This window comes from Thermophilibacter mediterraneus, assembly GCF_900119385.1.
In the GTDB taxonomy this organism is placed as follows: domain Bacteria; phylum Actinomycetota; class Coriobacteriia; order Coriobacteriales; family Atopobiaceae; genus Thermophilibacter; species Thermophilibacter mediterraneus.
In genome coordinates this window covers 57,672-173,014 of sequence record NZ_FPKO01000007.1, presented here as the reverse complement: position 1 = coordinate 173,014, position 115,343 = coordinate 57,672, and the positions used below count along the sequence as shown (strand labels likewise).

The window sequence follows — 115,343 nt, the reverse complement described above, 5'->3', positions numbered from 1 at the left end:
CCACCGCGGCGAAGGCGAGGTTGTTGGCCTCGGTGGCGCCCGCCGTGAAGACCACGTTGTCCGGGCGCGCCCCGATCAGGCGCGCGATGGCCCCGCGGGCGCGCTCGACGTCGTCGCGGGCCTCCCTCGCACGCGCGTAGGGCGCCGAGGGGTTCCAGAAGCGCTCCGTGAGGTAGGGCAGCATCGCGCGCGCGACCTCCGGGTCGACGGGCGTCGCCGCTGCGTAGTCGAGGTACACCTCGCGCTCGGGCGTCATCGCGCACCCCCCTCGTCCTTCTCCCCCGGCAGGGCGCCGGCGTCGCCGTCGCTCCCCCGGACCTCGCCGTCGCGGGTCTGGCCGGGCACGATGTTGCCGTTCTCGTCGACCATGTCGCGCTCCCCGCCGATCTTGAGGTTCTGGAAGCGACCGGCGATGAACTCGTCGGAGTAGTTGGTGTCGACCCACTGCTCGAAGGCGTTGGCGGGGGGCACGCCGGCGTCTCGCTCGGTCTTGCGGTTAAAGCACACGATCGTCATGGCGACGTCCGCCACGAGGTAGACGGCGACGAGCGTGACGAAGACCGCCTGCCTGCGGGTCGTGGGCATCCCGATCTGGTAGAGCAGGCGCGGCATGACGGCACGGCACCACGCGAGCCCCAGCAGCCCCCAGGCCGCGAGGAAGCGCCACGCCACCCACTGGGTGATGTGGTCGGGCAGGTGCAGGTAGGTCCAGGACTCGGCGTCGAAGAAGGTCGACATGGCCCAGCCGGTGAGCTGCTCGAGCACCCCGCCCACCACGGCGGACACCACGAACACCTGCCACCCCCTGGCGCCCAGGCGGCGCAGCAGGAAGCTCAGGACCGTGAGCAGCACGGCGCCGCAGCCGTACAGCGGCGAGAACGGGCCCCACACCAGGCCCACGCGGTTCTCGGCGAGCCCGGCGCTCACGAGCATCCACGCCTCCTCGATCAGAAGGCCCGCCATCGACCCGAGGAAGAAGATGATGACGACCTGGTACCAGCCGAGGTGCAGGTGGTCGAGGTACTCGTCGACGGCCTCGTTGGAGGCCCTCCAGCGGGCGAAGAGGCGGCCGAGCCCCCGGCGGCGCTCGGCGCGGGCGAGCTCGCGCTCCAGGACGTCCTCCGACTGATCGAGGGCGTTCTCGGCGCGCTCGACGTCGTCGGCGTCGAGCTGGCGGCCGCGGGAGAGCCACTCCCAGAAGTAGACGACCACTCGCACGAAGCCCTGGACCACCGCGTAAAGAAACACGACGAAGATGAGCGAGAGGAACATGTGCTTGCGGGCTCCTAGCAGATACCTAGCAGGTGACTTGACTCGAACGACTACTCAGGATAACAAAAAGGGCCGGTCCTTTGACCGGCCCTGAAGCTCGCATGGAGCGGGCTACGGGGTTCGAACCCGCGACCTCCACCTTGGCAAGGTGGCGCGCTACCAACTGCGCTAAGCCCGCTTTGAGCGAGGAATACTATACGGGGGCGCGAGGTCGCGCGCAAGCATGACGTCCCTATATGTGAAGGGATTGTGAATGTACAGGATGCGGCGGCGATCAGGATGCGACGTCAGGCGCCGGGGGCTCCGCGGCGTCGAAGAGCTTCACGAGCCTGACCACCGTCCCCTCGCCCGTGCTCTTGTGGGCGATGCTCACGGAGTCGGCGAGCAGCCGCATGAGACGGATGCCGCGACCGCGCTCGGCGCACGGGCCGCTCGAGGGAATTTCCTCGTCTGCGGAGAGCTCGAAGCCCTCCCCGCAGTCCGTCACGTCGATGGTCACGCGGTCGGGGTACGCCGCGACCGTCGCGAGCACCCCTCCCCCGCAGGTGTGGTCGACGGCGTTGCCGAGCGCCTCCCCGGAGGCGAGCGTCATGTCGAAGACCTCGTCGGGGGTGAAGGGCAGTTGCGCCAGCAGCTCGCCCATGCGCTCGCGCGCCTCGTCGAGCGCGGAGGGCTCCACGCGGAAGGTGGTCCTCCACTCCGGCAGCACCGAGGGGTCGATCGCGCTGACGTCGCGACGCTCGCCGGCGCGCGTGACGGGCATGTAGTCGAAGACGCGCATGCGGCGAAGCGCGAGGTAGGCCTGGGGCGAGACGTTGACGAGCGAGAGGAGGCCGCCCGCCGCCCGAACGCGCCGGAGCTCCGTGAGGATGAGCCCCATCCCGGCGGAGTCCACGTAGCGGGCGTTGGCCATGTTGAGGAAGATGCGGCGGCACCCCTGCGCGACGAGGCGGTCGACCCTGCGGCGGACCGCGGGGACCGTCTGCACGTCGAGGTCGCCCTCGACCGTCACCAGGGCTATGTTCACCGTGTCGGGCATGGTGGAGTTATTCCCCAAAGGCGCGGCCGTCTAACGCCGCGCGGGTGCTCAATCGGCGGCCGAGGGCGCCGGCGCAGGGAGCCCCTCGTAGAGCAGCGCCATCATGGCGACGTCGTCCTCGAGGTCGTGGCCCGTGAACTCGTCGAGCGTGGCCAGCAGGCGGTCCACGAACCCCTCGAAGGAACGGTCTCCGGCGGACTCGCGCATCACCATGTCCCGGAGACCCTCCTCGCCGAAGAAGGCCCCCGACGGGTCGCGCGCCTCGGTCGTCCCGTCGGTGTAGAGCAGCAGCGCGTCGCCGCGCTCGAGGCGCACCACGCCGTCCTGGTAGCTGATGTCGTGGAAGGCGCCAACGACGCCCGACTGCACCTCCAGGTTCGAGATCTCGCTCGCGTCGGCGCGGATGAGGATAGCGGGGGGATGGCCCGCCGAGCAATACCTGAGCGTGCCGCTGCCCACGTCGATCACGCCCACGAAGAGCGTGGCGAAGGTCTCGAGCCGCGAGAAGCCCAGCAGGAACTCGTTCAGGGAGCGCACCATGCGCGCCGGGGCGAGCCCCTCCCAGGCGTAGGCCCCCAGCGCCGTCTTGACCGCCGCCGACACCGACGCCGCCTCGACGCCCTTTCCCGAGACGTCGCCCATGATGACGCAGGCGCGGTGGTCGGGGAGACGGATGAGGTCATAGAAGTCCCCTCCCACGGACGCCGCCTTGGTCGCCGACGAGTAGACGGCCTGCGGGGAGAGGCCGACGACCTCCTGGAGCTCGTTTCTCATGCCGGTCTGCAGGGCCTGCGAGATGCGCTTGTCCTGCTCGCGCGCCATCGCGCCCCGGGCGAGGTCGCGCACGTCCTCGGCGAGCTCGCGCAGGAAGTCGAGCTCGATGTCGTCGAAGGGCTCGGCGCCGTCGGGACGCAGCAGCAGCGCACAGAAGCGGCGGCCCCCGAGCGTGCCCATGTCGACGATGGCGCCCACGCAGGGCTCGCCAAGGGACCGGAGGTGGGCGCTCAGCTCGCAGTCGGGCGGGACGGGCGCCACGCCCACCCCGTCGCTGAGGTGCGCTCCGACGAGCGCCTCGAAGTCAACCGGGAGCTCCTGGGTGCCCGTGAGGGGCAGGGTGGCGACAACGACGCGCTGCTGGGAGTTCACCTGCAGCGCGACGAGGGCGGCGTCGAGCTCGTCGGCGACCTCGCGCATGACGTCGCGCAGCGGCTCGGGGTCCCTGGGAACCGGGTCCTGGGACGCCTGCGCGAGCAGCTCCTCGCGCAGCTCCGTCCCCAGGGCGGCGAGGCGCTCGGCGCGCTGCGCGCGCAGGGTCGTGAAGGTGCCCGCCAGCTGCACCGAGAGGTAGTGAGCGACCGAGTCGAGCAGGCGCGCGTCCTCCTTGTCGATCGGGTGCATGCGACGCCAGCCCACCTCGATGATCGAGATGACGTGGCCGCCGAACCACACGGGAACGGGGACGAAGCTCGTAAAGGGCGGCAGCATGGAGCTGCGCATGCGGAGCACCTCGTGCGTGTCCTCATTGACGACCTCGCGGGTCGTGAGGCGCCCCTGCCGCAGCGCCTCCGCCGAGGGGGCGCACACGCGCAGGCGCACCGCGCGACCCTCGCGGATGGCGAGGCGCTCGACGCTGCGCCCGAAGGGCATGAAGCGCGCGATCTTCTCGCCCATGAGGCCGCTCGAGACCCCCCTGAGGTGGAAGCCGTCGGCCTCGGCGAGGTAGACGATCGTCCCGTCAGCCTCCATGGTGTCGGTGAGCTCCTCGAGCATGCGCTCGAAGAGCGTGGCGAGGTCGGACGAGTCGAGGGTGTCGAGCACGATCTTCAGGGTGCCCGAGAGGCGGTGGTTGGCGCGGCGCAGGTCCTCGAAGGCGCGCTGCCCCTCGCGGTCCTGCCGGCTCTCGGGCGTGGCGGCGAGGGCGGTGAGCAGGTAGGTCTCGCCGGGGGCGTTCACGCTGTCGCAGCGCACGCGCACGGTCGCGGACCTGCCCCCCGCCCCCCGGCACGAGACGAGCGCCATCGTGCCGTCCACGGGAAAGGCGAGCGCCGCCACGTCGAAGGGGCCCCCGACCGCCTCGGGCTCGTCCGACGACGGGAAGAGCAGGCGCACGTCGGTCCCCACGAGGGGCGCGTCGTCGCCGAAGAGCTCGGATGCCTCATCGTTGGCGAGAAGAACTCGCCCGGCGCCGTCGAAGACGAGGACCGCCTCGCAGGTGAGCTGGAGGAGCTTGGAGAGCGTCCCGACGAGGCTCCCCTCGCCGATGCCCTCCATGCGACGGACGCTGAGCGCAGTCTTTGCCATGCGGCCCCCAGGGTCGAGATACGAAAAGCGGGTCCCCGTGGGGACCCGCGATCCTTCGTGGTGTCGGAGGCGGGACTTGAACCCGCACGACCTTTTAGTCAGTCACTAGCACCTCAAGCTAGCGCGTCTGCCAATTCCGCCACTCCGACTTGCACTGCGCTTTCGCGCAAGGAGTAGTATGCACGAGTCCCCTCTCGGATGCAAGCGTGATTTTTGACTTTTTTGGAAATCGAGGGCGCGAAGCCGGATCGGGCGGGCTCCGATGGCCGTCGGGCGCCATGACGCCTCGCGCTCCGCCCTCCCATCGAGGCGCCTCGTGCGCCGCCTTCATCGAGACGGAGCGATTGACAAAAACGGGGTCTATCAGAGCGGACTTTTGGTCGATCGCTCCGTCTCGGCGTCGCCTGTCCCCCGCGGGTTGCGGGCGCACGGGGCAGCCGCGCGCCATGCGAGCGACGCAGCCCCCCGGGCGGCGGGGCGCCTCCCCGGCCTCTGCGCACAAAAAAAGGCGGCCCGAGGGCCGCCCAGTTCACGATATGTCGAGCGCGTTGCCCCCGTGCACCAGCTCCGGGGTCGAGCGCGGGGACGCGCGACGCTAGTAGCTGAGCGAGCCCAGCGGGAACGTCAGCGCCATCGCAAGGACGCAGGCGATGAAGATCACCGAGGTGACGACGGTGAGCTTGTTGAGGTTCTTCTCGAGAACGCCCGACCCCGTGCCGGAGTTGTAGAGCGACGAGGCGATCATGTCAGAGACGCCCGTGCCCTTGCCAGAGTGCATGAGGACCAGGATGACGGTCAACGCACCCGAGAGGAACAGCAGGACGGTAAGGACGATGTTGAGGACGTTCACGAGATGGACTCCTTCTGGACAGATGCATAACAGCCTGCAATGGTAGCACAACGGGGCCCGGGCGGCGCCCGGACCCCGAGATGTGCAAAAGTGACTGTCCCTTTTACACGCTTAGGCCATGGCGCTCTTGACCATGGCGGCGAAGCTGTCGGCCTTGAGGGAGGCGCCGCCGACGAGAGCGCCGTCAACGTCCTCCTTCTCGAGGAAGCCGGCGATGTTCTCGGGCTTGGCGGAGCCGCCGTAGAGCACGCGGATGCCGGAGGCGACCTCCTCGCCGAAGACCTCGACGAGGGTGGCGCGGATGGCGCCGCAGACCTCCTGGGCGTCGTCGGCCGTGGCGGTCTTGCCGGTGCCGATGGCCCAGATGGGCTCGTAGGCGATCACATACTTGGAGGGGTCGGTGATCTCGAGGCCCTCGGTGTCCTTCTTGATCTGGTCGACGACGAACTCGACGTGCTTGCCAGCCTCGCGGATCTCGAGGGACTCGCCGCAGCAGGAGATCGGCACGATGCCGTGAGCCATGAGGGCCTTGGCCTTCTTGTTCACGTCCTCGTCGGTCTCGCCGAAGTAGTCGCGGCGCTCGGAGTGGCCGATGATGCAGTGGGTGGCGCCCACGGCCTCGAGCATGGCGGGAGCGGTCTCGCCGGTGTAGGCGCCGGACTCCTCCCAGTAGACGTTCTGCGCGCCGAGCGCGAACGGGGCGGACGCCTGCTCGATGACCTCGGAGACGCCCTTGAGGTCGACGGCGGGCGGGCAGACGACGACGTCGACGTCACCGGTGCCGTCCTTGAGCTCGTCGGCAAGGCCCTGGGCGAGGACGACGCCCTCGCTGTAGGTCTTGTTCATCTTCCAGTTGCCAGCGATCATCCTCTTACGCATCGAGAAGCGCCTCCACTCCAGGAAGGGCCTTGCCCTCGACGAGCTCCATGGAAGCGCCACCGCCGGTGGAGATCCAGCTCATCTTGTCGGCCAGGCCGAACTTGTTGATGGCCGCGACGGAGTCGCCGCCGCCGATGATCGACGTGCAGTCGGAGTCGGCGATGGCGCGCGCGACGGCCTCGGTGCCGTGGGCGAAGTTGTCGAACTCGAAGACGCCCATCGGGCCGTTCCAGAACACGGTCTTGGCGCCCTTGATGGCCTCGGCGTAGAGCTTCTCGGTCTCGGGGCCGATGTCCATGCCCTCGCGGTCGTCGGGGATGGCGTCAGAGGCGACGATCTCCGGCACGGCGTCCTCGCCGAAGTGGTCGGCGACGCGGTTGTCGATCGGGAGCAGGATCTTGACGCCCTTCTCCTCGGCCTTCTTGAGCATCTCGCCGGCGCGCTCGACCCAGTCCTCCTCCTTGAGGGAGTTGCCCACGCTCATGCCCTGGGCGAGGAAGAAGGTGTAGGCCATGCCGCCGCCGATGATGAGGGTGTCGGCGGAGTCGATGAGGTGGTCGAGGACGCCGATCTTGGAGGACACCTTGGAGCCGCCGACGATGGCGACGAAGGGGCGCTCGGGCTCGGCGAAGATCGAGGTCAGGGTGTCGACCTCCTTCTCGAGCAGGAAGCCGGCGTAGGCGGGCAGGTAGGCGGCGGGGCCGACAACGGAGCCCTGGGCGCGGTGAGCGGTGCCGAAGGCGTCGAGGACGAAGATGTCGCCGTAGGACGCGAGGGTCTTGGCGATCTCGGGGTCGTTCTTCTTCTCGCGCTTGTCGAAGCGGACGTTCTCGAGGACGAGGATGTCGCCGTCGGAGAGGGAGGCCACGGCCTCGGCGGCCTTCTCGCCGTAGGTGTCGTCGACGAACTTCACGTCATAGCCGGTGAGCTCGGCGAGCTTGTCGGCGGCGGGCTTGAGGGAGAACGCGGGCTCGGGGCCGTCGCCCTTGGGGCGGCCGAGGTGGCTCATGAGGATGATCTTGGCGCCCTTGTCCTTGAGGTACTCGATGGTGGGGATGGCAGCGCGCACGCGGGTGTCGTCGGTCACGACGCCGTCCTTCAGGGGCACGTTGAAGTCGACGCGCATGAGAACGCGCTTGCCCGCGACGTCGGCGTCACGGACGGTCTTCTTGGTGAAAGCCATGTTCACTCCTTGCGATCAGTACGCTACGAAAAGGGGGTACGGCCGCGGCCCCGTGAGCTGCGACCGCACCCCTGTGAAAAGCCCTGCGAGACGATGCTACGCGACGAACTTCTCGAAGTACTTGATGGTGCGGACCATCTGGGAGGTGTAGGAGTTCTCGTTGTCGTACCAAGAGGTGACCTGAACGAGGCTCTGGCCGTTGCCGAGGTCCTGGACCATGGTCTGGGTGGCGTCGAAGATCGAGCCGTGGGTCTCGCCGATGATGTCGGAGGAGACGATGTCGTCCTCGTTGTAGGCGAAGGTCTCGGGGATGGTCTCGGCGTAGGCCTTCATGGCAGCGTTGACCTCGTCGACGGTGACCTTCTTGTCAACGACGCAGTAGAGGTTGGTGATGGAGCCGGTGGGCGTGGGAACGCGCTGGGCGGCACCGATCAGCTTGCCGTTGAGCTCGGGGAGCACGAGGCCGATGGCCTTGGCGGCACCGGTGGAGTTCGGGACGATGTTCTGCGCGCAGGCGCGGGAGCGACGCTTGTTGCCCTTGCGCTGCGGGCCGTCGAGCGGCATCTGGTCGCCGGTGTAGGCGTGGATGGTGGTCATGATGCCGGAGACGATCGGCGCGAAGTCGTTGAGGCCCTTGGCCATCGGAGCGAGGCAGTTGGTGGTGCAGGAGGCCGCGGAGATGATGTTGTCGTCAGCGGTCAGCTGCTCGTGGTTGACGTTGTAGACGATGGTCGGGAGGTCGTTGCCCGCGGGAGCGGAAATGACGACCTTCTTGGCGCCGGCGTCGATGTGGGCCTGGGCCTTGGCCTTGGAGGTGTAGAAGCCGGTGCACTCGAGGACGACGTCAACGCCGAGCTCGCCCCAGGGGAGCTTGGAGGCGTCGGCCTCCTTGTAGATGGTGATCTTCTTGCCGTCGACGGTGATGGAGTCCTCGCCGGCCTCGACCTTGTGGTCGCGGGCGTAGTTGCCCTGCGTGGTGTCATACTTCAGGAGGTACGCGAGCATGTCGGGAGAGGTGAGGTCGTTGATGGCGACGATCTCAGAGCCCTCGTGACCGAACATCTGACGGAACGCCAGACGGCCGATGCGACCAAAGCCGTTGATAGCAACCTTTACTGCCATGCTTTCTCCTTTCACGGGGCCGACGGGGCTTCTCCCCGACGGACCAAAGCACCAACATGGGCTGACGCCCTTGCCACCCGATAGTGTACCCCACGCGCGACGGCGAGTATCGCTAAAACTGAACGCCGCTGAAATTTGAGCGGTGGACGCTCAGATTTCTTCCGCTGACGTGGGGCTCCCCTCGCGCTCGGCTGCCTCGACGATCTCCTGCAGCCGCAGGACGCGGTGGTACATCGCCGACTTCGACGCCGGGGGGTCGAGCTCCTCGCCCAGGGCCGCGAGCGAGAGCTCGGGATGGGCGCGGCGCGCCTGGCAGAACGCCCTGAGCGCGGGGGGAAGCGCGGCGAGGCCCACCACGCACTCGGCGCGCTCGATGAGCTCGAGCTGCGCGGCGGCGGCGCCCGTCGAGCGCGCCTGGTTGGCCATCTCGGCGTTGACGCGCCGATTGACGTCGTTTTTCACCGACTTCTTCGCGCGGGCCACCTCGACGATGCGCGCCATCCTTCGCGCGCCCATCGCGCGCATAAGGCCGATCACGTCGTCGAAGCTCTTGAGGTAGATGGCGTAGGCGCCGCGGCGCCGGTTCACGCGCGCCGACACGCCGAAGGAGCCGACGAGCTCGGCGAGGCCCCGGGCGAAGTCCTCCCCCGTGACGGCTATCTCGAGGTGGAAGTCGCCGCGCGGGCCCGCGATGAAGCCCCCCGCCATGAACGCGCCGCGCACGAACGCCTCGCGCGCCGGTCGGCTGCCGAGCAGCGCCGAGGGCACGCCCGTGGCAAGCCCGCGCCCGGGAACCAGGATGCCCAGCCGCACGAGGTCGGCAGCGAGGCGCTCCTGCTCGGGAATCTCGATGAGGTAGTTGCGCGTCTTGTGCAGCACCGAGCGGCGCACCGTGAGCGCCGTCTCGAGGTCGAAGATCTTGTGCGTGAGCTTGATGACCGTGCGCGCGACGGCACCCGTCTCGGTCGAGATGCGGATCGAGTAGCGCCCCGAGCCCCTGAAGGAGAGGGTCCCGCACACCCGGATGAGCGCCGACAGCTCGGCGAGCTCGCAGACGGGCACGGGCGCCTCCACGCGGGAGAGCTCGTCTTTGACCTCCGCGGTGAACGACATGCTAGCTCGTCCTCACGTTGGCGAGCGCGAGGTCGCGGTGCGAGAGGGTCACGTGGTAGCCTCCCCGCTCGAGGTAGGCCGCCGTCGCATTGGCGATGGCGACGCTGCGGTGCTGGCCGCCCGTGCAGCCCACCGCGACGGAGAGGTGGCTCTTCCCCTCGGCGACGTAGCCCGGCATCGCCACGTCGAGCAGGCGGTACCACGCCTCGAGGAACTTCTCCGTCGTGGGGTTGCCCAGGACGAAGTCGGAGACGAGCCGGTCGTTGCCGGTCAGGGTGCGCATGGTGGGGTCATAGAAGGGGTTGGGGAGGAAGCGCACGTCGATCATGAGGTCGGCCTCGACCGGCATGCCGTGCTTGAAGCCGAACGAGAAGACCGAGACCTCCATGAGCTGGCTGTCCGTGAGCTCGGAGAACGCGCGGCGCAGGCGGGTGCGCAGCGCGCTCGTGCGCAGGCGGCTCGTGTCGATGACGAGGTCCGCGGAGTCGCGCACGCTCGCGAGCTGGGCCCGCTCGCGGGAGATGGCGCTCGCGAGGGTCTCCCCCGGCGCGGCGAGCGGGTGGCGCCGACGGTTCTCGTCGTAGCGGCGCATGAGGACGTCGTCGGTGGTGTCGAGAAACACCACCTTGCAGGAGATCTCGTGCTCGCGCAGCTGCGTGACGGAGTCGGAGAACTCGTCGAAGAGCCCCTGGCTGCGCAGGTCGCAGGTCACGGCGAGGTGCCTGCCCACGCCCGAGTTGATGCCCACGAGCTCGGCGAGCTGCAACAGCAGGCGGGGCGGCAGGTTGTCGATGCAGAAGTAGCCCATGTCCTCGAAGACGTGCAGGGCCTGGGTGCGGCCCGAGCCCGACATGCCCGTGACCACCACGACGTCGGGCACGCGCCCGGCGCGCTCCGCGGCGCGCATCTGCTCGCTGGTATCAGACATGACGCCCCCCTTCTACGACTGGTCCCAGTCTAGCGCACGGCGGCGCGTCCTTCTCGCCGCGCCGCCCGCATCTGGACCGGATGGTGGGAGGGCCCTGCCCGGAACCGCCGTCGTTGGCCCGAGGGCACGCGCCGCCGCGAGCTCCTGCCGAGCGCCTTCTCGACAAGCGCTCTGAGCGCCGGCGCGCGCCGCCGGGCCGCCAGGGAGGCGAGCCTACTTGGCCAGCCCGCTCTGCTCGGGCGGCAGCGGCTTCTTGAGCAGCACGAGCACCAGGCACCCCACCACGGCGCCGGCGGCGAGCGCCAGCAGGTACTGCACGGGGTTGGTGATCACCGCGATCACCCACGCGCCCCCGTGCGGCGCCGGGCTCGCGCAGCCCAGCAGCATCGAGAGGGCGATCGCGACCGCGGACCCCGCGATGCAGGCGGGAAGCACGCGCAGCGGGTCGGAGGCGGCGAACGGAATCGCGCCCTCGGTGATGAACGAGAGGCCCATGATGTAGTTCACCACGCCCGCCTTGCGGTCCGCCTCGGTCCAGCGGTTCTTGAAGAGGGTGGTGCAGAGGGCGATCACCAGCGGCGGCACCATGCCGCCCGCCATCACGGCGGCCATGATCATGTTGCCGGTCACGGTCTGCTCGGCGAGCGCGGCGGTGCCGAAGACGTAGGCGGCCTTGTTGATGGGGCCGCCCATGTCGGTGGCCTGCATGGCGGCGACGATCACGCCGAGAAGGACGATGGAGGTGCCCGAGAGGCCGTTCAGGAAGCCGGAGAGCGCGGAGTTGATCGCGCCCATGACCGGGTTCACGCCCATCATGACGAGGCTCGTGAGGAAGACGCCGAGCACCGGGTAGAGCAGGATGGGCTTGATGCCCTCGAGCGAGCTCGGGAGCTTCTCGAGCGCGCGCTCGAGGCTCAGGACGATGTAGCCCGCCAGGAAGCCGGCGAGCAGCGCCCCGAGGAAGCCGCCCGAGACGAGGGCCGCCTGGGCGTCGGCGTCCATGGCGGTGGAGAGGTAGCCGAGCGTGTAGCCCTGCTTGGCGATCCAGCCGCCCACGAAGCCCGCGGCGAGGCCGGGGCGGTCGGCGATGGACATGGCAATGTAGCCCGCCAGGATCGGGAGCATGAAGTTGAAGGCCTGGTTGCCGGCGAGGTTGAAGAACGCCGCCACGGGCGTCGAGCTGCCGTAGGAGCTCGTGCCCAGGCCCGGCTGGTCGAGCAGGAACGACAGCGCCATCAGGATGCCGCCGCCGACGACGAAGGGCAGCATGTGGCTGACGCCGTTCATGAGGTGCTTGTAGACCTGGCGGCCGAGGCCCTCCCCCTGCGCCGCCTCGACGGGGGCGGAGCCGCCCGCGGCGTCGCGCGCGGCGCTCGTCGCGGCCTTCTCGCGCTCCTCGGCGAGGCGCCTGTCCTTCTCCGCGTCCACGAGGGCGCGGAACTCCTCCGGCGTCCCCGCGGCGCGCAGCCGCGCGCAGAAGTCGGCGTCGAGAAGCAGCGTGGAGAGACGGCTCAGCACCTCGAGGTGCGTGTCGCCTCCCCCTCAGGGGCGGCGATGAGGAACAGCAGCGTCGCCGGCTCCCCGTCCGCCGAGTCGTAGTCCACGCCGGCCGGCACCGCCTAGCCCGCGAGCAGCGCCTCGACCTCGGCGCGCGTTGCCAGGTGGTCGGAGAAGGCGCTCGCGGAGCCGGCGGCGAGCGCCATCCGGAAGGCGGCCTCGTAGCTGCCGGTCTCGATGAGGCCCGCGATGAAGCCGGCGACCGACGAGTCGCCGGCGCCCACGGAGTTCACCACGGTGCCGCGGGCGGCGGGGGACTCGAAGACCTCACCGGTCTCGGTGACGAGCACGCCGCCCTCCCCCGCCATCGAGACGAGCACGTTCGCGGCGCCCATCTCCTGGAGGCGACGCGCATAGGGCACGACCTCGTCGCGGGTGCGCAGCTCAACGCCGAAGATGTCGCCGAGCTCGTGGTTGTTGGGCTTCACGAGGAAGGGCCGCAGCGGCAGGGCGCGCGTGAGCAGGTCGCGCTCGGCGTCCACCACCACGTAGGCGCCGCGGGGCGCCACGCGCCCCATGACGCGCTCGTACATGTCGTGCGGCAGGCACGCGGGCACGGAGCCGGAGATCACGAGCGTGTCGCCCTCCCCCAGCGCGTCGAGCTTGGAGAGGAGGACCTCCACGTCCTTCTCGCCCATCTGGGGCCCCATGCCGTTGAGCTCGGTCTCCTCCGCGCTCTTGATCTTGACGTTCACGCGGGTCATGCCCCGCGGCACGCGGATGAAGTCGCAGTCGACCCCCGCCTCGGCGCACAGGCGCGACAGCTCGTCGCCGGTGAAGCCCGCCACGAAGCCGAGCGCGCGGCTCGCGTGCCCGAGGTTCCCGAGCACGATGGAGACGTTCACGCCCTTCCCGCCGGGAAGCACCTGCTCGTAGGTGGTGCGGTTGATGGCGCCGAGGCGCATGTCGTCGACCCGCACGATGTAGTCGAGCGAGGGGTTGAACGTGACGGTGCAGATCATAGCGATACCTCCACGACGTTGTCGAAGGCCCGGTACCTCTCGGGGACGTCCCCGCAGGTGATGATGGTGGCCGACGAGAAGAGCCCGAAGCCCACGAGGCTCGTGCTGTCGAACTTGGTGGCGTCGGCGAGCACGTAGCGCCGCGCCGTGTGCTCCATGGAGAGCTGCTTGATCAGTGCCTCGTTGCTCTCCGGCGAGGTGAAGCCGCTCTCGGGGGTGATGCCGTTGGCGCCCCAGAAGCCGATGGTGAAGTGGTAGCGCGAGAGCGTCGCGATGGCGTCGGGCCCCACGAGGGCCTCGGTGGCGCTCTTGAGCTCCCCGCCCAGCACGGTCACGTTGAAGCCGCGGCCCGCGAGCATCGTCGCGTGCGAGACCGAGTCGGTCACGTAGCGCGCCCGGCGCTCGGCGAGGTGCGACAGCAGCTCCTCGACCGTGGACCCGGCGTCAAGGTAGACCAGGTCGTCCGGTCCCACGAGGGTCGCCGCGTGGGCGCAGATGGCGCGCTTCTCCCCCGCGTGCAGGCCGTGGCGCTCCTCGAGCGTGAGGTCGCGCGTGAGGTGCGCGGACTCCAGGGTGGTGGCCCCGCCGTGCACCTTGACGAGGCGATGGGCCTGGTCAAGCTTGTCGAGGTCGCGCCGGATGGTCGACTCGGAGATGCCGAGAAGCCCGGCGAGCTCGGGCACGGTGGCCGTGCCCTGTCGCCCCACCACGTCGACGATGCGCGCGAGCCGCTCCTCCGCGAGCATGGCTAGCGCTCCTCGGGGTAGGTCACGCCCCAGTCGGCGCGCAGGCGCGTCATGAGCTCCATGACGTCGGCGGCGGTGTCGATGAGGCTCGCGGCGTCGGCGTCTCCGGCCACGGCGCGCTCGAGGTCGGCCATCTCGTAGCAGAGCGCGTAGCCCTCCGTGCCCGCGGCGACGGTCTCGCAGCGCCCGTCGGCGGTCCAGACGATCGTGGCGGAGTCGGCGCGCGGGTACTCCGAGATCTCCACGTAGCACTTGTCGAACGAGAGCACGGCGCGCTTGGGCTGCTTCGAGTGGATGGTGAGCGAGACCACGCCGAGCTGCCCCTCCGCATTGCGGCACACGATGCCGCCCGCCTCGTCGACGCCCGTCGACGCGAGGTTGCCCAGGGAGACGACCTCGGTGGGCTGGCTCTCCATGAACAGGCGCATGAGCGAGAGCGCGTAGACGCCGATGTCGAGCATGGCGCCGCCCGCCAGGTTGATGTTGTAGAAGCGGTTGGTGAGGTCGCCGTACTCCTTGTAGGAGCCGAAGTTGAGCTGCGCCAGGTTCATGCGACCGAACTCGCCGGACGCGGCGCGGGCGAGAAGGACGCGGTAGAGCGGCATGTGCAAGATCGTGGTGGCGTCCATGAGGACCACGCCGTGCTCGCGCGCGATGGCGCGCGCCTCGTCGAGCTCGGCGCTGTTGAGCGTGATGGACTTCTCGCAGAGCACGTGCTTGCCGGCGGCGAGCGCCGCGCGCAGGTAGCGGATGTGGGTGTTGTGCGGGGTCGTCACGTAGATGGCGTCGATCTCGGGGTCGGCGTAGAGCTCCTCGACCGTGTCGTAGACCTTCTCGACGCCGTGGCGCTCCGCAAAGGCGACGGCCTTCTCGCGCGTGCGGTTGGCGACGCCGGCGAGCCTGCGGCCGGCCAGCGCGAGCGACTCGGCCATCTGGTTGGCGATGACGCCGCAGCCGATGACGGCCCAGTTGAGTTGCGGGGCGGTGAAGATGTCGTCGGGGAACGGGTGGTCCTTGGCGGCGGCGAATGCCGCGGCGGCGGCCGCGGCGGCGTCGAGCGGGGCCGCGGGCGTCTGGTTCTTGTCTGCCATGGGCGCTTCCTTTCTTCCTGGGGCGAAGGCGCGTCCTGCGCGACCGTCGCCCTTCTCGTTCTGTGACATTCATTTTTATGCAAGTTCATGCAAAAGTGCGCAGAAATGCGCTCATGACCTCTGAACGGCCGATAATCTCCTCTTAACGGTCATGAATACGCAATTTCACGCAAATTTGCGCGCAGATAAGCATCTATCAGAGAGAAGAGCGACGGGGCGCAGGGCGCCGACCGCCCAAATGCCCCGGGATGCCACGCAGCGAGGACGCGGGCGGGGCGAGCAGCTCCCACGAGCGCCCAAATGCCCCGGGATGCCACGATTGGGTGATCGACTCCGCCTGTGTCAGGCCAGAGGCCCGAATCGGTCAAGAAAGCCCCATGGTTGGGTATCGGCTTTCGGCCCCGAGCGTCCCGGCGGACCCGACAAATACCCAACCGAGCGAGAGACGTGGCAGAATTCGAGCCCCTGAGCTCTCCGTGGCGCCTCAGGAGCGATCACACCGAGGAGTCGACACCCAACCGCTGCCACTTTGCGCAGATTCGGGGGTTCGCGCGTGCACCGCCGCGCGGGACGCGCCTGGCGGGCGCGCCACAAAGAGGCCCGCCCGCGCGAGAGGTCGCGCGGGCGGGCGGCTCGTCATATGGGCGCGGGGCCCTACTCGATCGCAGCCCTGAACCAGCTCGTGAGCGAGGTGGGGTGCGTGATGCCGGTCCCCACCACGACGGCCCATGCGCCGGCGTCGATGGCGGTCCTGCCGTCGGCCGGCGTGTGGACGTGGCCCTCGCAGATGATCGGGTAGTCGGGGAACTCGGAGGTGGCCTGCTTGAGCAGCGGCACGTCGGGGCCGTCCTCAAGCGTGGTGTCGATGGCGGCCTTGTTGTGGGAGAGCGTGGTGGAGACGAGGTCGCAGCCGCAGGCTACGGCGTTGCGGATGTCGTCGATGGTCATGCAGTCGGCCATGATGAGGACGTCGCTCTGCGCGCGGATTGCCTCGACCGTCTCCTTGAAGGTGCGGCCGTCCGGGCGCGGGCGGTCGGTGGCGTCGAGGGCAACCACGTCGGCGCCTGCGTTCACGCACGCCATCGCGTGGCGCAGCGTGGGCGTGATGTAGACGCCCTCGTGGCCCTCCTTCCACAGGCCGATGACGGGGATCTCGACGCGGCCCTTGATCGCCGCGATGTCGGAGAGGCCCTGGCAGCGGATTGCCGCGGCCCCGCCGAGCTCGCAGGCGCGCGCCATCTGGGCCATGGTCTCGGGGTGGCGCAGCGGCTCGCCGGGATAGGCCTGGACGGAGACGATGAGCTTGCCCTTGAGGGACTGGACGAGCGGTGAGATGGGCATAACATTCCCCTTCCAAGAAAACCTGACAAAGGTGACAGGGCAGTTTGTCAGGTTTTGTGCGACGGTCGCGGAAGGAAAACCTGACAAACTGCCCTGTCACCTTTGTCAGGTTTTCCGCGGGGCTAGTCCTCGACCTCGGCGTAGCCGGAGGCCACGAAGTTCTCCGCCGCGCCGATGAGCGGGGCGTCGCCGCCGAGCTCGCCGCCCACGATGGGCGTGGTGGCGACGGGCGGCATCGCCTGGCCGCGGAAGGCCTCGGCCATGGCATCGGACCAGTCGGGGCCGCACTGGGCCACGGAGCCCGAGAGGATCACCACGTCCGGGTCGAGCATGTTGCACATGCTGCCCAGGACCTCCCCGAGCGCGCGGCCGGCGCGCGCCTCAGCCGACTTGGCTGCCTCGTCGCCCGCCGCGGCACGGCGGTCGATCTCCGCGCCGTCGATGGGCGTCCCGTCGGGGAGCGCCTCGTCGCCGCCCAGGCGGACGTACTCGCGGATGATGCCGGGGCCCGCGGCGATCGGCTCGAGGTGGCCGGTGGCGCCGCAGGAGCACGGCACGCCCGCCGCCGCGGGGCAGCAGACGTGACCGATGTGCCCCGCCTCGTCGTGCGCGCCGAGCATGATCTTGCCGCCCTCGACGAACGCGCCGCCGATGCCGGTGCCCACGGCTGCCACCAGGCAGCTCTTCTTGTCGCGCCCGCCGCCCCAGCGCGCCTCGCCGAGGGCGTGCGCGTGGACGTCGTTGAGGACGCGGCAGGGCAGGCCCGTCGCGGCGGTGACCTCGGTGCCGAGGCGGGTGCCGCCCCAGCCGGGCATGAGCTCGTTGGCAAAGGTGATGTCGCCGTTGCGCGGGTTCACCACGCCGGCTGAGGAGATGCCCACGCCCACGGGCGGCTCGTCGGCGCGCTCGATGGCGGCCTTGATCTGCGCGAGGACCGTGGCGAGAACGTGCTCACCGCCGGCCATGGCGTCGGTGGGGACCTTCTCCACCTTGGAGATGACGGGCTTCTCGCCGCCCAGGGTGACGAGCCCGCACGCGATCTTGGTTCCGCCGATGTCGACGGCGACGATGGTCTGGCTCATGGAAGCTCCTCCCCTAGAGAAGGCCGGTCTCGGCGAGGACCTTGCGGATGGCCTCGACGTTGTCGCCCTCGAGGGCCTTGACCGGGCGCGGCATGGTGTTGGAGTCGAAGACGCCCAGCAGCATGAGGGCGGTCTTGAAGGCGCCCACGCCTCCCGCGTAGCCCTGGACGCCGCTCGTCACGTCGAAGATGTGGGAGATGTCGTTGAGTCGGTCCTGCTCGGCCTTGACCGTCGCCCAGTCACCCGCCTCGGCGGCCCGCCACATGCGGACGTAGCCCTCGGGCTCGACGTTCGCGAGGCCGGGCACCGAGCCGTCGGCGCCGGAGAGGTACGCGCCGTCAACGACGATCTCGTGGCCGGTGAGCAGGCTCAGCGGGTGGCCGGCCTTCTCGTTTGCCTGGCAGAGGTAGCGGAAGGAGATGTCGTCGCCGGAGGAGTCCTTGACGCCGGCGAGCACGCCCTCGCTGCCGAGCTTGACGAGCAGCGGCCAGGGGAGCTTGGTGTGCACGCACACGGGGATGTCGTAGGCGAAGATCGGCAGGTCGAGCTCCTCGTGCAGGATGCGGAAGTGCTCCTCGACCTCGGTCATTCCGCCGAGGGCGTAGAAGGGCGCGGTGGCGACGAGCGCGTCGGCGCCGAGCTCGGTGGCGACCCTTCCGTGCTCGATGACGCGCTCGGTCTCGGTGTCGATGATGCCGACGAGGACGGGCACGCGGTGGTCGACGATGCGCACCGCCTCGGAGATGATCTGGCGACGACGCTCGTCGGTGGAGAAGACGACCTCGCCGGAGGACCCGAGGAAGAACAGGCCGTCGACGCCGGCGTCGATCAGGCGGTTGATGAGGCGCTCGAACGAGGGGACGTCGAGCTCGTGGTCGGGCGTGTCGGGAACGACGACGGGCGGGACGACGCCCCTGATCGTGAACTTGTCTGCCATGCTGATCCTTTCTTCGGAGCGGTCGGGGGGACCGCAAACGGGATGCACGCTCAGATGCTAGCGGCTGGCGGGAGAGAAGTACCTGCCGCCCGCCGATTTCGCAAAGCGGGCGCGCCCGAAGGCGCGCCCGCGAGCGAACGGGTGGGCCTACTTGCCGAGGTTGGGGTGGAGCAGCGAGGGCGCCGCGCCGAGCAGCGTCTTGGTGTAGGCGTCGTGCGGGTCCTCGAAGATCTGCCGCGCGGGGCCCTCCTCCATGATCTGTCCGTGGTTCATGACGACGATGCGGTCGGAGATGTAGCGCTCCGTCTGGATGTCGTGGCTGATGAAGACCATGGCGAGGCCGAGCTCCTTCTTGAGGTCCGTGAGCAGGTTGAGGATCTGCGCGCGGACGGAGACGTCGAGGGCCGACGTCGGCTCGTCGGCGATGATCACGTCGGGCTGGAGGGAGAGGGCGCGCGCGATAGCGACGCGCTGGCGCTGGCCGCCCGAGAGCTGGCCCGGAAGCGCGTACATCGCGGACGACGGCAGGCCGACGATGCCGAGAAGCTCGTTGACGCGGGCCTCGCGCTCGTCGTCGGAGCCGACCTTGTGGACGATCAGCGGGTCGAGCAGCTGGTCGTGGACCGACATGCGCGGGTTGAGCGCCGTCGCCGGGTTCTGGAACACGACGGAGACGACGCGGCCGATCTTCTTGCGAAGCTCGGCGGTGCGCTTCGTGACGTCGTCGCCCTTGAAGTACACGTGCCCCTCGGTCGGCGACTGCAGGCCGCACATGACGTTTGCCGTGGTGGACTTGCCGCAGCCAGACTCGCCGACGATGCCGATGGTCTCGCCGGGCATGAGCTTGAGGGTGAGGCCGTTCACGGCGTGCACGAGGTTGGGGTGGAAGAGCGACCCCGTGCGGGACTTGAACGTGACCGAGATGTTGTCAAGGAAGATGATGGGGGTCTGCCCGGAGCTGCTCTCTGCCATCTACCTCACCTCCAGTCGAGAGACGAGACCGTTCTTCTTGAGCTCCTCGTCGGGGATCTCCGAGACGAAGTGGTGCTCGGTGCCGGGGACGAGCTTGAGCACGGGGTGCACGTCGAGGCCCACGGTGGGGTGGCTCGAGCGCGGCGCGAAGCGGTCGCCCCTGGGGAAGTCAGCCGGGCTCGGCACGGAGCCGGGGACCTGGTGCAGGCGGCTGCCGTCGTGCGCCTCGATGGAGAGGACGGAGCCGAGCAGGCCCTGCGTGTACTCGTGGACCGGGTTGGTGAGCAGCTCCTTGGTGGGGGCGGACTCGACGACCTGGCCGGCGTACATGACGGTGATCTCGGAGGCGACCTCGGCGACGAGCGCCAGGTCGTGGGACACGAAGATCATGGCGAAGCCGAGCTGCTTCTGAAGGTCGTTCAGGAGCTTGATGACCTGCTTCTGGACCGTCACGTCGAGGGCCGTGGTGGGCTCGTCGCAGATGACCAGCGACGGGTTGCGCGTCAGCGCCATGGCGATGATGACGCGCTGGCACTGGCCGCCGGACAGCTCGTGCGGGTAGCTCTCGAGCGTGCGCTTGGGGTCGAGGCCGACGAGCTCGAGGAGCTCCTCGGCGCTGCGGGTGCCGCCGCGGCTCGTGAGCTGCTTCATCTGCGCGGAGATGAGCATCGAGGGGTTGAGCGACGAGAGCGAGTCCTGGTAGACCATCGCGAGCTCGTGGCCCAGCAGCTTGCGGTGCTCCTCCTTCGAGAGCTTGAGGAGGTCCTGGCCCTTGTAGAGGATCTGGCCCGTGATGCGGGCGGAGTCGGGCAGGAGGTTCATCACGGTCTTGGTGGTGATGGACTTGCCGCAGCCGGACTCGCCCACGAGGGCCATGCACTGGCCGGGGCGCACGTCAAAGGAGACGTGGTCGACGACGTTGACGTCGCCGTGGCGCGGGAAGCCGATGCAGAGGTCCTTGACCTGCAGCAGCGGCTCGACCGAGTAGTCGGGCGCGCGCCGGTCGGTGCGCGCGAGCTCGACCTCGCGAAGGGCGCCGAGGCGGCGGGACAGCGACGCGGCCTGCTCCTTGTAGGCGCGGACGGGGTCGGCGACGAGGAGGTCGGCCTCGCGGCGGCTCTCGGCGTTCTCGTTGGCGACGGGGGCGGACGGGGCGGCGGCCATGGCGTCGGTCAGGCCCTCGGAGAGGATGTTGAGCGCGAGGCACGTGACCATGATTGCGATGCCCGGGAACAGCGCCTGCCACCAGCGCCCGAGCAGGACGCCGTCGCGCGCGGACGAGAGGATGTTGCCCCACGTGGGGGTGGGCTCGGCGATGCCGGCGCCGATGAAGGTCAGCGACGCCTCGAAGATGATGGCGTCGGCGACGAGCGTGACCGTGAAGACCATGATCGGCGCGATGCAGTTGCGCAGGACGTGCTTCATGAGGATCCACGGGGCGCGGGCGCCGGAGACGATGACCGCGCGGACGTAGTCCTCGCCGTACTCGGACACCACGTTCGCGCGGACGATGCGCGCGATCTGCGGCGTGTACATGAAGCCGATCGAGAAGATGATGGCCGGCACGGAGTTGCCCAGGATGAGGACGAGGATGGCCGCGAGGGCGATGCCCGGGATGGACATGATGACGTCGAGCACGCGCATGATGACCTCGGAGACGGCCTTGCGCGCGACGGCGGCGACGGCGCCGATGATCGAGCCCAGGACGAGCGCGAAGAGCGTCGCGCCGAAGCCGATCACGAGCGAGTACTGCCCGCCGTAGAGCATGCGGGAGAGGATGTCGCGGCCGGCGTTGTCGGTGCCGAAGAGGTACTCCCCGTTGGGGGGCTGGTAGGCCTTGGTGATCTCGAGCGGGTCATGCGGGGCGATGACGGGCGCGAGGATGGCGGAGAGCGCCACGAGGACGAGGATGACGAGCGAGATCTTGCTCGAGAGGCTCATCTTCTTGAGGCCGCCGAGCTTGAGGCCCTTCGACGCAGCCTTCTCGAGCTTCTCGGTCTGCTTTTCCCTAATCTTAGTCATGGGGCCTACACCGTCCTAATGCGCGGGTTGATCAGCAGGTAGAGCATGTCAACCACGATGTTGATGATGACGAAGGCCAGAGCCACGACCACGACGACGCCCTGGACGAGCATGATCTCGCCGCCGGTGATGCCCTGCTGGATGAGCGTGCCCATGCCGGGAAGCGCGAAGATGACCTCGATGACGACCGCGCCGCCCATGAGGTAGCCGATCTTGAGGCCGAGCGTGGTGACCGGCGTGATGAGGGCGTTGCGGAGCACGTTCTTGGCAATGACGACGTTCTCGGGGATGCCGCTGCCGCGGGCCGTCTGCACGTAGTCCTTGTCGAGCTCCTCGACCATGGCCGTGCGCACGATGCGCGTCATCTGGCCGATGACCGGGAAGGCGAGCGCGATCGCCGGCATGATCATGCGGCCGAAGTACCCGCCGGGGTTGGCGAAGATGTCCGGCAGCGCGCCGGAGGACGGGAAGACGCGCGTGAGGTGCGCCATCGTCACGAGCAGGATGAGCAGGACCGCCAGCCAGAACGACGGCGTCGCGATTCCTGCGATGGATATCACTCGTATTAGCTGGTCGGGCCATTTGTCACGGTAGAGCGCCGATATGACGCCGAGCGTGAACGAGAAGATCGCGGCGAGCAGCAGGCCGAAGAAGGTGAGCTGCATGGTGATCGGCAGGGCCGAGGCGATGGCGTTGGCCACCGGGGTCTGGCGGCTGCCGTAGGTGCCCAGGTCGCCCTGGACGAGGCCGCCGATGTAGTCGACGTAGCGAACCGGCCACGGGTCGTTCATGCCGTGCTCGTCCATGTACTCCGCCACCGCCTCCGGAGAGGCGCCCTCACCGAGGACGGTGCGCGCCGGGATGGAGGGGTCGGTGAAGGACATGAGGAAGAACACGAGCAGGGTGACGCCCAGGGCCATGATCGGCAGCGCGATGATGCGACGGCCGATCAGGCGCAGGAGGTTGTTCATACCCTCTCCTCTCTCGATGCCTTACGTGAGTAAGAGAGGGGCCCGAGCCAACCAGAGCCCGGGCCCCTCGAACGTCCCTGTGCCCCGGCAGCCGACCGGGGACGGAGCGAAGGCAGAGGCTACGCGCTGACCGTCTTGCAGCCGATGAAGTTCATGCCCGTCGTGCCGATGCCCTCGAAGCCCTCGATGGCGACGCCGGTCGGGGACGCGGCGGCGTCATCCCAGGAGGCGGTCACGGTCTGGACGTGGATGAGCGGGTAGAGGACGGCGTTGTCGGCGATGAGGTCGTAGACCTGCTTCCAGGTGGCCTGCTGCTCGTCGCCGGTCTGGCCGAGCGCGGCGTTCATGAGCTCGCGGATCTGGGCGAACTCGGCGGAGCTGCCCCAGCCGGTGCGCGTCTGCTGCCAGACGTTGTCACCGTACCACCAGTTGAGGAGCAGGTCGGGGTCGGCGCCCCAGCAGGACGGGTCGCCCGGGGCGATCAGGATGTCGAAGTCGTCGGAGCCACCGTCGATGGCCGCGTAGGTGGCAGCGGAGGTCTCCTCCCTGATCTCGCAGCTGAACCCGAGGGCGTCGAGGTCCTGCTTGGCCTGGGTGGCCATGCCGGAGGCCTGGGTGTTGTCCGTGCAGCGGATGACGAGGGCGCCCGGGGTCACGCCGGCCTCGGAGAGCAGGGCCTGGGCCTGCTCCTGGTCATAGGTGTAGACCGTGGCGGCCTCCTGGTAGTTGGGGAAGTCCACCGGGATGTAGGAGCTGGCGGTGGCGGCGAGGCCGTTGAAGATGTTGTCGATCATCTGGTCGGTGTTGATGGCGTACATGACGGCCTGGCGGGCGACCTTGTTGTCCCACGGCGCCTTGGTGGTGTTGAACATGATGAAGCGGGTGCCGAAGCCCTGGACGGTGTCGACCTTGCAGCCGGCCTCGGTGATCATGTCGATGGCGTCGGCGGTGACGGACTCCATGACGAGCGTGGTGCCCTGCTGCTGGGCGGTCATGCGGGCGGTGGCGTCAACGAGGATGTCATAGTGCAGGCCGGCGTCCTCGGCGGGGAAGGAGCCGTTGTAGTTGGGGTTGGGGACGAGGTCGACGGTGTTGTCGGTGATGGCGTCGTACATCCAGGGGCCGGAGCCGACGGGCTGGCTGGAGAGCTCGTCGTCGGTGGTGCCGGCGGGGAAGACGCGGACGAGCGCCAGGCGCTCCTTGAGCAGCGAGAAGTTGGCGATGGCCGTGGTGACGGTGATCGTGGCGTCGTCGGTGGCCTCGAGGGAGTCGATCGGGGCGAGGAAGGCGCCGTAGGTGGCGTCGGCCTTGGTGCGGTCGAAGGCCTCGACCACGTCGGCGGCGGTCACGGCGTTGCCGTTGGAGAACGCCGCGCCCTCGCGCAGGGTGATGGTGAAGTGCGTGTCGTCGACCTGCTCCGGGTCGCCGGTGGCGAGCTCGGGGAAGGTGGAGTAGTCGTGCGGGTCGGTGCCGTAGAGGCCCTCGAGGACGTGCCAGTTGGAGCCGAGGCAGAAGGCCGAGGAGGTCTTCGTGGGGTTATACTCGGACGGCGCGTAGGCGGAGCCGGCGGTGATGGTGTTGCCACCGGAGGTGGTGTCGCCGCCCTCGCCCTCGGGGGTGTCGCCGTTGCACGCAGCAAGGCCGAGCGCGCCGGCAGCGGCGGCGCCGCCAAGGAACGTGCGACGAGACACCGCGCTGTTGATGAGCTTCTTCATGGTCTCTTCCTTTTCTCCTCCTGCGGCCGCCTCGTGACGGCAGCCGTCCCTTACCCCTTCTAGGTTAGGGACAGAGGAAACGAAATCTTCACAAAGACCGCCCAACGGTCGAATCGAGTGGCCCAAACGGTCAGAGTTATGTAATCAACAGGTAAAGCTGGTCTGCTTGTTATACTGTCTCGTCCGACCGATCCTTTCGAGAGAAAAGAAGCAGGTCGTCAATCATCCGCAGGTAGAACTAATCGTCGTTCTTCTCGGCTTTTTCCTGATTTTCAGCTACTGGTATCTTTTCAAGTTCGTTGAGGGCCTGATGGACGGCACGTGCGACCTCAGCTGGTATGCCCGGCGTCGCCGCGATGTCCTGCTCGCTCGCCGCGCGGAGGCGCCTGAGGGACCCGAAGCGGCGCATGAGGGCGCGCTTGCGCTTGGGGCCCACGCCGGGAACGTCGTCGAGGACCGAGGCCGTCATCGCCTTGTCGCGGAGCTCGCGGTGGAAGGTGATGGCGAAGCGGTGCGACTCGTCGCGGACCTGCTTGATGAGGTAGAGCGAGGGGGACCCGGACGGCAGCACGACCGGCGTGTCGTCCCAGGGCACGAAGATCTCCTCGTCCGACTTGGCCAGGCCGCAGACCGGGATGTCGAGGCCGAGCTCGGCGAGCTGCTCCATGGCGGCGGTGAGCTGCGGCTTTCCCCCGTCGACCACGAGCAGGTCGGGACGGCTGCCAAAGCGCTCGTCGGCCATGCGCTCGGGCGCGTAGCGCCGGCCCAGGACCTCGGACATGGACACGAAGTCGTTGGCCTCGGTGAGCGGGGTCTGGATCTTGAACCTGCGGTACTGCGACTTGTCGGGCCGGCCGTTGGTGAAGACCACCATCGAGGCGACGGTGAAGTGGCCGTGCAGGGTGGAGATGTCGAAGCACTCGATCCGCATGGGCGGCGCGTCGAGCGCGAGGGCGCTCTCGAGCTGCAGCAGGGCCTTGTTGGTGCGCTCGTCCGCGTATCCGGTGCGCACCATGTAGCGCATGAGCGCGTGGCGGGCGTTGGAGGCGGCCATCTCGAGCAGACGCCGCTTCTCGCCGCGCTGCGGGCGGTGCAGGCGCACGGCCCGCCCTCCCTTCTCGGCGAGCCACCCGGCGACGACCTCCGCGTCCGCGAGCTCGCAGGGCACGTCGACCTCCGAGGGGATGTCAGAGGTCTCGTCGTAGTAGCGCTTGACGAAGCCGCCGACGAGCTCCTCCTCCCCCACGTCGAGCCCCTTGTCGAGGATGAACTCCGAGGAGCGCACCGTGCGGCCCTCGCGCACCACGAAGACGCAGGCGCAGCTGATGGTCTCCTCGCGGTAGAAGCCGAAGAGGTCGAGGCTCACGCTCGACGAGAAGACCACCTGCTGGCGGTCGTCGAGCGCGTCGAGGCTGTCGAGGCGCGCCTTGATGCGCCCCGCGCGCTCGAAGTCGAGGTCGGCGGCGGCGGCGCGCATCTGCTCGGTGAGCTCCCCGACGATCTCTGAGCGGTTGCCGCGCAGGAACCGTTCGACCTGGCTGACGTGGCGGGCGTACTCCACGGTGTCGATCATGCCGGCGCACACCCCGGGCCCGCGCCCCACGTGGTAGTCGAAGCACGGGCGGCACCGCTCGGCGAGCATGAGGTTGGCCACGGAGGCCGCCTCGGGGCTCTTCTCGAGCAGGCGGCGGGCGCGCTTCCACTCGGCGCAGGTCGCCATGCAGATGGGCACGACCTTGCGCAGCGTGTCGATGGTCTCGCGGGCGGCGCGGGCGTCGGTGTAGGGGCCGAAGTAGCGCGTGCCCCTCCTGTGCTTCTCGCGGGTGTACTTGATGGCCGGGAAGACGTCCGACTCGGTGATGGCGATGAACGGGTAGGACTTGTCGTCCTTGTAGTCGACGTTGAAGTAGGGGTGGTACTGCGCGATGAGGTTGCGCTCGAGGACGAGCGCCTCGTGCTCGGAGCCCACCACCACGTAGTCGAAGGACCTCACGACCTCCATCATGAGCGGGATCTTCTCCCTCTCGTCCTGGAGGGTCACGTACTGGCGCATGCGGGCCCGCAGGTTCTTGGCCTTGCCGACGTAGACCACCGTGCCGCGCGCGTCCTTCCAGAGGTAGCAGCCCGGCTCGGTGGGCACGAGCGCCACCTGCTCGGCGAGGGAGGGGGGCGGCGTGGGGGGAGCTCCCCGGGGCGGCGCCGGACACGGGGCCGCCCCCGAGCGACGCGCGGTCGCCGGGGGCCTTCCCGCGCTCGCTCACGACGCGTCCCCGTGCGGGAGGTACTTCTTGAACTTCGAGACCTGGTGGTAGTAGTTGACGTAGGCCCACAGGCGCTGGGCGGCGCAGTCCGCGCGCCAGTCGAGCGCGAAGCGGGCGCGCCCGGTGCGGAAGGCGGCGAGGATGCGCTCCTTGAGCGCTCCCTCGGGCATGCAGCGCGCGATGACGCCCCTCGGCACCGCGACGTAGACCCACTCGTCGGAGGGGACCACCGGGACCGGGTCGCGCCCGAGCACGACGTCCTCCACCTGGATGCGGGCGAAGTTGATGCCCGAGAGCAGCACGATCCAGGAGCTCCGACCGGGGCGGGCGTTCATCTCGAGGAACTTGAAGGCGCCCGTGCGCGCGTCGAACTTGGCGTCGAAGCAGCACATGCCGTGGTAGCGCACGCGCTTGAGGAAGCGCGCGACGGCCGCCTCGACCTCCTCGTTGGGCTCGGGCGCCATGGCGACGGCGTTGCCGATGGCGCCGGGGTGGTGGTCCTCCAGGCCCACGTGGGCGCAGACGGAGAACGCCACGTCGGAGCGGGCGTCCGCGTAGGCGTAGACGGCGTACATGTGCGAGTCCCCGCCCGGGACGTACTCCTGGACGATGAGGCTCTCGTCGTAGCTCGAGCGCTTGAGCTCGTCGAAGATGCGCCGCAGCTCCTCGGGGCCCTCGACGACGAAGACCTTCTTCTTGCCGGGGAACTCGGCGTAGTGGTAGGCGGCCGAGTTGGACGGCTTCGCGACGAGCGGGTAGGAGAAGCCCTCGTCGTCGACCTCCGCGTCGGGGTCCGAGCAGTCGAGGAAGCGGGTCCTGGGGTAGTCCATGCCCACCTCCTCGCAGGTGCGGTAGAAGTTCTCCTTCTGCGTGACGAAGTCGAGCACGTCGAAGTCGGCGACCGGCGTGTAGAACCAGCGCTCGAGCTCCGCGCGGTGCTCGGAGACGATGCGCGCGTAGAAGTCGCCGCAGGTCACGAGGAAGGGCAGGCGACCGGCGTCGCAGAGCTCCTCCCCCGCGGAGCGCAGCAGCTCGAGCAGGGGGCCCTCCTCGTCGATGCCCGCGACCACGCGGTACTCGGCGAAGCGGGTGCGCGAGATCGACTTGACGTCGAAGTTTCCGTAGATGATCGAGTGGACGCCGTAGGCCTCCCAGAACGCGCGGACGTAGGCGTACGCGGAGTAGTCGGCGCCCAGGATGACGGGCTGGATCGTCGAGGCGAGGTCCTTCTCGGCGACGTGCTCTGGCCTCCTTGCCATGCGCGCCTCCCCTACCGGTGCCGGGCGTCGAGCTCGCCGGCGAGCTCGGCCACGGTGACGCCGTAGCGCTCCATGGTCACGAGCAGGTGGTAGACGAGGTCGGCGGCCTCGTAGCGGATGTGGTCGTGGTCGCGGTCCTTGCAGGCCATGACGACCTCGGTCGCCTCCTCGGTGAGCTTCTTGAGCAGGCGGTCCTCCGGGCCCTGGAGCAGGCGCGCGGTGTAGGACGCGTCGGGGGACGCCTCGCGGCGCCCGGAGATGACGGCGGCCAGCCCCGTCAGGGTCTCGCCGATGTCGCCGTCGTGCACGTTGGCGGTTCTCTCGCCCATGTTCTCCCCCCGTGTGCAGGGCGCGCGGTGCGTCAGCCCTGGTCGATGATGCGATAGAAGCAGCTGCGGCGCCCCGTGTGGCACGCGGGGCCCGGCGAGTCCACCTCGACGAGCAGCGTGTCGGCGTCGCAGTCGACGAGGATGCGGCGCACGCGCTGGGTGTTGCCGCTCGTGGCGCCCTTGTTCCAGAGCTCCTGGCGCGAGCGGCTCCAGAACCAGGTGGTGCCGGTCCTGAGCGTGAGGGCGAGCGACTCCTCGCTCATCCACGCCACCATGAGCACCTCCCCGGTGAGGGCCTGCTGCACGACGGCCGGCACGAGGCCGCGTTCGTCGAAGCGCACGTTGGCGGCGTCGAGGCCCACGGGCTCGAGCCGCTCCCCGGCATAGCTATACTGGTCGTCTGGCTGGGACACCTGTCCTCCTCGTTCGGGTGCCCCCACTTTACTACAGGAGCATGGAGGGCTTGTCATGGCTCACGCGATGGAAACCGAGACGTGCGACGTGCTCGTGGTGGGCGCGGGGCTGGCCGGCTGCGAGGCGGCGCTGGCCGCTGCGGGCGAGGGCGCGCGCGTGGCGCTCGCGAGCGCGGGGCCCACGTTCTCCGGCTCGAGCTTCTTCGGGGGCACCTGGGGGCTCGGCCTCGTGGGCCCGGACGGCGAGAAGGACGTGGACGACCTCGTGGACGCGATCCGCGAGGTGGGGCGCGGCGTGGCGGTGCCGCGGCTCGCGCGGGTGCTCGCGGGGGGCGTCGGCGCCGCGGTCGCGCGGCTCGAGGCGCGCGGCGTCGAGCTGCGCCGGGCCGAGCGCGCCGGCGAGCGCGACTTCATACCCTGCTTCGACCGCACGCACCGCAGCTGGCACGGCCTCGGGCGCGATTCGTACCGCGCGGCGACCGAGGCGGCGCTCGAGCGGGCGGGCGTAGCGCTGCTGCCCCGCCACGAGCTCCAGGGGCTTCTCGTCACCGGCGGGCGGGGCGCGGGCGGGGGCGCGGAGCTCGTGGACATGGGCGCAGGGCGGCCGCGCAGGGGCTACGCGGGCGCGGGGGGGCTCGCGACGGGCGGCTTCGGCGGGCTCTTCTCGCGCACGCTCACGATGCCCGACGTGAGCGGGGCCGTGGCCGCGGTGGCGCTCTCGCACGGCGCGCGCCTCGTGAACGTGGAGTTCATCCAGATCATGCCGGGACTCGTGGAGCCGGTGAGCGGCGTCGTCTTCAACGAGCGAACCTTCCGCTACGCACGGGTGGAGGGCGTGGGCGGCCCGGACGCGGCGCGGCTGCTCGACGAGCGCGGCGGGCACGGGCCCTTCTCGGCGAGCCTTGCCGACCGCACGGTGGACCTGGCCGTCGCCGCCGCGGGCCCGCGCGGTGCACGCGTGGACTACGACCTTCCCGAGAGCCTGCCGGAGTTCATGCAGACCTACTTCGACTGGTTCGAGGGAGCGTTCGGGCGGAGTCCGGCAGAGGGAGTGCGCATAGCTCCCTATGCGCACGCCTCAAACGGGGGAATTCTGGTAGATGTGCGCGGTTCGACTGGGGTAGAGGGCCTCTTCGCGTGCGGCGAGGCCACGGGCGGGATGCACGGGGCGGACCGCATCGGCGGGCTCTCGAGCGCAAACGCGCTGGTCTTCGGCGAGATCGCGGGACGCGAGGCTGCCAGGTGGGCGGCGGGGCGCGCCGGCGAGAAGAGCGGCGGCGCCTTCGTCGACTGGGACTTCGGGGACGCGGTCGCCTCGCCCGAGGCGGAGGCGGTTCTCTCCGAGCTGCGGCGCAGCATGGACGAGCGCTGCCTGCTCGCGCGCAGCGACGAGGGGCTGCGCGCGCAGCTCGCCCTGATCGAGCGGCTCGACGCGCGCCTCGCCGAGACGTGCGGGCGCGCGGACGACTGGCGCGACGCGGCGCGGAGCCGTCGCGTCGAGCTGGCGCTCCTCTCGGCCCACGCCCTCGTCACGGCCATGCTCGCGCGCACCGAGAGCCGCGGGGCGCACTACCGCGAGGACTTCCCCGCCGAGGACCCCGCGCAGGCGCGCCCGCTCACGGTGCGCCTGGCGGGCGGCCGCGCGATCGCGGAGCCGCTCGACGTGGCGTAGGCGAGCCGCCGGCCCTTCTCGCCGCAGGCTAGAAGTCCAGCCGCACGGGGATGCCCTGGCTGGCCATGTACTCCTTGACCTGGCGGATCGTGAACGTGCCGAAGTGGAAGACGCTCGCGGCGAGCACGGCGTCGGCCTCGCCCTCGAGGATGCCCTCGGCGAAGTGCTCGAGCTCGCCCACGCCGCCCGACGCGATCACGGGGATGGGCACGGCGCGCGCGACCGCGCGGGTGAGCGCGAGGTCGAAGCCGTCCTTGGTTCCGTCGCGGTCCATGCTCGTGAGCAGGATCTCGCCCGCGCCGCGTCGGGCCGCCTCCTCCGCCCACGCAACCGCGTCGATGCCCGTTGCCTGGCGCCCGCCCGCGAGGTAGACCTCCCACCTGTCCCCGGCGCCGGGCACGCGCTTGGCGTCGATGGCGCAGATGACGGCCTGGCTGCCAAACGCCGTCGCCGCCGCGGTGATGAGGCTCGGGTCGCGCACCGCGGCGGAGTTGAGCGACACCTTGTCCGCGCCCGCCGCGATCATCTCGCGGCAGGACGCCACGTCGCGAAAGCCCCCGCCCACCGTGTAGGGGATGCGCAGCTCCGCCGAGGCTCGGCTGGCGAGGCCGACCTTGGTCGCGCGGTCATCGGAGGTGGCCGTGATGTCGAGGAAGACCACCTCGTCGGCGCCCTCGGCGTCGTAGCGGCGCGCGAGCTCGACCGGGTCCCCCGCGTCGCGCAGGTCGACGAAGTTGACGCCCTTCACCACGCGTCCGTCCTTCACGTCCAGGCAGGGTATGACGCGCTTGGTCAGCATGGGGTGTCCTTTCGACGGTCGGTCCGGGCGCGCCGGCGGATGAGGCAATCATAGCGGGGGCGGAGGCGGGGCGCCCCGGGCGACGGGTCCGGGCGACTGGCCGGGCGACTGGTCCGGGCGACTGGCCGGGCGACGGGTCCGGGCGACTGGCCTATACTTCGGCTGTCACATGTCACGGGAAGGAGCCGCCGTGTCCACTCGCTCGATCGCCCGCTGCGGAGTCTGCGTCGCGCTGCTCGCCTGCTCCGCCTGGGTCACCGTCCCGCTGGGGCTGGCGCCCTTCACCATGCAGACCTTCGTGCTCGCACTGATCCCCCAGGTCATGGGGCCGCGCGAGTCGATTCTCACGGTCGCCGTCTACCTCGTCCTGGGCGCCTGCGGGCTCCCGGTCTTCTCGGGCTTCCAGGGAGGTGTCGGGACGCTCCTCGGGCCCACGGGCGGCTACCTCTGGGGGTTCCTCCTGGGCATGGCCCCCGCGGCGGCCCTCATGCGCGCCGAGGCCCTGCCCCGCCGCACCCGCGCCGCCATGGCGGGGACGGCGCTGCTCGGCGTGAGCTACCTCTTCGGGACCGTCCAGCTCATGGGGGTCTACTCCCTCTCGGCCCCGGTCGCCCTCGCCTCCGGCGTGCTGCCCTTCGTCGTGCCCGACGTCCTCAAGGTGGCCGCGAGCATCAGCGTCGCCGAGTCGGTCAACCGCGCCCTCGGCGCAGCGGCCCGGGACTAGCGGCCGGCGCGGCTGCGTGGGCCGGCGGGCCTCGGCCGAGAGCGCGGCAGCGGGGCCGGTGGGCCTCAGCCGAGAGTGCGCGCGAAAAGGCCGAATCTGTCAGAATGCCCCTACGATTGGGTAGCCCGCCAAGCCGGGAGGGCCTGTGGAACGGCGCTCGGCCACCCAATCATTGCGCCATTCCGACAAGACGGGTCGAGAAGAACAAGGGATAGTTTAAACTTCTCCCCCCTACGCACCCATCGCCGGAGGCGAGCATAAAAATCTATACCCAATCGCCTGGGTGAAATGACAAAACTGGCAAATTGGCGCGCACCGGGGCGCGGCCGGGCGGCAAGCCGGCGCGCACCGGGGTGCGGTCGGGCGGCAATCTAGCGCGCACCGGGTCGTGGCCGTCGGCAAGCCGGCGCGCACCGGGGCATCGACCTCACGCCGCGCGCGGCCGGGCGGCGCCTCGCCGTCACGCGCGCCCGCGGGGCCGGCGCGACCACGCCTCGAGCGCCCAGCCCACCGGCCCGGGCTGGAAGCGCCGGCCGACCTCGGACAGGCGCGCGGGGATGTCGATCCCCTGGGGGCAGCGCCGCGCGCACGCCCCGCAGCGGACGCAGTTGCTCACGAGCCTGGGGCGCTCCGTGCGCACGGCGCTCGCCGTGAAGTACTGCGCGACCCCCGTGAGCCAGCCGTGCGCGTAGCTCGCGTTGTACGCCGAGAAGCACCCCGGGATGTTGATTCCCCTCGGGCACGGCATGCAGTAGTTGCACCCCGTGCAGGGGACGCGGTTCGCGCGCTCGAACTCCGCCACCACGCGCGCGATCACCTCGCGCTGCGACGTCGTGAGCGACCCGGGCAGCGCCCGGTCGGCAATCGCGCAGTTCTCGTCGACCTGCTCGGTCGCGCTCATGCCCGAGAGCAGCATCGTCACCTCGGGATGGTCCCACACCCACGAGAGCCCCCATGCGGCGGGCGTCGCGAGCCCCGGCTCGGCCGCGGCGTCGAGGATCTTTCGCGCGCGGTCGGGCAGACGGTCCGCGAGCCTTCCGCCCAGGAGCGGCTCCATCACGAAGACGGCCATCCCGCGCTCGTGCGCGGCGAGGAGCCCCGCGGTGCCCGCCTGGTACCGCTCCCCCGCATAGTTGTACTGGATCTGGCAGAAGTCCCAGTCGTACGCGTCGAGCACCACGGGGAAGTCCCCGGCGCTGCCGTGGTAGGAGAACCCCATCCGGCGGATGCGCCCCGCGGCGCGCTGACGCTCGATCCAGTCCTCGACCCCCAGGTCCCGGAGGCGCTCCCACTGGGCGGGGCTCGTCACGTTGTGGATGAGGTAGTAGTCGACGCGGTCCGTCCGCAGCCGTCGCAGCTGCTCGTCGAAGATGCGGTCGAGGTCGGCGGCGGAGCGGACCGAGCCGTGCGGGAGCTTGGTGGCGAGGAGGACCCGGTCGCGCAGGCCGAGCTCCTCGAGGGAGGCCCCCACGCAGGCCTCGTTGCCCGGGTAGAGGTAGGCGGTGTCGAGGTAGTTGACGCCGCGCTCCACCGCGCGGGCGATGATCTCGCGGGCCCGCCGCTCGTCCGGACGGCCGAGCGCCCCCGGGAGGCGCATGCAGCCCAGGCCGAGCGCGGATATGCGGTCCCCGTTGCGGGGGCAGGTGCGGTACTGCACGTTCCTCTCCCCGGGTCGATGGCGTCACGCGCAGGCGTCGAGCGCGTCCTCGAGCGAGAAGGACCCCTCGTAGAGGGCCCGTCCGGTGATGGCGCCCTCGATGACGCCGGGGCCGAGCGCGGCCAGGGCGCGCAGGTCGCCCAGGCTCGCGATGCCGCCCGATGCGACCACGGGGAAGCCCGCGACCTCGGCCACGTGGCGGTACGCCCCGGCATCGACGCCGCAGCGCATCCCGTCGCGCGCGACGTCGGTGAAGACGAGGTGACGGTACCCCAGGTCGGCGAGGCGCGCCACGAGCTCGTCGGCAGAGATCGCCGCGCCCTCCCGCCAGCCGTTCACGCGCACCTCTCCCCCGCGCGCCGCGACGTCGGCGACGACGAGCTCGCCGTAGCGGCGCGCCGCCTCGGCGGCGAAGGCGGGGTCGCGCACGAGCGCCGTCCCGATGGCGATGCGGCGCACGCCCAGCCCCGCCAGTCGCTCGACGGCGGCGAGGTCGCGCACCCCGCCGCCCGCGTCCACCGAGATGCCCGGGACGGAGCAGATCGCGCGGATGGCGGCGTCGTTGGCGGCGCGGGCGGCCCCGTCCTCCTCGAGCGTGGCGGAGAGGTCGACCACGTGGACCCAGCTCGCCCCGGCGTCGCGAAACGACGCGGCAACCGCCGCGGGGTCGTCGGAGTAGACGTCCATGCGCGAACGCTCCCCGCGCTCGAGGCGCACCACGCGGCCGGCCACGAGGTCGATTGCGGGAAAGAGGATCATCGGGAGCCTCCCGTCCCCCCGAGGGCCAGGGACACGAAGTTGCGCAGGATCGCGAGCCCCGCCGCGGAGCTCTTCTCGGGATGGAACTGCACCCCGTAGACGTTGTCGCGCCACACCGCCGAGCCGAAGCTCCGCACGTAGTGGGTGCGCGCCGCCACCACCTCGTCCGGCACGTCGTCCGCCAGCGCGAAGGAGTGCGTGAAGTAGACGTTGGCGCCCTCGGGCACGCCCGCGAAGAGCGGGCACGCGCGGCCGAGCGGGGTGAGGTGGATCTGGTCCCAGCCGACGTGGGGGACCTTGAGGCGGCTCGACTCCAGGCGCGTGGCCGACCCGGGGAGCACGCCCAGGCCCTCGGCCCACGAGCCGTCGCCCGTCTCGTTCCCGCGCTCGAAGAGCAGCTGCATCCCCAGGCAGATGCCGAGGAAGGGCACCCCGCGCGCCAGGGCGTCGCGGACGGCGTCCGCCTGGCCGGAATCGCGCACGTAGGACATGGCGTCACCGAAGTTGCCCACGCCGGGCACGATGACCGCGGCGGCGGAGCGGATGGCGTCGGGCGAGTCGGACGCCACGGCGTCGCCCCCCGCATCGGAGATGCCGCGCACCACCGAGGAGAGGTTGCCCTTGTGGTAGTCCACCACGACGATCCGCCCGGCGCGCGCCATCACAGGCTCCCCTTCGTGGAGGGCACCCCGCTCACGCGCGGGTCGTCCTCGAGCGCCTCGCGCAGCGCGCGGGCGCACGCCTTGAAGGTGGCCTCGAGGATGTGGTGCGCGTTGGAGCCGCACACGAGCCGCAGGTGGAGGGTGACGCCCGCCTCGCGAGCGAGGCCGCAGAAGAACTCGTGGCCGAGCTCGGTGTCGAAGGTCCCCACCTTGTCGGGGCCGATGGGCACGTCCCAGTAGAGCTCGCCGCGCCCGGAGACGTCCACGGCGGCCATCACGAGCGCCTCGTCGAGCGGCACGAGCGCGCTGCCGAACCGGCGGATGCCGCGCTTGTCGCCGAGCGCCTCGCGCAGCGCCTGGCCCAGGACGATGCCCGTGTCCTCGACGGTGTGGTGGTCGTCGACCTGGGTGTCGCCCTTGGCGCGCACGGTCAGGTCGACGAGCGAGTGGCGTGCCAGCGCGCAGAGCATGTGGTCGAAGAAGCCGATGCCGGTCTCGACGTCGGCCTCGCCCGTCCCGTCCAGGTCGACCGAGACGCCGATGTCGGTCTCGGAGGTCCCGCGAACGGCCTTGGCGGTCCTTGTCATGCTTCCTCCCTCGTAAGCGTGGCCAGCGCGTCGAGAAGAACGTCGTTCTCGCCGCGCGTGCCCACGGAGATCCTGAGACAGTCCCCGAGCCCCGGCGTCGACGAGAAGTCGCGCACCAGGACGGAGTGCTCGTCGCGCAGGCGCTCCCAGACGCGATGCGCCCCGGGCACGCGCACCAGCACGAAGTTGCCGGCGGAGGGCCAGACGCGCACGCCGGGGAGCGCGGCGAGCCCCGCCGAGAGCCTCTCGCGCTCGGACGTCACGTCCGCGACCACGGGCGCCAGGGCGTCCCGGTGCGTGACCGCGGCGAGCGCGGCGGCCTGCGCGAGCACGTCTACGGAGTATATCTGACGCACCGAGGCGAGCACGTCCACGACCGCCGGGTCGGCGACGAGGTAGCCCGCGCGCACGCCGGCCATGCCGAACGCCTTGGAGAGGGTGCGCAGCACCACGAGGCGCGGCCGCGCGGCGACCAGGTCGACGACGCTCGACCCCGGGGGCGCGAACTCCACGTAGGCCTCGTCCACGAGCACGAGGGCGTCGGTCTCGTCGAGCAGCCGCTCGACGAGCGCGCGGTCGAGGAGGTTGCCCGTGGGGTTGTTGGGCGAGGTCACGATCACGAGCGCCGCCCCGCGGGCGGCGGCCACGAGCGCGTCGACGTCGACCGAGAAGTCCTCGGCGTCGCGCGGCACCGTCACGTGCGGGGTCTCGGTCATCTGGGCGAAGAGCGCGTACTCGGAGAAGTCCGGCGGGCAGGTGACGAGGGGGCGGCCGGGACCGCCGAAGGCGAGCAGCAGGTTGAAGAGCACCTCGTCGCCGCCGTTGCCCACCACGACGCTGCCGCGGCCGACGCCGTGGCGCTCGGCGAGGGCGTCGCGCAGGGCGTTGGCCATCGGGTCCGGGTAGCGGTTGAGCGGCGTGGCGGCGAGGGCCGCGCGCACGGCCCCGACGTACTCGGCGGGCATCTCGTGGGTGTTCTCGTTGGCGGAGAGGTTCACGCGGCACGGGGAGAACGCCGGGTCGTAGGGCACGAACGAGCGCAGCGCGGGGCGCACGCGAGACGCGAGGCCGAGGTTCTTCTCGCCCATCGCTCACGCCTCCCCGGCGCCGTCGCCCGGAGCCGCCGCCCCGGCGAGCGGGATGCCGGCCGGCGCGACGAGGTCCTCGGGCCAGGCCACGCGGCGGACGTCCGCGGGGTCGGGGGCGTCCCCCTCAGCCAGGCGGCGGCGCAGCCCCACGGAGAGCGCGTGCGCCCACAGACCCTCCGCCTGGGCGAGCGTCTGCGCGGCGGGGGCGTCGGCGAGCAGCCCCTCCGGCGTGTAGCAGATCACGCTCGAGCGCTTCTGGAAGTCGTAGACGCCGAGCGGGTTGGAGAAGCGCGCCGTGCCGCCGGTGGGCAGCGTGTGGTTGGGGCCCGCGACGTAGTCCCCGAGCGGCTCGGAGCTCCAGGCCCCCACGAAGATGGCTCCGGCGTTGCGGATCTTGCCGAGAAGCGCCATGGCGTCCTCGCAGTGGAGCTCGAGGTGCTCGGGCGCCACCACGTTCACGGCGTCGACGGCCGCCTCGAGCGACTCGGCCACCACGACGACGCCCCGCTCGTCCAGGCTCGCGCGCGTGATCTGCTCGCGCGGGCTCTGGGAGAGGAGCGTCTCGGCGGCGGCGAGCACGCGCTCGGGGAGGCCCGCGTCGCAGGTCACGAGGTAGCAGCTCGCCATCGGGTCGTGCTCCGCCTGGGCCATGAGGTCGGCGGCCACCACCACGGGGTCGGCCGTGGCGTCGGCGAGCACGCAGACCTCCGAGGGCCCGGCCACCATGTCGATGCCCACGTCGCCCGAGACGTAGCGCTTGGCCGCCGCCACGTAGGCGTTGCCCGGCCCCACGATCTTGTCGACCGCGGGGACCGACTCGGTGCCGTACGCCGCGGCCGCAATCGCCTGGGCCCCGCCCACGGCGTAGACCTCGTCGACGCCGGCGAGCGCGGCGGCGGCGAGCGTGTAGGCGCTCAGCGTGCCGTCCGCCTGCGGCGGGGTCAGCATGACCACGCGCGCAACGCCCGCGACCTTGGCCGGGACGGTGTCCATGAGCACGGTCGAGGGGTACTGCGCGCGCCCCCCGGGGACGTAGACGGCCGCGGAGGCGACGGGCGTCACCTGCACGCCGAGGATCGTTCCGTCGGGGCGCGTCGTGAACCAGGACTGCTCGCGCTCGCGCTCGTGGAAGTCGCGGATCTGGTCGCGCGCCCGGGTGAGCGCCGCGAGGAACGCCGGGTCGACGGCGTCGAGCGCGCGGGAGAGCGCGTCGTCCGGGACGCGGAAGGCGTCCGGGCAGGCGCCGTCGAAGCGCAGGCAGCACTCGCGCAGCGCCTCGTCGCCGCGCTCGCGGACGTCGTCGACGATGCGCTCGGCGGAGGCGATGACGTCCGCCGGCAGCGCGCCGCTTCGGTTGAGGTCCGCCTGCGTGAGCCGGCGGCCCCCCTCGAGCATGACCTTTCTCATGGCTCACTCCCCCTCCCTCGCGACCTCGGCGAGCCGGGCGGCGAGGTCGCGGATCCTCTTGTCGCAGCGATAGGCGGCGGGGCCCGCGAAGAAGCGCGCCGTGCACGCCATGACGTCGTCGACGATGACGAGGTCGTTCTCGGCGAGCGTGGTGCCCGTGGCCGTGATGTCGACGATGCGGTCGGCCATGCCGACGATGGGCCCGAGCTCGATGTTGCCGTGGAGCGTCACGATGTCGACCTGCTGGCCGATCGCGTCGTAGTACTGCTGGGTGATGCGCGGGTACTTGGTCGCCACGCGCACGGTGCCGCGCCACTGGTAGTTGCGCTCCGCCTCCCCCGCGCGCGCGGCGGGCTCGGCCACCACGAACCGACACGCCCCGTAGCGCAGGTCGACGAGCTGCAGCAGGTCGAGCCCCGCCTCGATGAGCGAGTCCTTCCCGCAGACGCCGCAGTCCGCCCCGCCGTGGCCGACGAAGGCGGGCGCGTCCTGGGCGCGCACGATGACGTACTCGACGTCACCCTCGCGGATGACGAGCTTGCGGCCGGGATCGGAGAGCTCGCCGGTGGGCAGGCCCGCCGCCGCGAGGGCAGCGACGGTCTCGCGGAAGAGCGAGCCCTTGGGCACCGCGATGCGCAGCGGGCGCTCCGCCAGACGCACCCCGGGCGTCACCACGCCCGACTCGCCCGGCTCCCCGAGCACCTCCTGCAGGCGCTCGAGCGAGAGGGCGAAGCCGCAGGCGGCGAGCCCCGGGCGCCCGAGGTTCGCGAGGACCGCGTCGTAGCGGCCGCCCGAGGCGAGGCTCGCGGCGATGCCCTCGGCGTAGCCCTTGAAGATGATGCCGGTGTAGTAGTCGAACGAGTTGATGATCGAGAAGTCGAAGGAGAGGCGGCCCTGGTCGAAGAGGTCCGCGAGCGCGTCGGCGAGCTCCGCGAGCTCGGCGGTGCCGCGCTCGGCCTCGGGAACGCCGGCGCCGGCGAGAAGGGCGTCGAGGCGCGCGATGACCTCGGTGCCCCCGGAGAGGCGGGGGACCTCGGCGAGGGCGCGCGACGCCTCGGGGGCGAGGTCCGGGACGGAGGCGACGAGCTCGTCGAGGCTCACGAGGTCGGAGTCGTGGACGAGGGCGAGGACCTCCTCGCGAAAGCCGGGGGTGGGGGCGCAGGCGTCGAGCAGGGCCGTGAGCGGGCGCACCGACCCGAACACGATGCGCCACGCGGGCACCTCGAGCGCGCCGAGCGCCTCGGCGAGCAGGCGCACGACCTCCACCTCCGCCGCGGCGCCGTCCTCGCCCACGAGCTCGACGCCGAGCTGCGTGAACTGCCGGGGCTGCCCGCGCAGGCTCGGCTCCTCGCGCACCACCGGGGCGCTGTAGCGGAAGCGCGCCGGGAGCTCGCCTGCCCCCACGCGGCCGGCGACGAGGCGGGCGACGGGGAGCGTGAGGTCGGGGCGGAGCATGAGCAGCGTCCCGTCGGTGTCGAAGAGCTGGAACGCGGAGTCGCGCACGCGCGCACCGCGCTCGATGGCGGAGCGGTCCTCGAGCAGCGGCGTCTCGACCGGAAGGTAGCCGCGGGCCGAGAAGCACGCGCGGACGGTGGCGCTGATGCGCTCGCGGGCGAGCGCCTCGCGCGGGAGGATGTCGCGGAAGCCGCGGGGGGTTCCTGCAATCACGGTGGTTTCCCTCCTCTGGGACCGTGGCGGGGCACGATTCGGCGGCGGGAGGGAGGTCCATGGGACGTCCCGATCCGCCGAGCACACTTTAGCACAGTAAAGTGTCCGGCGCGCCGCGTTTTCCGACGCGTAACAGTGCCCGCCGCGCGGGGCGGGAGAAGCGGGCGCGGGGCGGCACGACTCGCGCGGCGAGGGCGCGTCGTCGCCCGACGGTGCCGCCCGACGGGGCCGCCCGCGGGCGCGAAGGCGCCGTCCGCCGAGCCGCGGGTGCCCCTCCATCGGGTCGCGACGCGCCCACCTGCGGACGAAGGGGACCGTCGGCGGGGCGTCAGACAGCGCGCCCCGCCACCTGCTAGGCTTGCCGCCACGGACGCGGACGAGGAAGGGAGCATGGGATGTCACTGCACTGGCCCGAGGCGAGGTTCGCACTGAGGTTCGAGCGGGAGGCGCGCGACGACGAGCGGGACTACCCGCCGGGGACGCTCGTCATGGTGATGCGACCCGAGCAGGTGGACGACCCCGAGTTCGCCCGGGAGGTGCGCCGGATCGTGACCACGCGCCTCTGCGAGCGCGAGCCCGGGGCGGGTCGGGGCCGAACGGCGGACGAGGGGGCGCCCGAGAGGATCAGCGAGGAGGAGCGCCGCTTCGTCCGAAACTACCTCGGGGACGACCCCGACGAGGGCGGCGGCGCGCTCGAGGACCTCGAGGACCTCGACGACCTGATCGCGGAGCTGCTGTGCGAGGCGGGCCCGGACGGGGTGCGCGACGCGCCGGTGGTCGAGGTGTACGTGGAGCGCTGCGATCAGCTGGTCGTGAGCGGGTAGGGGCGCGCGACGCCCCCGGCTGTCGACAGCGACTCGTCGCCCGCCGGGGGCTCCCCTACCGGTGCAGGAGGCGGCCGACGAGCCTCCCGATCATGGCCGCCTCGGGGACCCTGAGGACGAGCGCGGCACCGTAGGTCACGACGAGGGCGGGGACGCCCGCGACGACGCAGTACGCAACGGAGCGAAGCATCTGGCCGGTGCAGTCGCCGAGCGCCCCGTTGAGCGCCCGCAGCAGCAGCGCGCCCGCGAGCGCGCCCGCGGCGCCGAGCGCGAGCGCGCGCAGGGCCGCGAGCGCCACCCTCGCGAGCCCGATGGGGCCGAGGGAGCCGCGCAGGCTCGCGAACATCACGATGCACAGCGTCACGAAGAAGAGGGTGGACGAGAAGGCAACGAAGTCGAGGCCGAAGGTCGGCGTGAGCGCGAGCAGGGAGACGACCTGCACCACCGCCGCGACGGCGTTCGCCACGGCGCACAGCGCCATCCTCCGCATGGCGGAGGCGACCTTCTGCAGGTACATGTAGACGGCATAGGCGGGCAGGGAAATCGCGTAGGCGCTCAGGTAGGAGGCCGTCATGGAGAGGGCCTCCGGGGTGAAGCTGCCGGCCGCGAGGATGGAGACGAGCGGGACGGAGAACACGATGAGGTAGAGCATGAACGGCACCGAGAAGAACAGGATCTGGCTCGTGCCCGAGACGATCCCTCGCACGAACGACCCGCGGTCGCTCCTGGCCCAGCTGTCGGAGAGCTCGGTGAACATGGCCGTCGTGATGGGAACCGTGAGGATCGAGTACGGCAGCGTGTACCACAGGCGCGAGTAGTAGGTGATCGAGGCGCCGGTCGCCGTCACCGAGAGGGCCGAGGACGACTGGACCGAGGTGGTCACGAACGACGCGACGACCACGGCGAGCGACGGCACGCCGATCTTGAGCGTCTCCTTGAGAAGCGGGTCGCGTAGGTCGATGCGAAACCTCAGCCTGATGCCGTGGCGCAGCATCGGGGGGACCTGCATGGCGACCTGCACGGCGACGCCGAGCGGGTTTCCGAGCGCGAGGACAAGAAGGGCGAGCCCGGGGCTCGTCGGCGCGAGCGCGGCGTAGACGAGGAAGGAGGCGGTGGTCACGAAGTTGTTGAAGATGGGCGCCGCCTGGCCCCAGAAGTAGTCTCGCTCCGCGTTGAGCACGCCCGAGAAGATCGATGAGAGCGCATAGAGCACGACCTCGATCACGAAGAACCGGAAGAAGTAGACCGTGAGGCCGAAGTCGAACTCGTCGGTCGCCGTGAAGGACTGCGTGTAGACCATCTGCGCGGCGAAGATGAAGCCGAGCACCGCGACCGCACCCATGGCGACGAGCACGATCGAGACGAGGTTGGAGGTGTAGGCGCTCGCCCCCTCGGTGCCCGCCCGCTTCTTCACCGACATGTACACGGGCAGGAAGGCCGTCGTGAGCATGCCCGCGGCAACGAGCTCGTAGAGCTGGTTGGGGAGGTTGTTGGCGATGGAGTAGCAGCTCGCCATCACCGTGACGCCGATGGCGTACGCCTGGCCCCAGGTGCGCAGGAACCCGGTCAGACGGCTCACCACCACGAGCACGCTCATGAGCGCCGCGCTGCGCCCGACCTGATCCTGGGTGTCCCCCTCCGGGGCGGCCCCCTGCCGCGCCCGCACGGCGCGGCCGTCGATGCGCGTGGTGAGCTCGGCCCCCTCGTCGGGACGCCTCATGTGCTTGGGCTGGTATGCGGGCGTGCGACTCACCTGTCTGCCTCCTCGCTTGCGTGCACAGAACCCTTATCTTCTCACCGAGCCACCGCCCGGGCGAGCCGAGGGCGGATTTCCCGCCGTTTCCCCACAGCGAGGGTGTCGCGCGGAGAGGTTGGGGCGAGGGCGCGACGCGGGCGAGCGGACGCGGGCGAGCCGCCGACCGGGGAGACGCCGGGGGCGCGACGCGGGCGAGCCGTCGACCGGGGAGACGCCGGGGGCGCGACGCGGGCGAGCCGCACAATTCAGAAAATGTGCGGCGCGGAGCGCGCAGCGGACGGATTTCCTGTCCGCGGGCAAGCCGTCAACTGGGAAGACGCCGAGACGCAGCCACGACGGACCGCACAATTTCGGATTTGTGCGAGGGAGGGGGGTGCGGACGCGGCGCCGGTGCGGACGCGGCGCCGGGGCGGGCGCGGCGCCGGGCACCGCGACCCGCGCGCCTAGCGCACGATGTCGGCGAGGGTGGCGTCGCAGAAGGCGGCGAGGTCGTCGGGCGCGATGGAGAGCGACAGCCCGCGCCTCCCGCCCGAGACGCGAATCTCGTCGAAGAGCTGCGCGGTCTCGTCGATGAGCGTGGGGAAGCGCCGCCTCATCCCCACCGGCGAGCACCCGCCGCGGACGTATCCCGTCGTGGGCTCGAGGTCGCGCACGTGCATCAGCGCGAGGGACTTCTCGCCCGCCGCCGCTGCCGCCTTCTTGAGGTCGAGCTCGTCGGCAACGGGCAGGCAGCAGACCACGTGGTCGCCGGAGGGGGTCACGCACACGAGCGTCTTGAAGCTCGAGGCGGGGTCCTCCCCCAGGCGCTGTGCGATGTGCAGTCCCAGCTCGCTCGAGGTGTCCGTCTCGTCCACCTCGTAGGTCTCCCACGAGAAGGGCACGCCCGCGGCCTCGAGCTCGCGCATGGCGTTGGTCTTCTGGAGCTTCTCGCGCCGGGACATCGCGCTACGCCCCCGCCTGGCGGGCCCGGTCGCGCGCGAGGACCTCGCGCAGGAACTGTCCCGTGTAGCTCCCGGGGACCTCGGCCACCTGCTCGGGCGTGCCGTAGGCGACCACGGTGCCGCCGCCGTCGCCGCCCTCCGGCCCCATGTCGAGCACGCGGTCGGCCATCTTGATGACGTCGAGGTTGTGCTCGATCACGAGGACCGTGTTCCCGGCGTCGACGAGCTTCTCGAGCACGTCGACGAGCTGGCGCACGTCCTCGAAGTGCAGGCCCGTGGTCGGCTCGTCGAGGATGTAGAAGGTCTTGCCCGTCTGCTGGCGGTGGAGCTCCTTGGCGAGCTTCACGCGCTGGGCCTCGCCGCCCGAGAGCGTGGTGGCGGGCTGCCCGAGGTGGATGTAGCCCAGGCCCACGTCGAAGAGGGTCTGGAGCTTGTTCTTGATGCGCGGGATGTTGGAGAAGAAGGCCAGCGCCTCGTGGACCGTCATGTCGAGCACGTCCGAGATCGACTTGCCGTGGTAGAGCACCTCGAGCGTCTCTCGGTTGTAGCGCTTTCCGTGGCAGACCTCGCAGGGCACGTAGACGTCCGGCAGGAAGTTCATCTCGATCTTGATCTGGCCGTCTCCCTTGCACGCCTCGCAGCGGCCTCCGGGCACGTTGAACGAGAAGCGCCCGGGGCTGTAGCCGCGCGCCCGGCTCTCGGGCAGCGACGCGAAGAGCGCGCGCAGGTCGTCCCAGAGCCCGATGTAGGTCGCGGGGTTGGAGCGGGGAGTTCGCCCGATGGGGGACTGGTCGATGTCGATGACCTTGTCGACCTGGTCGACGCCCTCGAGCTTCCGGTACGGTCCGACGGGGCGCTTCGAGCGGTGGACCGCGTTGGTGAGCGCCGGCGCGAGCGTGTCCGTGACCAGCGAGCTCTTGCCCGATCCCGAGACGCCGGTGACGACCGTGAGGGTCCCCAGCTCGACCTTGGCGGTGACGCCGCGCAGGTTGTTGGCGCTCGCGCCCGTGACCTTGATGGCCCCCTTGCGCGGGTTGCGCCTCCGCTCCGGCAGGCGGATCTGGCGCGCGCCCGTGAGGTAGGCGCCCGTGACGGACTCGGGGCACGCCGCGATCTGATCGGGCGTGCCCGCGGCCACGACGCGGCCCCCGAGCTCGCCGGCGCCCGGACCCATGTCGATCACGTAGTCGGCGGCGCGGATGGTGTCCTCGTCGTGCTCGACCACGATGACGGTGTTGCCCTGGTCGCGCAGGCGCTTCAGGGTCTCGATCAGGCGGTTGTTGTCGCGCTGGTGCAGGCCGATCGACGGCTCGTCCAGGATGTAGAGCACGCCCATGAGCCCGGCGCCGATCTGGGTGGCCAGGCGGATGCGCTGGGCCTCGCCTCCCGAGAGGGTGGCGGCGGCGCGGGAGAGCGTGAGGTAGTCGAGGCCCACGTTCACGAGGAAGCGCAGGCGCGCGAGGATCTCCTTCACCACGGCGCCGGCGATGAAGCGCTGGCGCTCCGTGAGCTCGAGGCCCTCGAAGAAGACCAGGCACTCGCGGCACGAGAGCTCGCAGACCTCCCAGATGTTCTTCTCCCCCACCGTGACGGCAAGGATCTCCGGCTTGAGGCGCGCGCCGTGGCACGTGGTGCAGGGAACCTCGCGGATGTAGCGCTCGTACTTGGCGCGCATGGCGTCGGAGGTGGTCTCCTGGTAGCGGTCGAAGAGAATCGTGCGCACGCCCGCGTAGGTGGTGAACCAGTGGGTGTCGCGGCCGTCGCGCGTGTGGTAGTCGACCCGGACCTTGGTCGCGCCGAGGCCGTCGAGCAGGGCGCTCTGCGCCTTCTTGGGCAGCTCGCGCCAGGGGGTCTGGTCCGAGACGCCGAGGTGGCGGCAGACCGCCGAGAGGATCTGCGGATAGTAGTTCGAGTGGCCGAAGAGGCCGCCGAAGACGCCGCCGGCCACGGAGAGCTCCGGGTCCTCGATCAGCGCCTCGGCGTCGACGACCTTGCGAAAGCCCAGGCCGTCGCAGTCGGGGCAGGCGCCGTAGGGGGCGTTGAACGAGAAGTCGCGCGGCTGGAGGTCGTCCATGGAGTGGCCGTGCTCCGGGCAGGCGAGCGCGAGCGAGTAGCTGAGCAGCTCCCCGGGGAAGCGCTCCGGGTCGTCCCGGTCGGGCATGAGCCAGAAGCCGACGCGACCCTGCGCGAGACGGGTCGCCTGCTCCACGGCCTCGGCGATGCGCCCGAGGGAGTTCTCGCGCACGACGATGCGGTCGACGACGACCTCGACGTTGTGGCGGTTCTTCTTCTCGAGGCGAATCTCCTCGTCGCCGAGCTCTCGGACCTCGCCGTCGATGCGAACGCGGCTGAAGCCCTCGCGGCGCAGGTCCTCGAAGAGCTTGGTGTACTCGCCCTTGCGGTCGAGGACCACCGGCGCCAGCACGAGGGCGCGCCTTCCCTGCGCGCGCTCGAGGACCTTGTCGGCCACCTGGTCGGTGGTCTGGCGCTCGATGACGCGCCCGCACTCGGGGCAGTGCGGCGTGCCCACGCGCGCGAAGAGCAGGCGCAGGTAGTCGTAGATCTCGGTCACGGTGCCCACCGTGGAGCGCGGGTTTCTCGAGGTGGTCTTCTGGTCGATGGAGACCGCCGGCGAGAGACCGTCGATGGAGTCGAGGTCGGGCTTGTCCATCTGCCCCAGGAACTGGCGCGCGTAGCTGGAGAGGCTCTCCACGTAGCGGCGCTGCCCCTCGGCGTAGATGGTGTCGAAGGCGAGGCTCGACTTTCCCGAGCCCGAGAGGCCCGTGATGACGACGAGCTTGTCTCGCGGTATGTCAACGTCCACGTTGGCGAGGTTGTGCTCGCGCGCGCCGCGGATGACGATCGATTCCTGGGCCATGGGGCCTCCCGTGATACGTGTCCTGCCGCCCTAGTGTAGCCGAGCGGCAGGACATGGTCGGCGAGCGGTCGGCGTATTCACGGATGCTGCAACACGTGTTCTGGTAGAGGCAGGGCGCGGGGAGAAGGACGCGCTCACCCGCCCGCGCCCGAGAGCACGGCCACGAGCTGGGCGCGGTCGTGGACCCCGAGCGCCCGGTAGGCCCCCACGCGCGCCGCGCTCACCGTGCCGGGCGCGTAGTGCAGGCGCGCGCCGATCTGGCGCGCCGAGAGCCCCTCGGCCGTGAGCAGGGCCACCTCTGCCTGCAGGTCGCTGAGCCCGCGGCTCACGAGGAACGCGCGGAGGCGCTGCTCGGGCGTCACGCGCACCCCCTCCATGAGGCGCTCGGCGTCGACCGAGCACACGACGCGCCACGTCGCGACGACGAGCGCGCACCCGAGCGCGAGGAACAGCGCACCCATGACGTAGCTCGCCGACGACGTGAAGGCGACGAGGCGCTCGTAGTCGTAGGCCCCCACGAGAAGGAGGTTCGTCTCCGTGGTGAACATCGCGGCGTATCGGTTGACCACCACCACGCCGGCGCAGGCCCCCGCCGCGCACGACGCGCAGGCGAGCGCGGCGACGGCCGCGGCGTCGCCCGGGCGCGCCGCCGCTCCCCCGCGCTCGCGGGAGAGCCCCCGCGCGAGGATTGCCCCGTGGAGAAGCGCGCAGAGAAGGACGGCGGTCTCCCAGCCCTCGATCGCGAGCGTCACGAGCGAGAGCGCGAGCGCGGCGCCGGACAGGGCGCGCGAGCCCCGCCCCGGCCGCAGCCACACGAGCGCCGCGCAGGCGCCCAGCACCGCCGCAAGAAACGGCAGCGCCTGCGGGAAGAGCGAGAAGTCCGTCCACACCGCCGCGCGCCAGAGCTCCTCCCAGACCGCCCCGAGCAGCGCCGCCGAGAGGCACGCGACCGCGAGCGCCCAGGGGTCGCCGAGCACGGCGTGCGCGACGAGCGGCAGCGCCCCCGGCCTCGACCCCGCCGCCCGCGCGGCGCGGCGCAGGGAGAGCGCCACGAAGGCAGGCACGACGAGCGCCATGGCCGCGCGAAACGCGAGCACCGAGACCCACGGCCCGCCCAGGAGCAGCGCGAGGCGGCACGCGACGACGACGGAGCCCGAGGCCAGCAGCGCGGCCCGCTCTCCGCGCGCGGGCGGGCGCGCGGCGTCCCGGCCGTCCACGAGGACGCCCCGGGCGCGCAGCGCGTCGAGGGCGAGGAGCGCCGCCGCGAGCGCAAGGCCCCCGGCCGCGCAGGTCGCGACCTGCCCCGAGACCCACCATGCGAGGCGGCCGCCGGAGCCGATCGGCAGGAGCAGGAAGCACGCCAGCAGCACGCCGGCGACGCGGCGCGCGACGCCCTCGGGCGCGGGGCCGACGGGCGCGCCCTCCCCCTCCGCCGTGGGGCCCGGCGCGCCCGGCCCGGGAGCCTCGCCGGCAAGGAGCTCGCGCGCCTCGCTCGCGCACGCGACGCCGAGCTTTCGGTAGGCGCGCTGCTGGTAGTTGCGCACCGTGGAGGCGCCGAGCCCCAGCCGCTCGGCGGCCTCCCGTGAGCTCAGGCCGTCGAGCAGGGCCCGCACGGCCTGGGCCTCGCGCTCGGTGAGGCCGCGCGCGAGGAGCTCGCGAAGCGGGGCGCGCGCCGAGCCCGCGTCCTTCTCGCCCTCCTCCCCCTCGCCCTCGGGCCGACCGGCGGTTCCCGACAGAGCCGCCGCGACCCCGAGCGATCGAGCCCAGCGCCCCGCGACGACGGGCAGGGCGACCAGCGCCGCCGCCACGAGCGCGCCGAGGGAGGCCGAGGCGACGAGCACGAGGGGCGCGGGGTCCCACGCGAGCCCGACGAGGTCGGCCAGGTCAAAGAGGACGTAGGGGGTGACGCCGACGACGTAGCCCAGCCACCGCTGCGCGAGCGTGCCCAGCGCCAGCGCCGCCACGAGAAGCGCGAGCAGGGCCCCCTCGTCCACCTCGAGGCGCGGGGCGGGGGCGACGCGAAGGCTGAGCCTGCGGAGGAGACGGCATATGCAGAGCGCGACGAGGGAGCCCCAGACGAGCCTGAACGGAAGCGCGACCACCTCTGAGGCGGGACCGATCCCCACCCAGCAGACCCCGAACCAGACGTAGGGACGGAGCGCCCCCGCGAGCAGGAGCGTGGCGAGCGCGAGGGCGAGCGGGGCGAGCGGCACCGACCGGGCCTCGGGCCCCGTGCCGCGCGCCGCGCGCAGGCACGAGACGCACGCGAGCGCGCAGGAGAGGCCCGAGAGCGCCGAGAGCGCCGGCGCCCAGGGCCGGGCACCGGTCCAGATGTCGATCAGCGCGACCGGGACGGGCGAGTCCAAGACCCATATCCCCAGAAGGCCCGTGACCACCCAGTTGACGAGGTTGAGGGCGAGCGAGGCGACGGACGCGAGCGCGCCGAGGGACACGATCGCGCCGAGGGCGACGGGACGGGCGCGACGCAGGAGCCCCGAGAGCGGTGCTCCGGCGGCGCTCTCGGCGTCCCCCGGCGCCGCGCCGGACGGGAGCGCGAGCGAGCAGGCGGTCCCCGCCAGGAGGCCGAGGGCGGCGAAGGCATGGGAGGATTCGGCGATGAGGGCGCGGTCGTACTCGGGCGAGGCGACGAGCACGGCGAGCCAGGCGCACCAGAGCGCGAGCGGCCAGCGGCGCGTCCCGGCGCCCGCGACGCTCCCCAGTCCCATGGCGCCCCCTCTCGCTCGAGCCGACGACCCCGCCCGGGAACCCCGGGCGACCCCGCCACCAGTGTATGCCGCCGACGAGGCGCGGCGCGTGGTCAGGGCGCGACGGATCGCTGACCACGTCTACGAGCTGCGACTCCGTCGACCCCCGTCATGCGACGGGAGACACGAGCAGGGCGAGGGAGTAGGTGCGACGGTCGTAGGGACGCCAGAGCTCGCGCTCCCACGCGACGCGCAGGCCGAGCTCGTCCGCAGCCCGCACGGCCTCGGCGCCGTCCCCGGAGAGCCACAGAAGCGCGGGGGCACCCGGGGAAAGCGTCTCGGCCGGGTCGGAGGCGCATCGCATCGCTGGGGCGAAGGCCTCGTAGGCCGCCTCCCAGCCGCCGCCCGACCAGTCGGCATAGACGAGCTCCGTGCCGGGGCACGACGCGGCGAGGCTCCCCAGCAGCGTCACGTCGGCGGAGGCGACCGGAGCGCCCGCCTCGCGCACGATCTCGGCCGGCGCGCGGCTCGCCGGGTCGTAGGCGGCGCCCAGGAAGGCCGCCTGCGAGAGCGCCGCGACGAGACCGAGCGCGACGCCGAGCGCCCGGCGCCTCGCGGGGGACAGCCCGCCCGACCCGACGGCGACCGCAAGCGCGAGCGGCCCCGCGCTGACGCAGAGGTAGCGCCAGTGGAGGACCGCGGTTCTCAGGACCGCGCCCGCGACGGCGCCGACGAGCACCGGGGCGAGGTAGCAGGCGAGCCCCCAGGAGGCGGCGCGGCGAGGGGCCGGGGCGGCGAGCCGGGCCCCGCGCGCAGCCGCGGCGAGCAGCGAGAGCGAGAGCGCGGCGAGGGCAAGGAGAAGGACCATCTGCCGCGACCAGCCGACGGCGGCCTCCAGCGGCTCGCTGACGAGCGGGGCGGCGGCGAGGCGCAGCACGTCGACAAGGCCGAGGCGCACCCAGAAGCCCCCGGAGACGGTCGCGGCCTGTCCGGACACGACGACGAGCCACGGCGCGTACGCCGCGACCTGCGCGAGCGCGAGCAGGAGCTGGGTCAGCGCCGCGCGGCGCGCGACGCCCCCTCGCAGGCGCAGGAGCGAGGCGAGCAGGCAGGCGTTGACGGCGAAGGCGGCCATGGCAGCGTAGTAGTGCAGGTACGCCGCCGCGAGGCCGCCGAGCGCGAGGCCCGCCCAGGTGGCCGGCTCGGCATCGAGGCCCCTCTCGACGCGCTCGCGCACCCCGAGCGCGCAGAGGAGGCACGCGGCCGCGGCGAGGGCGGCCCACGAGTACATGCGCACCTGGCACGCGAGGTAGGCGGGGGCGGGCAGCAGCGCGACGAGCGCCGTGAAGCGCATCCCCGCGGCGCGGCCGTGGCGCGGCGCCACGTGCGTGAGGCCGAGCGCGGCGACCGCGATCGCCCCGGAGACCGAGAGCAGCCTGAGCGCCCAGACCCGACCCCCCGCGAGCAGCCAGACGACGCGCAGCATGAGGTAGTAGAGCGGCGGATGGACGTCCGTCGCGGCGATCCTCAGCAGCTCCGGCGCCGAGTGCGCCGCGAGCGCCACCGAGTACGCCTCGTCGAACCAGAGATTGTCGTGCATCGCCCCCGCCACCAGCAGCGCAGCGCACGCGACGAGCAGCGCGACGTGGGCCGGAAAGCCCCCTCGCCCTCCCATGCGGGCCACCTCCTTCCAGGTGGCCCGACCCTACGGCTCTCCGGGGTCGGCGTCTGCCATCAGGGCGCTTCCTGGAAGCTGACGGCGAGGGCATCAGGAGTCACATCGAGAAGAACATCAAGAAGACGTGCGGGTTGCGGACGGTCCTGGGCACGAAACCGACCGGAACTCGCACGTGTTCGGGGAACGTGCGGGTTGCGGACGGTCCTGGGCACGAAACCGACCGGAACTCGCACGTGTTCGGGGAACGTGCGGGTTGCGGACGGTCCTGGGCACGAAACCGACCGCAGCCCGCACGTACTTCTCGGCTGGCGCGGCCCTATGCCGGGAGATAGCGGCTCACGCCGTCCCTCCCGGGCTCGCGGCGAACGGCCCCCGTCGCGACGAGGTGGTCCAGGTGCGCGACGCTCTCGGACACGAGGAACCACCGCGTCATCGCGGGGGTCTCGGCCCAGCGCTCGAAGGGCGCGCGCCAGCCCATCGCCGGCACGAGCTCGTAGCCCGTCTGCCCCGGGCGCTCGCGGATCGCGGCCAGGGCGCGGGCCCCCCGGCGCTCGTGGTGGCCCGCGTTGCCGAGGCAGCGCTCGGCGACGTCGCCCTCCTGCAGGCCGTGGCCCATGAAGGCGTGCTCGATGCCGCGCGCTGCCAGGGCGCGCAGCGTGGCGAGCTGCTCGCCGAGCGGGTCCTCGCCCTCCCCCCAGAAGCCGACGCAGGTGGAGCAGAGGAAGAGCACCGCGTCGCCGAGAAACGCCGTGCGCGTGGAGGGCTCCCAGAGCACGCACTGCCCGGGCGTGTGGCCCGGCGCCGGCACGACCTCGAGCTCCCAGCGCCCGCAGCGCACCGACGCACCGACGCGCACCGTCTCGAAGGCGATCTTCTCGCGCTCGAAGCTGACCACGTGGTCCCAGATGACGTCGGCGAGCTCCCGGGCCTCCGCGGCGGGCGTCCCCTCCGCGGAGAGGCGCGCCACCATCTCGTCGCGCCAGGCGCTCACGGCGAAGCGGCGCATGTCGGCGAGGACGCCCTCGGGCACGAGCACGCGCGCCCCGGCCTCGGCCAGCTCGCGCGCGAGCCCCACGTGGTCGATGTGGGCGTGCGTGCAGAAGAGCGTGGCGCGCGTCGGGTCGACCCCCAGGCCGAGGAGGGCGCGCATGAGGCGCGTGTCGTTCATGGGGTCGGGGGTCCCGGCGTCCACCACGAGCGCCTCGTCGCCGTCGAGCACCACGAAGGCGTTGACCGAGGGCAGGAACGTGTCGTGCATGAGCAGCTCCACGCGCCAGACCTCGGGCTCGTCGAGCACGCGCCGGCAGGTGAAGCCGTCCTCGTCCAGCGTGAAGCAGTTGGCGCCGCAGCCCTGGCCCCAGTCCTCGCCGGGGAGGGGGCCGGCGGAGCCCCCGGTCGCCGGCAGCCCGCTAGTCAACGAGTACCTTCACGCAGACCTTCTTGAGCGGCGCGGGACCCGCGCCGGCGGGGCAGCAGCCCGGCTTGTGCGCGTCGGAGGGCGGCGTGACCACGAGCTCGCCGGGTCGCACCACGACCCAGGACTCGCGGTCCCCCGGGGTGTAGAGGCCGAAGTCGTCCTCCTCGGAGAACTCGCCGACCGGCTCGCACTCCCCCACCGGCGCCACGCCGATGAGCTCGGTGCCGCTGATCACGAAGTGGACGTCGGCGTAGCGACGGTGCGCCTCGTAGTTCTTCTCGCCCGACGGGACGGTCGTGAGCTCCTGCACGTTGGCAAAGACCTCGTCGCCCATGACCTCGTGACGGCCCGGCTCGAGGTCGGCGAGGTCCTCGCGGGCAAGGAACTCGAGCGCCCTCCCGAGACGGTCGGCGGAGAGGCCGCTGACGGGGGCCTCGGACAGTGACGTGAAGATCATGGGAGCTCCCTCCTCTTGTGGCCGGGGACGACCCGGCTCCGCGGGGCGCCGCATGGCGCCTTCTGCCAGTATGCACCATGCGGCGGCCGTGCCTTGGGTAGAATCGAGACGTTGCACACGCGCGCCGTCACGCGGCGCCGAGGAGAGGAAGCGCATGGAAGCGAGCGACCAGGAGAGGCTCCGCAAGGAGGTCGACGAGGTGCTGCACGGCAAGGGCAAGCAGCCCCAGGGACCGGAGCTCTTCAAGCAGAACGACTACTCCAACGTCCGCCACGTGATCGGCGTGGTGTCGGGGAAGGGGGGCGTGGGCAAGTCGCTCGTGTGCGGCGTGCTCGCGGTGGAGCTCGCGAGGCGCGGCGCGCGCGTCGGCGTGCTCGACGCGGACATCACCGGCCCCTCGATCCCCAAGATGCTCGGCCTCTCGGGCGCGCGGGCGAGGGGCGTCGACGAGCTCATCGTCCCCGTGAGGACCAAGGGCGGCATCGAGGTCATGAGCGCCAACCTCGTGCTCGAGCACGAGACCGACCCGGTGATCTGGCGCGGGCCCGTGGTCGCCGGCGCCATCAAGCAGTTCTGGGAGGACTGCGCCTGGGGCGAGCTCGACTACCTGCTCGTCGACATGCCCCCCGGGACCGGCGACGTGCCGCTCACCGTGTTCCAGTCGCTGCCGGTGGACGGCATCGTCATCGTGAGCTCGCCGCAGGACCTCGTCCAGATGGTCGTGGGCAAGGCGGTCAACATGGCCAACATGATGCAGGTGCCCGTGCTCGGCCTCGTCGAGAACATGGCGTACGTCGAGTGCCCGGACTGCGGCAGGAAGATCTACCCCTTTGGCCCCTCCCGCCTGAAGGAGACCGCCGAGGCCTTCGACATCGAGGCGCTGGGGCAGCTTCCCATTGACCCGCGCATCGCCGAGTCCTGCGACAGGGGCACCTTCGAGGACGAGCTGCCCGCGGGAACGCTCTCCGAGGCCGTCGACACGGTGGTCAGCGTGGCCGAGTTCGTCGACGCGCTGCGCGGCGGCCAGGAGGGCTAGCTTGGCGCAGCGGGCGAGAAGGACCTCGGGCGGCAGGCTCCCCTCCCGCGCGCGGGCGCGGGAGGAGGCGCTCGCCGCCGCGCTTTCCGTGCGCGTCCCCGAGTCGTGCGACGTCTGCGTGGCGGGGGGCGGCGCGGCGGGAATCGCGGCGGGGATCGCGGCGGCGGAGGAGGGCGCGAGCGTCTGCGTGCTCGAGCGCTCGGTCGCCTGCGGGCGCACGATCCTGGCCACCGGCAACGGGCGCTGCAACTTCATGAACGCGGGGCTGTGCGGCGACGACCCGGAATGGGGACGCTACAACGACCCCGCGTTCGTCGAGGCCGCGTGCGGGTCGGGCTTCGGCGACGAGGTGCTCGCGTTCTTCGAGGACTGCGGCCTCGCGTGGGCGCGCGAGGAGGGAGGGCGGCTCTACCCGCTCTCGCGCCAGGCGTCCTCGGTGCGCGAGGTCCTGCTCGCGCGCGCCGCGCGCGCGGGCGTGACGCTCGCCCCCGCGCGCGAGGTCGCCGCGATGGCGCGCGCGGGTGACGGCGGATGGGTCACGAGCTTCGACGCCGGCGACGGCGTGCACGGGCGGCTCCGCTCCCGGGCGGCGGTCCTCGCGGCGGGGGGCGGCGAGCAGCTCGCCCGCGACCTCGGCCTCGCGTGCGCGCCGTGGCGGCCCGTGCTCTGCTCGCTGCGGTGCGACGCCCCCGAGGGGGTCTCCCTCGACGCGCTCGACGGGCGCCGGGCGCACGTGGTCGCGCGCCTCCTTCGCGACGGCGACGAGGTGGCCGTCGAGCGGGGAGAGGTGCTCTTCAGGCCGTACGGCATCTCCGGCATCGTGACCTTCGACCTCTCGCGCCGCGCGCTTCCCGGGGACGTGGTGTCGCTCGACCTCACGGGGGGCCTCGGCGCCGAGCGGGCCCGCCGCCTCGCTCGAGCGGCCGGGAGCTGCGCGGGCGTGCTCGACCCCCGGATCGCCGGCGCGCTCGGCCCGGGTGCGCTCGACCGCGCGCTCGACCTGCGGCTCGTCGTGCGCGGCCCCGCCGAGCCAGAGCGCGCGCAGGTCTCGCGCGGGGGCCTCGCGTGCGCGCAGTTCGACCCCGCGACGCTCGGGGCGCGCGAGCTGCCGGGACTCTTCGCCTGCGGCGAGGCGCTCGACGTCGACGGCGCGTGCGGCGGCTTCAACCTCGCCTGGGCATGGGCGAGCGGCCTTCGCGCCGGCCGAGCGGCGGCATCGCTGGCAGCGGGGCGCTGACTCGCCGCAAGGGCCGCGACCCGCGCCGAGAGGGACCGGCCGGCGAAGGCCGCCCCCGGACCGTCCCGTCCTTCGTCAGGTACTCTTATTCGATGGCGCCGGACGGCGCGCCCACGCGAAAGGATCCCCATGCTCGAGGTCTCTGGCATCCGCATCCCCCTCACCGATCTTGACGGCTCGGACGCCCGCGAGCTCGCCGCGTGCCGGCGCGCGCTCGCGCGCCGGCTCCGCGTGGGTTCCGGGGAGCTCGCCTCGGTCACCCGCAGGCGCCGTTCGATCGACGCGCGTCGCCACGGTGACGTCCACCTCACGTTCACGCTGCGCGCCGAGCTCGTCGGCGGGGCGGGGGCCGAGCGCGCGCTCCTCGCGCGACTCTCCAGGAGGCGCGCCGACAAGGGCGTGCGCGTCGTTGACGAGGAGCCCTTCCGCCTCCCGGAGCACGTCCACCCCTCCCCCGTCGCGCGCCCGGTCGTCGTCGGGGCGGGGTGCGCCGGGCTCTTCTGCGCGCTCTCGCTCGCGCGCGCGGGGCTCGAGCCGCTGCTCGTGGAGCGCGGGGACGACGCCGCGCGCCGCACGGAGGTCGTGCGGCGCCACGACGAGACCGGCGAGCTCGACTGCGAGAGCAACATCCAGTTCGGCGTGGGCGGGGCCGGCACCTTCTCGGACGGAAAGCTCCAGACCGGGACCAAGAGCCCCGCGCACCGCCTCATCCTCGAGACCTTCGTCTCCGCGGGCGCCCAGCCCCAGATTCTCTGGGACGCCAAGCCGCACGTGGGAAGCGACGTCCTCCCGAGGGTGGTGACCGACATCGTCCGGATGATCGAGGAGGCGGGGGGCGAGGTGCGGTGCAGGTGCCGCATGAGCGACCTCGACATCGTGGACGGAGCGGTTCGCGCCGTGACCCTCACGAGTCTCTGCCCGGACGGCTCCGTGCGCGAGGAGCGCGTCGCGACCTCGTGCGTGGCGCTCGCGTGCGGCCACTCGGCTCGCGACGTCTTCGAGCTGCTGCGCGAGCGCGGCGTCCCCATGGAGCGCAAGACCTTTGCGATGGGCGTGCGCATCGAGCACCTTCAGGCGCAGATCGACCGCGCCCTCTACGGCGCCGCCGCCGGCCACCCCGCCCTGGGCGCGGCGCCCTACAGCCTCTCGTGCCACCTGCCCTCCGGGCGCAGCGCGTTCTCGTTCTGCATGTGCCCCGGCGGCTACGTGGTCTCCGCCGCGAGCGAGCCGGGCGGGGTCTGCACGAACGGCATGAGCCTCTCCGACCGCGCCGGGTCGAACGCGAACTCGGGCCTGCTCACGAACGTGTTCCCGGACGACCTCCCCGGGTCTGACGTGCTCGCCGGAGTCGAGCTGCAGCGCTCCTGCGAGCGCGCGGCGTACGCCGCGGGCGGGGGCGGCTACGTCGCGCCCGCCCAGCTCGTGGGCGACTTCCTGCGCGATACCCCCTCGAGCGCGGGAGGGCGCGTCGAGCCCACCTTCCCCCGTGGCGTCACCTGGGGCGAGGTCGGGCCCTGCCTGCCTCCGTACGTCACCGAGACCCTGCGCGCGGCGATTCCCGCACTCGGTCGCAAGCTGCGCGGCTTCGACGTCGAGGACGCGGTGCTCACCGGCGTCGAGACCAGGTCGAGCTCGCCGGTTCGCGTGACGCGCGGCGACGACGGACAGAGCGTGGGGGCGCGCGGGCTCTGGCCGCTCGGGGAGGGCGCGGGCTACGCCGGGGGCATCATGAGCGCGGCGACCGACGGCATCCTCGCGGCGCAGAAGATCGTCGCCTCCTACGGGACCGGCGCGTAGGGACGGGGCCGCGACCCCGCGCTCGCGCGTCGCCCCGCGCGGCGGCCCTAGCGGCCGCGGATGGCGTCGAGCAGCCGCTCCAGCTCGTCCTCCTGGTTCATTCCGGTGAGGAAGGCGACGCCGCTCACGGTGGGAACGTCGTAGCTCCTCTCGGTGCTGACCACGGGAACGAAGGCGTCCGCGTCGACGAGGGCGTCGTCCACGTGCGCGACGTCCACGGCAACCACCTCCGCCTCGGCCCCTCGCTCGGCGAGCAGCCTCCGCAGCTTGACCGCGACCATCTCCGACGTCGCCACTCCGGACCCGCACGCTACCACGATCTTCGCCATGTCAACCTCCCGTCGTCGGGCTCGTCTCCTCCGAACCCATTCTACCCGGCAGCAGCGCGACGAGGTCAGGGAACTGCGGGGGCTCGAACCCCGGCATCTGGGGGAGCTGGGGAAGCTCGATGCCGGGAACTGCCGCGCGCACGAGCAGCGAGAGCGCGCGGGTGATGTGCTCGCGGCGCTCGGGCGGGAGGCCTCCCAGCTCACGCAGCATGGCGGGGACGGCCGTCTGCCAGCTCTCCCCCAAATCGGCGAAGGTGTCCTTGCCGCCGGCGGCGAGCACCGAGAAGAGCGCGCCCACGAAGCCCTCGCGCTCCTCGCGCGTCATGCTCGAGATCCACTGGTTGAGCTTCTCGTCCACGAACCCCGCGCCGCGGCCGAGGCCCTCGACGGGAGCGAACGCGTCGCCGTCGACCACCCACGAGAACGGGTCGTGCTGCGCCACGCCCATGACCGAGGAGTCGACGACCGCGTACTCCTCCTGCTGCTCGAAGAGCATCCCGATGAGCGAGGAGCGCGGCACGGTCTTCGACACGAGGTCGGAGCGCTCCCGCCAGCCGGCCGACGCGAGGGTCTCCCGCGTGAAGCCCGGGCCGTCGTGAGAGAACACGCGCTCGAGCTTCGCCGCCGCGGAGGCGTCGCACGTGCACGCCGCGTAGACGGCGAGGTTGCCCCCCTTGGAGTGGCCGCCCGCCCAGAGCGGGCCCTCCGCGCGGCGCGCGGCGCGCTCGAGGTAGGCCGTCGCGGCGAGCTGCGACGGGACCCCGGTCTCGAATGCCATGTTGAAGTCCTCGCGCCACCCCACGAGCGTGTTGTCCGTCCCCCTGAACGAGACGTACGACCCACCCCCGGGGAGGTCGAGCGTACAGGCGGAGAACTGCTTGTCCTCCGCCACGCTGAAGTCGTCGACGTGGTCTCGCATGACGACGTCCCGAAAGCGCGGGCTCGCGGCGAGAAGGGCGAGCAGGCGCGAGAGCCCCTCGGGGTCCCAGAGCCCGTGCGTCATCTCGCCCGCGTACTCGGCGCGGAACAGCTCGCGAAGGCTCACCCCGTCACCCTCCCACGCGCCCCCGAGCTCGCGCGGCACGCGGAAGTACGAGACGCACGACAGCACGAGGCTGTCCACGTCCGAGAGCGGTCGCTCGACAAAGGTGTCGAACGCTCGCGAGAGGTACCCGAAGACGTTCCTCTCGGACGGCGAGAAGAGCGCGTCCATCACATCACTCCCTCATCGGTCGGCGCTCCCCCGCGCCGGGGCGCGGGGGTCGGTCGGTCACTTCTTGCGGGGGCGGTAGCGACGCCGCGTGGCGTGCGCGCTGCCCTTGCGCGCCCCCGCCTTGAGGCGCGCGATGACGTCGTCGGCCGACGAGCCCTCGAGGTGCGTGCGGATGGCGACGATCTGGTCGCGCAGGCGCGCGGCGGTCTCGAAGTCCATCGCCTCCGACGCGACCTCCATCTCCTCCTCGAGGGCGTCGAGGACGTCGGAGACCTCGGACGACGAGAGCCCCGCGAGCTCGGCGGCAACGGACTGAGCCACCTCGGCGCTCTCGGGCGCCTCGGGCGCGGCCGCGAGGCTCTCGAAGGCACCGTGGCTGCCGGTGCCGTGGCGGTCACGCGTCTTGCCCTCGAGCGTGCGCTCCGCGTCCGAGATGAACGAAGAGACGTCCGTGATGGACTTCTTCACCGTGCGCGGCACGATGCCGTGCTCCAGGTTGAACGCCTCCTGGATCTGGCGGCGGCGGGCCGTCTCGCCGATGGCCTCGCGCATGGAGTCGGTGACGGCGTCCGCGTACATGATGACCTCGCCCTGCGCGTTGCGCGCCGCGCGACCCATGGTCTGGATGAGGGAGCGCCTGTTGCGCAGGAACCCCTCCTTGTCCGCGTCCAGGATGGCGACGAGCGAGACCTCCGGGATGTCGAGGCCCTCGCGCAGCAGGTTGATGCCCACGAGCACGTCGATCTTCCCCATGCGCAGGTCCCGTATGATGTCCACGCGATCGAGCGTGGCAGTGTCGGAGTGCATGTAGTTCACGCGGATGCCCTCGTCGAGCAGGTGGTCGGTGAGGTCCTCTGCCATGCGCTTGGTGAGCGTGGTGACGAGCACGCGCTCCTTCCTGGAGACACGGTCCTTGATCTCGGCGAGCAGGTCGTCGATCTGCCCGCGCACGGGCCGGACGTCGACCTTGGGATCGAGCAGGCCCGTGGGACGGATGATCTGCTCGACCTCCTGCTGCGTGACCGACTCCTCGTAGTCGCCCGGGGTGGCGGAGACGTAGATGAACTGCGGGACGCGCTCCTCGAACTCGTCAAAGCGCAGGGGACGGTTGTCGAGCGCGGACGGCAGGCGGAACCCGTGGTCGACGAGGGTCACCTTGCGCGAGCGGTCGCCCTCGTACATGCCGCGAATCTGGGGCACCGTGACGTGTGACTCGTCGATGATGCAGAGCATGTCCCCGGGGAAGTAGTCGATGAGCGTGTAGGGGGGCTCGCCCGGCCTGCGTCCGTCGAGGTGGCGCGAGTAGTTCTCGATGCCGTTGCAGTATCCCATGGTCTCGAGCATCTCGAGGTCATAGCTCGTGCGCTGCGCCAGCCGCTGCGCCTCGAGGAGCATGTCGGCGGACTTGAGCTCGGCCACGCGCTCCTCGAGCTCCTCGTTGATGGTCTCGAGGGCGTGCGTGACCTTGGGGCGCTCGGTCACGTAGTGGGACGCCGGCCAGATCGGGATTGCGTCGAACTCGCGCACGACCTCGCCGGTGACGTTGTCGACCTCCGCGATGAGCTCGACCTCGTCCCCGAAGAAAGAGACGCGCAGCGGGTTCTCCGCGTAGGGCGGGAACACGTCGACGGTGTCCCCTCGCACGCGGAAGGTGCCGCGCGAGAGGTCGTAGTCGTTTCGGTCGTACTGGATGTCGATGAGGCTGCGGATGAGCTCGTCGCGCTCGAGCGGCTCGTCCTTGCTCACGTTGGGCGCGAGCCCGGCGTAGTCCTGCGGGCTGCCGATGCCGTAGATGCACGAGACCGAGGCGACCACGATGACGTCGCGCCGCGAGAGCAGGCTCGAGGTCGCCTGGTGACGCAGCTTCTCCACCTCCTCGTTGATGGAGGCGTCCTTCTCTATGTAGGTGTCCGTCTGGGGGACGTAGGCCTCGGGCTGGTAGTAGTCGTAGTACGAGACGAAGTACACGACCGCGTTGTTGGGGAAGAGCTCGCGCATCTCGCTCGCCACCTGGGCGGCAAGGGTCTTGTTGGGCTCCATGATGAGCGTGGGACGCCCGAGCCGCTCGATGGTCTTGGCCATCGTGAAGGTCTTGCCCGACCCCGTGACGCCCAGCAGCGTCTGGTAGCGAAGGCCGCGCTCCACGCCGTCCGCCAGCTTCTCGATCGCCTGCGGCTGGTCGCCCGCGGGCTCGTAGGGGGACACGACGCGCAGCGGCTCGCCACCCGACTCGCGACCGAAGCGCACGAGCTCGGCGCCGAAGCGCTCCCCCGACGCGGTCTCTCCCATCACGTCCTCCCCTCTCGTCGACTGGCTCAAGTGTACCCCATTTCCTAGACACCAAACAAGTGTTCTGGTATCTTCTTTCGGACGGAAACGGAGCTGGGCTAGAATGGACCCACCAAGGGAGGAGGAGCGGATGCAACGAGGCGATCGCGGGCAGAAGGCCCCCGGCAGGGGGGCTCTGAGGAGCGTGCTCCCGGTGCTCGGAGCCGTCGCGCTCGGCGTGGTCCTCGTGCTCTCCACCGAGAGCGGACCGCTCAGGACGCGTCTCGCGGGCAGGGTCCTGGGGATGGTCGTCCTCCTTGTCGGCATGGGGGCCTACCTCGGTGCGGAGCGCCGCAGAAGGAGGACCGAGAAGGACTTCGCGGACAGGCCGTGGCTCCGGAGGCCCGCCGCCGAGGGCTCCCCCGCAGACGACGGGCAGCACGCGAGCTCGTCTGACGCCCCGGGAGCGGCGGCGGGCGGCCCGCAGGGTGCTCCGCGCGCGAACCTCGAGGGCATGCTCGTCAATGCGGACGACGCGCTCCTCGCCCTGCGGGACCTCGCGTCGCACGGCGACCCCGCGGACTACGGCGTCCTCCCGACCCTGCTGAGGCGAATCGGCTTCGCCTCCTGGGAGGAGATGGGCCCGGTGCGCGCCATCAGGCTGCGCAGAAACGGGCGGTGGTGGCTCGCCCCGCGCTCCGGCGGTGAGCTCTCGGAGCGGGACTACGACCGCCTCACGTCCCTCGAGGCGGCGCTCAACATCAACGACGACGTCATGGGCCGCTCCTGGCCCGAGCGGATGTCACCCACCTGGCGCCTCACGCAGGTGCTCTCCGAGATCGCGGGGCTGCGGCCCGTCGAGTCGGCGCCCGGGAGCGTCCCCTCGCTCATCGGGGGCGTCGAGGGCGACGGGGAGTGGGCATGCCGGCTGCGCTTTGCCAACGCCGTCGAGAACCTCCCCGCCCCCTTCCGCATCGAGATGGCCTTCCAGGCAAACCTCGAGCGGGGCCTCTTCGGCATCGGCGTCGTGACGCCGCGCCCCGGTTGCCTCGCTCTCATGGGCGCCCGCTCGGAGGCGGCCTGGGCGCGCGCCTACGCGCTGCGCCTCGCGCTGCTCCTCGCGCGTCGGGCCTTCGCCGCGTCCCGCAGGGTCGAGCGCGTGGTCGTGAACTGCCACGAGCATGGCTCGCGGGAGACGCTGCTCTCGCTCGACCTCTCGCACGAGGCGCTCGAGCGCCTCGCCGCGACGTCCGGAAAGGCGTCCGTGGTCGACCGGGGCCTGCCCTCCGACCCCGCGCTGCGCTTCTCGCTCGACGCGGCGGGCTGGTTCAGGACGGTCGAGCCGTTTCTCGAGCTCGAGGGCGAGCAGCTCAGCCCGGCCGCCCGCTACCGGGAGCCCGAGCTCGACGGCGCCCCCTGCACCGACGCGCTCGCCGCCTCGTGCGGCGCCCGCACGGTCAGCGACCTCGGCATCATGGAGAAGGCGCCGCGCGCCGCGGCGTGGAACGCCATCGTCGGCGAGCTCGGGACGACCACGCAGGGCGCCGTGTCACGCCTCATGGCGCTTCGCGACGAGACCGGGGACCTCACGGTGGCGCAGGCCTGCGAGCGCGCGTGCGCCGCGCTCGTCGAGGGCACGGCGGACGTGTCGGACCTCGGCGGCCTCGCCCGGCTCTTCGTCGACGGCGGGACCCTCGGCTCCGCCGTCGCGCAGGCGCGAAGGGCGCTGGGAGAGGGCCAGGTGACGCCCGACCAGCTCGAGACCGCCCTGGATACGCTCCAGCAGGCAATCTCCCCCATCGAGCAGACGGGGATCTATCTCGACGACGCCGACTGCGTCTACCGCTACTTCAACTCCGTCCCCGAGCGCGTGAGCTACAACCTCTCCCACCGCGGCGACGACAGGCGCGTGCGCCTCGTGCCGGACGAGTACTACATCGCCCACTCCTGCGCCGCGCGCATCCTTGGGCTGCTCGGGCGTCACGACGAGGCCCTCGCGCACGCCGAGGCGCTCGTGCGCATGGCGCCCATGACGCCCGACGCCGCCCTGTCCAAGGTCCGGTGCCTCGAGGAGCAGTCGCGGATCTTCGAGTCCGCCGAGCTGCTCATGCGCGCGATCGAGTTCTCCTCCACCGCCCGCGACATGTCCATCTGCTTCTACCGCCTCGCCTTCATGGAGTGGAAGCTCGGCAGGAGCGACCTCGCCGTCGCCTGCTACCAGCGCGCGATCTCCCTCCACGAGGAGGTCGCGGCGCAGGCGCGCGACGAGCTCGCCGACCTGCTCGAGGCGGGAGGGCCCGGGCTCGCTCCGCTCGACGATAAGGACGTCGTGCCCGCGCTCGAGGCGGGCGGCATACCCGCGGGCCCCGTCGACCTCCTGCGCGAGCGACTCGGCGCGGCGGCGGGAGCCTGCGTCGACGCGGGCGTCCTCAGCGCCGCGAGGCCGCTCATGGGCGCCTTCGTCGAGCTCACGCGCGACGACGCGCTGACGGACGTCTACCGCTCGCTCATGCGCCCGTGATGCCGTCCGGGTAGCACCTCGCGTAGCCCTCGTAGGCGACGCGCACGCGCTCGAGGTAGGCGCGGGTCTCAGCGTACTCGATGCCCTCGGGCATGGTGCTGCCGTCAGCGATCCACCCCTGCACCGCGCCGATTCCCGCGTTGTACGCAGCGATGACCTCATCGAGCCCGGAAAGGTTGTCCTGGAGGTAGCCGAGATAGGCGCAGCCGTACTCGATGTTCACCTCCGGGTCGGTAAGCGAGGCGGGATCGAACTCGGACGCGCTCACGATCCCCAGGCTCACGAGGCTCTCGGCCGTGGACGGCATGACCTGCATGAGGCCGATCGCCCCCGCATGGGAGACGGCGCCCTCGTCCCAGCTGGACTCGCACGAGATGACCGCGCAGACGAGGTTGGGATCGACCCCATGGCGCCCCGACGAGGCGACGATGGCCTCCGCGTGGTCGACGGGAAACGCAAGCGACCTGACAAGCTCGACGGGTGCCGCCGAGAGCCCAGCGCTCATCGCCAGCGTGAGCCCCAGGACGAGCGCGGGGACCACGCGAAACCAGCGGAGCAGGCGCGTCTCGCGGCTACGCCTTGGCACTGCTGGCGCCCCTCTTGGGAACGTTCTCCCAGCCCTGCGCCTCACGCTCGTGCCACCAGTCGCGCACCTCCTGCACAAAGACGTCCATGGTTCGGATGTTGTTGAAGATGTGGCTGCAGTGAGCGCGCACGTAGGCGTCGGAGGGCTGCTGCTGGAGGCGACGGTCGAAGTCACGAGGGTCCATGCCGCGCTGCGCCGCGCGGGCCCGACGCGCGGGCACGGGACAGACCACGCCGATGATCTCGTCAGCCATGTCAAAGGAGCCGCGCATCCGATCGAGCAGCGGCACCTCCACCACCACGACCTTCTCCGGAGCGCCCGGGTCCTTCTCGCGCTCGATCCTCTCCTGCTCGGCGAGGGCGGCGACGCGGGCCCGGAGCAGCTCGTCGATCAGCGGGAGCTCGATCTCCTCGAGCGTGACCGTGCGCTCCGTCGAGGCAAAGGCGCGCTGGGCGAGCAGGTCGCGGCGCACGCCGCCCACCGGGTTGATGACGTCGTCGCCGAACTCCGCCCTGATCTGGGGCAGAATCCGCGACCCGGGGCCGAGCGCCTCGCGGGAGAGCTCGTCGAGGTCGATCAGCTCGGCACCGAGCTCCCTCATGGTCCTGGAAACGGTCGACTTGCCCGAGGCGATTCCCCCGGCGAGATAGATGACGTGCATGGGTCCTCCTTCGATTCGTGCGCCACCTATCATCTCACATGTGCGGGCCCCGGACGCCCCCCTCGCGAACCGTCCACAGGAGCGGTCGGTCGAGAAGGGCGACCTCGCGCTCGTCGTGAGTGACCCAGAGCACCGTCCGGCCCGCGAGAAGGGGCCGCAGAAAGTCGTTGACCCGCCGCGCGGTGCGCTCGTCCATGCCCTTGAGGGGCTCGTCGAACAGCATCACGTCCGCATCCGCCAGGGCGCACCGCAGGATGGCTACCCTTCTTCGCTGCCCGCCGGAGAGCTCGCGCACCGGTCTGCGGTCCACAGGCAGCCCCACCGCCTCGAGCGCCGCGCGCTCTCGCGCGAGCTCCCGCTCGAGCCGCGCGCCGCGCAGGGGCTCGAGGGGAAGGCGGATGTTCGCCGTCGCGGTGAGGCCGTCGAGGAGGCGGTCCTCCTGGAAGGTCATGGCGAGTCTCGCGCCGACCGGGCGCTCGACGCGGCCCGCGTCGGGGTCCTCGAGCCCCGCGAGCAGCCTCAGCACCGTGGTCTTTCCCGCGCCAGAGGGCCCCATGAGCACGTGCGTGCGACCGGGCGCGAACCGCGCCGTGACGTCTTCGAGCACGCGCAGGGCACCGTATGCCTTGCTGACGCCCGCCAGGGCGAGCCCCTCGCTCATGGCCGTGCCTCCCATCTGCGCAGCGCCGCGTCGAGAGCGCGTCGCGCGAGCGCCTCGAGACCGACCGAGAGCACGACGATCGCCACCGTCCATGCAAAGAGCGATGGGGTGTCGAGATAGACCTTCGCCTCGTAGAGGTGCTCTCCGATCGTGAGGTCGGGCAGTCCGATCACCTCGGCCGCGACCCCCGCCTTCCACGTGAGCCCGAGCGCGAGCGAAAGCGCGGCGCGAAGGTACGGGAGCACCTGGGTGACGTAGACGAGGCGGATCCGCTGCACGGGACCGATGCCGAAGACCCGCGCCATCTCGAGCAGCCCCGGGTCGGTCTGCTCGATCCCCTCGAGCACGTTGGTGTAGACGATCGGCATCGTCATGATCCACGCTATGACCACGGAGAGCTCGCTCGAGGGGACCCACATCAGCACGAGGATGACGAAGGAGGCGACGGGGACCGCCTTGAGCGCGCCCATCACCGGGGCGAGCAGCTCGCGCGCGACCCGCGAGCACCGCGCCGCGGGCGCGAGGGCAACGCCGCTGAGCGCGCCCGCCACGAAGCCCAGGGCGATGCGGCTAAGCGACGTGGCGACAGAGCGCCAGAACTCGCCCGTCCCCGCGAGCTCCGCCAGGCGGGCGAGCACCTCGACGGGGCCGACGAGCACGATTCTCGACCCGATCGCCGTCGCCGCGAGCTGCCAGACGAGGAGCCAGAAGGCAATCGCGAGCAGGCGGGCGCCCCAGGTCCCGGGGAGCCCGCCCGCCGCGCGTCGCCTGTTCGGAGCGCCGGACACGCGCTACGCGCCGTAGTAGAAGTCGTCCCCCGGGACGGAGCCGCCCACGGCCTGCGGGTTCTGGTCGGCAAGGACGGAGAGGTAGCCCGAGAGCCGCTCTTCCATCTCGTCTCCGGTTACGCAGACGATGTTGCACTCCGGGATCGCCTTCTCCGCGACCTCGGCGGTGACGATGTCGTAGTCGCCCACGAGCTGCGCCGCGTCGGCAACGTTGTCGTTCACGAACTCGACGGAGTCGGCGTAGTGCCCGAGGAACGCCTCGAGGGCGTCAGGGTGCTCGTCGGCAAAGGCGGAGCGGACGATGGCGACGCCGGTGACCATGGAGCTGCGCTCGTCACCGGTCTGGACCGCGTCCCACTCCTCCGTGAGGTCGAGCGCGACCCTGATCTGGTCGTTTTGCGCCTGAGCGGTGGTGACGAAGGGCTGGGGCAGCATCGCGACGGCGTTTGCCGAGGAGGTCGCGAGCGCCTGCACGCACTCCGCGTGCTCGCTCTTCCACTCGACGGTCACGTCCTGGCCCACCGTCAGACCGTTCTTCTCGAGGACGTAGGCAAGACCGTACTCGGGCGTCGAGCCCTTGCCGGAGGCGAAGATCGTCTTGCCGCGCAGGTCGGCCACCGTGTGGACGCTGTCGCCGAGCTCGCAGACGTAGAGGACGCCGAGGGTGTTGATCGCGATGGCGCGCACGCCGCCCTCGGTCTTGTTGTAGAGCACGGAGGCGAGGTTGGCCGGGACGGCGGCGATGTCGACCTCGCCCTTCGCCACGAGCGGCGTCACCTCGTCGGGTGACGCAACGATGTCGAAGGTGTAGTCGTTGTCGGCGAGCTCGCCGGCGTCAGCCTCGCTCATGAAGCGCACGAGCCCCATCGCGGTGGGCCCCTTCAGCGCGACGGCGCGGACCTCGACGGGCTCGGTCGCGTCGAGCGCCCCCTCGTCCGTGGCGTCGCCCGCGGGCTCCTCCCCGGCGACGCCGCTGCAGCCCGCAAGCGCGAGGGCCGCCGCGCCCGCGCCGGCGACCCGGAGAAACTTCCTTCTGCTCAACATGAGGTGACCTCCCGTGCACGTTGTGTTTGACCTGACAACGATACCACTGGGAGGTCCTTCTCGCCCCGTCCTTAGGCGACCGCGTACCTAGGCCTTGACCTCGAACTTGGTCCCGCACTTCGGGCAGGTGACGCGGAGCTTTCCCTTGCCGCGCGGAACGCGGACCTTCTGCTTGCAGGACGTGCAGCGCACGTGCCGGTACGTCCGCAGCTCGCGCCAGGCGGCGCGCGGGTTCTGGACCCAGGGGCGGGCCGGGCCGAGCGCCTTGAGAAACGCCGCGTTCTCGCGCGAGCGGCTGCCGAGGTTCTTGGACTGGATGCGGAACATCGCGTACGCGACGAGGGCGAGCGCGACCCAGCCGAGCGCGCCGACCCGCGCGAAGAGGTTCACGACCACCAGGACGATCGCGAGGTTCACGCAGAAGACCGCAAGGTCGTCAGGCCCCTGCCTCCCCCTCAGCCACTCGACCGCCTTGCGCTGCCAGTCACCTGATGCCATGTCATCCCTTCCGTCCTGAGCCAACGCTGCTCTGATACCCGTTACGGGCGCCACGTACACCCCGCCCGCGACGCCCGACGAGTTCTCCGCGAAAACTCGCCGCGCGCGGGCGGACCGGGGCGGCTCCCGCCCGGGCGGCGCCCCGCGAGCGACGCAGCCCGGGCGGGAGGTCGGCCCTAGCGCCCCTCCCCCATGAGGTAGGCCCGGGCGAGCAGCTCGGTCTCGACGAGCGCGTCGACGTGGCAGCGCTCCCGCCCGTGCGTGTTGAGGCAGGCCATGCCGAAGGCGCCTGCGGCGAGGTCGTTGCCATGGAGTGCCGCGGCGTTGGCGTCGGTCGAGTAGTGGAAGCAGACCTGGGTGTTCCAGTGACCCGGCGTGCACGCGGAGCGCGCGCAGGAGATGAGCGTGTTGGTGAGGTCCCAGTCGTACGGCCCCTTCGCGTCGGAGCAGATCACGCCCACGCTGTGCTCGTCCGAGCCCGCGTAGTCGGGGCCGATGAGCGTGATGTCGCAGGCGACGTACTCGTCGACCTCGTCGGGCACCCAGGACCCGCCGCGACCGATCTCCTCGTAGATCGGGAAGGCGAAGAGCGTGTCGTACGCGGGGCGCTCGCCGGTCTCGGCCAGCCAGCGCAGGCAGTCGAGAAGGACGGCGACGGCAGCCTTGTCATCGATGTGCCGGCTGATGACGAAGCCGTTGTCGAAGAGCTCGAAGTGGGGGTCGATCCCGATGACGGCCCCCTCGCCCACGCCGAGCGCCCGCGCGTCGGCGGCGGAGCTGACGTCGGCCACGAGCGAGACCGACATGGTGTCCTCGGTGCGCTCGTCGGTCTTCGCCTCGCCCCACACGTGGACGGAGTGGTGGTTGCAGATCACCTGGCCCGCAACGGTCCGGCCGTCGCGGCAGTGCACGAGGCAGGTCTCGCCCTCGATACTCGCGTAGTTGATGCCGCCGAGCTGCCGGACGCGCAGGGTCCCGTCCTCGTTGATGCCGCGGACCACGAGCCCGATCGTGTCGAGGTGGGCGCCCAGGCACACGGTCTTCTCGTCGCTTCTTCCCGGGACGCGCACGTAGGCCGTGGCGTTGTTGTCGACCGTCATCTCGTAGCCGAGCTCGCCGAGGGTCTCGCGCAGCCACTCGTGGATCTCGGGGTAGTAGCCCACGGGGCTCTCGACCTCGACGCACTCGCGCAGGGTCGCCAGCAGATGGTCCTTGTCGATGTCATGCGTCATGGGGTCCTCCTTGTGATGTGACAGGGGGACGGAGCGGTGACAGTCCACCCGTCCCCCTGTCCCGCGGTGCCAAGAGGGGGCCGCCCAAAGGACGGCCCCCTCGAGAAATCGGATTGTGCGAGGAGCTACTCCTCGGTGGCCTCGGGCTCGCTCTCCTCGGCCGGCTTGTCGCTCTCGGGGAGCGGCTTGACCTCGACCTCGGTGCCGAGGGTCTCGGCGGCGGCCTTCATGGACAGGGAGATGCGACGACGGTCGAGGTCGATCTCCATGACCTTCACCTGGACGTGGTCGCCCACGGAGCAGACCTGGGACGGCTGGTCCACGTGCTGCTTGGCCATCTCGGAGATGTGCACGAGGCCCTCCACGCCCTCGCCGAGGTCGACGAACGCACCGAAGGTGACGAGCTTGGTGACGGTGCCCTCGACGATGGCGTCGACGGGGTACTTCTTGACGAGCGTGCGCCAGGGGTCCTCGGTGGTCTGCTTGAGGCCGAGGGAGATGCGCTCGCGGTTGAGGTCGACGTCGAGCACCTGGACCTCGACCTCCTGGCCGACCTTGACGACCTCGGAGGGGTGGTTGACGTGGTTCCAGGAGAGCTCGGAGATGTGCACCAGGCCGTCGATGCCGCCGAGGTCGACGAAGGCGCCGAAGTCGACGATCGAGGAGACGGTGCCCTTGAGGCGCATGCCGACCTGCAGCTTGGAGAGGATCTCCTGGCGCTCGGCCTTGCGGGCCTCCTCGAGGACGACGCGACGGGAGAGGACGACGTTGTTGCGGTTGCGGTCCATCTCGATGACGCGGGCCTCGATGCGGGTGCCGAGGTAGGCGTTGAGGTCCTTGACGCGACGGAGGTCGACGAGGGAGGCGGGCAGGAAGCCGCGCAGGCCGATGTCGAGGATCAGGCCGCCCTTGACGACCTCGATGACCTCGCCCTCGACGGTCTCGCCGGAGTTGAACTTCTCCTCGACGGCGTTCCAGGCGCGCTCGTACTCGGCGCGCTTCTTGGAGAGGACGAGACGGCCCTCCTTGTCCTCCTTCTGGAGGACAAGCGCCTCGATCTCGTCGCCCATGGCGACGACGTCGGCCGGGTTGACGTCCTTGCGGATGGAGAGCTCGCGGGACGGGATGACGCCCTCGGACTTGTAGCCGATGTCAAGCAGGACCTCGTCGCGCTCGAGCTTCACGACGGTGCCGGTGACGAGGTCGCCCTCGTCGAAGTCGGTCACGGTGCCGTCGATGAGGTTGTTCATCTCCTCGTCGGAGATGTCATCCAGCGCGAAGATGGACGAGTTCTGAATCTCACTCAAAGGTGGACCCCTTTCGAGAAACGGGGCCCCGGTCGTCATGGTCGCTGCCTGCAGTGCCTAGAATCGTGGCGTCTACGTGGAAACTTACATGCTCTCGGGGGCCGACAGATACGTTTGTGCGGGCCCTGTGCCCACACGGAGGATAGAGTAGCGTTTTTCGCGTGTGTATTTCAAGCGCCGCGGCTGGGTATTTATTATTTTCTCAGACCCGCTCCACCAACGACGACGTCCGGAGGCTCACCCGTGATCAAAGCGGTGCTCTTCGACCTTGACGACACGCTGCTGCGCCTTAACCTCTCCGCGTTCATCCTGCGCTACGTCGCGGGGGCGTCGAGGCTGCTCGCGGACGCCGCGCGCACGAGCCCCGCCGCGCTCGCGCTCCCCTTCGCCCGGAGCTTCCTCGCCATCGACGCCCAGGACCGCAGCGACTCGCTCACCAACGCGCAGCTCTTCAACCAGACGTTCTTCCGCGGCTGCGGCATCCCGCTCGACGACCCCGTCGTCCACGACCTCGTCGACTGCTACGAGCGGGAGGTCGTCCCCACCTTCTCGGGCGGCATCGTGTCCGCCCGGCCCGTCGAGGGCGCCCGTCGGGCGATCGACGCCGTCTGGTCCGAGGGGCTCGTCTGCGCCCTCGCGACCAACCCCACGTTCTCGCTCGCGTGCGACCGCGCCCGCATGGAGTGGGCGGGCGTCCACGTCGACGACTTCGCCCTGATCTCGACCATCGACAACTCCACGCGCTGCAAGCCGAGCGCGCGCTACTACCAGGAGTTCGCGAACCAGCTGGGCGTGCGCCTCGAGGAGTGCCTCATGGTCGGCAACGACGCCTCCCGCGACCTGCCGCGCCCCGACTGCGGGCTGCGCACCGCCTACGTGGGGCACGCGAGGCCCCGCGGGGCCGTGTGGCGCGGGTCGATGGAGCGCCTCGCCCAAGAGCTCCCCGAGCTCGTGCGCCGCCTGGGCGACGAGGGGTAGCGCGCCCAGGCCGAGGCGGTCGCCGGAACGCCCCCATGCCCTGCCGCCCGCTGGCCCGCCATCATAAAACGCGTCCCTTTGGGTAGTCGTCCCGCCGGTCGCCGCCCCCGCTGTCAAAGAAGCCCTCCCATTGGGTATTTGCCCTCGGTCGCGTCGCCCAGAGTAGCGATTTTGCGAGGAAACCCCCTCGGTTGGGTATAACAATTGATGTTCAGAGGCCCCAAGCGGTCGAGAAGAACCGTCGAACCCCCAGATTTGTCAGCTCCTCCCACCGATTGGGTAGCATGTTTGATGCAAGCGGGCGGCCAACATCAAACTTGCTACCCAATCGCGGCCCCTTCCGGCAGGACTTCCCAATCGCGGACCCCTCCGGGGGGTTTCCAATCGCACCCCTTTCTGCGGGGACTACCCAATCGCAACCTTTTCGCGTGCACGCGCGCCCGCAGCCGCACCGTGACCCCAGCTCCAACCCAGCGTGGCCCCGCCCGCACACCCGCGCGACACAGCGCCGCCCCGAGGGCCGAGCGGGCCCACGGGGCGGCGGTCGGGACGCAAGGTTCTTCTCGCTGGGAGATGAGGGCGCCTAGACCCAGAAGAGCATCTCGTTGTAGGTGGGCACGGGCCAGTACTCGGCGCCGCAGACCTTCTCCATGGCGTCCACGCACTCGCGCAGGTGCTCCATCGAGGGGAGGACGGTGTCGCGGTAGGCGAAGCACTGCTCCTGCGGGTCCTCGACCGCGTGCGCCGCGGAGTTGTTGGCCTCGAGGTCGGCCGTCGCCTCGTGGATGGCGGAGATGCCGTCCGTGAGCGTGCGCACGAGCTCCTTCTCGACGGGGCTCTCGATGCCGATCTCGGCCTTGGTGGCAACCGAGCTCGCGATGTCGCCGGAGTAGTCGAACAGCGCCGGCAGGTAGAGGTGGCGCGCCATGTAGACCATGGTGTTCGCCTCGATGTTGAGCAGCTTCGCGTACTGCTCGGCCTTGGAGACGTAGCGCGCGTGGAGCTCGGCCTCGTTCAGGACGTGGTACTTGCCGTAGAAGGCCACGGTCTCGGGGGCGGTGATGCAGGCGAGCGTGTCCGGGGTGGACTTGAGGTTGGGCAGGCCGCGCCGCTCGGCCTCGGCCTCCCACTCCTCGGAGTAGCCGTTGCCCTCGAAGAGCACGCGCTGGTGGTCGCGCAGGGTGTGCCGCACCCAGCGAAGGGCCAGGTTGGTGAACTCGTCGCCGGTCTTGCCCTCGAGCTTGGTGGCAAAGCGGTCGCACTGCTCGGCCACGGCGGTGTTGAGCACCACGTTGGGGTCGGCCAGGTTCTGCTGGCTGCCGCACATGCGGAACTCGAACTTGTTGCCCGTGAAGGCGAAGGGCGAGGTGCGGTTGCGGTCGGTGGAGTCGCGCAGCAGGTCGGGCAGCGCGGGCACGCCCAGGTCCATGCGCTCGGCCTCGTGGACCTCCGGCTCCTCCTTGTTGATCAGTGCCTCCACGATGGCGTGGAGCTGGTCGCCCAGGAAGACGGAGATGATCGCCGGCGGCGCCTCGTTGGCGCCGAGACGGTGGTCGTTGCCGGCGGAGGCGACGCTCATGCGCAGCAGGTCGGCGTGCTCGTCGACGGCGGCCACGAGCGCGGCGAGAAACACGAGGAACTGCAGGTTCTCGGAGGGCACGTCGCCGGGCTCGAGCAGGTTCTTGCCATCGGCGCAGATGGACCAGTTGTTGTGCTTGCCGGAGCCGTTGACGTACTCGAACGGCTTCTCGTGCTCGAGGCAGGCGAGGCCGTGGCGCGTGGCCAGCAGCTTGAGCTCCTCCATCGTGAGGAGGTTGTCGTCGATGGCGAGCGACCCCTGCTCGAAGATCGGGGCGAGCTCGTGCTGGGCCGGGGCGACCTCGTTGTGCTTGGTCTTGACCGGCACGCCGAGCTTCCAGAGCTCGTCGTCGACCTCCTTCATGAACTCGTTGACCGTGGGCCTGATGGCGCCGAAGTAGTGCTCCTCGAGCTCCTGGCCCTTGACCGGCTCGCACCCGAAGAGCGTGCGCCCGCAGTAGATGAGGTCGGGGCGCTTCTCGTAGTCCTCCTCCTTGATGAGGAAGTACTCCTGCTCGGGGCCGATCGTGGTGAACACGCGCTTGGGCTCGCGGCCGAAGAGCGCCAGCACGCGCTTGGCCTGCGCCTCGAGGGCCACCTGCGAGCGCAGAAGCGGCGTCTTCTTGTCGAGCGCCTCACCGGTGTAGGAGACGAAGGCGGTGGGGATGCAGAGCACCTCGTCCTTGATGAAGGCCGGGCTCGTGGGGTCCCAGGCGGTGTAGCCGCGGGCCTCGAAGGTCGCGCGCAGGCCGCCCGAGGGGAAGCTCGAGGCGTCGGGCTCGCCCTGGACGAGCTCCTTGCCCGAGAAGGACATGAGGACCGTGCCGTCGTTGATCGGCGTGAGGAAGCTGTCGTGCTTCTCGGAGGTGATGCCGGTGAGCGGCTGGAACCAGTGCGCGAAGTGCGTGGCGCCCTTCTCGAGCGCCCACTCCTTCATCGCGTGCGCGACCTCGTTGGCGATGTCGAGGTCGAGCGGCTTGCCGTCGTCGATGACCTGACGGAGCTCCTTGTAGGTCGGCTTGGGAAGCCGCTCCTGCATCACGGCGTCCGTGAACAGCAGGCTGCCGAACTCCTGCGAGACCTTGTCCTTGCCCATGTGCGCCCCTTTTCGTCTTTGGCGTGTGGCTTACGGCGGAATACTCTACGGCGCCATTATTTCACGACCGTTGCCCCAGCGTGAAGCTCACGGGGCGTTTACGTTGCAGGCGCGCTGCGATTTCATGGCGAGAAGTACGCGGGGCGCGCTGGGGCAGCGCGCAGGCCGCCGGCGGGCCAGGGTGAGCCGCCCGCCGCGCCAGAACCTCACAGGTAGTGGTTCTTTCGTCAATTTCTGGCTTATGTACATAATGTTATAACGAGAATAGAAAGACTACCTGTGAGGTTTGGGAGGACGTGGGACGAGAAGAGCTCGCCCCTGGGTCGGCCCCGCACCCCGCCCGTCCTTCTCGCCTACAATTGGGCGGACACACGGACGAGAGGAACCTCATGCCCGAGACCACCGAGAGCACCGCCACCCGCACCATCGCCGTCATCGACGGCAACTCGCTCATGCACCGCGCGTTCCACGCAATCCGCCAGCCCATGACGGCGCCGGACGGCCGCTCGACCAACGCGCTCTTCGGCTTCTTCAACATGTTCATCAAGCTCGTGGACACGTTCCGCCCCGACGGCGTGATCTGCGCCTTCGACAGGGGCAAGCCGCGCGTGCGCATGGAGATGCTGCCGCAGTACAAGGCCCAGCGCCCGCCGATGGACCCGGCGCTGCGCGAGCAGTTCCCCATGGTGAAGGAGCTCCTCGGCGCGCTCGACGTGCCGGTCGCCGAGCTCGAGGGCTGGGAGGGCGACGACATCCTCGGCACGCTCGCCCGCCGCGGCGAGGCCGCCGGGTACACCATGCTGCTCTTCACCGGCGACCGAGACATGTACCAGCTCACCACCGACCGCGTGAAGGTGGTCTCCACCAAGAAGGGCGTCACGGACGTCGCGATCATGGACCCCGCGACGGTCGAGGACCTCTACCACGGCATCACGCCCGAGCTCGTCCCCGACTTCTACGGGCTCAAGGGCGACTCCTCCGACAACATCCCCGGCGTGCCGGGCATCGGCCCCAAGAAGGCCGCCGCGCTCATCGTGCAGTACGGCAGCCTCGACGAGGTCATCGCACACGCCGACGAGGTCAAGGGCAAGATGGGCGAGAACCTGCGCGCCCACATCGACGACGCGCTGGTGAGCCGCCGGGTGGCAACGATCCGCACGGACGCTCCGATCGAGCTCGACCTCGACGACGCGCGCTTCCCAACCTTCGACGCCGCCGAGGTCGCCCGGGCGTTCTCCGCGCTCGGCTTCACCGGCATGACGAGCCGCCTCGTGCGCCTGGGCGGCGAGGGGGCCGTGGCCGCCGCGCGGGAGGCCCTGGGCGAGAAGGACGGCGCCGCCGCGGGGGCGGCTTCCACCGTCGAGCTCGGCGGGCCGCTCGCGGGCGACGAGGCGCGCGCCGCCCTCGACGAGGCGCTCCGCGCCGGGGACTGGATCGGCTGCGCGATCGACGACGACCGCGCGGACGGGGCGCTCTTCGGGCTCTCGCACGTGCTGTGGGCGGCCGTCGGGGACCGGCTCTGCCGGTTCGAGGGAGACGAGGCCGACGACGCGCTCGCGCGCCTGCTGCGCGAGGGGCGCCTCGCCGCGGGCGACGTCAAGGCGCTCGTCCACGTGGCCTGCCCCGCCGACTCGTCGCTGCCGGCGGCCGTCGACGCTCGCGAGGTCGACCCCGGGCGCATCTTCGACGTGGGCGTGGCCGCCTACCTGCTCGACTCCGAGCGCGGGAGCTTCGCGGTCCGCGAGCTCGCCGAGTCGTACCTGAGCGACGTGCTCCCCTCCCCCACCGACGACGTCCCCGCCGCGGCGATCGAGGCGGCGAGCGTCCTGCGCCTCGTGCCCGTGCTGCGCGGGCGCCTCGAGGAGGACGGCTCCGCGCGCCTCTTCGACGAGATGGAGATGCCCCTCCTGCCCGTGCTCGCCCAGATGGAGCGCGAGGGGCTCGGCGTGGACACGGCCATCCTCGCCGCGCAGTCCGCCGAGCTCGGTGCCGAGATCTCCGAGATGGTCGAGAGGATCCACGCCGAGGCAGGCGAGAGCTTCAACGTCGACTCGCCCCAGCAGCTCTCCCACGTGCTCTTCGACGTGCTGGGCCTTCCCACCTACGGACTCAAGCGCACCAAGCGCGGGTTCTACTCGACCAACGCCAAGGTGCTCGGGGACCTCGCGCGCGACCACGAGATCGTGGCCGACGTCCTGGAGTACCGCGAGCGCGCCAAGATCAAGTCGACCTACCTCGACGCGCTGCCGGCGCTCGTCGCCGGCGACGGGCGCATCCACACCACGCTCAACCAGACGGTCACGGCGACCGGGCGCCTCTCGAGCTCCGACCCCAACCTGCAGAACATCCCCACCCGCTCCGAGCTGGGGCATCGCGTGCGCCAGGCGTTCACGGTGCCGGAGGGCCACGTGTTTCTCGCCTGCGACTACTCGCAGATCGAGCTGCGCCTCCTGGCCCACCTCTCCGGGGACGAGCACCTGATCGCCGCCTTCTGCGAGGGCGCGGACTTCCACGCGGCAACGGCGGCGCGCGTCTTCGGCGTTCCGGTGGACGAGGTCACTCCGCAGCTTCGCAGCCGCGCCAAGGCGGTCAACTTCGGCATCGTCTACGGGCAGCAGGCGTTCGGCCTCGCGAGCTCGCTCAAGATTCCCCGCGCCGAGGCGCAGGAGATGATCGACCGCTACTTCGAGGCATACCCCGGCGTGCGGGCGTTTCTCGACGAGGCGGTGCGCGTGGCGCACGAGCGCGGCTGGGCCGAGACGCTCTACGGGCGCAAGCGCCACATCAAGGAGTTCAGGCAGAAGAACCGCCAGCTCGTCGCCTTTGGCGAGCGCACGGCCATGAACCACCCCATGCAGGGCACCGCGGCCGACATCATCAAGATCGCGATGGTGCGCGTCGCCGCGCGCCTCGTCGAGGAGGGCCTGCGCTCCCGGCTCGTGCTGCAGATCCACGACGAGCTGGACCTCGAGGTGCCCGAGGGCGAGGTCGAGGCCGTGAGCACGCTCGTCCGCGAGACCATGGAGGGCGTGGCGGAGCTCAGGGTGCCGCTCGTGGCCGAGGTCTCCTACGGCTCCAACTGGGCGGAGGCGAAGTAATGGCGAGCTGGAGCGACTTCTCCCGGGCCGCAGGCGGCACGAACCTGACAGAGGGGACGGGGGAATCTGTCAAGTTTTCCGTCATGGCCTGGTCCGACGGCTCCTCGCGCGGAAACCCGGGGCCGGGCGGCTTCGGGACCGTGCTGCGCTACACGGGCCCGGACGGGCGCGCCCACGAGCGCGAGATCTCGGCGGGGTACCGTCGCACCACGAACAACCGCATGGAGCTCATGGGCGCGATCGCGGCGCTCGAGGCGCTGCGCCGCCCGTGCGCGGTCACGATGACGACGGACTCCCAGTACGTGTGCAACGCGTTCAACAAGGGCTGGATCGCCGGCTGGCAGCGGCGAGGCTGGAAGACCGCGAGCAAGCAGCCCGTGAAGAACGTCGACCTCTGGGAGCGCCTGATCGCCGCCGCCTCGCCGCACGACGTGACGTGGGTCTGGGTCAAGGGCCACGCCGGGCACGCCGAGAACGAGCGCTGCGACGAGCTGGCCACGAGCGCGGCCGACGGGTCGGCGCTCCTGGAGGACGTCGGCTTCGAGGGGTAGCCCCGCGGGCGCGGGTTCTTCTCGGCAGCCGGCGGGACGACGAGCGCGGCGGCAGCGAGCGTGCTGGTTGCGGTCGGTCTGGTGCCGGAAAGCGTCCGCAACCCGCACGTGCCTCGGGGACATGCTGGTTGTGGACGTTTTCTAGGTCCAATTCGACCGCAAGCCGCACGCGCCTCAAATACGTGCCGACTGCGGATGGTTTTGGACTCCGGACCGTCCGCAACCCGCACGTCGAGGCCGAGGTAGAACCGGATTTCGGCTCGTTCCAGTCGAGGCGCCACCACTCGAGGCGCCCGCAGCCCCGCGCCGCCTTCGAGCTCCATCCTCATCCCCTCCTCGCGAGTCCGCTGCCCCCCACGGGCACGGGCCCAACGTAGCAAAGCGCGCGGCAGTCCGGGGAATGCCGGGCCGCGAACGGCTCGGCCGACGGAGCCCCCTCGACGGGCGGGGACGGCGTCCGCGCACGAAGAGCGGGCCGCCCCGGAGAATGAGGGCGGCCCGCGGCAAGGGGGCTGGCCGACGCGACGGGACGCCCCGCCCGACCGCGCGCGACGACGCGACGGGGCTCCCCGCCCGCTACAGCACGTGCACGTCGTCTGCCGTGAAGGCGACGAACGCCTCGTCGCCCACCTCGTAGATCTTGTGGTTCTTGGGGTTGAAGTCGGTGATCTTGACGAGCGTGTCGCCAACCATGACCTGGTAGTTCTGGTAGTTGCCCATGAAGCGCGACAGCGTCACGCGACACGGCAGCACGCCCTCGTCGGCAAGGCGCGCCGCCTCGGGACGCAGCACCAGCACGCACGGGTCGCCCACCGAGAGGTGCCCCACGCTCGCGACCTCCACGGCGCGCCCCTCGATCGTGGCCACGCCCGACTCGCCGTCCTTCTCGGCAAGGCTTCCGCGCAGGAAGTTGGACTCGCCGATGAAGTCGGCGACGAACTCGTCGACCGGGTGGTAGTAGACCGTGTGTGGGTCGCCGATCTGGTCGACCACGCCCTTCTTCATGACGATGATGCTGTCGGAGAGCGCCATGGCCTCGGACTGGTCGTGCGTGACGTAGATGGCCGTGATGCCGGCCTGCTGCTGGATGCGACGAATCTCGTTGCGCATGTCAACGCGCAGCTTGGCGTCGAGGTTGGAGAGCGGCTCGTCAAAGAGCAGCACGCCGGGCTCGAGCACGAGGGCGCGCGCGAGCGCGACGCGCTGCTGCTGGCCGCCCGAGAGCTGGTTGGTCATGCGGTCCTCCATGCCCTCCAGGCCCACCAGGGCGAGGATGGCGTGGACCTTCTCGGAGATCTGGTCCTTGGGCATCTTGCGGAGCTTGAGGCCGTAGGCGACGTTGTCGAAGATGTTGTAGTGCGGCAGCAGGGCGTAGCTCTGGAAGACCATCGCCGTGTCGCGCTTGTTGGGTGTGAGCTCGTTGATGGGCTCACCGCCGAGGTAGATCTCGCCCTCGTCGGGGCTCTCGAAGCCGGCGATCATGCGCAAGATGGTGGTCTTGCCGCAGCCGGAGGGGCCCAGCAGCGTCACGAACTCGCCCGGGGCGATGTCGATGTTGGCGTCGTGGACCGCGTAGAAGTCCTTCTTGGTCTTGGGGTCCTGGTAGATCTTGGAGACGTGCTCCAGGCGCACGCCCTTTCTCTCCTTAGCCATGCTCTTAAGCCTCCTCGGTGTACTTGCTGGTCCCAAAGTGCTTGATGGCGAGGTTCATGAGAAGAACCGAGCCGTAGGTGATCGCGATCAGAATCGTGGCGAACGCGCACGCGATGCCGTAGGAGCCCTTCTCGGCGAACTCGTTGATCTGCACCGTGATGAGGAAGAACTGCGGCGTCACGAGCAGGATGATCGCGGAGATGGCCGTGATGGAGCGGACGAACGCGGTCACGAGGCCCGAGAGGAACGAGTCCTTGATGAGCGGAAGCGTCACCGTCCGGAAGACCGTGAAGCTGTCCGCGCCCATGTCGTAGGCGCTCTCCTCGATGGACTTGTCGATCTGGCGCAGCGCCGAGATGCCCGAGCGCGTGCCGGTGGGAAGCGAGCGCACGATGAAGACGATGATCAGAATCGCGGCCGAGCCGTAGAGGCCCTGGAGAAACCCGGTGCGGAAGACGCCCGCGGAGAAGCCGCGGATGAAGCCGACGCCGAGGACCGTGCCGGGCACGGCCATGGCGAGCATCGAGACGAACTCGATGAAGCCCTTGGTGCGGAAGTTCCGCTTGACCACCAGGTAGGAGATGATCATCGAGAGCAGCGCCGTGATCGGAGCGGCTATGAGCGACAGCACGAAGGAGTCGCGGAACGCCTCGAGGCCGTGGTAGCGCTCGAAGACCTGGATGAACCACTTGGGCGTGAGCGTGAAGTCGTAGCCCCACGTCTTGAACAGGGCGCCAAACGGCACGCAGATGTACATCACGACCACGAAGACGGCGATGACGCCGCACAGGATGGTAAGCGGCAGCGTCACGGAGCGGTCGGTGATGAGCATGCGGGCGCGGGAGGCCTTGCCGGTGAGCGTGGCCGTGCTCTTGGCCTCGAGCACGTACTTCTGCACGATGAACATGAGCAGCGTGATGCACAGAAGCACGACGGCCATCGCGGCGGCGCCCTCCTTGTCGTAGGCGCCCGTGATCTGCAGGTAGATCGTGGTGGCGAGCGTGTCGTAGGAGCCGCCGATGATCATGGGGTTGGCGAAGTCGGCGATCGACTCGATGAAGGTGACGAGAAACGCGTTGCCGAGTCCCGGCAGGACGAGCGGCAGCGTGACGGACGTGAAGACCTTCCAGCGGCTGGCGCCCATGTCGCGCGCGGCCTCCTCCAGCGACGGGTCGATGTTTTTGAGCAGGCCGCGCAGCATCATGTAGCACACGGGGAAAAACGTCAGCGTCTGGACCACGAAGATGCCCCAGAAGCCGTAGACGGAGTTGTCGTAGATGCCGAGCAGGTAGCGCGTGACGATGCCGGACTTGCCGAAGAGCATGATCACCGAGAGGGAGAGCACGAACGGCGGCGAGACCACCGGCAGCATCGAGACGACCTTGAAGAGTCCCGAGAGGAACCGCGTGCGCAGCTTCACGTACACCTCGACGTAGGCGAACAGCAGCCCCACGAGCGCCGAGGCGACGCTCACGAGCAGGCCCACCGAGAGCGTGTTTGTGATCGCGGTGGTGAACGTGTGCATCTGGAAGATGCGCTCGAAGACCTCAAGGCTCGGCCCTCGCTCCGTGATGAAGCTGTCCACCAGAAGAATCGCGAGCGGGTACAGGATGAACAGCGTCAGAAACGCTATCAGCACCACGATGGTGGTGATCATGATGGGATCGGCCAGGAGCTTCTTGCGGTCAAGTTCGGCGCTCTGGGTTCTAGCCATAGCCACCCCCTTCAACTCGTCTTCCTACGTAGGGGCGCCGGGCGGATGAGGGCATCCGCCCGGCGCGGCTCGGGTCACGCGTGGCTCGCCGCGGCGGGCGAGAAGAACGCGCGGGCGGAGGCGCTACGCGTCCTCGGTCTCAAAGCGGTCGTCGCCGCCGCCCAGGGCCTCCATGACCTCGGCGACGTAGGTGTCGGTGTTGGCCTTGGCGTCCTCGAAGTCATAGTCCATCGTGTTGTTCGGGTCGAGGCCGAACTCAGTGGCGATCTCGGGCTGCTGCGCGTTGTCGATGACGAGGAACTGGTAGGAGCCGTTCTGCGCGGCGAGCTCGACGCACTCGGGCGAGAGGGCGTACTCGATCCAGAGCTTGGCGGCGTTGGGGTGCTTGGCGCCCTTGAAGATGGCCGTGGCGCCCACCTCGCAGGAGGTGCCGGAGGACGGGACGACGAGCTCGATGTTCTCGTAGCCCTGGTCGACGATCTGGAAGATGCCGTCATGCAGGAAGCCGAGGCCGATCGTGCACTCGCCGGTGCCGATGTTCTTGGACGGGCCGGAGCCGGACTTGGTGTAGACCTCGACGTTCTTGTCGAGGTCAACGAGGAACTGGATGCCCTCGTCGTGGCCGTACTTCTGGATCATCGTGTTGACGATGAGCTTGGCGGTGCCGGCCGTGTTGTAGTTGGACGACCAGATGAGGCCCTCGTACTGCGGGTCGGTGAGGTCGGCGAAGTCCTCCGGCGGGGTGACGCCCAGGCGCTCGACCTCGTCCTTGTTGTACATGATGCCAAGAAGGCCGGTGTAGATGCCGTACCAGTTGCCGTCGGCGTCCTGGTACTTGGGGTCGGTGATGTGGGAGGCGTTGGCGGCCTCGTAGGGCTCGAGCAGGCCCTCGGCGGTCACGACGTTGTAGGGGTCGGTGGTGCCGCCGAACCAGACGTCGCCGGAGGGGTTGCCGTTCTCCTCCTCGATCTTGGCCTGGACCTCACCGGTGGAGAGGCGCTGGTACTGGACCTCGATGCCAAAGACCTCCTGGAAGTGGTTGCAGGCGGCGGCAAGGTAGTCCTCCTCGCAGGAGCCGTAGACGACGAGGGTGCCCTCCTCCTGGGCGGCCTTGATGAGGTCCTCGGACGCACCGACGGAGTTCTCCGCGACCTGGGTGCCGTCGGAGGGGGCGTCGCCGCCGTCGCCGTTGCACGCGACGAGGCCGAGTCCGCAGAGCGTTGCGGCACCGGCCGCGATGAAGTTCCTGCGCGAGATGTTCGACATGGTCCAACCTTCCCTTCGCTGACGGGCCCTCGCGGGCCCACTCTCAAACGAGTCCTCGTCGAAGAGGCCTTAACACGTTCTTAACGTTTCTTGCAGAACTATGACAGAACGAAATCGCCGAGCGGTCGCCTGCACTCCGGAGGCGCGACGCGTGGCGCCCTCTCCCCAATGCCAGTTGACGACGTATACTATGTATAATATAGTATACGTCGTCATAGGGCATCAAAGGAGGGGTCGTCGTGGACGCGCAGCTCAAGCGGGGCTTCATCGAGGCGTGCGTGCTCGTGGCCGTGTGCGACCAGGAGTCGTACGGCTACCAGATCATTCGTGACGTGCCGGGCGTGCTCGGGCTCACGGAGTCGACGCTCTACCCCGTGCTCAAGCGGCTCGAGGCCGCGGGGCACGTCTCGTCGCGCAGCGCCGAGCACAACGGGCGGCTGCGCAAGTACTACCGCATCACGGACTCGGGACGGGCGCGGCTGGCCCAAGTTACCGCCGAGCGCGCCGAGGTGGAGCAGGTCTACGACTACATCGGGAGGGTTTGCCATGACTAAGCAGGAGTACCTCGCCGAGCTGCGCGCGGCGCTGTCCGACCTGAGCGCCGAGGAGGCCTCGAGGGCGTGCGCCTTCTACGAGGAGATGATCGACGACCGCATGGAGGCCGGCGAGGACGAGCGGGACGCCGTCGCGGCGATGGAGCCCCCCGCCGTGGCCGCGTCGCGCATCGTGGACGAGATGCCGGCCGTGCCGCGCGCCCTGGCGCGGGCGCGGGGCGGAACGCCTCCATCTCCGAGGTCGCCGAAGCCCTCACCGACGAGTCGCGCGACCTCGGCGAGAAGAGCCTCTACACCACGGTCTCGGTCATTGCCGCGGGACTCGGCATCTGAGGCCCGGCCGGCCGTCGTTGCGCTAACCTAGTCTGGACAGGGACCCGGCGGAGGAGAGGCCATGCCCGCGATCATCACTCACCACATCTTCGGGGAAGACGTCGCGCGCCTGCTGCCCGAGGAGGTCGTCTCGGGCGAGGAGGAGCTGCTCGCCTTTCTGCTGGGAAACCAGGGCCCTGACCCGTTCTTCGCGCGGTTCTCCACGCTTCCCGCGGTCGCCGCGCGCAGCCGCGCCCTCGCCTCCACGATTCAGGCGGGCCGCGTCACGCGTGCGTTCATGGCGCTGCGCGACGGCGTGAGGCGCCTTCCCGTCGCCGACGAGCGCGTGGGCCGCGCCTTCGTCCTCGGCCTCCTCGGCCACTACGCGCTCGACCGGGGCGCGCACCCCTTCGTCATCGCGCAGCAGCGCGCGCTCTGCGCGTGTGACCGCAGCCTCGAGCGCGCGTCCGGCGAGGTCCACGCGCTGATCGAGTCCGACATCGACTCATGGATCTTGTGGGAGCGCTGCAGCGCGACCGTGGAGGAGCGCCCCGCGACGGGCAACCTCATGCGGACGGAGCGCATCGAGCGCGTGGGCGGCGCCCTCTTCTCGCAGATGGCCCTCTCCGTCTTCGGCGTCGCCGCGAGCGCGCGCGAGTACGCCGCCAGCGTCCGGGACTACGAGCGTCTCTACCGCCTGATCGACCCCGCCGGCTCCCCGGCGTCGAGGGCGGCGGGCGCCGTCGAGCGCCTCGCGCGCGGCCGCTCCCGCGCCGAGGCGATGGCGCACTACGCGCGTCGCAGCACCGAGTGCCCCGCCGCCAACCTGGGCTGCCGCCCCTGGGCGGACCCCTTCACCGGCAGGGTCCGCCACGTGAGCTTCGCCGACCTCTTCGACGAGGCCCGGCTCTCCTACCCCGCCCTCGCCGAGGCGCTCGTGCGCAGCGACGAGGCGAGGTTCCGCGAGCTCGTCGGCGGGCTCAGCTACGCCGGCAGACCCGGGACGGACGACTAGGCCCGGGCGCCTCAGCGTAGCCCGATCCGCACGCACGGATTCGTGCCCGAAAGCGTGCGTTTTGCGCGGACCACGCGGGCGCGCCCGGCGGGCGCATGCGGCGAGAAGAGCGGTGCGCGCATGCCGCTAGAGCCAGACGAGCTCGCTCGGGGCATCCGGCTCGTCCGGTCCCCGCCCTCCCCCGTCGGCCGGCGCGCCCCATCCCGTCGACTCCTCGAGCCAGGGCCGTCGACGCTCCGGGAGCGGCTCGAAAGGCCGCTCCTCGCCCCTCTCCAGCCACACGATGCCGCCGGGGCCGTCCTTCTCGCCGGGGGCGAGCATGGTCAGAGCCCCAGCCCGGAGGCGACCTCGCCCGCGCAGGCCATGGCGTCCGCGATGGCGCTCACCACGAGGGACGACCCCGTGCGCGCGTCCCCGGCGACGTAGACCGAGCCCGAGGCGCGATGCCCCTTGACGCACGAGGGCAGCCCGCGCTCCCCCACGGTGACGCCAAGGGCCTCGAGCGCGCCGCGCTCCGGCCCCGTGAAGCCGCACGCCACGAGCACCAGCTGCGCAGCCAGATCCCGCTCGGAGCCCTCCACGGCCTCGGGGCGCCCGCCGGACCAGTCGAGGTCGACCACGCGCACGCCGCGCACCGAGCCCGACTCGTCGAGAAGAACCTCGCGGGTGTCCGTCGCCCACGCGCGGCACTCGCCGCCCATGAGCTCGATGGCCTCCTCCTGACCGTAGTCGGTCTTGAGGGTGGCGGGCCACTCGGGCCAGCGCACGGCTCCCGGGCCCGGGTCCGCGGGCCGCGGCATGAACTCGAGCTGCCGCACCGACCGAGCGCCCTGGCGCACCGCGGTGCCCATGCAGTCGTTGCCCGTGTCGCCGCCGCCGATGACGACCACGTCGAGCCCCGCCGCGCTCACGGCCGGCTCGCCGCCGTCGAGCAGGGCGCGCGTGGACGCGGTGAGGTAGTCAACGGCGAAGACCACCCCGCCGGCCGCGCGCCCCTCCTCGAACCCCGCCGCCGAGAGACCGTGCGGGCGACGCGCGCCCACGGCCACCACCACGGCGTCGAAGTCGGCGAGGAGCCCCTCCGCCACGTCCTTCTCGGCCGCGTCCGCGCCCAGGCGAAACTCCACGCCCAGCTCGCGCATCAGCGCGACGCGGCGCTCGACCACGTCCTTGGGCAGCTTCATGTTGGGGATGCCGTACATGAGCAGGCCCCCGGGACGGTCGGAGCGCTCGACCACCGTGACGCGCGCGCCGCGGCGGGCGAGCTCCCACGCGGCCGCGAGGCCGGCCGGGCCGGAGCCCACCACGGCCGCGCGCGGGGCGTCCGGCCCCGCCGGCTCGAAGCGCCGCGGGCCCCCGTGGGCCCACTCCCAGTCCGAGATGGCGCGCTCGTTGTCGTGGACGGTCTCGGGCTCGTCGTCGCGCCCGAGGTTGCAGGCCGCCTCGCAGAGCGCGGGGCACACCCGGCTCGTGAACTCGGGCAGCGGGGAGGTGAGCGCCAGGCGGTCGGCCGCCTCGCGCCAGAGTCCGCGGTAGAGGAGGTCGTTCCACTCGGGGATGAGGTTGTGCAGCGGGCAGCCGCTCGGTCGCGCGCCCCCGAAGCCGAGGCCGGACTGGCAGAACGCCACGCCGCACATCATGCAGCGGCTCGCCTGCTCGCGCTGGAGATCGGGCGGCAGCTGCTCGTAGAGCTCGCGGTAGTCGCGCGCGCGCTCTCCGACCGCACGCAGCTCGTGGGCCACGCGGCCCACCGTGAGAAACGCTCCGGGCTTGCCCATGACTTACGCCTCCCTCATCGCGTCGAACGCGTAGCTCAGGGCCTCCTCGCGCGTCGCACCGCGCCCCTCGGCCTCGGCCACGTGCGCCAGGACGCGCTCGTAGTCGCGCGGAATGACCTTCACGAAGTCGTCCCTGATGGAATCGAACTGGTAGAGCATCTTGATGCCGCGAGGGCTCGCCGTGCGGCGAACGTGCTCCTCGATGAGGGCGCGAACCTCCTCGAGCTCGGACTCGCTCGGGGCCTCGAGCTCCACGAGCTCGGCGTTGCAGCGGCGCCCGAGCGTGCCGAACTGGTCGTAGACGTAGGCGACCCCGCCGGACATGCCGGCAGCGAAGTTGGGGCCCACCTCGCCGAGCACGAGCACCCGTCCCCCCGTCATGTACTCGCAGCCGTGGGCGCCCACGCCCTCGACCACCACCGTCGCACCCGAGTTGCGCACGCAGAAGCGCTGGCCGGCAAGCCCGTTCACGAAGGCGCGGCCGCTCGTGGCGCCGTAGAAGGCGACGTTGCCCACGATGACGTTCTCGTCGAACTTGTAGGTCGCCCCCTCGCGCGGCCGCACCGAGAGCACGCCGCCCGAGAGCCCCTTCCCGAAGTAGTCGTTGGCGTCGCCGGAGATGTTGAGGGTGACGCCGGCCGGGAGGAACGCGCCGAAGCTCTGGCCTCCCGACCCCTCGCAGTCGACCGTGATCGACCCCTCGGGCAGGCCCTCCGGGTGCCGGCGGGTGACGTGGCTTCCCAGCAGCGTCCCCACGCAGCGGTTGACGTTGTCGATGTCCGCGCGAAAGCGGACGGGGGTGAGGTGCTCGCGGGCGCCCTCGGTGTAGGGCACGAAGAGCGTGGCGTCGAGCGTGCGGTCGAGCTCGAGGTCCGGGGCCATCTCGGGGAGGAAGTGCGGGGCGTCCGCGCCGGGGATGCTCCGGCCGAACTCGCAGGTCGCCGGGGCGAGGAGGTCGGAGAGGTCCAGGCTGTTCGCCTTCCAGTTGCGCTCGCCGGCGACCGGGACCTGCCGCAGGCAGTCGGAGCGGCCAACCATCTCGTCAACGGTGCGGAACCCCAGGGAGGCCATGATCTCGCGCAGCTCCTCGGCGACGAAGGTCATGTAGTTGACCACGTGCTCGGGCCTGCCCGAGAAGCGCCCGCGCAGCGCGCAGTTCTGCGTGGCGATGCCGGCGGGGCAGGTGTCTCGCTGGCAGTCGCGCTGCATGAGGCACCCGCAGGCGATGAGCGGCATGGTGGCGAACCCGAACTCCTCCGCGCCGAGGAGCGCGGCGACGGCCACGTCGCGCCCGCTCATGAGCTTGCCGTCGGTCTCGAGGACCACGCGGGAGCGCAGGCCGTTGCGCACGAGGGTCTGCTGCGTCTCCGCGAGGCCGATCTCGAACGGGATGCCGGCATGGTAGATCGAGTCGCGCGGGGCGGCCCCGGTGCCGCCGTTGTGCCCGGAGACGAGGATCTTGTCGGCGCCCCCCTTTGCCACGCCCGTGGCGATGGTGCCCACGCCGGCCAGCGCGCACAGCTTCACCGAGACGCGCGCCTCGGGGTTGGCGTTCTTCAGGTCGAAGATGAGCTCGGCAAGGTCCTCTATGGAGTAGATGTCGTGGTGGGGCGGCGGCGATATGAGGCCGACGCCCGGCGTGGACTGGCGCACCTCCGCGATCCACGGGTAGACCTTCCTGCCGGGCAGGTGCCCGCCCTCGCCGGGCTTGGCGCCCTGGGCCATCTTGATCTGGATCTCGACTGCCGAGCAGAGGTAGCGGCTCGTCACGCCGAAGCGCCCCGAGGCAACCTGCTTGATGGCGGAGCGCCGCGAGTCTCCGTTCGGCAGCGGGGTCTCGCGGGCGGGGTCCTCGCCGCCCTCCCCGGTGTTGGAGCGGCCGTGCAGGCGGTTCATGGCAACGGCCAGGCACTCGTGCTGCTCGCGGCTGATCGAGCCGTAGCTCATCGCGCCAGTGTTGAAGCGGCGCACGATCTCGCTCGCGGGCTCGACCTCGTCGAGCGGCACCGGATCGCCGGCGGGCGAGAAGCCCATGAGGTCGCGCAGGGTCACAGCGCGCCCACCGCGGTGCACCCACGCGGAGAACTCCCTGAAGAGGCCGTAGTCGCCCTCGCGGCAGGCCCGCTGCAGGAGGTAGATGGCCTTCGGGTCGATGAGGTGCTCCTCGCCTCCGACCGGGCGCCACTTGGTGAGGCCGAGGGTGGGCAGCTGGTCGGGCGCGGGGCTCGCGGCGAGCGCGAGCGCGTCGTCGTAGCGCTCGTCGAGCTCGCGCTGGAGGTCGGCCGTCGTGAGGCCGCCCACGCGCGTTGCCGTGAACGTGAAGTACCTCCCGACGAGCTCGTCGGACAGGCCCAGGATCTCGAAGATCTGCGCGGAGTGGTACCCCTGCATCGTGGAGATGCCCATCTTGGACATGATGGAGACGATGCCGGCCGTGACCGCTCGGTCGTAGTTGGCGAGCGCCTCCTCGGGGCCGAGGTCGAGCTCGCCGCGCGCGCAGAGGTCGCGGATGCAGTCGTGCGCCATGTACGGGTAGATGCCGGACGCCGAGAAGGACACGAGGCACGCGAAGTCGTGCGCCGAGAACGCGTCGCCCGTCTCCACCACGAGGTCAGCACGCGTGCGCAGGCCGCAGCGGATGAGGTGGTTGTGCACGCAGCCCAGGGCCAGCAGCGACGGTATGCTCACCTCGCCGGCGGCGGCGCGGTCCGAGATCACCACGATGTTTGCCCCGGCGCGCACGTCCTTCTCGACGCGCTCCGCGAGCTCGTCGAGGGCTCGCTCGAGGGCACCGTCGCCGCCGGAGCGCAGGTAGGTGGCGCTCACCCGGGCGGTCTTGAACCCCACGCGGTCGATCGCGCAGATGCGGCGGAAGTCCGCCTCGCTGAGCATGGGGCCGCCCAGGCGCACCAGCCGGCAGGTGTCGCGGCAGTCCTCGAGGAGGTTGCCGTGGTTGCCGAGGTAGAGCACGGAGCTCGTGACGAGGCTCTCGCGCAGCGCGTCGATCGGCGGGTTGGTGACCTGGGCGAAGAGCTGGTTGAAGTAGTCGAAGAACGAGCGGTGCCTGGTGGAGAGGCACGCGAGCGGGGCGTCGGTGCCCATGGATGCCAGGGGCACGCCGCCCTTCTCCGCCATCGGGCGCACGACCTCGTCCACGTCGTCGTAGTGGTAGCCGAGGCGCGCCATGCGCGTCACGAGCGGAACGCCCGCGTCGCGCTTCGCCGGGGCGGCGGAGGCGCCCGGGTCGGCGAGGTCCGCGAGGTCGATGGTCTCCTGGTCGAGCCAGTCGCGATAGGGCTTCTCGGCCGCGAAGCGGTCGCGGATCTCGTCGTTCCAGATGACGCGCCCCTGGTCAGGGTCGACCTCGAGCATCTCGCCCGGGCCGAGGCAGCCCGCGCGCAGGACGTTCTCGGGCTCCACGTCGATGGTGCCCACCTCGGAGGAGAGGATCAGGCGCTCGTCGCGGGTGACGTAGTAGCGCGCCGGGCGCAGGCCGTTCCTGTCGAGGGCGGCGCCCACGAGCCGGCCGTCGGTGAAGACGATCGCCGCCGGGCCGTCCCAGGGCTCCATGAGCATGGACTGGTAGGCGTCATAGGCGCGGCGCTTCTCGCTGAGCTCGGCGTTGTGGTCCCACGGCTCGGGCATCATGAGGGTCACGGCGCGGTCGATGGGCCGCCCGTTCATCGTGAGGAACTCGAGCACGTTGTCGAGGATGGCGGAGTCCGAGCCCTCGCGGTTGATGATCGGCATGACGCGCTCGAGGTCCGCCCCGAGCGTCGGCGAGTAGAGCATGGGCTCGCGGGCGCGAATCCAGCTCACGTTGCCGCGCAGGGTGTTGATCTCCCCGTTGTGGATGATGAGGCGGTTGGGATGCGCGCGCTCCCAGCTGGGGGTGGTGTTGGTAGAGTAGCGCGAGTGCACCAGCGCCAGGGCGGTCTCGACCGCGGCGTCGCCCAGGTCCAGGTAGAAGCGACGCATCTGGGTCGCCACGAGCATGCCCTTGTAGACGATCGTGCGACTGGACATGGAGCACACGTAGAAGATCTTGCCCGCGAGCGCCGGCTCCGCGTCGGCGGCGCGCTCGATGGTGCGACGGGTGACGTAGAGGCGGCGCTCGAAGTCGGAGCCGCGCGCGACGTCGTCCGGGCGGCGCAGGAACGCCTGGTAGATGGTCGGCATGCAGGCGCGTGCCGTGGAGCCCAGGTCGTGCGGGTCCACGGGCACCTCGCGCCAGAACATGAGCGGGACGCCGCACTCCGCGCAGCCGCGCTCGAAGACCTGCCGCGCGGCGGTCACGCCGGCAGGGTCCTCGTGCGGCAGGAACAGCATCGCCACGCCGTAGTCGCCCTCGTCGGGCAGGAGCTGCCCCTCCTTCTGGGCCTCGTTGCGGAAGAAGCGGTGCGGAACCTGAAAGAGCACGCCCGCTCCGTCGCCGGTGTTCTTCTCGAGGCCCTTGCCGCCACGGTGCTCAAGGTTGACGAGGACCGAGAGCGCGTCGTCGAGCGTCTGGTGGCTGCGCCTGCCATGCAGGTGCGCGATGGCGCCGATGCCGCACGCGTCGTGCTCGTACTCGGTGCGGTAGAGGCCGTGCTGTGCCATGGGACTCCCCTCTCTTGTGGTCACAGGGGAGTCTACGGCGCGGGCGGCGGGCGGCGGAAAAGCGAGACGAAGTTGCTACGCTCCCGCCACGCACGCGTTTCCCGCCCGCCATCTGCGCGACGCGCGGCGGTAACGGGCGGGAAACGCTACGCTCCCGCCACGCACGCGTTTCCCGCCCGCCATCTGCGCGACGCGCGGCGGTGCGGGGGCGCGCGGCGCACCAGGGCGGGAGGCGCGCATTCGGCGCGATTGCGCGCAACTTCGTCGAGTGCGCGCACTCTCCCGTGGCAGAGCGCGCACTCGGCCGGATCTGTGTCCGCCCGGACAGGAAAGGGCTCGAGTGCACGGTTGCCGGCGCGCACTCGGCCGGATCTGTGTCCGCCCGGACAGGAAAGGGCTCGAGTGCACGGTTGTCGGCGCGCACTCGGCCGGATTTGTGTCCGCCCGGACAGGAAGGGGCTCGAGTGCGCGCCGGCCGGCGCAGGGCGCCGGGGAGCGCGGGTCCTTCTCGCCGGTCCTTGTCCTTTGTTCTATAGTGCTCGCGGGACCCCGCTGGTATCGATTTCGCTACCATAGGGGCAGGGGGAGACGTCCGCCTCATCGGAAGGGAGCACCATGCTCGAGGACTATGCCAAGGCCCGCAAGCTCGGACTCAAGCAGGTCGACCGCGACATCTCGGACGGCCACTACCCCTATCCCCCCGCACTCGACGACATCCTCAAGAACCAGGGCTACCAGGGGGAGGTCCCCATCGGCCTCACCGAGATCGACCTCAGCCTGATCGCGGGGACCAAGACGCGCGGGCGGCAGAACATGTTCTCGAGCGGGTTCCTGCCCATCGCGGAGGCCTCGTCCGAGTTCGCGATGAAGTGGAGCGAGCTCATCGACTCCCAGCGCGCCGAGGGGCTGCGCGACCCGATCGTGGTCTACGAGTACCTGCAGCGCTTCTACGTCCAGGAGGGGAACAAGCGCGTCTCGGTCTCGCGCTACCTGGGCATGCCCACCATCCTGGCAAACATCACGCGCGTGACCCCCATGCCCTCGGACGAGAAGGGCCTGCGCGTCTACCACGAGTTCACCCGCTTCTACCGCGTCTGCCCCATCTACGGCATCACCTCGTCCGAGGAGGGGTTCTACGCGCGACTCGCCGCCCTGCTCGGCCAGGACCTCGAGACCCCCTGGCCCGACGAGGTCGTTCGCGACCTGCGCTCGCTGTTCGACGGGTTCTCCGCCGCGTTCAGGGCCCACGGGGGCGACGCGCTCGACCTGCAGGTGGGGGACGCCCTCGCGCACTACGTCTCCATCTTCGGGTTCGACCACCTGCGCGGCCTCTCGCCCAGGGAGGTCGACGCGCAGGTCGGCAAGATCTGGGGAGAGTTCGTGGTCACCCAGGGGCAGGGGGCGCGCGCCTACCTCGAGGACCCCAGCCTCGAGGGCACCAAGCCCCTTCCCAAGCTCAAGAACCTCGCGAAGAAGGCCGTGCTCGCCAAGCCCTTCCGCGTGGCCTTCGTCTACGACCGCAACCCGCTCTCGTCGGGCTGGATCTCGCTGCACGAGCGCGGGCGCGAGAAGCTCGAGGAGCGCCTCGGCGGGACCGTCGCCACGCGCGCCTTCACCGACCGCAGCTCCGACGCCGCCTTCGACCAGGCCGTCGACGAGGCGGTGTCCGACGGGGCCGACCTCATCGTCACCTGCGCGCCCACCCAGATGCGCCAGACGCTGCGCGCCGCGGCGGAGCACCCGGGCCCGGACTACCTCAACTGCTCCGTGAGCCTCTCGCACAGCGCCGTGCGCGGGTTCTACGGGCGCATGTACGAGGCGAAGTTTCTGCTCGGGGCGCTCGCGGCGAGCCTCGCCGGGCACCATCGACTGGGCTACGTGGCGGAGTCACCGGTCTTCTCGACCGTGGCCGAGATCAACGCCTTCGCCATCGGCGCCGCGATGGTGGACCCGTACGTGACGGTGTACCTCAAGTGGTTCTCGACCAAGGACTACAACTGGCGCCGCGAGCTGCGCGACGAGGGCGTGCACATCATCTCCGGGCGCGACTACGCCAACCCGCTCGCCCCGCGCGAGTCCTGGGGCCTCTACCGCGTGGAGGACGACGGCTCCGAGACCCACCTCGCCGAGCCCGTCTGGAAGTGGGGCCGCTACTACGAGCTGCTCGTCCGCTCCATCCGCAACGACACCTGGAAGAGGGAGGGCGAGAAGATCCCCGGGCAGTCGCTCAACTACTGGTGGGGCATGTCCGCCGGCGTGCTCGACGTGCGCCTCTCCGACCAGCTGCCGCGCGGGCAGCGCATGCTCGTGGACGTGCTGCGCCAGTCGGTGCTCTCCGGGCGCGTGCACCCCTTCACCGGGGAGCTCCGCGCGCAGGGGGGCGACGTGGTGCAGGGGCCGGAGGCCGGGCGCCTCACGAGCGAGCAGATCGTGCGGATGCGCTGGCTGAACGAGAACGTGGTCGGGCGCCTTCCCGAGCAGCGCGAGCTCGACCGGGACGGCAAGGTCGAGGTCGAGGTCGCCGGCGTCATCCCCGTCGACCCCGCGACGGTGCTCCTCAGGGACACCGCGCGCTAGGGGGCACACATGAGGATTCTTGCCATCGCGGACGTCGAGGAGGGCTGGCTCTACGAACGCTGGGACCGCGAGCGCATGGCGGGGGTCGACCTCGTCATCTCCTGCGGAGACCTGCCCGCCGTGTACCTCGAGCACATCGTGACCCTCGCCAACGTGCCGCTGCTCTACGTCCAGGGAAACCACGACACCGCCTACGACCGCCACGCGCCCGAGGGCTGCGTCAGCATCGACGGCCACGTGCGCGACTATCGCGGCCTGCGCGTCATGGGCCTCGGGGGGTCGATTCGCTACAACCCCGAGGTCCACGGCTTCACCGAGGCGGAGATGCGCCGGCGCGCGGCGCGGATGGCGCTTCTCGCCAGCGCGACGGGGGGTGTGGACCTCGTGGTCACGCACGCCCCCGCGCGCGGCTACGGCGACCTCGACGACCTTCCGCACCGCGGCTTCGAGGCGTTCGACGCGCTGCTCTCGCGCGTTCGGCCACGCTACCTGCTGCACGGGCACGTCCACATGGAGTACGGGCGCATCGAGCGCGTCGTCGAGCACCCCAGCGGCACCACGATCGTCAACTGCTGCGGGTCGTACCTGCTCGACCTCCCCGACGAGACCATCGGCGGACGCGGCGGGCTGTTCCCGGCCGAGGCCGTGTAGCATCGCGCGCGGGCGCGAGCGAGCCCGCAGCCCCCGACGAGCGGCTGAAGCCACGTTGTATGCAGTTTTTCTCCGATTCCCAAAGTATCACTCGGCCAGTGGCATTTCTCCACCTGAGAAAACATCGATTCTCAGCGCCGACTTGCGGAGCCTTGCCAAAAATCTGCATACAACGCCCAGCTCGCCCCTGCAACCGCGCGGCGCCCTCCGGCGAGCGGCGTGTTTTTCGCCGCAAACGGAAATGCGAGATTCTAACCTCCCCTTCCGGCATCTGGTGGTATAAGTCTGCTAACACCGAATTGGAAACGTTTCCAATTCATGGGAGAGAAGGACCGGCGGGACGAGAGGCGGCGACCATGGACATACGCGACATCGCGGCGAAGTCGGGCTACGGCGTGGGGACGGTCTCCCGCGTGATCAACGACCAGCCCAACGTGAGCGACCGCGCGCGGGAGCGCATCCTCGCCGTGATGGAGGAGCTCGGCTACGAGCCCAACTCCAACGCGCGCTACCTCAAGATGCGCTCGCAGACCCCCGTCGCCGCCTTCGTCATGGGCGTGAACAACCGCCTCTTCGGCGACATCCTCGAGCGCATCCAGGCGGCCCTCGCCGCACAGGAGGAGGACCTGGCCGTCACCTACCTCGCCGACGACGCCGAGGAGGTCCGGACCGCCATACGCTACCAGCAGACGCGCCGCCCCAAGGGCATGCTCTTCCTGGGAGGCGAGCCCCGCTACTTCCGCGAGTCCTTCGGCGAGATCGAGGTCCCGAGCGTGCTCGTCACCAACGTGGTCGACGGCCTCGACTTCCCCAACCTCTCGAGCGTCTCCATCGACAACGTCGCCGCCTCGCGCGACATGGTCGAGCACCTCTGGGGCCTCGGGCACCGCAGGATCGGCGTCATCGGCGGCAACCCCGAGCGCGAGCTCATCAGCGCCCGGCGCCTCGCCGGCGTCGAGGAGGCGCTGCTCGCCCACGGCGTGACCCTCGACCGCGCCCGCGACTACGAGCCGAGCGGGTACTCGGAGTCCGGCGGCTACGAGGCGGCGCGGACGCTCCTGACCCGCTCCCCCGACCTCACCGCGATCTTCTCGCTCGGCGACGCAGTCGCCTTTGGCGCCGTGCGGGCCATCGCCGACCTCGGGCTCTCCGTGCCGGGCGACGTCTCGATCACCGGCTTCGACGACACCACGTTCTCGCAGTTCTCCATCCCGCGCATCACCACCGTCCGACAGGACGCCGACCGGCTCGCCGAGCGCGCCGTGCGGATCCTGCTCGACGGCATGCGCTCGGGCGCCGCCGCTGTGCACGAGGTCGTGCCGTACGAGATCGCCCGTCGAGAGAGCGTCCGCGCGATCGAGGGGTAGGGCCGCGGTCGCCGAGGCCCTCGGGCCAGTGAAGGCAGCAGTCGCCGGGCGAGAGGAGCCCGGCCAAGATGAAAGGAGGGTGCCATGAGAAGCTCCGGGGTGCTGATGCCCGTCACCGCGCTTCCCTCGCCGTGGGGCGTCGGCACCATGGGCGCGCAGGCGCGCGCCTTCGTCGACTTCCTCAGCGACGCCGGGGTGTCGGTCTGGCAGGTGCTGCCGATCGTCCCCACGAGCTACGGGGACTCGCCGTACCAGTCGTTCTCGACCTTTGCCGGCAACCCCTACCTGATCGACCTCGACGACCTCGCCGAGGAGGGCCTGCTTTGCCGGGACGAGTACGCCGGCCGCGACTGGGGCTCCGACCCCGCGCGCGTCGACTACGGCGCGCTCTACCGGGAGCGCTTCGACGTGCTCCGTCACGCAGTGCGCCGCCTCGAGCGGGACCGGGCGGGCGAGCTCGCCTCCTTCTGCGACCGCGAGCGGGCCTGGCTCGACGACTACGCGCTGTTCATGGCCGCAAAGGACGCCCACGGAGGGGCGCCCTGGCACGCCTGGGAGGACGCCCTGCGCTTCCGCAGCCCGGAGGGCCTCGCCGAGGCCCGCGAGGCGCTGGCCGACGAGGTCCGCTTCTGGAGGGGCGTCCAGTGCCTGTTCTTCCGCCAGTGGGACCGGCTGCACGACCACGCCCGCTCGCGCGGCGTCCGCATCATGGGCGACCTGCCCTTCTACGTCGCCGACGACTCCGCGGACGTGTGGAGCCACCCCGAGCAGTTCCAGCTCGACGAGAGCCTGCGACCCCGTGAGATCGCCGGCGTCCCGCCCGACGGCTTCTCCGCGATCGGGCAGCTGTGGGGCAACCCCCTCTTTGCGTGGGACCGCATGAAGGCGGACGGCTACGAGTGGTGGACGGCCCGCATCGAGGCGCAGCTTCGCCTCTACGACATCCTCCGCATCGACCACTTCCGCGGGTTCGACACCTACTTCGCGATCCCCGCCGGCGCCGTCACCGCGGCCGACGGGCACTGGCGCAGGGGACCGGGCATCGAGCTGTTCGAGCTGCTCGAGAAGCGCATGGGCCGCTGCGAGATCGTCGCGGAGGACCTCGGCTACCTCACCGACTCCGTGCGCGCGCTCCTGGCAGAGTCGGGCTTCCCCGGCATGAAGGTCCTCGAGTTCGCCTTCGACACGCGCGACGGCACCGGAAGCGAGTACCTCCCCTACCGCTACCCCACCAACTGCGTCGCCTACGTCGGGACGCACGATAACGACACCGCCCTCGGCTGGCTCGAGAGCGCCCCGCTCGACGACGCCATGCTCGCTCGCGAGTACCTCCACCTCGACCCCAGGGAGGGCGAGGGGTGGGGCATGATGCGCGCCATCTGGGCGAGCGCCGCCGACCTCGCCGTGGTCCAGATGCAGGACCTGCTCGGCCTGGGCAGCGAGGCGCGCATCAACACGCCCTCGACGCTCGGCGCCAACTGGCAGTGGCGCGCGCTCCCGGGCTTCGACTCACCCGCGCTCGCCGCGCGCGTGCACCGCCAGATGGAGCTCTATCACCGCCTGCCCGACGTCGCGACGGGACGGTCCCCCCGTGACGTCGCAGAGAAGAACGAGGAGGAATGACATGGACTTTGAGAGCCGACTGAACGACGCGCTCGCCGACATGGGCCTCACCCTCGACGAGGCCGGCGACGCCCAGATCTTCTGCGCGCTGCTGCGCGCGACGCGCGACCTCGAGCTCGAGATGCGCCCCGCCACCGGCGAGCGCAAGCTCTACTACTTCTCGGCCGAGTTCCTCGTGGGGCGGCTGCTCCGCTCCAACCTCATGAACCTGGGCCTTCTCGACGAGGTCGAGGGCATCCTCGCCGCGCACGGCACCACGCTCGCCCGCGTGGAGGACTGCGAGCCCGAGCCCTCGCTCGGCAACGGAGGCCTGGGCCGCCTCGCCGCCTGCTTCCTCGACTCCATCGCCTCGCTCGGCCTCGCCGGGGACGGCGTCGGCCTCAACTACCACTACGGCCTCTTCCGGCAGGACCTCGCCGACGGCGTCCAGCGCGAGGAGCCCAACCCCTGGATCGAGCCCGAGTCCTGGCTGATCGACACCGGGAGGTCCTTCTCGGTACCCTTTGGCTTCGGCGACCTCGAGGCCAGAATGTTCGACATCGAGGTCCCCGGCTACAAGAACGACACGGTGAACCGCCTGCACCTCTTTGACGTCCCCGAGCCCGCGGCCGCGCCCGAGCACGGGATCGGCTTCGACAAGGGCGACGTCGCGCACAGCCTCACGAGCTTCCTGTACCCCGACGACTCCGACGAGGCGGGGCGCCTGCTGCGCGTCTACCAGCAGTACTTCATGGTCTCCGCGGGAGCCCAGCTCATCCTCGCCGAGCTGGAGGAGCGCGGCTTCGCCCCGGAGGAGCTCGACGCCCACGTCGCCGTGCACATCAACGACACGCACCCGTCGATGGTGATCCCCGAGCTCGTGCGCCTGCTCATGGAGCGGGGCGTCTCGTTCGAGGACGCGGCGGGCATCGTGGAGCGGACCTGCGCCTACACCAACCACACCATCCTCGCCGAGGCCCTCGAGACCTGGCCCATGCGCTTCATCGAGCAGGTCGCCCCTGGCATCGCGCCCATCATCCGCCGGCTCGACGCGCTCGCGCGGGAGCGGGGCGGCGGCGACGCGGTGGCCGTCGTCGACGGTGGCGACGTCGTGCACATGGCCAACATGGACGTGCACTTCTCCCACGCCGTCAACGGCGTCGCCGCGCTTCACACGCAGATCCTCGTGACCTCGGAGATGAGGCCCTTCGCCGAGCTCTACCCGGGCAAGTTCACCAACAAGACCAACGGCATCACCTTCCGACGCTGGCTCATGGGCTGCAACCGCCCGCTCGCCGACCACATCACCTCCGCGATCGGCGACGCCTGGGAGCGCGACGCGTCGCGCCTCGAGGACCTGCTGCCGTTCGCGGGCGACGCCTCGTTCGCGCGAGGGCTCCTCGACATCAAGCGGGACGCCAAGCGCGAGCTGGCCGAGTGGCTGCGCGCGTCCCAGGGCGTCGAGGTGGACCCGGACTCGGTCTTCGACATCCAGGTCAAGCGCATGCACCAGTACAAGCGCCAGCAGATGAACGCCCTCTACGCCATCTGGAAGTACCTGCAGATCAAGCGTGGAAACGTTCCCAACCGGCCGGTCACCATGATCTTCGGCGCCAAGGCCGCGCCGGCCTACACGCTCGCCAAGGACACGATCGCCCTGCTGCTCGCGCTGTCGCGCCTCATCGCCGACGACGGGCAGGTCTCCCCGTGGCTGCGCCTCGTCTTCGTCGAGAACTACAACGTCACGGCGGCCGAGCACCTCATCCCCGCCGCCGACGTCTCCGAGCAGATCTCGCTCGCGTCCAAGGAGGCGAGCGGCACCTCCAACATGAAGTTCATGGCCAACGGCGCGGTGACGCTCGGCACGCTCGACGGGGCGAACGTGGAGATCGCCAACCTGGTGGGCGAGGGGAACATCTACCTGTTCGGTCGCTCGTCCGAGGACGTCATCGGCCTCTACGACCGGGGCGACTACCGTCCCTGGGACGTCTGGCTCTCCGACGGAGAGCTCGCGGAGGCGCTCGACTTCATCGTCTCGCCCGAGCTTCTCGCCCGCGGCGACGCGGGGTGCCTCACCCGCGTGTACCGCGACTTCCTGGCCAAGGACTACTTCATGGCCCTTCTCGACGCGCGCGACTACGCCTCCGTGAAGGAGCGCTGCCTCGCGGACTACGAGGACCGCGACGCGTGGGCGGGGAAGATGCTCGTGAACGTCGCGAGGTCCGGGTTCTTCTCGTCCGACCGAACCATCCGCGAGTACGACCGCGACATCTGGCATCTCGCGTGACGTCCCGTGAACCGGGGCCGGGCACCGGTTCACAGACCCCGGTTCCCGCGCGAGGGGGACCGTCCTTCCCTTCCCAGACACGACCCCGTCCCAAACTTCAGAAAGGAGCAGACGATGACTGCAAACAACGAGCGCGCCGACTGGTGGAAGCAGGCCGTGGTGTACCAGGTGTACCCCCGCAGCTTCTACGACGCCAACGGCGACGGCCTGGGCGACATCAAGGGCGTGACGGAGCGCATGGGCTACCTGCGCGAGCTCGGAATCGACGCCATCTGGCTCTCGCCGTTCTACCCCTCCCCGCTCGTCGACGGCGGCTACGACGTGGCGGACTACCGCGACGTCGACCCGCGCCTGGGCACGCTCGAGGACTTCGACGCGATGTGCGCCGCCGCGCACGAGGCCGGCATGAAGGTGGTCGTCGACATCGTCCCCAACCACACCTCCACGGAGCACGAGTGGTTCAAGGCCGCGCTCGCCGCGGGCCCCGGGTCGCCCGAGCGCGACCGCTACGTCTTCCGTCCCGGCCGCGGCGAGAACGGGGAGCTCCCGCCCAACGGGTGGAAGTCGACCTTCGGCGGCCCCGCCTGGGAGCCGGTCGGCGACGGCGAGTGGTACCTGCACCTCTTCGCCGTCGAGCAGGCCGACCTCAACTGGGGGAACCCCGACGTCCACGAGGACTTCAAGAAGACCCTGCGCTTCTGGAGCGACCGCGGCGCCGACGGCTTCCGCATCGACGTGGCCCACGCGCTGGCCAAGGACCTCGACAGCCGTCCGCTCGCCGACTGGCCCGACGACCCCGACCAGGGCGAGCCCGGTGACGACAACCCCCTGTGGGACCGCCCCGAGGTCCACGAGATCTACCGCGAGTGGCGCCAGGTCTTCAACGAGTACGAGCCCGCGCGCTTCGCCGTGGCCGAGGCATGGGTCGTGCCGGAGCACCAGTGGATGTACGCCTCCCCCGACGAACTCGGGCAGGTCTTCAACTTCCAGCTCTCCAACGCGGCATGGTTCGCCGACGAGTTCCGCACCGCCATCGAGAAGGGCCTCGCCGCCGCCGAGCAGTCCGGCTCGACGACTACGTGGGTGCTCTCCAACCATGACATGCCGCGCCACCCCACGCGCTTCGCCCTGCCGCAGGTCCGCTCCTCGGTGCACCACCAGCTCGTGACCGACTGGCTGCTGCGCGACGGGAGGACCTACCACGAGGACCGCGAGCTCGGGACGCGTCGCGCCCGCGCCGCCCTGCTCATGGAGCTGGGGCTCCCCGGCTCGGTCTACCTCTACCAGGGCGAGGAGCTCGGCCTGTTCGAGGTGGCGGACATCCCCTGGGGCGCCCTCGAGGACCCGCAGGCGCTCATGACCACGCACGGTGACGCGATCAAGGGCCGGGACGGCTGCCGCGTGCCGCTGCCCTGGAGGGCGGTCGACGAGTCCGGGGACTTCGGCTTCTCCGCCCCGGTGGAGCACGAGGCTGCGCACCTGCCCCAGCCGGAGTGGTTCGCGCAGTTCGCGGTGGACGTCGAGGAGGCCAACACCGCGTCGATGCTCTGGTTCTACCGCCGCGCGCTCGGGATGCGCTCCGAGCTGCTCACGGCGACCGGCGACACCTCGCTCGCATGGGCCGGGGGCTACGGCGACCAGGTCATCGCCTACGAGCGCCCCTGCGCGGGCGGGCGCACGCTCACGAGCGTGACCAACTTCGGCGAGGGCCCGGTCGCGCTGCCCGCGGGCGAGGTCGTCCTCTGCTCCAGCGAGCTGCTCGCCGGGCGCCTGCCCCGGGACGCCACCGCCTGGGTCGTGCGGTAGGCGCCGCGAAGACGCCTCCTCCCGCCGTCCGGGAGCCGCCCTCCCCCAGGGTGCGTGCGGCTTCCGGACGGTTCCCCTAGTCAAAGTGACCGCAGCCCGCACGCGCTTGGATGGCGTGCGGGCTGCGGTCACTTTCCGATTCAATTCCGTCCGCAACCCGCACGCACCCGAATCAGGTGCGGCTTGCGGTCACTTCCGGGCCCGGTTCCGTCCGCAACCCGCACGCACCCGAATCAGGTGCGACTTGCGGTCACTTCCGGGCCCGGTTCCGTCCGCAACCCGCACGCATCCGAGGCGCGCGAGTCGCGGGGCCCTCCGCTCGGACGCTAGTCCACGCGCTCGAAGCGGTACATGAAGTTCTCGTACGGGCCCGCGGGGACGGTGAGGGGCAGGCCCATGTCCATGAGCGCGTCGGCCGAGAACTCGGAGCCGTTGCTCACCATCCGGTAGGTGGCGCCCGGCGTGAGCCCGCGCGGCACCACGTACTGCGCCTTGCCGTAGCCGTCGACGCGCGTGACGACCGCGCAGACGAGCGCCTCGCGCCCGTCCTCGCTGACGAACTCCCACGCCGCGACGTCCGCGTCCTTGGGGTCGGAGAGCCGGTAGAAGAGCCCCTCGCGCACGAGGTGCTCGACCTTGCGGTAGGTGGCGACCTGCGTTCGAATGATCTCGCAGGCGCGGTCGTTGAGCTCCATGAGGTCGAGCTCGTAGCCGAAGGCGCCGCCCGCCATGGCGACGGTGCCGCGCGCCCCCAGCGGGATGGTGCGCCCGGTGATCTCGTTGGGGCAGGCGGAGACGTGCGCCCCCACCGCCGAGCACGGGTACCCGAAGGACGTGCCGTACTGGATCTCGAGGCGATTGCGCGCGTCAGTGTTGTCGGAGGTCCAGATCTGCGGGGTGTAGTGGAGCATACCGGCGTCGAAGCGCCCGCCGCCCGCGGAGCACCCCTCGATGAGCAGGTCTGGGTAGCGGCTCACGATGCGCTCGAGCAGGTCGTAGAGGCCGAGCATGTAGTCGTAGAGGACCTTGCCCTGGTCGCTCGTCACCCGGGAGTGGACGTCGACGATCGAGCGGTTGTAGTCCCACTTGACGTAGTCGATGCCCCCCTGGTCGAGCACCGCGCAGAGCTGCTCGAAGAGGTTGTCGCGCACGTCGGCGCGCGAGAGGTCGAGCACGAGCTGGTCGCGGCCGAGGACCGGGGCCTTGCCCGGGATGGCGAGCGCCCAGTCGGGGTGCGCGCGGAAGAGGTCGGAGTCCTCGTTGACCATCTCGGGCTCGACCCAGATGCCAAAGCCCAGGCCGACCTCGTTCACGCGGCGTGCGAGGTCGGCGACGGATCCGCCGAGCTTGGCCATGTTGGGCTTCCAGTCGCCGAGGCCGCGATGGTCGTCGTTGCGCGCCCCGAACCAGCCGTCGTCCATGACGAGCATGTCGAGGCCCAGGCTCGCGGCCTTCTTGGCGAGCGCCACGAGCTTGTCGCCCGTGAAGTCGAAGTAGCACGCCTCCCAGGAGTTGATGAGCACGGGGCGCGGGCTGTCGCGCCAGGGCCCGCGGCAGACGCGCTCGCGGATGACGCGGTGCAGGTTGTGGGAGATCCGCTCGATGCCCGCGGGCGAGAAGGACATGATGACCTCGGGCGCCACGATCTTCTCGCCCGGCTCGAGCGGGTAGGAGAAGAGGTCGTCGTCGAGGCCCATCTGCACGCGGGTCTGCTCGTACTGGTCGCGCTCCGCCTCGGCGAGGAAGCCGCCGCTGTAGACGAAGCTCATCGACCAGGCGCGACCGGAGGTCTCGGTGGCGGGACGGTCGCACAGGACCATCATGGGGTTGTACTGGTTGGACGACATGCCCCGTCGGCTGCCGACGCTCATCGAGCCGTTCATGACCGGGCGGCGGGAGGGCCGGCGCTCCATGGCGTGGCGACCGTCGAAGGTGATGAGGTCGAAGTCGCCGGAGACGAAGTCGAGACAGGCGGACTGGAGCTTCTCGACGGTGACGCGGCCCTCGCCGCGGTTGGTGACCACGGCGGCGCGCGTGATGACGTCGTAGGCGGGCATCACGCCGTAGAGGAGCTCGACCTCGAGCCCGAGCCGCTCGTCGGCGAGCGTGATCGAGAGGGTCTCGGCGTCGTCGCCGTCCTGTGCGTAGACTGAGGGGAGCCCGGGCAGGCCGTACTTGCCGGGGCGGATCTCATGGGAGACGTAGCGCAGGTCGCAGCCGAAGGTGCCGTCCTCGCCGCGGACGAGCAAAAGCGGGCTGCGCATGTCCCCCGCGCCCTGGAACGGGAACTCCTGGGGCAGGACGTCGAGCGAGTAGGTGCGGTCGGCCACGTCGTGCGGGCACCCGCACATGCCGCTGCGGTCCGCGTAGGTCACGAGATAGGACATGTCTCCCGTGGCGAGCGCGCCGTAGTAGAGGTGGAGGAGGTAGCCGTGGGCGTCGACCTTCATCTGGTAGGTCGACGCGGCTGTGCTGATGGTGAAGGTGCGTGCGGATGCGTCGTAGCTCAGTGACATGGCTTCTCGATTTCTCTCGTCGCGATTACGACCGGGCGGAGTGTAGCTCAAGAGCGCCCGTCGGTGGGGACGCCCGGAACCCACCACAAAACGGATGGATTCCGGGCGCCAGGGGGACCTCATTGGCCGGGGCGAGCCCCATCGTGCGGACGGCCTACTTCACAGTGCCGGTGTGCAAAAGTGCCTGTCCCTTTTGCACGCTACTTCACGGCACCGTTGGTGACGCCACCGATGATCTGCTTCTGCGCGATGATGTAGAAGATGATCATGGGGAGCATGGCGAGCAGGTAGGACGCGAAGGCGAGGTTGTAGTTCGTCGCGAACGCGGTCTGGAAGTTCATCTGCGCGAGCGGCAGGGTGTTGACGCCGGAGCCGCCCATGATGACGAGCGGGGTCATGACGTCGTTCCACACGGCCAGGCCCGTGATGACGGCGACGGTGGCGTGCATGGGCTTCATGAGCGGGAAGATGACCTTCCAGTAGGTGGTCCAGGTGGAGGCGCCGTCGACGCGGGCGGCCTCCTCGAGGGCGGTGGGGATGTTCCTCAGGTAGCCGGTGTAGAGCATCATGTTCATCGGCATGTAGAACACCACGTAGAGCACCATGACGCCGACCATGTTGTCGAGGTGCAGGATGGCGGTCTGCTTTACGAGCGGCATCATCAGGATGGCGAAGGGCACGTACATGCCGGCCACGATGAAGTAGTACGACGCCTTGAAGAGCTTCTTGCTGTCCATGTTACGCCCGATGGCGTAGGCGGCGAGCGAGTGCACGAGGACCGAGATCACGACGGCCGCCACGGTGATGATGAGCGAGTTCATGAACGAGTTGAAGAAGTCGGTGACCTGGATCGCCTCGATGAAGTTGTCGAGCGACCACGAGGAGGGCAGCGACAGGATGCCCGCGATGTCGTTGGTCATCTCGGAGGGGTCCTTGAAGGCGATGACCACCGCCATGTAGAGCGGGAAGATGATGGTGATGAGGCCGATGATGAGCAGGATGGTGATGGGCCAGTTGACCCGCTCCTTGACCTTGGCAGGAACAGTGTTGTTAGCCATTAGAGCTGCTCCTCCTTACTGTTCAGGAACTTGGTCTGGGCGATGGAGATGACGGCGATCACGATGAAGAAGATCACCGCGTTGGCGCACTGGAAGCCGAACTGGCTGTTGTTGAGGCCGTTCTGGTAGATGAGGTAGGAAATCGACTCCGTGGACTGCGCCGGGCCGCCGGAGGTCATGGCCACGATCTGGTCGAAGGTCATGAGCATGTCCTTCATGACCAGCACCATGTTCGTGGTGATGGAGGGCATGATGAGCGGGAAGGTGAGGTAGCGGAACTTGTCCCAGCCGGTCGCGCCGTCAAGGGCGCCGGCCTCGTAGACGTCCTCGGGAACCGACGAGAGGCCGGTGATGTAGATGATCGTGGTCTGGGCGCACGCCTGCCAGACGAGCACCACGACGATCGCCACCCATGCCCACTCGGTGCTCGCCAGCATGGACGTGGTGCCGGTGAGGGCGGGCACGATGTAGGTGAAGAAGTAGCTGAAGACGTAGCCCACGACGAGGCCGCCGAGGATGCGGGGCACGAAGTAGATGCCGCGCAGGGCGCTCTTGAACTTGATCTTGCTGGAGAGGCCGATGGCCAGGACGAGCGAGATCACGTTGACGAGAATCGTGGACACCACGGAGATCTTGAACGTGAACAGGTACGAGTTGCCCACGCGGGCGTCCTGGAACAGGTCGATGTAGTTCTGCAGGCCCACGATCTCGAAGGCGCCGTAGCCCTTGGAGTCGGTGAAGCTGTAGAAGAAGCCCGTGAGCAGCGGCACCGTGTTGAACGCGATGAACAGGACCAGGACGGGAATCAGGATCGCGAGGAAGGTGCGGTTCCTGTCGGACCCCGCCTTTGATACAGCGGTCGATGCCATGTGTCTCTTCCCTCCTTATCCCTGATTCGCCATGTACTCGTTGTACTTGCGGATGACCGTCTTGTTGTAGCGCTGCCAGAGGTTGTCCCAGTTCTCGAGGAACGCGTCGACGTTCCCGTCCAGCAGGAACGCCTGGAGCTGGGCGTCACAGGCCATGCCCGACGGGTAGGAGTGGTCGGGGTAGTCGATGACCTTGCCCTCGTCGAGGAACGACTGGATGTCGTCGAAGAGCGGGTCGAGCCTGAAGTCGCCCTCGATGCACGGGATGGCCTTCTGGTCGTCGCAGTAGGTCTGGAGGTTCTCGGGCTCGTTGAGGAAGTCGATGACCTCGTAGATCTGCTCGCGATGGTCCTCGTTCGCCACGGTCATGTTCCAGCAGAGGTCGACGCCGGAGACCACGATGCGGTCGTCGGGGTCGTCGGAAGCGGGCATCGCGAAGAGGCCGATGTTCATCTCGGGGTTGGCCGAGAGGATCTGCGGGACGGCGAACGAGCCGCAGGGGAACATCGCGGACTGGCCGCGCGCGAAGGCGGTGCAGGCGTCCTCGTAGCTGTAGGCCATCGGGCCGTCCTCGCCGTACTCGAGGAGCTTGAGGAGCTTCTCGGCGGGCTCGCGGTAGTAGTCGGCGAACTTGGCCTCGCCCGCGTTGACCTTGCGGATGTGGTCGGAGGGCACGAGCTCCACGAGCATGGAGTTCCACGGGGAGAGGATCGTCCAGGTGTCGAGGAAGCCCAGGTAGAGCGGCAGGACCTCGCCCTCGGCCTTGATCTGCTCGCAGAGGTCGCAGAACTCGGTCCAGGTCTCGGGGATGTCCCAGCCCTTCTCGGCGAACATGTCCTTGTTGTAGAGCATGCCCGCGGCGTTGGCGATGTAGGGCACGCCGTAGATGCCGTCCATGGGCACGTAGGTTACGCTCTTCATGATCTCCTGGTAGGCCGGCTGGACCTTCTCCATGCCGGGGTAGCCCGAGACGTCGGCGAGGATGTTGGAGTCGACGAAGTCGGCGTAGGAGGCGTCGCCGCCGATGGCGACGACATCGGGGTAGTCCTCGCGCACGAAGCGCGTCTTCATGATGGTGACGGCGTCGTTGGGGCTCGTGAAGTTGAGGTAGATGTGGTCGTTGGTCTCGTTGAACTCGGCCATGAGCGCCTCGAAGATGCTCACCGCCTCGCGCTTGTAGGAGACGAACTCGATCTCGGTCCTGCCGTCGGAGCGCTCGCCCTCGCAGCCGGCGAGCGAGAGGCCCGCGACCGCGGCGGCAGCGGCCCCACCGAGACCGAGGAACGAGCGACGTGTCAGCGTACTTCTCATTTGCTCTGCTCCTCCTTCCCTAGTGGGCGATGGCGAGCTCGGACTGCTTGTCAAAGAGGTGGACCTTGGCAAGGTCGATGGCGCAGTTGATCTTGGACCCGGTGCGGACGGTGCTCGAGGCGCTGAGGTGCGCGGAGATCTGGCCGCCGTCGACGTCGGCGTAGATCATGGCCTCGGAGCCCAGCAGCTCGTAGACGGTGACGTTGGCGGGGAACGACTCGGAGAGGGTGCGGCCCTCGGCGTACTCGTGCTCCTCGACGACGTCCTCGGGGCGGATGCCCATGACGACGACCTTGCCCACGTAGCCGCCCTTCTTGAGGGCGTCGGCCTTGGCTCCGGTGAGGGTGATGGTGTTCTTGCCGAAGGTGAGGGCGACGCCCGCGCCCTTCTCGCTCACCTGGACGTCGATGAAGTTCATCTGCGGGGAGCCGATGAAGCCGGCGACGAAGAGGTTGCAGGGCTCGTTGTAGAGCTTGGTGGGGGTGTCCACCTGCTGCATGACGCCGTCCTTCATGACGACGATGCGGGTGCCGAGCGTCATGGCCTCGGTCTGGTCGTGCGTGACGTAGATGATCGTGGCGCCAAGGCGGTCGTGGAGCTTGGAGATCTCGGCGCGCATCTGGACGCGGAGCTTGGCGTCGAGGTTGGAGAGCGGCTCGTCCATGAGGTAGACCTTGGGGGCGCGGACGATGGCGCGGCCCATGGCGACGCGCTGGCGCTGGCCGCCGGAGAGGGCGGAGGGCTTGCGGTCGAGGAGCTTCTCGAGGTCGAGGATGCGGGCCGCCTCGCGGACGGCCTTGTCGATCTCGTCGGAGGCGACCTTGCGGAGCTTGAGCGGGAAGGCCATGTTCTCGTACACGGTCATGTGCGGGTAGAGGGCGTAGGTCTGGAAGACCATCGCGATGTCGCGGTCCTTGGGCTCGACGTCGTTGACCACGCGACCGTCGATCTTGAGGGTGCCGGACGTGATGTCCTCGAGGCCGGCGACCATGCGCAGCGTCGTGGACTTTCCGCAGCCGGACGGGCCGACGAAGATGATGAACTCCTTGTCGGCAATCTCGAGGTTGAAGTCCTTCACCCCCTCAAAGCCGTTGGGGTACTTCTTCCCAATGTGTTCAAGTGAGAGACTCGCCATTGCGAACCCTTTCTCCCTGCCCGCTCGGCACGCCGCCGCTCACGGGCCCCACCTTACGTTGCCCTTATTTTAGGCTGGCACTTTTGCGCCATTTTTACCTGATTCGTGTATATTTTATAGATATGTTCGTGTTTTCGCAGGTTAATGGTGCTGTTTGAGATTACACAAGAAGTACACCAAATCGACCAGCGGAACGATATGACGGGCAAACGGTTTGGACCAATTGTAAAAGCGCAGGTAGATTGCGTGCTCAGCTCATGACATTTCAGGAATCGATTTCATATCACACCGAGAAGAACTATCTTGATGCGACATTATGTCGAATCTCATATATACGAAATGTGGTATACTATGCAAAATGCGTCATACGAGTTCGCAATGGCCCGGACCTGATCCGGCCGTGCGCGGAGAGGGGGTCGGATGCCCGCCCACGAGCTCGAGTTCTCCACGTTTCCGAGCGGTCACTACGTCGACCTCATGCCGTACCAGTACGGCCGCGAGGTGTGCGAGCCTGGCCACGCCTTCGGGCCGGCGCGGCGCAGCCACTTCCTCTTCCACTACATCATCTCGGGGCGCGGCCTGCTCATGTCAACGGACGGCAACGGAACCAAGCGGGACTACCGCATCGGCGAGGGCGAGGGCTTCCTCATCTTCCCCGACCAGGTGAACACCTACGTGGCCGACCTCGACGACCCGTGGGAGTACGCCTGGGTGGAGTTCGACGGCATCCGCGTGAGGGACGACCTCGAGACCGCGGGGCTCACGCCCTCCTCCCCCGTCTACCGCTCGCTCTCGAGCGAGCTGCGCGCCCGCATGGTCGACGAGATGCGCTACCTCGCGAGCAACCGCGACGCCTCCCCGCTGCACCTCATCGGGCACACCTACCTCTTCCTCGACTACCTGCTGAGGTCGGTCGACCACCCCTCCGAGCAGCCCGCGGGCAAGCTGCAGGGCTTCTACATCCGCGAGGCCATCGACTTCATCAAGGAGCGCTACCAGGACGACATCACGGTCGAGGACATCGCCCGCTGCACGGGGCTCAACCGCAGCTACTTCGGCAAGGTCTTCAAGGCCGCGACGGGCGCCTCCCCCCAGCGCTACCTCATCGGCTACCGCATGTCCAAGGCCTCCGAGCTGCTCAAGCTCACCGCGCTGCCCGTGGGCGAGGTGGGCCGCGCCGTGGGGTACCCCAACCAGCTCCACTTCTCGCGCGCGTTCAAGGGGACCTACGGGGTCTCCCCGCGGGAGTGGCGCAGGAACAACACCTAGCGGGGCGCGACGGGGCCGCCCCGCCCCGCGTCGGGCGGCACGAACGTCCCGTCCGACGCGCCGTCCGACGCCACGTCACGGGACAAACGCCCGTTTTTCTCGCCAGCGGCCCTCCCGCGGGGGCGGGCGTGTATCCTCTGCTCAGACCATAGGAGAGAGGACCCGCATGCTCGCCGACTACCACGTTCACACCGGCTTCTCCGACGACTCGACCTACCCCCTCGAGCGGGTCGCGCGCGACGCGCTGCGCCTCAACCTCGACGAGGTCTGCTTCACCGAGCACGTCGACTACGGCGTCAAGCCCGAGTGGGACCACCCCGAGGGGGCGCGCTTCGAGGACGGGCACCCCGTCACCAACTGCCCCTACGAGGCGTACCTCGAGGAGCTCGGTCGGGTGCGCGACCAGCTCGGGGACCGCATCTGCCTGCGTGCGGGCCTCGAGCTGGGCGTGCAGACCACCACGCTCGACCAGAACCGCGCGCTCGCGCGACGCCTGGCCGACCGGCTCGACTTCGTCATCTGCTCCATCCACCAGGTGGGCAACCTCGAGTACTGGAACGGCGACTTCCAGCGCGGGCGCTCCCAGCGCGAGATCCACGACGCGTACTACGGCGAGCTCCTCGGCGTGGTCGAGTCCTTCCGCGACTACTCGGTCCTGGGGCACCTCGACCTCATCCGCCGCTACGACCCCTTCGGCGACTACCCCTTCGAGAACGTCCGCGACGTCGTGGCCGAGATCTTGCGCCGCGTGATCGCGGACGGAAAGGGCATCGAGGTCAACACCTCGGGAATCCGCTACGGCCTGGGGGACTTCCAGCCCTCGCGCCAGGTCCTCGAGCTCTACCGCGACCTCGGCGGGACCGTCGTCACCGTGGGATCGGACTCGCACGCCCCCGAGCACCTCGGGTCCTACCTGCGCCTTGCGTACCGCGAGCTCGAGGAGCTGGGCTTCGCGGGCGTTAGCACCTACGAGGCGGGCGAGCCGACGCTGCACAGGTTCTAGCGCGGGGCGCGCGGCCTGGGGGTCGTCAGGTCGAGGCGCCGCCGCAGCCGCCCATCCCGACGATGCGGTCGTAGTACGCGAAGCGGCGCGCGAGGTTGGCGTCATAGTCCTCGACGAAGCAGCGCGCGAAGAGCGCGTCGAGCACGAAGAGCAGCGAGAGCCCCGTCCCGAAGGGGGACACCTTGCGCGCGTGGTCCTCCTGCGGCGAGAGGGCGAGCTTGACGGTGGCGCGGTCGAGCGCGTCGGGGTCGGCGAGAAGGACCTCGGCTAGGGCGCGCTCCCCCGCGGAGAGGCCCTCGCCCAGCCGAAGTCGCGTGAGGAGGTTCACGGCTCCCCCTACTCCAGGTAGCGCCCGCGGAGCTCGGACACCTCGGCCTCGCCCAGCCCGAGGGCCTCGCGCACGTAGCCCATGACGCCGCCGAACTCCCGGTCGAGCGCCCCCACCGCGGCGCGGATGAAGCGCGGGTTGGCGTCGGTTCGCTCGTCGGCGGGATCGGGGTTGAAGCGGTTGGTGGCGAGGTAGTCCTCCTCGATGGCCCCCGGGTCCACGCCGAGGGCGGCCTCCACGAGCATGCTCCCCATGCCGCAGCGGTCGCGCCCGAAGTGGCAGTGCCAGAGGACGGCGCCGTCCGTCGTCTCGAGCACGCATCGCATGAGGGACCGATAGGCCGCGACCCCGGACTCCCCGAGCAGGATGTGCGGGTAGACCGTCTCCATGAAGAGGGCCGGGTCGTCGGTGCTGGTGCGCGCCGCCTCCAGGCGCTCGCGCGCCTCCGCGTTCTGCGAGATGCCGGCGACGGCGTCCCTGAGGGCGTCGGCGTGCACGTAGCGCACGCCGGGCATGCGCTCCATGTGGTCGGGGTACTCGGCGAGCTCGTCCTCCCCGCGCAGGTCGACGACCGTGCGCAGGTGGTAGTCCTCGATGAGGCGCCTGCGGTCGGCGCTCGTGGCAAAGTAGAGCGTTCCCGAGCGCAGGAGCAGCCCGCGGCGCACGCGCCTGCCGCCCGCGCCCACGAGCCCTCCCAGGTCGCGCGTGTTGGGCAGCCCCTCGAAGTCTATGCGGCCGTAGTCGGCCCTCGTGTCATCACGCGTCATGCGCGTCCCTCCTCCCGCGCGGGACAGCGGGGACGGGGGGTGTGTCACACCTCCGTCCCCGCTGTCCCACCGTCAACGACCCTCGCCGACGGGCGGCTCGCCGGTCTCCAGGATGCGCTCGAGGGCCGCCTCGTCGAGGACGGGCACGCCGAGCGACTCGGCCTTGGTGAGCTTGGAGCCCGCCGCGGCGCCCGCCACCACGTAGCTCGTCTTCTTGGAGACCGAGCCCGTGACCTTGGCGCCGAGGGACTCGAGCGCGGCCTTGGCGTCGCCGCGCCTGAGGCGCTCGAGCGTGCCCGTGAGGACGAACGTGAGGCCCGCGAGCGTCTGCGGCCGCTCGGGCTCCGCGCGCTCCTCCTCCAGGGCCACGCCGGCCTCGCGCAGGCGCTCCACGACCGCCACGTTCTTCTCGACCTGGAAGAAGCCGCGCACGCTGGCGGCGATCTTGGGGCCCACGCCGTCCACGGCGGCGATGTCCTCCTCCGTGGCCGCGGCGAGCGCCTGCATGCTCCCGAAGTGCCCCGCCAGCTGGCGGGCCACCGTCTCGCCCACGTGCCGGATGCCCAGGCCAAAGAGGACGCGCGCCAGGCCGCGACCCCTGGACTCCGCCACCTGCGCCATGATCTTGGCGGCCACGACGGGCCCCACGACGATGTCCTCCCCGTCCACGGTCTGACGACCGGTCCAGACCTCGGCGAGCGCGCCCTCGGTGAGGCGGTCGTAGAAGTCCGCCACGTCGGCGAGCAGGCCCTGCTCGACCATGCGGGCCACGATCTCGTCCCCCAGGCCGTCGATGTCCATGGCCTTGCGGCTGCCCCAGTGGATGAGGCGCTCGACGGCCTGCGCGGGACAGTCGATGGAGACGCAGCGGTAGGCGACCTCGCCCTCCTCGCGCACCACGGGGCTGCCGCAGGAGGGGCAGCGCTCGGGCATGGCGAACTCCGGCGCGCCCTCGGGGCGCAGCTCGAGCACGGGACCCACGACCTCGGGGATGACGTCCCCGGCCTTGTGGACCACGATCGTGTCCCCCACGCGGACGTTCTTGCGGGCGATCTCGTCGACGTTGTGGAGGGTCGCGCGGGCGATGGTGGAGCCGGCGACCGTCACGGGGTCGAACTCGGCGACGGGCGTGAGCACTCCGGTGCGGCCCACCTGCACGCGGATCTCGCGCAGGACGGTGCGCCTCTCCTCGGGCGGGAACTTGAACGCGATGGCCCAGCGCGGCGCGCGGGCCGTGAAGCCGAGCGCGGCCTGGCTCGCGAAGGAGTCCACCTTCACGACCACGCCGTCGATGTCGTAGTCGAGCTCGTCGCGGTGCGCGAGGGCGCGCTCGCAGTAGGCGCGCACCTCCGCGGCTGAGGTGCAGCGCGCCGCGTGCTCGTTCACCGAGAACCCGCAGGAGCGGAGCCAGCCGAGGAAGTCCCACTGGGTGTGGACGTCGATCGGGGCCTCGTCAGCCACGGCGTAGATGAAGGTCTCGAGGTCGCGGTGCGCGGTGACCTTGGGGTCCTTCTGGCGAAGGCTTCCCGCCGCGGCGTTCCTGGGGTTGGCGAAGGGGGCGGTGCCCGCGGCGTCGGCGTCCTCGTTGAGGCGGGCGAAGGAGTGCCGCGGCATGTAGACCTCGCCGCGGACCTCCACGGAGCGCCCGACGCCGCCGTCCGCGAGCCGGGCGAGCCCGGTCGGCGCCAGGGCGCGCGGGACGTCGCGCACGGTGAGGACGTTGGCGGTGACGTTCTCGCCCGTGACGCCGTCTCCGCGGGTGGCCGCTCGCACGAACTGGGCGTCGCGGTACGTGAGGGCGACGCCGAGGCCGTCGATCTTGAGCTCGCAGGTGTAGGCGACGGGACGCTCGGGCGTGGCCCCGAGGGCCTCGTCGGTGCGGGCGAGCCACTCGTCGAGCTCGTCGAGGTCCATGGCGTCGTCCATCGAGTACATGCGCGCGGCGTGGGTCACCGGCTCGAACTGCTCCGAGACGTACCCGCCCACGCGCTGGGTGTAGGACTCGGGCGTAACGAGCTCGGGGTGAGCGGCCTCGAGGGCGAGAAGCTCCTGGAGGGCGCGGTCGAACTCGGCGTCGGACATCTCGGGGCGGTCGAGCGCGTAGTAGGCGTAGGCCGCGTGGGACAGAACGCGGTTGAGCTCGGCGTGCCGGACGCGCGGGGGCGTCTGCGCCGGCTCCGGGCCGCGCGGGCCTGAGGGGACGTCCCCAAAGAGCGACGCCTGAGCCTGCACGTTCTTCTCGTCTGACATGAGCCCTCCTGGACGCGGTGATTCTCGGCCCTCCATAGTAGCGCATGGGGCCGAGGGTCGCGGGGCCCGGGGAAGGCCCCTATCCGCGCCGCGCCAGCGCCGCGAGGGCGCGCCCGCCGACCACGAGCTGGCACGCGAGCAGGGCGGCGGCCGCCGCCCAGAGGCCGCCGTAGCCGAGCGCCGCCACGACGCGGCTGCCGAGCGCGCTGCCCACGCCCCCGCCCGCAAAGACGCCGAGGCCGATGAGGCCGGTGCAGAGGCCGGTCTGCGCGGGGTCGGCGTCCATCGAGAGCGATACGAGCGTGGGCTGCGTGAGGATGTACCCGAACCCGAGCGCCCCGGCCGCCAGGAGCGCCGGCTGCCACAGGCCCGTGGCCGCCACCGCCGCGAGCGAAGCGATGGCGACGAGCCCGGACGCCTCCCCCACGAGGATGACCCCGCGTGGCCCGTGCGCGGCCCCGATGCGCCCCGAGACGGTTCCGCCGACGAGGCACATGACGCCGTAGAGCATCATGATGAGGCCCGCCTGCGTGGAGCCGAGTCCGCAGCGCTGGGAGAGGAACGTCCCCATGAAGCCGTAGACGCCGAGGAAGACGAGGCCCGTGGAGCACGCGACCAAAAAGACCGCGCGATGGCTGCCGAAGAAGATGCGCGACGCGCGCACGAGGAAGCCTCCCTGCGCAACGGGGCGCCCCTCGCCGTCGGCGACCTCACCCGCGGGCGCGGCGCCGCCGGCGACCGACCCGCCCCCCGCGGGGAGCCGGAGCAGCAGCGCCAGCGCGACGAGCGCCAGCGCGCCGAAGCACGCGAACGCCGCCCGCCAGCTCATGAGGTCGGTGATGATGCCGCCGAGGCCCGACGAGAGTCCCTGGCCCGTGAACGTGACGCCCATGAGGACCCCCACCGCCGCGCCCCGGCGCTCGGGCCCCACGACGTCGCCGACGTGCGCCTGCGAGACGGCGATGATCCCCGCGGCGAAGCACCCCGTGACCACGCGCGCGGCCACGAGCAGCGGGAGCGTCGGCGCCAGCGCGCACAGGAACGTGCCGATCGCGAGGCCCGCCACGATCACGTGGAGCACCCGGAGGCGGCCGAAGCGGTCGCCGAGCGTCCCGCAGACCGGCTGGAGCATGCCGTAGGGGACGAGATACGCCGTCAGCACGATCGTCGCCGCGGAGGCCGCCACGCCGAGCGCGCTCGCGATGGCGGGGAGCGCGGGCGAGACGAACCAGTTGTCCGCCGCGGAGACGAGCCCGCAGAAGCCGAGGGTGTAGATGGTGCGCCGCTGCGCGGGGGTGAAGCCCATGGGCAGGTCCTTCCCGACGTCCGATTTCGAGCCGCACCATTGTAGACCCGCCGCGCCCTGGCCGCGGGGCCGCCGCGCGGCCCGGCACGCCCGCCCCAGCCCGCCGTGTACCGAGGCCGACCGCGCACACCCTCGCTTTCACGCCCCGAGACGGGGCCCGGACGGAGGGTGTGCGCGGTCGGCTCCGCGTCACGCTCGAGCAGCGGGCGCGCTACGCGACGGTGGCCTCGTAGCCGGCGTCCGCCACGGCGGCGACAAGCGCGTCGTCGGAGACGCCCTCGGCCGCCTCCACCGTCGCGGTGCCCGCCTCGAGGCTCACGTCGACGGAGCTCACGCCCTCGACGCCCTCGAGCGCCTTGGTCACGTGCGCGACGCAGTGCTGGCACATCATCCCGGTCACGTTGAGCTTCCTGGTCATGGCTGCTTCCTTTCCTGTCGGCTCGGCCGCCCTCGCGGCCGAGGAATCCACTGGCTTTGACGGCGCGGGGGCGTCGACGCTCGAGACCGACACGGCGGACCCGCCGCTCGCCTCGCCCCGCGCGGGCGCGTCCCCCGCGGGCACCGCCTCGCGCGGCCTCCACGTGCGCAGGCGCAGCGCGTTGGTCACCACGAAGACGGAGCTGAAGCCCATGGCGGCGGCGCCGATCATGGGGTTGAGCGTCACGCCCCACGGCGAGAGCGCGCCCGCCGCGACCGGGATGCAGATCGCGTTGTAGAAGAGCGCCCAGAAGAGGTTCTGCTTGATGTTTCTCATCGTGGCGCGCGAGAGCTCCATAGCCGTGGCCACGTCGGCCGGGTCGGAGCGCATGAGCACCACGTCGGCCGACCCGATGGCAACGTCGGTGCCCGCGCCGATGGCGACGCCCACGTCGGCGCGCGCGAGCGCGGGGGCGTCGTTGATCCCGTCACCGACCATGGCCACGACGCGACCGGCGCCCTGCAGCTCGCGGACCTTCGCCTCCTTCTGGGCGGGCAGCACCCCGGCGATGACCTCGTCGACGCCCACCCGTCGGGCCACCGCCGCGGCGGTGCGCTCCTGGTCCCCGGTGAGAAGGACGGTGCGCGCGCCCATCGCGCGCAGGCGCGCGACGGCACGGGCGCTCGTGGGCTTGACCGGGTCCGCCACGGCGACCAGGCCGAGGGCCCTCCCGTCGGACGAGAAGAACAGCGGGGTCTTCCCGTCGTCGGCGAGCTCGGCGGCCTCGTCCGCGAGGGCGCCGAGCTCGACGCCGCGGTCCGCCATGAGGCGCGCGTTGCCGGCGAGCGCCGCCGCGCCGTCGACGGAGGCGGCGATGCCCCCGCCCGGCACCTGCTCGAAGCCCGACACGACCGCGCCCGCGTCCGCCCCGGGGTGGCGCTCGTCGGCGTAGGCGCAGATGGCGGAGGCGAGCGGGTGCTCGCTCTTGCGCTCCAGCGCGGCGGCGACGCGCACGAGCTCGGCCTCGGACACCGTGCCCGCGAGACGGACGTCGGTCACGCGCGGGGCCCCCGCCGTGACGGTTCCGGTCTTGTCGAGCGCCACCGCGTCCACGCGGCAGGCGGTCTCGAGCGCCTCGGCGGACTTGATGAGGATGCCGTTGGCGGCGCCGCGGCCGGTGCCCACCATGATGGCCGTGGGCGTGGCGAGCCCCAGCGCGCAGGGGCACGAGATCACGAGGATGGAGATGGCGTGCGTGAGCGCCAGGGCGAAGTCGCCCGAGAGCGCCGCCCATGCCACGAGCGTCACCGCGGCGACGGCGATGACCACTGGCACGAAGACGCCGGCGATCCTGTCGGCCATGCGCTCGATGGGGGCCTTGGAGCTCGTCGCCTCGTCAACGAGGCGGATGATGCCGGCGAGAGCGGTG

The 115,343-nt window shown here is 70.5% G+C and carries 89 protein-coding genes and 2 tRNA genes (2 of these 91 cut by a window edge); 21 read left to right on the top strand and 70 right to left on the bottom strand.

The window, feature by feature from the left end; all coding sequences use genetic code 11:
* The 27 genes from BQ7106_RS00790 to hisI form a co-directional block, all read right to left on the bottom strand.
* Positions 1 to 256, bottom strand: the start of a protein-coding gene (locus tag BQ7106_RS00790) for a cysteine desulfurase family protein (protein WP_072369792.1). The gene continues 1,016 nt to the left of window position 1, outside the view; 256 of the gene's 1,272 nt are visible here — the first part of the coding sequence; the start codon lies at positions 254 to 256; its stop codon lies off the left edge, out of view.
* A complete protein-coding gene (locus tag BQ7106_RS00785; protein WP_072369789.1) occupies positions 253 to 1,272 on the bottom strand; it encodes a putative ABC transporter permease in 1,020 nt (339 codons plus the stop codon). The genes BQ7106_RS00790 and BQ7106_RS00785 overlap by 4 nt, the downstream gene beginning before the upstream one ends.
* A gap of 102 nt (positions 1,273 to 1,374) precedes the next feature.
* A tRNA-Gly gene (locus BQ7106_RS00780) sits at positions 1,375 to 1,450 on the bottom strand.
* Between the two features lie 96 nt (positions 1,451 to 1,546).
* The gene (locus BQ7106_RS00775) at positions 1,547 to 2,311 is read right to left on the bottom strand and encodes an anti-sigma factor antagonist (protein ID WP_072369786.1); all 765 of its coding nucleotides are present in this window, start codon (positions 2,309 to 2,311) and stop codon (positions 1,547 to 1,549) included.
* Positions 2,312 to 2,359: 48 nt separating this feature from the next.
* Complete coding sequence (locus tag BQ7106_RS00770) at positions 2,360 to 4,612, bottom strand: GAF domain-containing SpoIIE family protein phosphatase (RefSeq protein ID WP_072369783.1); 2,253 nt, start codon at positions 4,610 to 4,612, stop codon at positions 2,360 to 2,362.
* Positions 4,613 to 4,670: 58 nt separating this feature from the next.
* Positions 4,671 to 4,761, bottom strand: a tRNA-Leu gene (locus tag BQ7106_RS00765).
* A 446-nt stretch (positions 4,762 to 5,207) separates the two neighbouring features.
* Positions 5,208 to 5,462 carry a preprotein translocase subunit SecG gene (gene secG / locus BQ7106_RS00760; protein WP_072369780.1) on the bottom strand — a complete coding sequence of 85 codons (255 nt, stop codon included), beginning with the start codon at positions 5,460 to 5,462 and terminating at the stop codon, positions 5,208 to 5,210.
* Between the two features lie 111 nt (positions 5,463 to 5,573).
* Positions 5,574 to 6,341, bottom strand: a complete 768-nt coding sequence (gene tpiA, locus BQ7106_RS00755) for a triose-phosphate isomerase (protein WP_072369777.1) — start codon at positions 6,339 to 6,341, stop codon at positions 5,574 to 5,576.
* Entirely contained in the window at positions 6,334 to 7,524 is a 1,191-nt protein-coding gene (locus BQ7106_RS00750) for a phosphoglycerate kinase (protein ID WP_072369774.1), read from the bottom strand. The genes tpiA and BQ7106_RS00750 overlap by 8 nt, the downstream gene beginning before the upstream one ends.
* 96 nt (positions 7,525 to 7,620) lie before the next feature.
* Positions 7,621 to 8,646, bottom strand: a complete 1,026-nt coding sequence (gap, locus tag BQ7106_RS00745) for a type I glyceraldehyde-3-phosphate dehydrogenase (RefSeq protein ID WP_072369772.1) — start codon at positions 8,644 to 8,646, stop codon at positions 7,621 to 7,623.
* A 150-nt stretch (positions 8,647 to 8,796) separates the two neighbouring features.
* A complete protein-coding gene (gene whiA / locus BQ7106_RS00740) occupies positions 8,797 to 9,759 on the bottom strand; it encodes a DNA-binding protein WhiA (RefSeq protein WP_072369769.1) in 963 nt (320 codons plus the stop codon).
* A gap of 1 nt (position 9,760) precedes the next feature.
* Positions 9,761 to 10,687 carry an RNase adapter RapZ gene (rapZ, locus tag BQ7106_RS00735; RefSeq protein ID WP_072369766.1) on the bottom strand — a complete coding sequence of 309 codons (927 nt, stop codon included), beginning with the start codon at positions 10,685 to 10,687 and terminating at the stop codon, positions 9,761 to 9,763.
* A gap of 213 nt (positions 10,688 to 10,900) precedes the next feature.
* Positions 10,901 to 12,205, bottom strand: a complete 1,305-nt coding sequence (locus BQ7106_RS00730; RefSeq protein WP_072369763.1) for a PTS fructose transporter subunit IIC — start codon at positions 12,203 to 12,205, stop codon at positions 10,901 to 10,903.
* Between the two features lie 101 nt (positions 12,206 to 12,306).
* Positions 12,307 to 13,206, bottom strand: coding sequence for a 1-phosphofructokinase (pfkB, locus tag BQ7106_RS00725; protein ID WP_072369760.1), 900 nt, complete (start codon positions 13,204 to 13,206; stop codon positions 12,307 to 12,309).
* Positions 13,203 to 13,952 carry a DeoR/GlpR family DNA-binding transcription regulator gene (locus BQ7106_RS00720; protein ID WP_072369757.1) on the bottom strand — a complete coding sequence of 250 codons (750 nt, stop codon included), beginning with the start codon at positions 13,950 to 13,952 and terminating at the stop codon, positions 13,203 to 13,205. Before BQ7106_RS00720 ends, pfkB begins: the two co-directional genes overlap by 4 nt.
* A 2-nt stretch (positions 13,953 to 13,954) precedes the next feature.
* A complete protein-coding gene (locus BQ7106_RS00715) occupies positions 13,955 to 15,043 on the bottom strand; it encodes a Gfo/Idh/MocA family protein (protein WP_083526813.1) in 1,089 nt (362 codons plus the stop codon).
* Between the two features lie 654 nt (positions 15,044 to 15,697).
* On the bottom strand, positions 15,698 to 16,384 hold the full coding sequence (locus BQ7106_RS00710; RefSeq protein ID WP_072369754.1) for an N-acetylmannosamine-6-phosphate 2-epimerase: 687 nt from the start codon (positions 16,382 to 16,384) through the stop codon (positions 15,698 to 15,700).
* A gap of 122 nt (positions 16,385 to 16,506) precedes the next feature.
* Positions 16,507 to 17,466, bottom strand: coding sequence for an ROK family protein (locus BQ7106_RS00705; RefSeq protein ID WP_072369751.1), 960 nt, complete (start codon positions 17,464 to 17,466; stop codon positions 16,507 to 16,509).
* A 13-nt stretch (positions 17,467 to 17,479) separates the two neighbouring features.
* Positions 17,480 to 18,403 (bottom strand): dihydrodipicolinate synthase family protein, encoded by a 924-nt coding sequence (locus BQ7106_RS00700; protein WP_072369748.1) that lies wholly within the window; start codon positions 18,401 to 18,403, stop codon positions 17,480 to 17,482.
* A 147-nt stretch (positions 18,404 to 18,550) separates the two neighbouring features.
* A complete protein-coding gene (locus BQ7106_RS00695) occupies positions 18,551 to 19,375 on the bottom strand; it encodes an ABC transporter ATP-binding protein (RefSeq protein ID WP_072369745.1) in 825 nt (274 codons plus the stop codon).
* Positions 19,376 to 21,397 (bottom strand): dipeptide/oligopeptide/nickel ABC transporter permease/ATP-binding protein, encoded by a 2,022-nt coding sequence (locus tag BQ7106_RS00690; protein WP_072369742.1) that lies wholly within the window; start codon positions 21,395 to 21,397, stop codon positions 19,376 to 19,378.
* A gap of 5 nt (positions 21,398 to 21,402) precedes the next feature.
* Complete coding sequence (locus BQ7106_RS00685) at positions 21,403 to 22,368, bottom strand: ABC transporter permease (protein WP_072369739.1); 966 nt, start codon at positions 22,366 to 22,368, stop codon at positions 21,403 to 21,405.
* Positions 22,369 to 22,487: 119 nt separating this feature from the next.
* The gene (locus tag BQ7106_RS00680) at positions 22,488 to 24,083 is read right to left on the bottom strand and encodes an ABC transporter substrate-binding protein (RefSeq protein ID WP_072369736.1); all 1,596 of its coding nucleotides are present in this window, start codon (positions 24,081 to 24,083) and stop codon (positions 22,488 to 22,490) included.
* Positions 24,084 to 24,321: 238 nt separating this feature from the next.
* Positions 24,322 to 26,232: an excinuclease ABC subunit UvrC gene (gene uvrC, locus BQ7106_RS00675; RefSeq protein WP_072369733.1), complete on the bottom strand. Its 1,911-nt coding sequence runs from the start codon at positions 26,230 to 26,232 to the stop codon at positions 24,322 to 24,324.
* Positions 26,233 to 26,340: 108 nt separating this feature from the next.
* A complete protein-coding gene (locus tag BQ7106_RS00670) occupies positions 26,341 to 27,603 on the bottom strand; it encodes a carboxylate--amine ligase (RefSeq protein ID WP_072369730.1) in 1,263 nt (420 codons plus the stop codon).
* An 11-nt stretch (positions 27,604 to 27,614) separates the two neighbouring features.
* Entirely contained in the window at positions 27,615 to 27,932 is a 318-nt protein-coding gene (gene hisE / locus BQ7106_RS00665) for a phosphoribosyl-ATP diphosphatase (RefSeq protein WP_072369727.1), read from the bottom strand.
* A 32-nt stretch (positions 27,933 to 27,964) separates the two neighbouring features.
* The gene (hisI, locus tag BQ7106_RS00660) at positions 27,965 to 28,345 is read right to left on the bottom strand and encodes a phosphoribosyl-AMP cyclohydrolase (protein ID WP_273396039.1); all 381 of its coding nucleotides are present in this window, start codon (positions 28,343 to 28,345) and stop codon (positions 27,965 to 27,967) included.
* Positions 28,346 to 28,400: 55 nt separating this feature from the next.
* Between hisI and BQ7106_RS00655 the strand changes: the two genes are divergently transcribed.
* Positions 28,401 to 30,017: an FAD-binding protein gene (locus BQ7106_RS00655; RefSeq protein WP_240307389.1), complete on the top strand. Its 1,617-nt coding sequence runs from the start codon at positions 28,401 to 28,403 to the stop codon at positions 30,015 to 30,017.
* 28 nt (positions 30,018 to 30,045) lie between these two features.
* Here BQ7106_RS00655 and hisF read toward each other — a convergent pair whose 3' ends face one another.
* The gene (hisF, locus tag BQ7106_RS00650) at positions 30,046 to 30,816 is read right to left on the bottom strand and encodes an imidazole glycerol phosphate synthase subunit HisF (RefSeq protein ID WP_072369724.1); all 771 of its coding nucleotides are present in this window, start codon (positions 30,814 to 30,816) and stop codon (positions 30,046 to 30,048) included.
* A 190-nt stretch (positions 30,817 to 31,006) separates the two neighbouring features.
* On the opposite strand from hisF, the gene BQ7106_RS00645 reads away from it, so the two are divergent.
* Positions 31,007 to 31,540, top strand: coding sequence for a biotin transporter BioY (locus BQ7106_RS00645; RefSeq protein WP_083526811.1), 534 nt, complete (start codon positions 31,007 to 31,009; stop codon positions 31,538 to 31,540).
* Positions 31,541 to 32,000: 460 nt separating this feature from the next.
* Here the strand turns inward: BQ7106_RS00645 and BQ7106_RS00640 are convergent, their stop codons facing one another.
* Genes BQ7106_RS00640 through hisG form a run of 7 tightly spaced genes read right to left on the bottom strand, consistent with a single transcriptional unit; the run spans position 32,001 to position 39,368 of the window.
* Complete coding sequence (locus BQ7106_RS00640) at positions 32,001 to 33,197, bottom strand: aldo/keto reductase (RefSeq protein WP_072369718.1); 1,197 nt, start codon at positions 33,195 to 33,197, stop codon at positions 32,001 to 32,003.
* A gap of 24 nt (positions 33,198 to 33,221) precedes the next feature.
* Entirely contained in the window at positions 33,222 to 33,956 is a 735-nt protein-coding gene (locus BQ7106_RS00635) for a 1-(5-phosphoribosyl)-5-[(5-phosphoribosylamino)methylideneamino]imidazole-4-carboxamide isomerase (RefSeq protein WP_072369715.1), read from the bottom strand.
* The gene (gene hisH / locus BQ7106_RS00630; RefSeq protein WP_072369712.1) at positions 33,953 to 34,618 is read right to left on the bottom strand and encodes an imidazole glycerol phosphate synthase subunit HisH; all 666 of its coding nucleotides are present in this window, start codon (positions 34,616 to 34,618) and stop codon (positions 33,953 to 33,955) included. The genes BQ7106_RS00635 and hisH overlap by 4 nt, the downstream gene beginning before the upstream one ends.
* Positions 34,618 to 35,205, bottom strand: coding sequence for an imidazoleglycerol-phosphate dehydratase HisB (gene hisB, locus BQ7106_RS00625; protein WP_072369709.1), 588 nt, complete (start codon positions 35,203 to 35,205; stop codon positions 34,618 to 34,620). Before hisB ends, hisH begins: the two co-directional genes overlap by 1 nt.
* Positions 35,202 to 36,293: a histidinol-phosphate transaminase gene (gene hisC / locus BQ7106_RS00620; protein WP_072369706.1), complete on the bottom strand. Its 1,092-nt coding sequence runs from the start codon at positions 36,291 to 36,293 to the stop codon at positions 35,202 to 35,204. Before hisC ends, hisB begins: the two co-directional genes overlap by 4 nt.
* Positions 36,294 to 36,296: 3 nt before the next feature.
* The gene (gene hisD, locus BQ7106_RS00615; protein WP_072369703.1) at positions 36,297 to 37,700 is read right to left on the bottom strand and encodes a histidinol dehydrogenase; all 1,404 of its coding nucleotides are present in this window, start codon (positions 37,698 to 37,700) and stop codon (positions 36,297 to 36,299) included.
* Between the two features lie 3 nt (positions 37,701 to 37,703).
* The gene (hisG, locus tag BQ7106_RS00610; RefSeq protein WP_240307388.1) at positions 37,704 to 39,368 is read right to left on the bottom strand and encodes an ATP phosphoribosyltransferase; all 1,665 of its coding nucleotides are present in this window, start codon (positions 39,366 to 39,368) and stop codon (positions 37,704 to 37,706) included.
* A gap of 395 nt (positions 39,369 to 39,763) precedes the next feature.
* Here hisG and BQ7106_RS00605 point away from each other — a divergent pair, with 395 nt between their 5' ends.
* Positions 39,764 to 40,192, top strand: coding sequence for a hypothetical protein (locus BQ7106_RS00605; RefSeq protein ID WP_072369700.1), 429 nt, complete (start codon positions 39,764 to 39,766; stop codon positions 40,190 to 40,192).
* A gap of 55 nt (positions 40,193 to 40,247) precedes the next feature.
* Here BQ7106_RS00605 and murJ read toward each other — a convergent pair whose 3' ends face one another.
* The 7 genes from murJ to BQ7106_RS00570 all read right to left on the bottom strand — a co-directional run bounded on the left by murJ (position 40,248) and on the right by BQ7106_RS00570 (position 52,024).
* A complete protein-coding gene (murJ, locus tag BQ7106_RS00600; RefSeq protein WP_240307387.1) occupies positions 40,248 to 41,945 on the bottom strand; it encodes a murein biosynthesis integral membrane protein MurJ in 1,698 nt (565 codons plus the stop codon).
* Between the two features lie 446 nt (positions 41,946 to 42,391).
* Positions 42,392 to 42,889 carry a Cys-tRNA(Pro) deacylase gene (gene ybaK, locus BQ7106_RS00595; RefSeq protein ID WP_072369697.1) on the bottom strand — a complete coding sequence of 166 codons (498 nt, stop codon included), beginning with the start codon at positions 42,887 to 42,889 and terminating at the stop codon, positions 42,392 to 42,394.
* Between the two features lie 4 nt (positions 42,890 to 42,893).
* A complete protein-coding gene (uvrA, locus tag BQ7106_RS00590) occupies positions 42,894 to 45,767 on the bottom strand; it encodes an excinuclease ABC subunit UvrA (protein WP_072369694.1) in 2,874 nt (957 codons plus the stop codon).
* 134 nt (positions 45,768 to 45,901) lie between these two features.
* Complete coding sequence (locus BQ7106_RS00585) at positions 45,902 to 48,493, bottom strand: helix-turn-helix transcriptional regulator (protein ID WP_072369691.1); 2,592 nt, start codon at positions 48,491 to 48,493, stop codon at positions 45,902 to 45,904.
* 148 nt (positions 48,494 to 48,641) lie between these two features.
* Positions 48,642 to 50,147, bottom strand: coding sequence for a hypothetical protein (locus tag BQ7106_RS00580; protein ID WP_072369687.1), 1,506 nt, complete (start codon positions 50,145 to 50,147; stop codon positions 48,642 to 48,644).
* 319 nt (positions 50,148 to 50,466) lie between these two features.
* On the bottom strand, positions 50,467 to 51,567 hold the full coding sequence (locus BQ7106_RS00575) for an MBL fold metallo-hydrolase (RefSeq protein ID WP_072369684.1): 1,101 nt from the start codon (positions 51,565 to 51,567) through the stop codon (positions 50,467 to 50,469).
* Positions 51,560 to 52,024 carry a NanQ anomerase/TabA/YiaL family protein gene (locus tag BQ7106_RS00570; RefSeq protein ID WP_072369682.1) on the bottom strand — a complete coding sequence of 155 codons (465 nt, stop codon included), beginning with the start codon at positions 52,022 to 52,024 and terminating at the stop codon, positions 51,560 to 51,562. Before BQ7106_RS00570 ends, BQ7106_RS00575 begins: the two co-directional genes overlap by 8 nt.
* 154 nt (positions 52,025 to 52,178) lie before the next feature.
* Between BQ7106_RS00570 and BQ7106_RS00565 the strand changes: the two genes are divergently transcribed.
* From BQ7106_RS00565 to BQ7106_RS00555, 3 genes are all read left to right on the top strand, one after another.
* Positions 52,179 to 53,060: an Mrp/NBP35 family ATP-binding protein gene (locus tag BQ7106_RS00565; RefSeq protein WP_072369679.1), complete on the top strand. Its 882-nt coding sequence runs from the start codon at positions 52,179 to 52,181 to the stop codon at positions 53,058 to 53,060.
* A 1-nt stretch (position 53,061) separates the two neighbouring features.
* On the top strand, positions 53,062 to 54,297 hold the full coding sequence (locus BQ7106_RS00560; protein WP_205407637.1) for an NAD(P)/FAD-dependent oxidoreductase: 1,236 nt from the start codon (positions 53,062 to 53,064) through the stop codon (positions 54,295 to 54,297).
* A gap of 129 nt (positions 54,298 to 54,426) precedes the next feature.
* Positions 54,427 to 56,094 (top strand): NAD(P)/FAD-dependent oxidoreductase, encoded by a 1,668-nt coding sequence (locus tag BQ7106_RS00555; protein ID WP_072369676.1) that lies wholly within the window; start codon positions 54,427 to 54,429, stop codon positions 56,092 to 56,094.
* A 47-nt stretch (positions 56,095 to 56,141) separates the two neighbouring features.
* On the opposite strand, the gene BQ7106_RS00550 is transcribed toward BQ7106_RS00555, so the two are convergent.
* From BQ7106_RS00550 to uvrB, 3 genes are read right to left on the bottom strand one after another with little or no spacing between them, the layout of a single operon-like run.
* The gene (locus BQ7106_RS00550; protein ID WP_072369673.1) at positions 56,142 to 56,423 is read right to left on the bottom strand and encodes a PTS sugar transporter subunit IIB; all 282 of its coding nucleotides are present in this window, start codon (positions 56,421 to 56,423) and stop codon (positions 56,142 to 56,144) included.
* 1 nt (position 56,424) lies between these two features.
* The gene (locus BQ7106_RS00545) at positions 56,425 to 57,636 is read right to left on the bottom strand and encodes an Mbeg1-like protein (RefSeq protein ID WP_072369670.1); all 1,212 of its coding nucleotides are present in this window, start codon (positions 57,634 to 57,636) and stop codon (positions 56,425 to 56,427) included.
* 57 nt (positions 57,637 to 57,693) lie between these two features.
* Positions 57,694 to 59,925 (bottom strand): excinuclease ABC subunit UvrB, encoded by a 2,232-nt coding sequence (uvrB, locus tag BQ7106_RS00540; RefSeq protein WP_072369668.1) that lies wholly within the window; start codon positions 59,923 to 59,925, stop codon positions 57,694 to 57,696.
* A 130-nt stretch (positions 59,926 to 60,055) separates the two neighbouring features.
* Between uvrB and BQ7106_RS00535 the strand changes: the two genes are divergently transcribed.
* On the top strand, positions 60,056 to 62,425 hold the full coding sequence (locus BQ7106_RS00535) for a tetratricopeptide repeat protein (protein WP_129583750.1): 2,370 nt from the start codon (positions 60,056 to 60,058) through the stop codon (positions 62,423 to 62,425).
* Here BQ7106_RS00535 and BQ7106_RS00530 read toward each other — a convergent pair.
* From BQ7106_RS00530 to rpsA, 8 genes are all read right to left on the bottom strand, one after another.
* Positions 62,412 to 63,011: a lytic transglycosylase domain-containing protein gene (locus BQ7106_RS00530; protein ID WP_072369662.1), complete on the bottom strand. Its 600-nt coding sequence runs from the start codon at positions 63,009 to 63,011 to the stop codon at positions 62,412 to 62,414. The genes BQ7106_RS00535 and BQ7106_RS00530 overlap by 14 nt on opposite strands.
* Positions 62,998 to 63,672: a dephospho-CoA kinase gene (gene coaE, locus BQ7106_RS00525; RefSeq protein WP_072369659.1), complete on the bottom strand. Its 675-nt coding sequence runs from the start codon at positions 63,670 to 63,672 to the stop codon at positions 62,998 to 63,000. The genes BQ7106_RS00530 and coaE overlap by 14 nt, the downstream gene beginning before the upstream one ends.
* 34 nt (positions 63,673 to 63,706) lie before the next feature.
* Positions 63,707 to 64,333, bottom strand: coding sequence for an ATP-binding cassette domain-containing protein (locus BQ7106_RS00520; RefSeq protein WP_072369656.1), 627 nt, complete (start codon positions 64,331 to 64,333; stop codon positions 63,707 to 63,709).
* The gene (locus BQ7106_RS00515) at positions 64,330 to 65,121 is read right to left on the bottom strand and encodes an ABC transporter permease (protein WP_072369653.1); all 792 of its coding nucleotides are present in this window, start codon (positions 65,119 to 65,121) and stop codon (positions 64,330 to 64,332) included. Before BQ7106_RS00515 ends, BQ7106_RS00520 begins: the two co-directional genes overlap by 4 nt.
* Before the next feature lie 3 nt (positions 65,122 to 65,124).
* Entirely contained in the window at positions 65,125 to 66,165 is a 1,041-nt protein-coding gene (locus tag BQ7106_RS00510) for an ABC transporter substrate-binding protein (protein ID WP_072369650.1), read from the bottom strand.
* Between the two features lie 87 nt (positions 66,166 to 66,252).
* On the bottom strand, positions 66,253 to 66,663 hold the full coding sequence (locus BQ7106_RS00505; protein ID WP_072369647.1) for a zinc ribbon domain-containing protein: 411 nt from the start codon (positions 66,661 to 66,663) through the stop codon (positions 66,253 to 66,255).
* Positions 66,664 to 66,839: 176 nt separating this feature from the next.
* Positions 66,840 to 67,895 carry a zinc-binding metallopeptidase family protein gene (locus tag BQ7106_RS00500; protein WP_072369644.1) on the bottom strand — a complete coding sequence of 352 codons (1,056 nt, stop codon included), beginning with the start codon at positions 67,893 to 67,895 and terminating at the stop codon, positions 66,840 to 66,842.
* Between the two features lie 125 nt (positions 67,896 to 68,020).
* Complete coding sequence (gene rpsA, locus BQ7106_RS00495; RefSeq protein WP_072369641.1) at positions 68,021 to 69,202, bottom strand: 30S ribosomal protein S1; 1,182 nt, start codon at positions 69,200 to 69,202, stop codon at positions 68,021 to 68,023.
* Positions 69,203 to 69,445: 243 nt separating this feature from the next.
* Here rpsA and BQ7106_RS00490 point away from each other — a divergent pair, with 243 nt between their 5' ends.
* Complete coding sequence (locus BQ7106_RS00490; protein ID WP_072369638.1) at positions 69,446 to 70,180, top strand: HAD family hydrolase; 735 nt, start codon at positions 69,446 to 69,448, stop codon at positions 70,178 to 70,180.
* A gap of 583 nt (positions 70,181 to 70,763) precedes the next feature.
* Here the strand turns inward: BQ7106_RS00490 and BQ7106_RS00485 are convergent.
* Positions 70,764 to 72,854, bottom strand: a complete 2,091-nt coding sequence (locus BQ7106_RS00485) for a glutamine synthetase III family protein (RefSeq protein ID WP_072369634.1) — start codon at positions 72,852 to 72,854, stop codon at positions 70,764 to 70,766.
* Positions 72,855 to 73,243: 389 nt separating this feature from the next.
* Here BQ7106_RS00485 and polA point away from each other — a divergent pair, with 389 nt between their 5' ends.
* Both polA and rnhA read left to right on the top strand, forming a co-directional pair.
* Positions 73,244 to 75,952: a DNA polymerase I gene (gene polA / locus BQ7106_RS00480; protein WP_072369631.1), complete on the top strand. Its 2,709-nt coding sequence runs from the start codon at positions 73,244 to 73,246 to the stop codon at positions 75,950 to 75,952.
* Positions 75,953 to 76,035: 83 nt separating this feature from the next.
* A complete protein-coding gene (rnhA, locus tag BQ7106_RS00475) occupies positions 76,036 to 76,503 on the top strand; it encodes a ribonuclease HI (protein ID WP_072370526.1) in 468 nt (155 codons plus the stop codon).
* 576 nt (positions 76,504 to 77,079) lie between these two features.
* On the opposite strand, the gene BQ7106_RS00470 is transcribed toward rnhA, so the two are convergent.
* From BQ7106_RS00470 to BQ7106_RS00460, 3 genes are all read right to left on the bottom strand, one after another.
* Positions 77,080 to 78,156 (bottom strand): ABC transporter ATP-binding protein, encoded by a 1,077-nt coding sequence (locus BQ7106_RS00470; RefSeq protein WP_072369628.1) that lies wholly within the window; start codon positions 78,154 to 78,156, stop codon positions 77,080 to 77,082.
* Positions 78,157 to 78,160: 4 nt separating this feature from the next.
* On the bottom strand, positions 78,161 to 79,870 hold the full coding sequence (locus BQ7106_RS00465; RefSeq protein WP_072369624.1) for an ABC transporter permease: 1,710 nt from the start codon (positions 79,868 to 79,870) through the stop codon (positions 78,161 to 78,163).
* 123 nt (positions 79,871 to 79,993) lie between these two features.
* The gene (locus BQ7106_RS00460) at positions 79,994 to 81,136 is read right to left on the bottom strand and encodes an ABC transporter substrate-binding protein (RefSeq protein WP_072369621.1); all 1,143 of its coding nucleotides are present in this window, start codon (positions 81,134 to 81,136) and stop codon (positions 79,994 to 79,996) included.
* Positions 81,137 to 81,375: 239 nt separating this feature from the next.
* Between BQ7106_RS00460 and BQ7106_RS00455 the strand changes: the two genes are divergently transcribed.
* The 3 genes from BQ7106_RS00455 to BQ7106_RS00445 are packed head-to-tail and all read left to right on the top strand — an operon-like array spanning position 81,376 to position 83,017.
* Positions 81,376 to 81,690, top strand: coding sequence for a PadR family transcriptional regulator (locus BQ7106_RS00455; protein WP_072369618.1), 315 nt, complete (start codon positions 81,376 to 81,378; stop codon positions 81,688 to 81,690).
* Positions 81,683 to 82,054: a DUF1700 domain-containing protein gene (locus tag BQ7106_RS00450; RefSeq protein ID WP_072369615.1), complete on the top strand. Its 372-nt coding sequence runs from the start codon at positions 81,683 to 81,685 to the stop codon at positions 82,052 to 82,054. The genes BQ7106_RS00455 and BQ7106_RS00450 overlap by 8 nt, the downstream gene beginning before the upstream one ends.
* Positions 82,055 to 82,084: 30 nt before the next feature.
* A complete protein-coding gene (locus tag BQ7106_RS00445) occupies positions 82,085 to 83,017 on the top strand; it encodes a hypothetical protein (protein WP_072369611.1) in 933 nt (310 codons plus the stop codon).
* Between the two features lie 126 nt (positions 83,018 to 83,143).
* On the opposite strand, the gene BQ7106_RS00440 is transcribed toward BQ7106_RS00445, so the two are convergent.
* From BQ7106_RS00440 to gltB, 3 genes are read right to left on the bottom strand one after another with little or no spacing between them, the layout of a single operon-like run.
* On the bottom strand, positions 83,144 to 83,338 hold the full coding sequence (locus tag BQ7106_RS00440) for a hypothetical protein (protein WP_072369608.1): 195 nt from the start codon (positions 83,336 to 83,338) through the stop codon (positions 83,144 to 83,146).
* Positions 83,339 to 83,340: 2 nt separating this feature from the next.
* Positions 83,341 to 84,795 (bottom strand): glutamate synthase subunit beta, encoded by a 1,455-nt coding sequence (locus tag BQ7106_RS00435; RefSeq protein WP_072369605.1) that lies wholly within the window; start codon positions 84,793 to 84,795, stop codon positions 83,341 to 83,343.
* A 3-nt stretch (positions 84,796 to 84,798) separates the two neighbouring features.
* On the bottom strand, positions 84,799 to 89,394 hold the full coding sequence (gene gltB / locus BQ7106_RS00430) for a glutamate synthase large subunit (RefSeq protein ID WP_072369602.1): 4,596 nt from the start codon (positions 89,392 to 89,394) through the stop codon (positions 84,799 to 84,801).
* 615 nt (positions 89,395 to 90,009) lie between these two features.
* Between gltB and BQ7106_RS00425 the strand changes: the two genes are divergently transcribed.
* The 6 genes from BQ7106_RS00425 to BQ7106_RS00400 all read left to right on the top strand — a co-directional run bounded on the left by BQ7106_RS00425 (position 90,010) and on the right by BQ7106_RS00400 (position 99,684).
* Positions 90,010 to 91,971 carry a BMP family ABC transporter substrate-binding protein gene (locus BQ7106_RS00425; protein WP_072369599.1) on the top strand — a complete coding sequence of 654 codons (1,962 nt, stop codon included), beginning with the start codon at positions 90,010 to 90,012 and terminating at the stop codon, positions 91,969 to 91,971.
* Positions 91,972 to 91,980: 9 nt separating this feature from the next.
* Entirely contained in the window at positions 91,981 to 92,622 is a 642-nt protein-coding gene (locus BQ7106_RS00420) for a metallophosphoesterase family protein (RefSeq protein ID WP_072369596.1), read from the top strand.
* 356 nt (positions 92,623 to 92,978) lie between these two features.
* Positions 92,979 to 93,989 carry a LacI family DNA-binding transcriptional regulator gene (locus BQ7106_RS00415; RefSeq protein ID WP_072369594.1) on the top strand — a complete coding sequence of 337 codons (1,011 nt, stop codon included), beginning with the start codon at positions 92,979 to 92,981 and terminating at the stop codon, positions 93,987 to 93,989.
* Between the two features lie 84 nt (positions 93,990 to 94,073).
* On the top strand, positions 94,074 to 95,612 hold the full coding sequence (gene malQ / locus BQ7106_RS00410; RefSeq protein ID WP_072369592.1) for a 4-alpha-glucanotransferase: 1,539 nt from the start codon (positions 94,074 to 94,076) through the stop codon (positions 95,610 to 95,612).
* Position 95,613: 1 nt separating this feature from the next.
* Entirely contained in the window at positions 95,614 to 97,878 is a 2,265-nt protein-coding gene (locus BQ7106_RS00405) for a glycogen/starch/alpha-glucan phosphorylase (RefSeq protein WP_072369590.1), read from the top strand.
* Positions 97,879 to 97,992: 114 nt separating this feature from the next.
* Positions 97,993 to 99,684, top strand: coding sequence for a glycoside hydrolase family 13 protein (locus BQ7106_RS00400; protein WP_072369588.1), 1,692 nt, complete (start codon positions 97,993 to 97,995; stop codon positions 99,682 to 99,684).
* Between the two features lie 326 nt (positions 99,685 to 100,010).
* Here BQ7106_RS00400 and BQ7106_RS00395 read toward each other — a convergent pair whose 3' ends face one another.
* The 5 genes from BQ7106_RS00395 to BQ7106_RS00375 form a co-directional block, all read right to left on the bottom strand.
* Positions 100,011 to 102,200 (bottom strand): alpha-galactosidase, encoded by a 2,190-nt coding sequence (locus tag BQ7106_RS00395; protein ID WP_072369585.1) that lies wholly within the window; start codon positions 102,198 to 102,200, stop codon positions 100,011 to 100,013.
* Positions 102,201 to 102,400: 200 nt separating this feature from the next.
* Positions 102,401 to 103,258, bottom strand: coding sequence for a carbohydrate ABC transporter permease (locus BQ7106_RS00390; protein ID WP_072369575.1), 858 nt, complete (start codon positions 103,256 to 103,258; stop codon positions 102,401 to 102,403).
* Entirely contained in the window at positions 103,258 to 104,127 is an 870-nt protein-coding gene (locus BQ7106_RS00385) for a carbohydrate ABC transporter permease (RefSeq protein WP_072369573.1), read from the bottom strand. Before BQ7106_RS00385 ends, BQ7106_RS00390 begins: the two co-directional genes overlap by 1 nt.
* A gap of 15 nt (positions 104,128 to 104,142) precedes the next feature.
* A complete protein-coding gene (locus BQ7106_RS00380; RefSeq protein ID WP_072369571.1) occupies positions 104,143 to 105,438 on the bottom strand; it encodes an ABC transporter substrate-binding protein in 1,296 nt (431 codons plus the stop codon).
* A 19-nt stretch (positions 105,439 to 105,457) separates the two neighbouring features.
* Positions 105,458 to 106,573, bottom strand: a complete 1,116-nt coding sequence (locus tag BQ7106_RS00375; protein WP_072369568.1) for an ABC transporter ATP-binding protein — start codon at positions 106,571 to 106,573, stop codon at positions 105,458 to 105,460.
* Between the two features lie 420 nt (positions 106,574 to 106,993).
* Between BQ7106_RS00375 and BQ7106_RS00370 the strand changes: the two genes are divergently transcribed.
* Entirely contained in the window at positions 106,994 to 107,842 is an 849-nt protein-coding gene (locus BQ7106_RS00370) for an AraC family transcriptional regulator (RefSeq protein ID WP_072369561.1), read from the top strand.
* Positions 107,843 to 108,008: 166 nt separating this feature from the next.
* Positions 108,009 to 108,845, top strand: a complete 837-nt coding sequence (locus tag BQ7106_RS00365) for a histidinol-phosphatase HisJ family protein (RefSeq protein WP_072369557.1) — start codon at positions 108,009 to 108,011, stop codon at positions 108,843 to 108,845.
* A 25-nt stretch (positions 108,846 to 108,870) separates the two neighbouring features.
* Here BQ7106_RS00365 and BQ7106_RS00360 read toward each other — a convergent pair whose 3' ends face one another.
* The 5 genes from BQ7106_RS00360 to BQ7106_RS00340 all read right to left on the bottom strand — a co-directional run.
* The gene (locus tag BQ7106_RS00360) at positions 108,871 to 109,173 is read right to left on the bottom strand and encodes a hypothetical protein (protein ID WP_072369554.1); all 303 of its coding nucleotides are present in this window, start codon (positions 109,171 to 109,173) and stop codon (positions 108,871 to 108,873) included.
* 8 nt (positions 109,174 to 109,181) lie between these two features.
* Positions 109,182 to 109,940: a tyrosine-protein phosphatase gene (locus tag BQ7106_RS00355; protein ID WP_072369550.1), complete on the bottom strand. Its 759-nt coding sequence runs from the start codon at positions 109,938 to 109,940 to the stop codon at positions 109,182 to 109,184.
* A gap of 72 nt (positions 109,941 to 110,012) precedes the next feature.
* Positions 110,013 to 112,190: an NAD-dependent DNA ligase LigA gene (ligA, locus tag BQ7106_RS00350; RefSeq protein ID WP_072369547.1), complete on the bottom strand. Its 2,178-nt coding sequence runs from the start codon at positions 112,188 to 112,190 to the stop codon at positions 110,013 to 110,015.
* A gap of 79 nt (positions 112,191 to 112,269) precedes the next feature.
* Complete coding sequence (locus BQ7106_RS00345; protein ID WP_072369544.1) at positions 112,270 to 113,496, bottom strand: MFS transporter; 1,227 nt, start codon at positions 113,494 to 113,496, stop codon at positions 112,270 to 112,272.
* 211 nt (positions 113,497 to 113,707) lie between these two features.
* Positions 113,708 to 115,343: the 3' portion of a heavy metal translocating P-type ATPase gene (locus BQ7106_RS00340; protein WP_072369541.1), read on the bottom strand. The gene runs 1,001 nt beyond the window's last position; only the last 1,636 of its 2,637 coding nucleotides appear in the window; its start codon lies off the right edge, out of view — the gene reads right to left on this strand; the stop codon is at positions 113,708 to 113,710.

Coding starts and splice junctions, on each gene's coding strand:
- BQ7106_RS00505 (WP_072369647.1), bottom strand. CDS start 66,663: ATGGCATCAGGTGACTGGCAGCGCAAGGCGGTCGAGTGGCTGAGGGGG.
- BQ7106_RS00550 (WP_072369673.1), bottom strand. CDS start 56,423: ATGGCGAAGATCGTGGTAGCGTGCGGGTCCGGAGTGGCGACGTCGGAG.
- malQ (WP_072369592.1), top strand. CDS start 94,074: ATGAGAAGCTCCGGGGTGCTGATGCCCGTCACCGCGCTTCCCTCGCCG.
- BQ7106_RS00370 (WP_072369561.1), top strand. CDS start 106,994: ATGCCCGCCCACGAGCTCGAGTTCTCCACGTTTCCGAGCGGTCACTAC.
- tpiA (WP_072369777.1), bottom strand. CDS start 6,341: ATGCGTAAGAGGATGATCGCTGGCAACTGGAAGATGAACAAGACCTAC.
- BQ7106_RS00385 (WP_072369573.1), bottom strand. CDS start 104,127: ATGGCATCGACCGCTGTATCAAAGGCGGGGTCCGACAGGAACCGCACC.
- BQ7106_RS00720 (WP_072369757.1), bottom strand. CDS start 13,952: ATGCTCGCGGAGGAGCGGCTCGCGCGCATCGTCGACGTGGTGGGGCGA.
- BQ7106_RS00445 (WP_072369611.1), top strand. CDS start 82,085: ATGCCCGCGATCATCACTCACCACATCTTCGGGGAAGACGTCGCGCGC.
- BQ7106_RS00715 (WP_083526813.1), bottom strand. CDS start 15,043: ATGGCAGACAAGAACCAGACGCCCGCGGCCCCGCTCGACGCCGCCGCG.
- ybaK (WP_072369697.1), bottom strand. CDS start 42,889: ATGTCCCGGCGCGAGAAGCTCCAGAAGACCAACGCCATGCGCGAGCTC.
- BQ7106_RS00355 (WP_072369550.1), bottom strand. CDS start 109,940: ATGACGCGTGATGACACGAGGGCCGACTACGGCCGCATAGACTTCGAG.
- polA (WP_072369631.1), top strand. CDS start 73,244: ATGCCCGAGACCACCGAGAGCACCGCCACCCGCACCATCGCCGTCATC.
- BQ7106_RS00770 (WP_072369783.1), bottom strand. CDS start 4,612: ATGGCAAAGACTGCGCTCAGCGTCCGTCGCATGGAGGGCATCGGCGAG.
- pfkB (WP_072369760.1), bottom strand. CDS start 13,206: ATGATCTGCACCGTCACGTTCAACCCCTCGCTCGACTACATCGTGCGG.
- BQ7106_RS00405 (WP_072369590.1), top strand. CDS start 95,614: ATGGACTTTGAGAGCCGACTGAACGACGCGCTCGCCGACATGGGCCTC.
- BQ7106_RS00685 (WP_072369739.1), bottom strand. CDS start 22,368: ATGAACAACCTCCTGCGCCTGATCGGCCGTCGCATCATCGCGCTGCCG.
- rapZ (WP_072369766.1), bottom strand. CDS start 10,687: ATGTCTGATACCAGCGAGCAGATGCGCGCCGCGGAGCGCGCCGGGCGC.
- hisF (WP_072369724.1), bottom strand. CDS start 30,816: ATGCTGACCAAGCGCGTCATACCCTGCCTGGACGTGAAGGACGGACGC.
- BQ7106_RS00700 (WP_072369748.1), bottom strand. CDS start 18,403: ATGGCAGACAAGTTCACGATCAGGGGCGTCGTCCCGCCCGTCGTCGTT.
- BQ7106_RS00415 (WP_072369594.1), top strand. CDS start 92,979: ATGGACATACGCGACATCGCGGCGAAGTCGGGCTACGGCGTGGGGACG.
- BQ7106_RS00750 (WP_072369774.1), bottom strand. CDS start 7,524: ATGGCTTTCACCAAGAAGACCGTCCGTGACGCCGACGTCGCGGGCAAG.
- BQ7106_RS00775 (WP_072369786.1), bottom strand. CDS start 2,311: ATGCCCGACACGGTGAACATAGCCCTGGTGACGGTCGAGGGCGACCTC.
- BQ7106_RS00460 (WP_072369621.1), bottom strand. CDS start 81,136: ATGTCGAACATCTCGCGCAGGAACTTCATCGCGGCCGGTGCCGCAACG.
- BQ7106_RS00580 (WP_072369687.1), bottom strand. CDS start 50,147: ATGGGAGGGCGAGGGGGCTTTCCGGCCCACGTCGCGCTGCTCGTCGCG.
- BQ7106_RS00395 (WP_072369585.1), bottom strand. CDS start 102,200: ATGTCACTGAGCTACGACGCATCCGCACGCACCTTCACCATCAGCACA.
- ligA (WP_072369547.1), bottom strand. CDS start 112,190: ATGTCAGACGAGAAGAACGTGCAGGCTCAGGCGTCGCTCTTTGGGGAC.
- BQ7106_RS00375 (WP_072369568.1), bottom strand. CDS start 106,573: ATGGCGAGTCTCTCACTTGAACACATTGGGAAGAAGTACCCCAACGGC.
- BQ7106_RS00670 (WP_072369730.1), bottom strand. CDS start 27,603: ATGGCAAGGAGGCCAGAGCACGTCGCCGAGAAGGACCTCGCCTCGACG.
- BQ7106_RS00705 (WP_072369751.1), bottom strand. CDS start 17,466: ATGAGCCAGACCATCGTCGCCGTCGACATCGGCGGAACCAAGATCGCG.
- BQ7106_RS00420 (WP_072369596.1), top strand. CDS start 91,981: ATGAGGATTCTTGCCATCGCGGACGTCGAGGAGGGCTGGCTCTACGAA.
- BQ7106_RS00510 (WP_072369650.1), bottom strand. CDS start 66,165: ATGTTGAGCAGAAGGAAGTTTCTCCGGGTCGCCGGCGCGGGCGCGGCG.
- BQ7106_RS00690 (WP_072369742.1), bottom strand. CDS start 21,397: ATGACTAAGATTAGGGAAAAGCAGACCGAGAAGCTCGAGAAGGCTGCG.
- BQ7106_RS00425 (WP_072369599.1), top strand. CDS start 90,010: ATGCTCGAGGACTATGCCAAGGCCCGCAAGCTCGGACTCAAGCAGGTC.
- BQ7106_RS00710 (WP_072369754.1), bottom strand. CDS start 16,384: ATGCCCATCTCACCGCTCGTCCAGTCCCTCAAGGGCAAGCTCATCGTC.
- BQ7106_RS00635 (WP_072369715.1), bottom strand. CDS start 33,956: ATGATCCTCTTTCCCGCAATCGACCTCGTGGCCGGCCGCGTGGTGCGC.
- hisC (WP_072369706.1), bottom strand. CDS start 36,293: ATGGGCGAGAAGAACCTCGGCCTCGCGTCTCGCGTGCGCCCCGCGCTG.
- BQ7106_RS00535 (WP_129583750.1), top strand. CDS start 60,056: ATGCAACGAGGCGATCGCGGGCAGAAGGCCCCCGGCAGGGGGGCTCTG.
- BQ7106_RS00565 (WP_072369679.1), top strand. CDS start 52,179: ATGGAAGCGAGCGACCAGGAGAGGCTCCGCAAGGAGGTCGACGAGGTG.
- BQ7106_RS00585 (WP_072369691.1), bottom strand. CDS start 48,493: ATGGGACTGGGGAGCGTCGCGGGCGCCGGGACGCGCCGCTGGCCGCTC.
- BQ7106_RS00435 (WP_072369605.1), bottom strand. CDS start 84,795: ATGGGCAAGCCCGGAGCGTTTCTCACGGTGGGCCGCGTGGCCCACGAG.
- BQ7106_RS00400 (WP_072369588.1), top strand. CDS start 97,993: ATGACTGCAAACAACGAGCGCGCCGACTGGTGGAAGCAGGCCGTGGTG.
- hisD (WP_072369703.1), bottom strand. CDS start 37,700: ATGAGAAAGGTCATGCTCGAGGGGGGCCGCCGGCTCACGCAGGCGGAC.
- BQ7106_RS00545 (WP_072369670.1), bottom strand. CDS start 57,636: ATGGACGCGCTCTTCTCGCCGTCCGAGAGGAACGTCTTCGGGTACCTC.
- BQ7106_RS00365 (WP_072369557.1), top strand. CDS start 108,009: ATGCTCGCCGACTACCACGTTCACACCGGCTTCTCCGACGACTCGACC.
- gap (WP_072369772.1), bottom strand. CDS start 8,646: ATGGCAGTAAAGGTTGCTATCAACGGCTTTGGTCGCATCGGCCGTCTG.
- BQ7106_RS00520 (WP_072369656.1), bottom strand. CDS start 64,333: ATGAGCGAGGGGCTCGCCCTGGCGGGCGTCAGCAAGGCATACGGTGCC.
- BQ7106_RS00380 (WP_072369571.1), bottom strand. CDS start 105,438: ATGAGAAGTACGCTGACACGTCGCTCGTTCCTCGGTCTCGGTGGGGCC.
- whiA (WP_072369769.1), bottom strand. CDS start 9,759: ATGTCGTTCACCGCGGAGGTCAAAGACGAGCTCTCCCGCGTGGAGGCG.
- BQ7106_RS00570 (WP_072369682.1), bottom strand. CDS start 52,024: ATGATCTTCACGTCACTGTCCGAGGCCCCCGTCAGCGGCCTCTCCGCC.
- BQ7106_RS00440 (WP_072369608.1), bottom strand. CDS start 83,338: ATGCTCGCCCCCGGCGAGAAGGACGGCCCCGGCGGCATCGTGTGGCTG.
- hisH (WP_072369712.1), bottom strand. CDS start 34,618: ATGGCGCGCGCCGGGCGGATCGTCGTGGTGGACTACCACAAGGGCAAC.
- gltB (WP_072369602.1), bottom strand. CDS start 89,394: ATGGCACAGCACGGCCTCTACCGCACCGAGTACGAGCACGACGCGTGC.
- BQ7106_RS00785 (WP_072369789.1), bottom strand. CDS start 1,272: ATGTTCCTCTCGCTCATCTTCGTCGTGTTTCTTTACGCGGTGGTCCAG.
- uvrB (WP_072369668.1), bottom strand. CDS start 59,925: ATGGGAGAGACCGCGTCGGGGGAGCGCTTCGGCGCCGAGCTCGTGCGC.
- hisE (WP_072369727.1), bottom strand. CDS start 27,932: ATGGGCGAGAGAACCGCCAACGTGCACGACGGCGACATCGGCGAGACC.
- BQ7106_RS00470 (WP_072369628.1), bottom strand. CDS start 78,156: ATGGCTAAGGAGAGAAAGGGCGTGCGCCTGGAGCACGTCTCCAAGATC.
- BQ7106_RS00695 (WP_072369745.1), bottom strand. CDS start 19,375: ATGGCAGAGAGCAGCTCCGGGCAGACCCCCATCATCTTCCTTGACAAC.
- BQ7106_RS00345 (WP_072369544.1), bottom strand. CDS start 113,496: ATGGGCTTCACCCCCGCGCAGCGGCGCACCATCTACACCCTCGGCTTC.
- BQ7106_RS00390 (WP_072369575.1), bottom strand. CDS start 103,258: ATGGCTAACAACACTGTTCCTGCCAAGGTCAAGGAGCGGGTCAACTGG.
- rnhA (WP_072370526.1), top strand. CDS start 76,036: ATGGCCTGGTCCGACGGCTCCTCGCGCGGAAACCCGGGGCCGGGCGGC.
- BQ7106_RS00500 (WP_072369644.1), bottom strand. CDS start 67,895: ATGACGCATGACATCGACAAGGACCATCTGCTGGCGACCCTGCGCGAG.
- BQ7106_RS00680 (WP_072369736.1), bottom strand. CDS start 24,083: ATGAAGAAGCTCATCAACAGCGCGGTGTCTCGTCGCACGTTCCTTGGC.
- BQ7106_RS00555 (WP_072369676.1), top strand. CDS start 54,427: ATGCTCGAGGTCTCTGGCATCCGCATCCCCCTCACCGATCTTGACGGC.
- BQ7106_RS00465 (WP_072369624.1), bottom strand. CDS start 79,870: ATGGCTAGAACCCAGAGCGCCGAACTTGACCGCAAGAAGCTCCTGGCC.
- BQ7106_RS00655 (WP_240307389.1), top strand. CDS start 28,401: ATGGCTCACGCGATGGAAACCGAGACGTGCGACGTGCTCGTGGTGGGC.
- hisB (WP_072369709.1), bottom strand. CDS start 35,205: ATGACAAGGACCGCCAAGGCCGTTCGCGGGACCTCCGAGACCGACATC.
- BQ7106_RS00485 (WP_072369634.1), bottom strand. CDS start 72,854: ATGGGCAAGGACAAGGTCTCGCAGGAGTTCGGCAGCCTGCTGTTCACG.
- uvrA (WP_072369694.1), bottom strand. CDS start 45,767: ATGGCCCAGGAATCGATCGTCATCCGCGGCGCGCGCGAGCACAACCTC.
- BQ7106_RS00605 (WP_072369700.1), top strand. CDS start 39,764: ATGTCACTGCACTGGCCCGAGGCGAGGTTCGCACTGAGGTTCGAGCGG.
- coaE (WP_072369659.1), bottom strand. CDS start 63,672: ATGCACGTCATCTATCTCGCCGGGGGAATCGCCTCGGGCAAGTCGACC.
- BQ7106_RS00450 (WP_072369615.1), top strand. CDS start 81,683: ATGACTAAGCAGGAGTACCTCGCCGAGCTGCGCGCGGCGCTGTCCGAC.